Here is an 83,642-nt window from a genome sequence, read left to right as displayed (position 1 = left end):
ACCTGCCTGTCACGCAGGGGGTCGCGGGTTCGAGTCCCGTCCGTTCCGCCACTTATTTAACATTAAGCCTGCTCAGATAGCAGGCTTAGTGGTAAGAAAGCTTTAGGGGCGTAGTTCAATTGGTAGAGCACCGGTCTCCAAAACCGGGTGTTGGGAGTTCGAGTCTCTCCGCCCCTGCCATTTATAAGAATCCTTTGCTCAGGCAAAGGATTTTTTTTTATCTCTACTATCCATCTGCAATATCCCTATTCAAAATACCTTGCTCCTCTCCGTCCATGGAGAGTACCGCTTATTCCAGGATAGGGCTTTTCAGGATCTCGTGGATCTGCGCCTGCTTATCGCTATTTTGTAACCAGATCGCATAGAGTGGGCGGGACAGCGTAGCGCTGTCCATGACCGTATGTAACCCATGCTTCTCTTTCGCCCAGCGAACAGGTAGCCAACAGCAGCCGCTCAGACGCGATAATTGCTGATAGATCAGTTCAGCTGAAGAGGTAGTGAGCAGCGGAACATCATCGCTTCCTATCAGACCCACTTCGTTTTGCTGAAAATCGGGCCCCCATTCAAGGCGCAAGTAGTTCAATTCATTTCTGTTTTTTGCAGGCGATGTGCAATACAGGGCAAGAGTAAAATTACCCAACAGCTGGCTGCTTAATTCATCCATCTTCGGCGATTCGGTGGTGATCAGCAGATCCAACTGGCGTTCGTGAAGCTGTTTAACCAGCGACTGCCGCTGCGCGATACGCGCTTCAAACTGGAGATTGTAAGGTGCGCTGTAGAGGGTGCCGAGCCAGTCGTTAAGCATGCATTCCCACAGCGAGGCGCTGGCCCCGATGGAGAATTCATTATGTCGCGAAGAGTGTGCGACCTCCTTGCGCGCAGCCTGCCAGGTATTCATTAGCGTTTCGGCGTAGGGCAGGAGCTTTTCTCCGGCGGTCGTCAGGCGAATGTTATTACGATGTCGGGTGAACAGGTTCACACCAAGTTGATTTTCCAGCTGACGAATACGAAAGCTGACCGCTGACTGCGTCAGGTAAAGCGCCTCTGCTGCTCGCCCAAAGTGACGAGTTCTGCTCACTTCCAGGAAAGTCTTGAGCAATTCCGTATCCACACCGTTCTCCACAAAATTATTTGTCGTGATGATTTAAATGTTTTGTTTGACGCTCTGTCAAGCGTAACTAATACTCCGCGCCATAAATAGCTCGGCCAAAGAATCAGGAGCGTGTAGGATGGCGGAAAGCTTTACGACGACTAATCGTTTTTTCGACAATAAAAATTATCCACGCGGGTTCTCCCGTCACGGTGATTTCACCATCAAAGAGGCGCAACTGCTGGAACGTCATGGTTATGCCTTTAACGAACTGGAACTGGGTAAACGCGAACCTGTTACCGATGATGAAAAACAGTTTGTCTCGGTGTGCCGTGGTGAGCGTGAGCCGGTAACGGAAGCAGAACGCGTATGGATTAAGTATATGGCGCGCATCAAGCGGCCGAAGCGTTTCCATACTCTTTCCGGCGGCAAACCGCAGATGGAAGGCGCTGACGATTACACCGAAAGCGATGACTAAGAAAAAAGGGCGTAAGCCCTTTTTTTACGCCATCATTTTCTGCAGATGGTTTAGCATCCGGTCTATCGCCCGATAGCTGAGCGCCTCCTGCAAATGACGGCGTTCAATCTCTTCAGCCTCTGCCAGATCGGCAATGGTTCTCGACACCTTTAACAGACGCTGCCAGGCTCGTATAGAGAGCCCCAGCTGCGTTAGCGTCTGTTCCAGCCAGACAGCGTCCTCCCGCCGTAAGTGGCAGCAGCTCTTCATTTCACGATTCTCAAGATGCGCATTGAGCTTATTTTGTCTGAGCATTTGCCGTTCGCGCGCCGCCAGCACCCGTTGTCGGACCGTTGCGCTAGACTCTTCGCCCTGCGTGCCCTGGCTCAGTATCCCTGGCGGCGGCAGCGGGATCTCTAAGGAGAGATCGAAGCGGTCAAGGAAGGGGCCTGACAGACGTCCCAGATAACGTAATGTCTGCTCAGGCGATGTACGATTATGTTTGCCCTGATAATGCCCTGTCGGGCTTGGGTTCATCGCCGCGATAAGCTGAAAGCGCGCCGGATAGTCAATTTTGGCGCGCGAGCGTGATATGTGGATCTTGCCTGACTCAATGGGTTCGCGCAGCGCATCCAGTACACGCCGCTCAAACTCCGGCAGCTCATCAAGAAACAGCACGCCATTATGGGCCAGGGAAATCTCACCGGGGACCGGTATCGAGCCGCCGCCCACCATCGCTGCCAGCGAGGCGCTATGATGAGGTGCGCGAAACGGCCTCTGACGCCACCGGGTCTTCGCGGTATGCAGATTGACCAGACTCTGAATGGCCGTGCTCTCCAGTGCTTCCTGATTGCTTAAGGGCGGCAGGAGACCGGGTAGCCGGCTGGCAAGCATGGTTTTCCCGGTGCCGGGTGGGCCGATCAGGAGCAGGTTGTGACCCCCGGCGGCCACAATCTCCAGCGCTCGCTTGCCCTGCTGCTGGCCGATAACATCGCGCAGATCTTCGCCGCGCTCATCAACAGAGGGTGCCTCGGCGAGAGGCGGCGAAAGCGATGTCTGCCCCGCGAGAAAAGCGCACACCTCCTGCAGATGGTCGGCGACCAGGCAATCGCTGCCGCCGATCAGGCCGACCTCAGCCGCATTATCAGAGGAGACGACGATGCGCCGGCCGGCTTTGATGGCCTCCATTGCGCTGGGGATCGCCCCTGGAACGCCGCGTAACCCACCTGTGAGGGCGAGTTCGCCCACAAACTCATATTGATTCAGTCGCGTCGTGTTGAGCTGCTCTGAGGCAACGAGAAGCGCGAGAGCGATAGGTAGATCGTATCGCCCGCCCTCTTTAGGCAGATCCGCTGGTGCCAGGTTAATGGTTATTTTCTTCGCAGGGAAAGCGTAGCCGCTGTTGATCAGGGCGCTGCGAACCCGGTCACGGGCCTCTTTCACGGTGGTCTCCGGCAGTCCGACCATAGTCAGGCCGGGCAGACCGTTGCTGAGATGAACCTCGACAGTAATCAATGGCGCTTCGATACCGAGCGCCGCGCGGGTATAGACGATGGCGAGCGACATAAAACCTCCTGGACCAGGCAGGATTATGGCTGACCTGTGTTAAAACGGGATCGGCAATAGTGAGAAGTTAGGACCATAAATCCATACTTTTCGCGCCATATCGTTACATTTAGCCGAAACTGGAACTTCGCTCGCAAAACAGAGCGGCGTTGGGAAGGAGGGCGTAAAAGAGCGCGGCAGGCGAGAGAAAACTGAGTTTTTTTCATCTTCGAATTTTTTCATATAAAACAATTATTTTTGCTGAAACTGTTAGGCTGCTCAGCAACAGAGATATAAAAAAATCTTGTGTTTTATGTGATGTCTGTGGTACCTCTTTAGGTATTCCTTCGAACAAGAAGCCAGAAAGTACAGAAAATGACAGCCCTTCTACGAGTGATTAGCCTGGTCGTGATTAGCGTGGTGGTGATTATTATCCCACCGTGCGGGGCTGCACTTGGACGAGGAAAGGCTTAATAATCAAGCCTTAACGAACTAAGACCCCCGCACCGAAAGGTCCGGGGGTTTTTTTATAACTGAAATAACCTAAGCGAGGAGCAGATGATGACTTTTAGCATAAAATTCTGTTTCTCCCGATTTATGACGGGGAACTAACTATGAATGGCGCGCAGTGGGTGGTACATGCTTTGCGGACACAGGGGGTCGACACCGTTTTTGGCTATCCGGGTGGCGCAATTATGCCGGTTTACGATGCACTGTATGACGGCGGCGTGGAGCACCTGCTGTGCCGGCATGAGCAAGGGGCAGCCATGGCGGCCATTGGTTATGCGCGAGCAACCGGTAAAACCGGGGTATGTATCGCGACTTCCGGCCCGGGCGCAACCAACCTGATCACCGGCCTGGCGGACGCTTTGCTTGACTCCATCCCCATTGTCGCTATCACCGGCCAGGTGGCCGCACCCTTCATCGGCACGGATGCGTTCCAGGAGGTAGACGTTCTCGGTTTGTCACTGGCCTGTACTAAGCACAGTTTCCTCGTGCAGTCTCTGGACGAGCTGCCGCGGGTCATTGCTGAAGCTTTCCAGGTGGCAAACTCAGGCCGTCCAGGCCCGGTGCTGGTTGATATCCCTAAGGATATTCAGATGGCGCAGGGCGATCTCGATCCCCATTTCTCTATGGTCGCCGATGAGATGGCATTCCCGCAGGCGGAAGTGGCTCAGGCTCTGCAGATGCTGGCTCAATCGCAGCAACCGATGCTGTATGTTGGCGGCGGGGTCGGCATGGCGCAGGCGGTACCGGCGCTGCGCGAATTCCTCGCAGTGACCCGGATGCCGGCGACCTGCACCCTGAAAGGGCTGGGCGTGGTGGACGCCGATTACCCGTATTATCTCGGCATGCTGGGAATGCACGGCACCAAGGCGGCCAATCTGGCGGTACAGGAGTGCGATCTGCTGATCGCTGTCGGCGCGCGCTTTGACGATCGCGTGACTGGCAAGCTCAACACCTTCGCGCCGCATGCCAAAGTGATCCATATGGACATCGATCCGGCGGAGCTGAACAAGCTGCGCCAGGCGCACATTGGTCTGACCGGCGATCTGAACCGCTTGCTGCCAGCGCTGCAGCAGCCGTTAGCGATCGATGGCTGGCGCGAGCGGAGTGCCGCACTGCGTGCCGATCACGCCTGGCGTTACGATCATCCCGGTGAGGCTATCTACGCGCCGCTGCTGCTGAAACAGCTTTCCGACCGCAAGCCGGCGGACAGCGTGGTGACAACCGACGTAGGCCAGCATCAGATGTGGTCGGCTCAGCATATGACCTATACCCGCCCGGAAAACTTCATCACCTCCAGCGGCTTAGGCACCATGGGCTTTGGCCTGCCGGCCGCCGTTGGCGCCCAGGTGGCGCGCCCTAACGATACGGTGATCTGTATCTCTGGTGACGGCTCCTTCATGATGAATGTGCAGGAGCTGGGCACCGTAAAACGCAAGCAGTTACCGCTGAAGATCGTATTACTCGACAACCAGCGGTTAGGGATGGTTCGACAATGGCAGCAGCTGTTTTTCCAGGAACGTTATAGCGAAACCACTCTGACTGATAACCCTGATTTCCTCACGCTGGCCAGCGCCTTCGGTATTCCTGGCCAACACATCACCCGTAAAGACCAGGTTGAAGCGGCACTCGACACCATGCTTTCGAGCCAGGGGCCATACCTGCTTCATGTCTCAATCGACGAACTTGAGAATGTCTGGCCGTTGGTGCCGCCCGGCGCCAGTAACTCTGAAATGCTGGAGAAATTATCATGATGCAACATCAGGTCGCTTTACAGGCACGTTTCAACCCGGAAACCTTAGAGCGCGTGCTGCGCGTTGTCCGTCACCGTGGTTTTCAAATCTGCGCAATGAACATGGAAACCGCAGCGGACGCACAGAACATAAATATCGAATTGACCGTTGCCAGCCCGCGGCCCGTCGAATTACTGTTTAGTCAATTAAGTAAACTGGTCGACGTTGCCTGCGTCGAGATCCAGCAACCCACATCACAACAAATCCGCGCCTGAGCGCAAAGGAAGAAAAATGACGACGAAAAAAGCTGATTACATCTGGTTCAATGGCGAGATGGTTCCGTGGGGCGAAGCGAAAGTTCATGTGATGTCCCATGCGCTGCACTATGGCACCTCGGTATTCGAAGGCATCCGTTGCTACGACTCGCACAAAGGCCCGGTGGTGTTCCGTCATCGCGAACATATGCAGCGTCTGCATGACTCAGCCAAAATTTATCGTTTCCCGGTCTCCCAGAGCGTCGACGAACTGATGGAAGCCTGCCGCGAAGTCATTCGCACTAATAATCTGACCAGCGCTTATATCCGCCCGCTGGTGTTTGTTGGCGATGTCGGCATGGGGGTAAACCCGCCTCCGGGTTACAACACTGACGTGATCATCGCGGCGTTCCCGTGGGGAGCCTACCTCGGCGCAGAAGCGCTGGAGCAGGGGATCGATGCCATGGTCTCTTCCTGGAACCGCGCGGCGCCGAACACCATCCCGACGGCGGCGAAAGCCGGCGGCAACTATCTCTCCTCGCTGCTGGTTGGCAGCGAAGCGCGTCGCCATGGCTACCAGGAAGGTATCGCCCTCGATGTTAACGGCTATATCTCTGAAGGCGCTGGCGAAAACCTGTTTGAAGTGAAGGACGGCGTGCTGTTCACTCCGCCGTTTACCTCTTCCGCGCTGCCGGGCATTACCCGCGACGCCATCATCAAGCTGGCGAAAGATCTCGGTATTGAAGTCCGCGAGCAGGTATTGTCCCGTGAATCCCTGTACCTGGCGGATGAAGTCTTCATGTCCGGCACCGCGGCGGAAATCACCCCGGTACGCAGCGTGGATGGCATCCAGGTCGGCGCAGGCCGTCGCGGTCCGGTCACCAAACGCATTCAGGAAGCCTTCTTTGGCCTCTTCACCGGTGAAACAGAAGATAAATGGGGCTGGTTGGATCCGGTAAGTAAGTAATTAAAAATGGGACGGCACGCACCGTCCCATTTAATAAACACAGATGGGAGTAAAAAGAGCATGCCTAAGTACCGTTCCGCCACCACCACACATGGCCGCAATATGGCGGGCGCCCGCGCGTTGTGGCGCGCAACCGGGATGACCGATGACGATTTCGGCAAACCGATTATCGCCGTCGTTAACTCCTTTACCCAGTTTGTTCCTGGGCACGTGCACCTGCGCGACCTCGGCAAACTGGTTGCCGAGCAGATTGAAGCCGCCGGTGGCGTGGCCAAAGAATTCAACACCATCGCAGTGGATGATGGGATCGCCATGGGCCACGGGGGTATGCTCTATTCACTGCCATCCCGCGAGCTGATCGCCGACTCGGTGGAGTACATGGTTAACGCCCATTGTGCGGATGCGATGGTCTGTATCTCCAACTGCGACAAAATCACCCCGGGGATGCTGATGGCTTCCCTGCGCCTGAACATTCCGGTGATCTTTGTGTCCGGCGGCCCAATGGAAGCCGGGAAAACCAAGCTGTCAGATAAAATCATCAAGCTCGACCTGGTGGATGCGATGATCCAGGGGGCGGATCCGAAAGTGTCCGACGAGCAGAGTAATCAGGTGGAACGGTCCGCCTGTCCGACCTGCGGCTCCTGTTCCGGGATGTTCACCGCCAACTCCATGAACTGCCTGACCGAAGCGCTGGGTCTGTCGCAGCCGGGTAACGGCTCTCTGCTGGCGACCCACGCCGATCGTAAGGAGCTGTTCCTTAACGCCGGGAAACGTATCGTTGAGCTGACCAAACGCTATTACGAGCAGGATGACGCTTCCGCGCTGCCGCGCAATATCGCCAGCAAGGCGGCCTTTGAGAACGCCATGACGCTGGATATCGCCATGGGCGGTTCCACCAACACCGTTCTGCACCTGCTGGCGGCGGCGCAGGAAGCTGAAATCGACTTCACCATGAGCGATATCGATAAGCTTTCCCGCAAAGTGCCGCAGCTGTGTAAGGTGGCGCCGAGCACGCAGAAATACCATATGGAAGATGTGCATCGCGCCGGCGGCGTGCTGGGCATTCTGGGCGAGCTGGACCGCGCCGGGCTGTTGAATCGCGAGGTCAAAAACGTTCTCGGCCTGACGCTGCCGCAGACCCTGGAACAGTACGATGTGATGGTGACCCAGGACGACGCGGTGAAAAAAATGTTCCGCGCCGGCCCGGCGGGCATCCGTACCACTCAGGCGTTCTCGCAAGACTGCCGCTGGGATACGCTGGATGACGATCGCGCCGAAGGCTGTATCCGTTCTCTGGAACACGCTTACAGCAAGGACGGCGGCCTGGCGGTGCTGTACGGCAATTTCGCGGAAAACGGCTGTATCGTGAAAACCGCCGGCGTGGACGACAGCATCCTGAAATTTACCGGTCCGGCGAAAGTGTATGAGAGCCAGGACGATGCGGTTGAGGCCATCCTCGGCGGTAAAGTCGTTGAAGGCGACGTCGTGGTGATCCGCTACGAAGGGCCGAAAGGCGGGCCGGGGATGCAGGAGATGCTTTACCCCACCAGCTTCCTGAAGTCGATGGGGCTGGGCAAAGCCTGCGCGCTGATCACTGATGGCCGTTTCTCCGGCGGCACCTCAGGGCTTTCTATCGGTCACGTCTCACCGGAAGCGGCGAGCGGCGGCAACATTGCGCTCATTGAAGATGGCGACATGATCGCGATTGATATTCCGAACCGCAGCATCCAGCTGCAGCTGAGCGATGCGGAAATTGCGGCGCGTCGTGAAGCCCAGGAAGCGCGTGGCGACCAGGCGTGGACGCCGAAGAATCGCCAGCGTCAAGTCTCCTTTGCCCTTCGCGCCTACGCCAGCCTGGCGACCAGCGCCGACAAAGGCGCGGTTCGCGATAAATCGAAACTGGGTGGCTAATCATGGCGGATTCACAACCCCTGTCCGGCGCCCCTGAGGGCGCCGAATACCTGAGAGCAGTGCTGCGCGCGCCGGTGTATGAAGCGGTGCAGAAAACGCCGCTGCAAAAAATGGACAAACTCTCTTCTCGCCTGGATAACGTTATTCTGGTGAAGCGCGAAGATCGCCAACCGGTACACAGCTTTAAGCTGCGCGGCGCCTACGCGATGATGTCCAGCCTGACCGCGGAACAGAAATCCCACGGGGTGATCACCGCCTCGGCGGGCAATCATGCCCAGGGCGTGGCGTTCTCCGCATCGCGGCTGGGCGTTAAGGCGCTGATCGTGATGCCGGTAGCGACCGCCGACATCAAAGTGGATGCCGTTCGCGGCTTTGGCGGCGAAGTGCTGCTGCATGGCGCCAACTTTGACGAAGCGAAGGCGAGGGCGATTGAGCTGGCGCAGCAGCAGGGCTTTACCTGGGTGCCGCCGTTCGATCACCCGATGGTCATCGCCGGTCAGGGAACCCTGGCGCTGGAGCTGCTGCAGCAGGATGCCCACATCGACCGCGTGTTCGTCCCGGTGGGCGGCGGCGGCCTGGCGGCAGGCGTGGCGGTGCTGATCAAGCAGCTGATGCCGCAGATTAAAGTGATCGCGGTGGAAGCGGAAGATTCGGCCTGCCTGAAGGCGGCGCTGGACGCCGGTCATCCGGTGGACCTGCCGCGCGTCGGCTTGTTTGCCGAAGGCGTGGCGGTCAAACGCATCGGCGATGAAACCTTCCGTCTGTGCCAGGAGTATCTGGACGACATCATCACCGTCGACAGCGACGCTATTTGCGCGGCGATGAAGGATCTGTTCGAAGATGTGCGGGCGGTGGCAGAGCCTTCCGGCGCGCTGGCGCTGGCGGGGATGAAGAAATATGTCGCTCAGCACAATATTCGCGGCGAGCGACTGGCTCACATCCTGTCCGGGGCCAACGTCAACTTCCACGGTCTGCGCTACGTGTCTGAGCGCTGCGAGCTCGGGGAACAGCGCGAAGCGCTGCTGGCGGTGACGATCCCGGAAGAGAAGGGCAGCTTTCTGAAGTTTTGCCAGCTACTGGGGGGCCGCTCGGTGACGGAGTTCAACTACCGCTTTGCCGATGCCAAAGACGCCTGTATTTTTGTCGGGGTACGCCTGAGTCGTGGCCTGGAAGAGCGCAAAGAGATCCTCCAGTTACTGAACGACGGCGGCTACAGCGTGGTGGATCTCTCTGATGATGAGATGGCTAAGCTGCATGTGCGCTATATGGTCGGCGGCCGGCCGTCAAAAGCGCTGCAGGAGCGGCTGTTCAGCTTCGAGTTTCCGGAATCGCCGGGGGCGCTGCTGAAATTCCTGCATACCCTTGGCACCCACTGGAATATTTCACTGTTCCACTACCGCAGCCACGGCACTGACTATGGTCGGGTACTGGCGGCCTTCGAGTTGGGCGAGCACGAGCCGGACTTTGAAACCCGTCTTAATGAACTGGGCTATGAGTGCCACGACGAAACGCATAACCCGGCATTCCGCTTTTTCCTCGCGGGTTAGTGGTTGGGAAGAATTTTCCAGAAAGCATCAATAAGCGGCTCATGCAGCCGCTTTTTTTGTGCGCAAACGCCCAGCTCAAACGGCGTTTGCTCATCGCTGCGCTCCAGGATCATCACCCTGTTGCGTACCGGCTCCGGACTGTTCTCCAGCACCACTTCCGGCAGCAGCGCCACGCCGCATCCCAGGGCGACCATCGACACCATCGCTTCGTGCCCGCCGACGGTGGCGTAGATCGACGGATTGCTGATTTTATGCCGCCGAAACCACAGCTCGATGCGCCGACGTACCGGCCCCTGGTCGGCCATGATAAAGGGCACTGTCGACCAGTCGGGGCGCTCGACGGTCACCTGGTTGCGCACCGGGCAGGGAAGGGCCGGGGCAATTAACACCACGGCGAGGTTCTCCAGCATCGAAAACGCCACCGACCCTGGCAGAGTCTCCGGCTTACCGGCAATCGCCAGGTCGGCTTCGCCGGTGACCACCTTCTCCATGGCGTCGGCGGCGTCGCCGGTCGACAGCTTGATCTCCACCGAGGGGTGCGCGGCGCGAAAGCGGTCGAGGATCGGCGGCAGATGGCTATAGGCGGCGGTGACGGAGCAGAAGATGTGCAACTCGCCGGAGAGCGAAGGGCCCTGCTGATCGATGACGTGACGAAGCTGCTGATACTGCAGTAAAGTCTGTTGGGCAAAGGTACGTAACTCTTCCCCGGCTTCGGTAAGGGTCACCGTGCGATTATCTCGCACGAACAGCGGCTGGCCGAGGTCCTCTTCCAGACGCTGGATCTGGCGCGAAAGCGTCGACGGGCTGACATGCATGGCCCGCGCGCTGCGGCCAAAATGGCGGCTTTCCGCCAGATGCAGAAAGGTTTTCAGATCGCGTAAATCCACGGCGCGTACTCCCCGGTTTTGTATTTCATAAAATGCAACGTGACGTTGTGAATATATCAATTTCCGCAATAAAATTCCTGTCATATAGTAAGTTCATTCTCGCAAAAGCGAACCGAACAATAAGCACGACACAACATCACGGAGTTACAGACATGGCTAACTACTTTAATACACTGAACCTGCGCCAGCAGCTGGCACAGCTGGGCAAATGCCGCTTTATGGCGCGCGACGAATTCGCCGATGGCGCAAGCTACCTTCAGGGTAAAAAAGTGGTCATCGTCGGCTGCGGCGCGCAGGGTCTGAACCAGGGTCTGAACATGCGTGACTCCGGCCTGGATATCTCCTATGCGCTGCGCAAAGAAGCGATCGCCGAGAAGCGCGCCTCCTGGCGTAAAGCGACCGAAAACGGTTTTAAAGTCGGCACTTATGAAGAGCTGATCCCACAGGCGGACCTGGTGGTTAACCTGACCCCGGACAAACAGCACTCTGACGTTGTGCGCTCCGTACAGCCGCTGATGAAAGACGGCGCGGCGCTGGGCTACTCCCACGGCTTCAACATCGTGGAAGTGGGCGAGCAGATCCGTAAAGACATCACCGTGGTGATGGTGGCGCCGAAGTGCCCGGGTACCGAAGTGCGTGAAGAGTACAAACGCGGTTTCGGCGTACCGACGCTTATCGCGGTACACCCGGAAAATGACCCGAAAGGCGAAGGCATGGCCATTGCGAAAGCATGGGCAGCGGCGACCGGCGGCCACCGTGCGGGCGTGCTGGAATCTTCCTTCGTTGCCGAAGTGAAATCTGACCTGATGGGCGAGCAGACCATCCTCTGCGGCATGCTGCAGGCGGGTTCTCTGCTGTGCTTCGACAAGCTGGTGGCGGAAGGTACCGACCCGGCGTATGCAGAAAAACTGATTCAGTTCGGCTGGGAAACCATCACCGAAGCGCTGAAGCAGGGCGGCATTACCCTGATGATGGATCGCCTCTCTAACCCGGCGAAACTGCGCGCTTATGCGCTCTCCGAGCAGCTGAAAGAGATTATGGCGCCGCTGTTCCAGAAACACATGGACGACATCATTTCCGGCGAATTCTCCTCCGGTATGATGGCGGACTGGGCGAACGACGATAAGAAACTGCTGACCTGGCGTGAAGAGACTGGTAAAACCGCGTTCGAAACCGCGCCGCAGTATGAAGGTAAAATCGGCGAGCAGGAGTACTTCGATAAAGGCGTTCTGATGATCGCGATGGTGAAAGCGGGCGTTGAGCTGGCCTTCGAAACCATGGTGGCCTCCGGCATCATCGAAGAGTCCGCGTACTATGAATCTCTGCACGAGTTGCCGCTGATCGCCAATACTATTGCCCGTAAGCGTCTGTACGAGATGAACGTGGTTATCTCTGATACCGCTGAATATGGTAACTACCTGTTCTCTTATGCTTGCGTACCGCTGCTGAAAGAGTTCATGACCACCCTGCAGACTGGCGACCTGGGTACGGCGATTGCCGAAGGCGCGGTAGACAACGCTCAGCTGCGTGATGTTAACGAAGCCATTCGCAGCCACGCTATTGAGCAGGTTGGTAAGAAACTGCGCGGTTATATGACCGATATGAAACGTATCGCGGTAGCCGGCTAATTCCTCGTCGTCTTTCGACTTGCCGATGCGTTGGCTACGGTACGTACACCCCAGTCACATAGTAATCTATGTTCACGGGGATGTACTTCCTTGCCGCCTTCCGGCAAGCCGAAATCCATAGAGGAATGGATTTGTTTAATAGGCCTGATAAGCGAAGCGCCATCAGGCAAAAACCCGGAGATTAAGATCCCCGGGTTTTTTATTATTTCCGGTACAGCACTTTGATGATGTGGTAGCCGAACTGGGTATGCAGCGGGCCGGTTGGCTCCAGCACCGGGCAGGAGAAAACCACTTTATCGAACGCCGGCACCATCTGGCCCTGGCGGAACTCACCTAAATCACCGCCGCGTTTGCCTGATGGGCAAATGGAGTGCTTCTTCGCCAGCTTACCGAAGTCGGCGCCGTTTTTAATCTGCTCCAGAAGATCCAGAGCCAGTTTCTCTTCTTTAACAAGAATATGCAGTGCTGCTGCTGTTTTTGCCATGATCGTGCCTTGAATAGGTTGAGATAAATCGGGGCGCAATATACCACGCGTCAGCGGCGATAAAGCACCTTAATGATATGGTAGCCAAATTTGGTTTTTACCGGACCGTAGGGCTTGAGAAGTGGGCAGCTAAAGACCGCCTGATCGAATGGGCCGACCATCGCGCCTTGCTGAAACTCCCCCAGATCGCCGCCGTTACGCCCGGACGGGCATTTCGAATAGCGCTTTGCCAGATGATCGAAGCTGATGCCGCGTTCCAGTTTGGCAAGGATCTCCTGGGCCAGTTTCTCTTCTTTGACCAGGATATGCAGGGCTGCTGCGGTCTTTTTCATGGTTCTGCTCTACGGGTTAATCGCGATTTCTTCACTTTACCATCAGTCGGTAAATCTCGGCTCCGCTTTCTGCTACAATCGCCACCCCGTTCGAAGATTGAGCAAGACTCCCATGCGTTTAAACCCTGGCCAACAACAAGCCGTCGAATTTGTAACCGGACCTTGCCTGGTGCTGGCGGGCGCCGGCTCCGGTAAGACCCGCGTGATCACCAATAAAATCGCCCACCTGATCCGCGGCTGCGGCTATCAGGCGCGCCATATCGCGGCCGTGACCTTTACCAACAAAGCCGCGCGCGAGATGAAAGAGCGCGTTGGGCAAACGCTGGGGCGCAAAGAGGCGCGCGGGCTGATGATTTCCACCTTCCACACTCTGGGGCTGGATATCATCAAGCGGGAATACGCCGCGCTGGGCATGAAGTCTAACTTCTCCTTATTCGACGATACTGACCAGGTGGCGCTGCTCAAAGAGCTGACCGAAGGGTTGATCGAAGATGACAAAGTGGTGCTCCAGCAGTTGATCTCGACGATCTCCAACTGGAAAAACGATCTGAAAACCCCGGCGCAGGCCGCCGCGGGTGCGAAAGGCGAACGGGATCGCATCTTCGCCCACTGCTATGGACTGTACGATGCGCATATGAAGGCCTGCAATGTCCTCGATTTTGACGATCTGATCCTGCTGCCGACGCTGCTGCTGCAGCGCAATGAGGAGGTGCGCGAACGCTGGCAGAATAAGATCCGCTACCTGCTGGTGGATGAGTATCAGGATACCAACACCAGCCAGTATGAGCTGGTGAAGCTGCTGGTGGGCCAGCGGGCGCGTTTTACAGTGGTAGGCGACGATGACCAGTCGATCTACTCGTGGCGCGGCGCGCGGCCACAGAACCTGGTGCTGCTCAGCCAGGACTTCCCGGCGCTGCAGGTTATCAAGCTTGAGCAGAACTATCGCTCCTCCGGGCGTATTCTGAAAGCCGCTAACATTCTGATCGCCAACAACCCGCACGTTTTTGAAAAGCGTCTGTTCTCCGAACTGGGATACGGCGCTGAGCTGAAAGTGCTCTCCGCCAACAATGAAGATCATGAAGCGGAGCGCGTGGCCGGGGAACTGATCGCCCACCACTTTATCAATAAAACCAATTACAAAGACTACGCGATCCTTTATCGCGGCAATCACCAGTCGCGGGTCTTTGAAAAGATGCTGATGCAGAACCGCATCCCGTACAAAATCTCCGGCGGCACGTCGTTCTTCTCGCGCCCGGAAATTAAAGATCTGCTGGCCTATCTGCGCGTGCTGACCAACCCGGACGACGACAGCGCCTTCCTGCGTATCGTCAACACGCCGAAGCGCGAGATCGGCCCGGCGACGCTGCAAAAGCTCGGTGAGTGGGCGATGGGCCGCAACAAAGGATTGTTCACCGCCAGCTTTGATATGGGTCTTAGCCAGACGCTGACCGGGCGCGGCTATGAATCACTCACCCGCTTCACCCACTGGCTGCGCGAGATCCAGCAACTGGCCGAACGCGAGCCGGTCAACGCCGTGCGCGACTTGATCCGCGGGATTGATTACGAATCCTGGTTGTATGAAACCTCGCCCAGCCCGAAAGCCGCGGAAATGCGCATGAAAAACGTCAACCAGCTGTTCACCTGGATGACCGAGATGCTGGAAGGCAGCGAAATCGATGAGCCGATGACCCTGACGCAGGTGGTCACCCGCTTTACGCTGCGCGACATGATGGAGCGCGGCGAATCGGATGAAGAGCTGGATCAGGTGCAGCTGATGACCCTCCATGCCTCAAAAGGGCTGGAGTTCCCGTATGTTTACCTGGTGGGCATGGAGGAGGGATTGCTCCCGCACCAGAGCAGCATTGATGAAGATAATGTCGATGAAGAGCGCCGGTTAGCCTACGTGGGCATCACCCGCGCGCAGAAAGAGCTGACCTTTACGCTCTGTAAGGAGCGCCGGCAGTATGGTGAGGTGGTGCGCCCGGAACCGAGCCGTTTTCTGCTGGAGCTACCCCAGGACGATCTGATTTGGGAGCAGGCGCGCAAAGTGATTACCGCTGAAGAGCGAATGCATAAAGGACAGGCTAACGTGGCGAACATTCGCGCCATGCTGGCAAAAGCTAAAGAGAAAGGATAGCGATAAGCTGGCCGGGTAAGGCGAAGCCGCCGCCCGGCAATGTTCAGCGTATTACTTCACCTCAAGCACCCAGTGCACATAGCTCTGCCACTGGCATTCCTGTTCGATCAGCTCAGCCCCAAGCGGGTGATTATCCAGCCAGTTTTCCGGCAGCGTCAGGGACAGTTTTTCATCATCGGCCACAAGATTGATGGCGGGCAGCAAATCGTCACGCCGCCGGCTGGCAAAGAGGATCGCCAGTCGCAGCAGGCGACAAAGATGTTCGGCAACTCGCGGCGGGACGGCATTCTGCTGATGAAGCGATGAGAGGTCGATGGCGTTAGTCTGGTTAAGCAGCAGCGTCGCAATCAGCTTCTTCTGCGCCGGGGTAAAGCCGGGCAGGTCGAGATTATTGACCAGATAGGCCGCGTGCTGCGGCGCGCGCTTAAAATCCACGCTCAGGCCAATTTCATGCAATGCACAGGCGCTGAGGAGCAAGTCGCGGCTTAGCGGATCCAGCTCCCAGCTGCCGTCCAGCTGGCTGAGCAGGTGGCTGGCGAGACCAGCGACGCGCTGGGCCTGTTCGGTGTCGATCATAAAACGACGCTGAATATTACGCAGAGTGCGGCTGCGGATGTCCTGTTCAACGGAGAGATGCAGCATGCCGTACACCAGACCTTCACGTAACGCGCCGCCCGCGAGGGTCATACACTGAATATTCAGTTCGCTGAAGATAGCGATAAGGATCGCCAGCCCGCTTGGAAACACCAGCGCTCGCTCAAGGGTTAAGCCTTCGATCTCCAGCTCTTCCAGGCGTCCGCACTGAATGGCGCGCTGTTTAAGCTGCTGGAGTTTGGTCAGGGTGATCCGCTCATCCATCCCCTGCGCCATCATAATTTCCTGCAGAGCCTGAACGGTGCCGGAGGCGCCAACGCACACTTTCCATCCGTGATAGCGCAGCACATCGGCGACGGGCAGCAGCACCTCACGCGCGGCCGCCTCGGCAAGATCGAAATTTTCTTTCGTCAGGCTGCGATCGGCGAAATAGCGTTCAAGCCAGGTCACACAGCCCATCGACAGGCTAAATAGCGAGGTCGTTTGCGCGCCGGTTCCGGTCACCAGTTCGGTGCTGGCGCCGCCGATATCGACCACCAGACGCTGATCGGCGCCGCCGGTGGTGTGGGCGACCCCCTGATAAATCAGACGCGCTTCTTCTTCGCCACTAATGACCTGTACCGGACTGCCGAGGATCTCCTGCGCTTTCGCCAGAAATTCGCCGGCATTGACGGCAAGACGCAGCGTGGCGGTGGCCACGACGCGGATTTGCGCCGGCGGAATATCCTGCAGGCGTTCGGCAAACAGGCGTAAGCACTGCCAGCCGCGCTCCATCGCTTCTGCGGAGAGCGTGTTGTCGCTATTCAGGCCGGCGGCAAGACGGACTTTGCGCTTAATGCGGCTCAGCGTCTGGATACTGCCAGCCACCTCGCGCACCACCAACATATGAAAACTGTTGGAGCCCAAATCAATGGCGGCATACAGCGAGGTGGAGCTCATGCTCTTCATCGTTCAGAAGGCTCCCTGGTCGACGGGGCGCTTGTGCCCAATCCGTGTAACTGAGCGGGTTGCCGGGGAAGCGCGCCCTGGCACATTCTGAATGATTGAGCGTATAGCATAGATTTCTTAACCTGAACGACGACGATTGCGCGGTGGACCGTTGCGGCGCGGGCCGTTGCCTGGGCGAGCACGGGTCAGGCGCAGCGGCTTCGGCAGATCGGTCATCAGCGCGTCCGGGTTGTACTTGCTGACCGGAATTGAGTGACCAATATAGGTTTCGATAGCCGGCAGGTTCAGCGCATACTCTTCGCAGGCGAGGCTGATGGAGTGACCGCTGGCGCCAGCGCGACCGGTACGGCCAATGCGGTGAACGTAATCTTCGCAATCGTCTGGTAGATCGTAGTTAAAGACGTGGGTCACGGCCGGAATGTGCAAGCCACGAGCGGCAACGTCAGTCGCGACCAGGATATCGAGGTCGCCGCGGGTAAATTCTTCGAGAATACGCAGACGTTTTTTCTGCGCCACGTCGCCGGTCAGCAGACCTACGCGATGGCCGTCGGCGGCGAGATGGCCCCAGATATCTTCACAACGATGCTTGGTATTGGCGAAGACGATGGCGCGATCGGGCCACTCTTCTTCCAGCAGCGTCTGCAGCAGGCGCATTTTTTCTTCGTTGGACGGGTAGAAGAGCTCTTCTTTAATACGGTGGCCCGTTTTCTGTTCCGGCTCGACTTCAACGTACTCGGCGTTGTTCATTTGTTCGAACGCCAGTTCGCGTACGCGATAGGAAAGGGTCGCGGAGAACAGCATGTTCAGACGCTGAGTGGCCGGCGGCATGCGGCGGAACAGCCAGCGGATATCTTTAATAAAGCCGAGATCGTACATGCGATCGGCTTCGTCCAGCACGACGACCTGTATGGCGCCGAGGTTAATGTGGTTTTGCTTCGCGTAATCGATCAGACGACCGGTGGTGCCGATCAGAATGTCGACGCCGCTTTCCAGCACTTTCAGCTGCTTATCGTAGCCGTCGCCGCCGTAAGCCAGACCCAGCTTCAGACCGGTGGCCTGCGCCAGCGGTTCAGCGTCCGCGTGGATCTGTACCGCCAGTTCACGCGTCGGCGCCATAATCAGCGCGCGCGGCTGGTTTACCTGGCGATCGGCGATAGCCGGGTGAGAGAGAAGATAATGAAACGTCGACGTCAGGAACGCCATCGTTTTACCGGTACCGGTTTGCGCCTGCCCGGCGACATCGCGGCCTTCCAGCGTCAGCGGAAGGGCGAGGGCCTGAATAGGTGTGCAATTATGAAACCCTTTCTTTTCAAGGGCTTCAATGACTGCCGGGTGCAGGGCGAAGTCGGAAAACTTCTGTTCTGTTAAATGTGTTTTGCTCATAGTGTGGTAGAATATCAGCTAACTATTGCATTAAGAAAGCGTATCCGGTGAAATAACGTCAACCTTTCGTTGGCGGTGTGCGAAATTATTCAAGGTACGTCTACGGTAACTGAACGAATCCAGGATAGCTTAGACCACTAAGCGAGTCGGGAGCGATAAATCTGCAGCATGCAGTTCGCGTTCGGGCAACCCTGGCGTCAAAAGGTGGGTCCATGATGGATCACGCCAGTTGGCAGACCAGAGAATTGAGGTATCCTGAAGAATAGCGTGCATAACGTAGCTGCAGCGCGTCGTTGATGGCTACGACACCAACACACCAGGCTTATTCCTGTGGAGTTAAATATGAGCGATAAAATTATTCACCTGACTGACGACAGTTTTGACACGGACGTACTCAAGGCTGACGGGCTGACCCTCGTCGATTTCTGGGCAGAGTGGTGTGGTCCGTGCAAAATGATCGCCCCGATTCTGGATGAGATCGCTGAAGAGTATCAGGGCAAACTGACCGTAGCTAAGCTGAACATCGACCAGAACCCGGGTACCGCGCCGAAGTACGGCATTCGCGGCATCCCAACCCTGCTGCTGTTCAAAAACGGCGAAGTGGCGGCCACCAAAGTTGGCGCCCTGTCCAAGGGTCAGCTGAAAGAGTTCCTCGACGCCAACCTGGCGTAAGCGAATTGCTGTTCCGGCGTCCAGATTCCTATTTTTTGCGGAACTCTGGACGCCCGGCTGGAGTCGTGCTAAGTTAATCCACAGACTTCGTTTTAAACATACCTTGTTTGAATCTTGTTTTACCCGAAGCATCCCGCAAAAAAATGCGCGTGAAGCTATTAATTCCGGGCTTTTCACTCATTCCGTCTAGTCGTTTCAGTTCTGCGTTCTTTCCTGTGACCAGGCAACGTACAGACACGAGATGAAGGCCGTTAACAGGCATGGAAGTTCCTGCCATACCATTCACAACATTAAGTTCGAGATTTACCCCGAGTTTAAGAACCCACACCACTATGAATCTTACCGAATTAAAGAATACGCCGGTTTCTGAGCTGATTACTCTCGGCGAAAATATGGGGCTGGAAAATCTGGCTCGTATGCGTAAGCAGGATATTATTTTTGCCATCCTCAAGCAGCATTCGAAGAGTGGCGAAGATATCTTTGGCGACGGCGTACTGGAGATACTGCAGGATGGATTTGGATTCCTCCGCTCCGCAGACAGCTCCTACCTCGCCGGCCCTGACGACATCTACGTATCCCCCAGCCAAATCCGCCGTTTCAACCTCCGCACTGGTGACACCATTTCCGGTAAGATTCGTCCTCCGAAAGAGGGTGAGCGTTACTTTGCGCTGCTGAAAGTTAACGAAGTTAACTACGACAAGCCGGAAAACGCCCGTAACAAGATCCTGTTCGAGAACTTAACGCCGCTGCACGCGAATTCTCGTCTGCGTATGGAGCGTGGTAACGGTTCTACCGAAGACTTAACCGCTCGCGTACTGGATCTGGCTTCCCCGATTGGCCGCGGCCAGCGTGGTCTGATCGTCGCGCCGCCGAAAGCCGGTAAAACCATGCTGCTGCAGAACATCGCGCAGAGCATCGCTTACAACCATCCGGACTGCGTGCTGATGGTGCTGCTGATCGACGAACGTCCGGAAGAAGTGACCGAGATGCAGCGTCTGGTCAAAGGTGAAGTCGTTGCTTCCACCTTCGACGAACCGGCATCCCGTCACGTTCAGGTTGCTGAGATGGTTATCGAGAAAGCGAAACGTCTGGTTGAACACAAGAAAGACGTTATCATCCTGCTCGACTCCATTACCCGTCTGGCGCGCGCCTACAACACCGTGGTCCCGGCTTCCGGTAAAGTGCTGACCGGTGGTGTGGACGCTAACGCCCTGCACCGTCCGAAGCGTTTCTTCGGCGCAGCGCGTAACGTTGAAGAGGGCGGTAGCCTGACCATCATCGCCACGGCGCTGATCGACACTGGCTCCAAAATGGATGAAGTTATCTACGAAGAGTTTAAAGGCACCGGTAACATGGAGCTGCACCTCTCTCGTAAGATTGCTGAAAAACGCGTCTTCCCGGCTATCGATTACAACCGTTCCGGTACGCGTAAAGAAGAGCTGCTCACCACTCAGGAAGAGCTGCAGAAAATGTGGATCCTGCGCAAAATTATCCATCCGATGGGTGAGATCGACGCGATGGAATTCCTCATTAATAAACTGGCAATGACTAAGACGAATGATGACTTCTTCGATATGATGAAGCGCTCGTAAGGTAAAAAAAGCCAGAAACGCCACGCCTTTGCGTGGCGTTTTCATTTTGGGATTTGTATGATCCAGAGACAGAGAAAGCGGGACGAAAGTTGTCGTATAATGGCGCCGGACAGCAGGCGGAGACAGCTTTAACAGACTAAAATCTATACAATAAATTTGTAATGTTCTGCTTTTCCCCTTCTGGAGTTGGGGCATCATCGCTATACTTCCCGGATTAACTATGCTGAGAGCACATGCGTTGTGAATTTACTCACTGCTATTACTGAATTAATCAGTATTTTCTTATTCACGACCCTCTTTATTTTTGTCGCGCGGAAAGTGGCAAAAAAGATTGGGTTAGTGGATAAACCAAACTATCGCAAACGGCATCAGGGGTTGATTCCGTTGGTCGGTGGTATCTCAGTTTATGCAGGCATCTGTTTTACCTTCGCTATCGCCGATTATTATATTCCTCACGCCTCGCTGTATCTGGCCTGTGCGGGGGTATTGGTGCTGGTTGGTGCGCTGGACGATCGCTTTGACATCAGCGTGAAAATTCGCGCGGTCATTCAGGCCGCGATCGCCGTGATTATGATGATGGCAGGGAATCTGCATCTGAGTAGTCTGGGCTTTATTTTTGGCTCGTGGGAGCTGGTGCTGGGGCCCTTCGGCTTCTTCCTTACTCTGTTTGCCGTCTGGGCCGCCATCAATGCGTTTAATATGGTCGATGGGATTGACGGTCTGCTCGGCGGCCTGTCATCGGTCTCCTTTGCGGCGACCGGGATCATCCTTTGGTTTGATGGCCAGTACAGCCTGGCGATGTGGTGTTTTGCGATGATCGCCGCCATTCTGCCCTATATTCTTCTTAATCTTGGCGCCCTCGGCCGCCGCTATAAAGTTTTTATGGGTGACGCCGGCAGCACCATGATTGGCTTCACCATCATCTGGATCCTGCTGGAAACCACCCAAGGTAAAACGCATCCCATCAGCCCGGTCACTGCGCTGTGGATTATCGCTATCCCGTTGATGGATATGGTGGCGATTATGTATCGCCGCCTGCGTAAAGGCATGAGTCCTTTCTCACCGGACCGGCAGCATATTCATCATTTGATCATGCGCGCCGGGTTTACTTCCCGCCAGGCGTTCGTCCTGATTACCCTGGCCGCTGCCCTGCTGGCGCTGGTTGGCGTCGCGGCGGAATATACCCGCATTGTGCCGGAATGGGTGATGTTAATTCTCTTTTTGGTGGCCTTCTTCCTTTATGGCTACTGTATTAAGCGCGCCTGGAAAGTGGCGCGTCTGGTTAAGCGCATCAGACGCAGAATTCGGCGACACAGCGGCAATAATCCGAAACTAACCAAGTAAAGCTGGGGATGTGATGACTCAACCATTACCGGGAGCACAAGCAGTGAACGTTGAGAATGAGCTGGATATTCGCGGGCTGTTTCGCGCTTTATGGGCAGGAAAAGGCTGGATAGTCGGCGGCGCTGTTCTCTTCGCCGCTATCGTGTTGGTGTACACCTTCTTTGCTCGCCAGGAGTGGAGCGCCACGGCGATCACCGATCGGCCTACTGTCAACATGTTGGGGGGGTACTATTCCCAGCAGCAGTTCTTACGCAATCTGGATATCAAAGCCGACCTGGCCTCGGTGGATCAGCCTTCCGCCATGGATGAAGCGTATAAAGAGTTCATCATGCAGCTGGCCTCCTGGGACACCCGGCGTGATTTCTGGCTGCAAACGGACTACTACAAGCAGCGCCAGTCGGGTAATGCTCGCGCCGATGCGGCGATGCTGGATGATTTGATTAACAATATCCAGTTTATGCCCGGCGATGCGGCCAAGAGCGTCAATGACAGCGTCAAACTGACTGCCGAGACTGGGCAGGATGCCAATAATTTGCTGCGCCAGTATGTGGCTTTCGCCAGCCAGCGGGCGGCCGGCCATCTTAACGACGAACTCAAAGGCGCCTGGGCGGCGCGGACGGTGCAAATGAAGGCGCAGGTGAAGCGCCAGGAGGAGGTGGCCGAGGCTATTTTCAACCGCCGGACCCACAGCGTGGAGCAAGCGCTGAAGGTCGCTCAGCAGCATAACATCTCACGCAGCGAAACGGATGTTCCTGCCGATCAGTTGCCGGATTCAGAGCTATTTTTATTGGGCAGGCCGATGCTGCAGGCCAGACTGGAAAACCTGCAGGCCGTCGGACCGGAATATGACCTCGATTACGACCAGAATCGCGCCATGCTGAGCACGTTGAACGTCGGTCCAACGTTGGACCCGCGTTTTCAGACTTACCGGTATTTGCGAACGCCGGAAGAACCTGTAAAACGCGATAGCCCGCGCCGTGTATTTCTGATGGTGATGTGGGGGATTGTGGGTGCGCTCATCGGCGCAGGCGTGGCGTTATCGCGTCGTCGTGTCCTGTGATTGCGGCCTGTGGTGAAGGGCAGATGACCTTCATCGCCTAATCGAAGAGAATCGATGTGAAAGTACTAACTGTATTTGGCACGAGGCCGGAAGCCATCAAGATGGCTCCTCTGGTCCATGCGCTGGCAAAGGATCCTCATTTTGAGGCGAAAGTATGCGTGACCGCGCAGCATCGGGAGATGCTCGATCAGGTGTTGAAACTATTCTCCATCACCCCGGACTACGATCTCAACATCATGAAGCCGGGGCAGGGGCTCACCGAGATCACCTGCCGTATTCTTGAGGGGCTGAAGCCGGTCCTGGAGTCGTTTAAACCCGACGTGGTGCTGGTGCATGGCGATACCACCACCACGATGGCGGCGAGCCTGGCGGCGTTTTACCAGCGCATACCGGTGGGCCATGTAGAGGCGGGGCTGCGGACCGGCGATTTAAGTTCGCCGTGGCCGGAAGAGGGCAACCGTACGTTGACCGGGCATCTGGCGACGTACCACTTCGCCCCTACGGAAACCTCGCGGCAGAATCTCCTGCGGGAGAACATTGCCGACAGTCGCATCACGGTGACCGGTAATACCGTCATCGATGCTCTGTTCTGGGTGCGCGATCGGGTTCTGGGCGATGAAGCGCTACGGGAGACCTTGCTGCAGCGCTACCCTTTCATTAGCCACGGTAAAAAAATGATTCTGGTTACCGGCCATCGGCGGGAAAGCTTCGGCCGCGGTTTTGAGCAGATCTGCCAGGCGCTGGCGGAGATAGCCCATACCCACCCTGAGGTGCAGATTGTCTATCCGGTTCACCTGAATCCTAATGTCAGCGAACCGGTGAACCGTATTCTCGGCCATATCGACAACGTGATGTTGATTGAACCGCAGGACTACCTGCCGTTCGTCTGGTTGATGGATCGGGCCTGGCTCATCCTGACCGATTCCGGTGGCATTCAGGAAGAGGCGCCTTCCCTGGGGAAACCGGTGCTGGTCATGCGCGATATGACCGAACGTCCGGAAGCGGTGGCCGCCGGCACCGTGTGTCTGGTGGGCACTGACAGCCAGCGCATCGTCGCGGAAGTGACGCGTCTGCTGGAGGATGATGCCGCATACCAGGCGATGAGCCGCGCGCATAATCCTTATGGCGATGGCGAAGCATGTCGTCGAATTTTGTCTGCACTTAAAAATAATCAGGTAACGCTATGAGTTTTTCTACCATTTCAGTGATTGGCCTTGGCTATATCGGGCTGCCAACCGCTGCCGCGTTCGCCTCCCGGCAGAAGCGGGTGGTCGGCGTTGATGTCAATCAACATGCCGTGGAGACCATTAACCGTGGAGAGATTCATATCGTGGAGCCGGATCTGGCGAGCGTGGTGAAGACCGCGGTCGAGCAGGGGTATTTAAGCGCCACCACCACCCCGGTGGCAGCGGATGCCTACCTGATTGCCGTGCCGACGCCGTTTAAAGATCGCCACGAGCCGGATATGGTGTTTGTCGAGTCGGCGGCAAAATCCATTGCGCCAACGTTAAAGAAAGGTTCGCTGGTGATCCTCGAGTCCACCTCGCCGGTCGGGTCGACCGAACAGATGGCTGAGTGGCTGGCGGAGATGCGCCCGGATCTTAGCTTCCCCCAGCAGGTGGGTGAAGCGGCGGACGTGAATATCGCCTACTGCCCGGAGCGGGTATTGCCCGGTCAGGTGATGGTCGAGCTGATTAAAAACGACCGCGTTATCGGGGGCATGTCGCCAGTCTGCTCCGCTCGCGCCAGCGAGCTGTATAAAATCTTCCTTGAAGGCGAATGTGTGGTGACCAACTCGCGCACCGCTGAGATGTGCAAGCTGACGGAAAACAGCTTCCGCGACGTCAACATCGCTTTTGCCAACGAGCTGTCGCTGATTTGCGCTGACCAGGGCATTAACGTCTGGGAGCTGATCCGCCTGGCGAACCGTCATCCTCGGGTGAATATCCTGCAGCCGGGTCCGGGCGTCGGCGGCCACTGTATCGCCGTCGACCCGTGGTTTATCGTGGCGCAGAACCCGCAGCAGGCGCGTCTAATCCGCACGGCCCGTGAGGTTAACGACCACAAGCCGGAATGGGTTATCGAACAGGTGAAAGCGCAGGTAGCGGACTGCCTGAATGCCACCAACAAACGGGCCAGCGAACTGACCATTGCCTGTTTTGGCCTCGCCTTTAAGCCGAATATTGACGACCTGCGCGAAAGCCCGGCAATGGAAATTGCCGCGCAGATTGCCCGCTGGCACAGCGGCACGACGCAGGTGGTTGAGCCCAACATTCACGCGCTGCCGAAGAAGCTCGACGGTCTGTGTACGCTGGCGACCCTCGATGCGGCGCTGGCCAGCGCCGATGTGCTGGTGATGCTGGTCGATCACCAGGAATTTAAAGCCGTTAGCGGCGATAGCGTCACCCAGGCGTATATCATCGACACCAAAGGAGTGTGGCGGTGAGAACCATTCTGGTCACCGGCGGCGCGGGCTTCATTGGTTCGGCGGTAGTGCGGGAGATTATCCAGCACACCGCCGATCGCGTGGTGGTGGTGGATAAACTGACCTACGCCGGCAATTTAATGTCGCTGGCGACGGTGGCGCAGGATGCGCGTTTCGCCTTTGAACAGGTGGATATTTGCGACCGCGGCGAGCTTGATCGTATTTTCGTTCAGTATCAACCGGATACAGTGATGCACCTGGCGGCGGAAAGCCATGTCGATCGTTCGATTGACGGCCCGGCGGCGTTTATTGAAACCAATATCGTGGGCACCTATACGCTGCTGGAGGCGGCCCGTAGCTGGTGGAATACGCTGGCTACGGTGCAAAAATCGGCGTTTCGCTTCCATCACATCTCCACCGATGAAGTGTATGGCGATCTGCACGGCAGCGATGATTTCTTTACCGAGACTACGCCCTATGCGCCAAGCAGTCCCTATTCGGCCTCGAAAGCCAGCAGCGACCACCTGGTGCGCGCCTGGCTGCGAACCTATGGCCTGCCGACGCTTATTACCAACTGTTCGAACAACTACGGCCCGTATCACTTCCCCGAGAAGCTGATCCCGCTGACGATCCTCAACGCGCTGGCGGGCAAGCCGCTGCCGGTGTATGGCAATGGACAGCAGATCCGCGACTGGCTGTACGTGGAAGATCACGCCAGGGCGCTATATCTGGTGGCGACCCGCGGCGAACCGGGCGAGACTTACAATATCGGCGGTCATAACGAACGTAAAAACATCGAGGTGGTGGAAACCATTTGCGAATTGCTCGAAGCGCTGGCGCCGAATAAGCCGCAGGGCGTGGCGCACTATCGCGACCTGATCGCCTTTGTTGCCGACCGCCCGGGCCACGATCTGCGCTATGCCATTGATGCCTCGAAGATTGCCCGTGAGCTGGGCTGGACGCCGGCTGAGACCTTCACTTCCGGCATGCGTAAGACCGTGGCGTGGTATCTGGCGAACGAGACATGGTGGCGCCAGGTTCAGGACGGTAGCTATCAGGGCGAGCGTCTTGGGCTGCAAGGCTAATCATCTCTGGGGGGAATGATGAAAGGTATTATTCTGGCGGGGGGGTCCGGAACGCGACTGCATCCTATCACCCGCGGCGTGTCGAAGCAGCTGTTGCCGATCTACGATAAGCCGATGATCTACTACCCGCTGTCGGTATTAATGCTGGCCGGGATCCGTGAGATCCTGATCATCACCACGCCGGACGATCTGCGCGATTTCCAGCGCCTGCTCGGCGATGGTTCAGAGTTTGGCATTGCGCTGCACTATGCCGTACAGCCGTCGCCGGATGGTTTAGCCCAGGCGTTTATCATCGGCGAAGCCTTTCTTAACGGTGAACCGGCGTGCCTGGTGTTAGGCGACAACATCTTCTTCGGCCAGAGCTTCAGCCCCAAGCTGCGCAACGTGGCTGCCCGCACGGAAGGGGCGACGATTTTTGGCTATCAGGTGATGGATCCTGAACGCTTTGGCGTGGTGGAGTTTGATGACAACTTCCGCGCGCTGTCGCTGGAAGAGAAGCCGAAGCAGCCGAAGTCGAACTGGGCGGTCACCGGTCTCTATTTCTACGATGGCAAGGTGGCGGAGTACGCCAAACGGGTCAAGCCATCCGAGCGCGGCGAACTGGAAATCACCTCCATCAACCAGATGTACCTTGAAGATGGCGCATTAACCGTCGAACTGCTTGGACGCGGCTTTGCGTGGCTGGATACCGGCACCCACGATAGCTTGATCGAGGCCAGCATGTTTGTGCAGACCGTCGAGAAGCGTCAGGGCTTTAAAATCGCCTGTCTGGAAGAGATCGGCTGGCGCAACGGCTGGCTGGACGACGACGGCGTCAAACGCGCGGCGAAGCGGCTGGAAAAAACCGGCTACGGCCAATATCTGCTGGATCTGCTCCGTGCCCGTCCGCGCCAGTATTGATCCCCTGGAGTGGGAGAACCGCTTCTTTGCCGTTAACAGCGCCGTCGTTCACTTTGACGAGCGTGCGCCGCTGCTGACGCCTGAGGCGCTGGCGGGGTGGTCGCGGGTGCAGGCGAAGGTAGCCGCCAGCGACACCGTCCGGCTCGACGCGCTGCAGCAGCTGGGTTTTCAGCTGGTGGAAGGCGAGGTCGATCTGGCGCTACCGGTGGGCAACCCTGCGGATGCGGGCGCCGACGTCGCCGTGGAGGCGGATATTGCGCCACTGCGCGAGCTGGCGGCGCAGGCCTTTGCCCTGAGCCGCTTTCGTGCGCCCTGGTACGCTGCCGATGCCAGCGGCCGCTTCTATGCCCAGTGGATTGAAAATGCGGTGCGCGGCACCTTCGACCATCAGTGCCTGATTTACCGCCATCCTGAGGGCGATATTCGCGCCTTTGTCTCCCTGCGCCAGCTCAATGCCACCGAGGCGCGTATCGGCCTGCTGGCCGGACGCGGCGCCGGGGCGCAGCTGATGCAGGCGGCGCGGTACTGGGCCGCTTCGCGCGGACTTTCTACACTGCGGGTGGCGACCCAGATGGGCAACACCGCCGCGCTTAAACGTTATATTCTCAGCGGTGCTAATGTGGAAAGCACCGCCTACTGGCTATACAGGTGACCTCATGATCCCATTTAACGCGCCGCCGGTGGTTGGAACCGAGCTTGATTACATGCAGTCTGCGATGAACAGCGGCAAGCTGTGCGGCGACGGCGGCTTTACGCGCCGCTGCCAGCAGTGGATGGAGCAGCGTTTTGGCACGGCAAAGGCCCTGCTAACCCCTTCCTGCACGGCTTCGCTGGAGATGGCCGCGCTGCTGCTGGATATCCAGCCGGGCGACGAAGTGATTATGCCCAGCTATACCTTTGTCTCCACCGCCAATGCTTTTGTGCTGCGCGGGGCGAAAATCGTCTTCGTCGATATCCGTCGCGATACCATGAATATCGATGAAACGTTAATCGAAGCCGCTATCACCGATAAAACCCGGGCGATCGTCCCGGTGCATTACGCCGGCGTAGCTTGCGAGATGGATATCATCATGGCCATCGCCGACAAGTACAACCTGTTCGTGGTGGAAGATGCCGCGCAGGGGGTGATGTCCACCTACAAGGGGCGTGCGCTGGGCACCATCGGCCATATCGGCTGCTTCAGCTTCCATGAAACCAAAAACTATACCGCTGGCGGTGAGGGCGGGGCGACGCTCATCAACGATCGCACGCTGGTGGAGCGCGCGGAGATCATTCGCGAAAAAGGCACCAACCGCAGCCAGTTCTTTCGTGGCCTGGTGGATAAATATACCTGGCGGGACATTGGCTCCAGCTATCTGATGTCCGACCTGCAGGCCGCCTACCTGTGGGCGCAGCTGGAAGCGGCGGAGCGCATCAACCAACAGCGCCTGGCGCTGTGGCAGAACTACTATGACGCCCTGCTGCCGCTGGCCCGCGCGGGACGTATCGAACTGCCGACGATCCCGGCCGACTGCGGGCAAAACGCGCACATGTTCTACATTAAGCTGCGCGATATCGAGGATCGCAGCAGGCTGATCGCCTGGCTGAAAGAGGCGGAGATCCTCGCGGTATTCCATTACATTCCTCTGCACAGCTGTCCGGCAGGCGAACACTTCGGCGAATTCCACGGTGAAGACCGCTATACCACCCAGGAGAGCGAGCGCCTGGTACGCCTGCCGCTGTTTTACAATCTGTCTGTGGTGAACCAGCGGACGGTGATTAACTCGCTGCTGAGCTACTTCTCCTGATATGTCGTTAGCAAAAGCTTCATTGTGGACGGCGGCATCGACGCTGGTCAAAATCGGCGCCGGGCTGTTGGTCGTCAAGCTGCTGGCCGTCTCGTTTGGGCCCGCGGGCGTTGGCCAGGCCGGTAACTTCCGGCAACTGGTCACCGTACTCGGCGTGCTGGCCGGGGCCGGGATATTTAATGGCGTCACGAAGCTGGTGGCGCAGCATCACGACGATCCCCCGCGCCTGAAGCAGGTGGTGGGCACCTCGTCGGCGATGGTGCTTGGCTTTTCCACACTGCTGGCGCTGGTGTTTTTACTGGCCGCGGCGCCGATAAGCCAGGGGTTGTTCGGCCATACTCATTATCAGAATCTGGTACGGCTGGTGGCGCTGGTACAGATGGGGATCGCCTGGGCGAACTTCCTGCTGGCGCTGATGAAAGGCTTTCGCGATGCGGCGGGTAACGCCTTCTCGCTGATTGCCGGGAGCCTGATCGGCGTGGCGGCTTACTATGCTTGCTACGTGTTGGGCGGCTATCAGGGCGCGCTGCTGGGGCTGGCGTTAGTTCCGGCGCTGGTGGTGGTTCCGGCGGGTATTATGCTCTGGCGGCGGGGTAATATCCCGCTGAGCGCCCTGCGTCCGCGCTGGGATAACGGTCTGGCGGGACAGCTATCGAAATTTACCCTGATGGCGCTGATAACCTCAGTGACCCTGCCGGTGGCTTATGTGATGATGCGTAATCTGCTGGCGGCGCATTATGGCTGGGAGGCGGTCGGTATCTGGCAGGGGGTGAGCAGCATCTCTGATGCCTATCTGCAGTTTATTACCGCCTCGTTCAGCGTCTATCTCCTGCCGACGCTGTCGCGGCTGAGCGCCAAAACGGATATCACCCGCGAGATAGTCAAGTCGCTGAAATTCGTCCTGCCGGCAGTGGCGGCGGCGAGCCTGACGGTCTGGCTGCTGCGCGATTTTGCCATCTGGCTGCTGTTTTCCGATCGCTTTACCGCGATGCGTGACCTGTTCGCCTGGCAGCTGGTGGGCGACGTTTTAAAAGTAGGCGCCTACGTCTATGGCTATCTGGTGATCGCCAAAGCGTCGCTGCGTTTTTATATTCTGACGGAAATCAGCCAGTTCACACTGCTGACCGCATTCTCACACTGGCTTATACCGGCGCACGGCGCGGTTGGCGCGGCGCAGGCGTATATGGCCACTTATATTGTTTATTTCGCCCTTTGTAGTGGCGTGTTTTTACTCTGGCGTAAACGGGCATGACAGCACTGATACATGTACTGGGATCAGATATCCCGCATCATAACCAGACCGTACTGCGGTTCTTTAACGACGAACTGGCCGCCGATCCGCAGGCCAGGAGATTTATGATCGTCGGTGATGAGGCCAGCGTGCGTGATGGGTATCCGGCGCTGGACATCACCTGTTATCCGGGGAAGAAGTCGCTGGCGCAGGCGGTGATTGCGCAAGCCAAAGCCAACCGCCAGCAGCGCTTTTTCTTCCACGGCCAGTTCAATACCGGCCTGTGGCTGGCGCTGTTGGGCGGTGGTATCCGCCCGTCGCAGTTTAACTGGCATATCTGGGGGGCGGATCTGTACGAAAACGCCACCAGCCTGAAGTTCCGCCTGTTCTATCCGCTGCGCCGCCTGGCGCAGGGGCGGGTAGGGCGCGTTTTCGCCACCCGCGGCGATCTGAGCTGGTTCGCAAACCGTCATCCGCGCGTCCCGGGCGAACTGCTCTATTTCCCGACCCGTATGGATCCGGCGCTGAATACCCTGGCCGAAAACGCGCCGCGCGGCGACACGCTGACCATTCTGGTGGGTAACTCCGGGGATCGCAGCAATGAACATATTGCCGCGCTGAAGGCTATTCATCAGCAGTTTGGCGATACGGTAAACGTCATCGTGCCGATGGGCTATCCGGCGAATAACGAGGCCTATATCAATGAGGTTCGTGAGGCGGGGGCGGCGCTGTTTAGCGGTGAGCATCTGCAGATCCTCAGCGAGAAACTGGAGTTTCATGATTATCTGGCGCTGCTGCGCCGCTGCGATCTGGGCTATTTCCTGTTCGCGCGTCAGCAGGGGATCGGCACCCTGTGCCTGCTGATTCAGGCGGGCATTCCCTGCGTGCTCAACCGCGAAAACCCGTTCTGGCAGGATATGACCGAGCAGCATGTGCCGGTGCTGTTCACCAGCGATGCGCTGGACGTCAGCGTGGTGCGCGAAGCGCAGCGCCAACTGGCGAGCGTGGATAAGTCGGGTATCGCTTTCTTCCGGCCGAACTATCTGACGGGCTGGCAGCGGGCGCTACGGTTAGCGGCGGAGGGGCAGGCATGACGTTAATGCAATTTAGCGGGCTGCTGGTAGTCTGGCTGCTGTCGACGCTGTTTATCGCTACCGCCACCTGGTTTGAGTTCCGCCGGGTACGCTTCAACTTCAACGTCTTTTTCTCGTTGCTGTTTCTGCTGACTTTCTTCTTCGGTTTCCCGCTGACCAGTATTCTGGTGTTCCGCTTTGACGTCAGCGTGGCGCCGCCGGAGATTTTGCTGCAGACGCTGCTGATCGCGGTGTGCTTCTACGCGATTTACTACGTGACCTATAAAACGCGGCTGCGTCCGGCATCGCGTGAGGTTGCGCGTCGGCCGCTGTTTACCATGAACCGGGTAGAAACCCATCTGGCGTGGGGCATTTTGATGGGGCTGGCGCTGCTGTGCGTTGGCATCTTCTTCGCCCACAACGGTTTCCTGCTGTTTAAGCTCAACTCCTACAGCCAGATTTTCTCTGCTGAAGTCTCCGGCGTGGCGTTGAAGCGCTTCTTCTACTTCTTTATTCCGGCGATGCTGGTGGTCTATTTCTTGCGCCAGGATTATAAGGCGTGGATCTTCTTCCTCGTCAGCACGGTGGCCTTTGGTTTGCTGACCTACGCCATCGTCGGCGGGACGCGCGCCAATATCATCATCGCCTTCGCCATCTTCCTGTTTATCGGCATTATTCGCGGTTGGATCAGCCTGTGGATGCTGGCGGCGGCGGGCGTGCTGGGCATCGTCGGCATGTTCTGGCTGGCGCTGAAGCGCTACGGGATGAACGTCAGCGGCGACGAAGCGTTTTATACCTTCCTCTATCTCACACGCGATACCTTCTCGCCGTGGGAGAACCTGGCGCTGCTGCTGCAAAACTACGACAAGATCGATTTTCAGGGTCTGGCGCCGATGATCCGCGATTTCTACGTCTTTATCCCCAGCTGGATGTGGCACGGTCGCCCGACGATGGTGCTCAATACCGCCAACTACTTTACCTGGGAAGTATTAAACAACCATTCGGGGCTGGCGATTTCGCCGACGCTGATTGGCTCGCTGGTGGTGATGGGCGGCGTCTGGTTTGTGCCGCTGGGCGCCGTGGCGGTCGGGTTGATTATTAAATGGTTCGACTGGCTGTATGAGCTGGGCAACCGGGAGAGCAATCGCTATAAAGCGGCTATCCTGCACAGTTTCTGTTTCGGCGCTATCTTCAACATGATAGTGCTGGCGCGCGAGGGCCTGGATTCGTTCGGCTCCCGCGTGGTGTTTTTCCTCGTGATCTTTGGTATCTGCTTGCTGGCGGCGAAACTGCTGTACTGGTTCCTGGATAGCGTGGGACTGATTCATAAGCGCGTAAAACCGCTTTCGCAACCGCAAGTCTGAGAAGGATGGACATGACTGGGACCATTTCCGCGCCGTTGTACCTGTTAAGAGGGCTGCAGCTCATAGGCTGGCGCGATATGCAGCACGCTCTGGATTATTTGTATGCCGACGGCGTTCTCCGCGAGGGGACGCTGGTGGCGATTAATGCCGAGAAAATGCTGGCCGTAGAGGATAACCCGGAGGTGCGGGCGCTGATTGAGGCGGCGGAGTTTAAATATGCGGATGGCATCAGCGTGGTGCGTTCGCTGCGTAAAAAATATCCGCAAGCCCAGGTGTCCCGCGTGGCAGGGGCCGATCTCTGGGAAGCGTTAATGCAGCGCGCCGGCGCTGAAGGCACACCGGTGTTTTTGGTCGGCGGTAAACCTGAAGTCCTGGCGCAGACGGCGTCCAGCCTGCGCCAGCGCTGGCAGGTGAATATCGTCGGCACCCAGGACGGCTATTTTGCTCCTGAACAGCGCCAGGCATTATTCGAACGCATTCGCGACAGCGGGGCGAAAATCGTCACCGTCGCCATGGGGTCCCCGCGTCAGGAGATCTTTATGCGCGACTGTCGGCGTCTGTACCCGCACGCGCTGTATATGGGCGTCGGCGGCACTTACGATGTTTTCACCGGGCACGTGCATCGGGCGCCGAAGTTCTGGCAGGATCTGGGGCTGGAATGGTTCTATCGTCTGCTTTTACAGCCGAGCCGCATCAAGAGACAGTTCCGCCTACTGCGCTATTTACGTTGGCATTATTCCGGTAAGCTCTGATATTCCACTGCAACCAGGCGAGTTTGCATACATATTCTGTGTAATCTCTTCACTCGCCTGATACTTTATTTGCCATTTCCGCAAAATTAATTAACCATTCGCAGACTTTATACGCGCGGGGGAGACCTGCGCGTCGGCAAGGCTATGAGTTCAGTTAATAACAATAACCGGGAGTACCCGGAATACGGCAAACACAAGAGGATATATGACTGAGAAAAAAGCGGAGCTCCAGCGTGGACTGGAGGCCCGGCATATTGAACTGATCGCCCTTGGTGGGACGATTGGCGTGGGGTTGTTTATGGGGGCGGCCAGTACGCTGAAGTGGGCTGGACCTTCCGTGCTGCTGGCGTACATTATCGCTGGCCTGTTCGTCTTTTTCATTATGCGCTCAATGGGCGAAATGCTGTTCCTTGAGCCCGTCACCGGCTCTTTCGCGGTGTATGCGCATCGCTATATGAGCCCCTTCTTCGGCTACCTGACCGCGTGGTCGTACTGGTTTATGTGGATGGCGGTGGGCATCTCGGAGATTACCGCCATCGGCGTCTATGTGCAGTTCTGGTTCCCGGAGATGGCGCAGTGGATACCGGCATTAATTGCCGTGGGGCTGGTGGCGCTGGCAAACCTCGCGGCGGTCCGGCTGTACGGTGAAATCGAGTTCTGGTTCGCCATGATTAAAGTGACCACCATTATTGTGATGATCGTCGTGGGCCTGGGCGTCATTTTCTTCGGCTTTGGCAACGGCGGCCACTCCATCGGTTTTGGCAACCTGACCGAACATGGCGGTTTCTTTGCCGGCGGCTGGAAGGGCTTCCTGACGGCGCTGTGTATCGTGGTCGCGTCATATCAGGGCGTGGAGCTCATCGGCATTACCGCAGGTGAAGCGAAAAATCCGCAGGTCACGTTACGCAGCGCGGTGGGCAAAGTGCTGTGGCGGATCCTGATTTTCTACGTCGGCGCGATTTTCGTTATCGTCACCATTTTCCCATGGGATCAAATCGGCTCCAACGGCAGCCCGTTCGTACTGACGTTTGCCAAAATCGGTATTACCGCCGCGGCGGGGATTATCAACTTCGTGGTGCTGACGGCGGCGCTTTCCGGCTGCAACAGCGGGATGTACAGCTGCGGACGTATGCTGTACGCCCTGGCGAAGAACCGTCAGCTGCCGGCGGCGATCGGTAAGGTATCGCGCAACGGCGTTCCTGCCGTCGGCGTGGCGCTGTCGATTCTGATCCTGCTGGTAGGCTCCTGCCTGAATTACATCATTCCTAATCCCCAGCGGGTATTTGTCTATGTCTATAGCGCCAGCGTCCTGCCGGGGATGGTGCCGTGGTTTGTGATCCTGATTAGTCAGCTGCGTTTCCGTCGCGTACATCAGGCAGCGATAGCCAGCCATCCGTTCCGTTCGCTGCTGTTTCCGTGGGCCAACTATTTCACCATGGCTTTCCTGATCTGCGTGCTTGTCGGGATGGGGCTGAATGATGAAACCCGGATGTCGCTCTTTGTCGGTATTATTTTCCTTGCTGCCGTTACCCTGATTTATAAGGTGTTTGGCCTCGGAAGACAGGGACAAATCAATAATCCGGCTGAATAAGCGTCAAAACGAACAAAGCATGAGCAAACGATAATTTTCTTTAAAAAGGCACTAGACAGCGGGGGAGGAAGTCCGTATTATCCGACCCCGCAACGGCGCTAAGCGCCCGTAGCTCAGCTGGATAGAGCGCTGCCCTCCGGAGGCAGAGGTCTCAGGTTCGAATCCTGTCGGGCGCACCATTAACCCGGTGCTGGAGCTGCGGTGGTTTTAATACCGCGTAAAAGGTTTGCAGTGGTGGCTATAGCTCAGTTGGTAGAGCCCTGGATTGTGATTCCAGTTGTCGTGGGTTCGAATCCCATTAGCCACCCCATTATTTGATAGAGTTGTGAATTTGCGAAGGTGGCGGAATTGGTAGACGCGCTAGCTTCAGGTGTTAGTGTTCTTACGGACGTGGGGGTTCAAGTCCCCCCCCTCGCACCACGACTTTAACGAATTGAACTAAAAATTCAAAAAGCAGTATTTCGGCGAGTAGCGCAGCTTGGTAGCGCAACTGGTTTGGGACCAGTGGGTCGGAGGTTCGAATCCTCTCTCGCCGACCAATTTTGAACCCCGCTTCGGCGGGGTTTTTTGTTTTCTGTTATTTCCTGCCATGACTTATTCCCCTGATCTTGCTGATAAAAAATCTTCTCTTTGCTTAAGAATACGCGTCAGGAAAACTCTCAATTCATCACTGTGGTAGATGCAATTTCCCCGGATCCTGTGCGATAATAACCGGGTAGATGCTCATTCCATCTCTTATGTTCGCCTTCGTGCCTCATAAACTCCGGAATGATGCAGAGCCGTTCTTACGGTGCTTATCGTCCACTGACAGATGTCGCATTTATGCCTCATCAAACACCATGGACATTACGTTGAGTGAAGCACCCAATTTGTTGTCAAACAGACCTGTTTTAACGCCTGCCCTGATTTCAGCGCAGGCGTTTTTTTCTTTCAGAGGATCGTCAACGCGAAGGCGGGGGAGAAGCGCTATCGCCCCGCAGGAGGCGATAGCCAGACCAGGTTATTGCTGAGGGTTATTCTGCAGCGTCAGCAGCAGGCCATCGCGGCGCATGGTGGCCGCTTCCTCCGGCTGATGCAGGCGATCCAGGGCATCGGCCAGCCAGGCGTAATCAAAGGCATCCGGACGCTGCTTAAGCGCGGCGCGGAAGGCGATGCTGGCCTCCTGCCATTCACCGTGCCGCATCAGCGACTGGCCCAGGGTGCTCCACAGCAGCGGACGGTCGCCAACGGCTTTGATCTGTTGGCGCAGTACTTTCTCCAGCTGTTCCGGGTTATTGGTCTTCAGGCGCGGGATCGGCATCACCAGACGGTCGTCATACTGTTTCTTCAGACCATCAATGATAATTTGCTGCGCGGTATCGTGATCGTCGCTCTCGATGAGGCGCTCTGCCATCGCCACCTGCAGCGGCACCAGCGCCCGCGTTTTACGGCTCTGGTTGCGCCACCATTCACGCAGCCCCTCGCTGCCGCCATCGGCCAGCGCTTTGTCCATCAGGCCAACCCACGCCAGCTGTTCCAGCGCGGCGCGGTGCTCTTCATCGCCGACGTTAGCTTTCGCCATCGACGGAATGATATCCAGCAGCGACTGCCAGGCGCCGGTGCGGGTATAAGCCTGTTCGGCGAGGCGTAGCACTTCCGGATGACGCGGGGTGATCTCCAGCAGCTTATCGATGCCATGGCGCGCGGCGTGATTTTCATTGCGCGCCAGCTGCAGGCGAACGCGGGTGATTTCCACCGGGATCAGATCATCGCCCGCCAGTTCTGTGGCGCGCTCCAGATGCTGGTTAGCCCGCGCTTCATCGCCGCGCTGCTGGGCCGCTTCCGCCGCCAGCAGATAGTTCACCACCGGCTGTTCGGCGTGATCGGCGTTTTTCGCCATCAGCTTCTCAACCTGCTGGTAATCACCTTCCGCCAGCTTAAGCAGCGCCTGCTCGGTTTGCTTACGCGCGCGACGGCGTTTACGGCCGACAAACCAGCCGCGCGTATGCGCCCCGGTGCGGAAAATGCGGCGCAGCAGCCATTCAATGGCGAACAGCACCACCATGGCGAGGATCAGGATAATCACCAGCCCGGTCACGCTGGTCTCGATATTGTAGTTATCAGTCTGGATCAGGACGTAGCCCTGATGGCCGGCGATCATCGGGCCAAGCACGATCCCGGCGATCAACAGTGCGAAGAGTAAAAGAATTTTCAGCATGCGTTACTCTCCTTGCGGCGCAGCGGGGGCGGCCGGTGCAGCAGGTGCAGACGGTGCAGGTGCGGGCGCGCCGCCCGCGGAAACGGCAGGCTGCGCCATCAGATTACGCACCCGGGTCTGCATCAGTTTTTCCAGCAACGCCTGGCTCTGCAGCGTCTCCGGCACCGTCATGGTAATGCTTTGCTGACTGAGTTTATCCACCTCTTCAAGGAAGGCTTTAGTGGTGGCGTCATCGGTATCGTAATAGGCGCGTACCCAGGTCGAGACGTTATCCAGCGACTGTTTCCAGGTCTCTTCCTGATGACGCGGCACCGCCTGCGCGGCGACCAGCAGGCGAGAGCGAATATTTTCCCGCAGATAGATATCCTGATTCGGCGCCAGCAGCGGGACCGCCGTTTCATCGCGGCGGCGCACGGTGATAAAGCTGTCCATAAAATTCTGCCAGCTTTTCTGCAGATTGATGCGCCATTCGCTGATGGAGCTGGAGAGCTCATCGCTATCAGAATCCATCGGCGAATCGTCATCGTTATTATCCGCCAGCCGCAGGTTATCGATTTGGTTCGCCAGCTGATTAACCTTGAGGATCATGCCGTCGTAGTCCACCTGGTTCACCGCGGAGAGAGTGGCGATGTCGTCGGTAATCGCCCGGCGGGCGCCGATCAGGCTCGGGTCATTCATGTCGGCGAGACTGGCGTCGGCGCTTTTCAGCAGCGCGGCGGCGGTGGTGACATCCTGATCGCTCCACAGCTTACGTCCCGCCAGCTTGACGAGGAAGTCGGCCTGGGCCAGCAGCCAGGTTTTGGCGTCGCTACCGGAAATGACTGCCACTTTTTGCTGGACTTCGTCCAGCTGTTTGGCCAGCGTCTCCTGCTGGCGTTTGGCTTCGTTTAGCTGGTCGGCCTGCTGTTTGATAATGCCTTCCAGTTCGCTTTTTTGGCTCTCCTGCGCTTTTTGCAGCGCCGCGACCTGGCTTGATAATTCAGAGGTGGTTTCGTTTTGACGCGAGGCCTGCTGTTTGTTCAGGCCATACAGACCGATACCGGCGGCTATCGCAATGGCGATAGCGATCGCGCTGAGCGCCAGGCTGGTTTTGTTGCCAGCCTTCTTCTTATCAGTGTTCTCTGGCTGTGGTGTGGTCTCCACGGCCTCCCTGGTCTCTTCAACCACGGCGGATTGATTTTGTTGTTCCGTCATTATGGCTTCCAATGTTGAGAGTTATTGTAATGCGCGTAGCAGCGCATCGTTGTCGGCGCTATCGGCAACCTGAATCTCCTGCCAGCCCAGCTCCCGGGCCTGAAGGGCCAGACGTTCGCTGACAACGACAACGCGGCAGTGCAGGAGCCACCGTTCGCGATACCATTGCGGTATTAACGACCATAGCTGCTGCAGCATCTCGCCGCTGGTGACCACCAGCGTGGTGACCCCGCGAGATTGCCAGCGCATCGCTTCTTCTGCGCCATCGTAATGCTTTGCACTACGTTGATAACATTCACAAAATGTGACCCTGGCGCCGCGCTCGGTCAGCGTCGCGCCTAAGAGTTCCCGCCCGCCATTGCCGCGTAAGATCAGCGCATTTTTCCCGGCAATGTTTTGTAATTCAGGTAATTGTAGCAAGACTTCGCTAATTTCCCGATCTAACGGGTAATGGATATGCTGCCCGCTGACCGTATGCAGGGCCAGCGCCGTCGTGCGGCCAATGGCAAAATAGCGTGGGGAAGTGGGCCAGGGCAGCCCCTGTTGCTGCAGGCGGGCATGGGCGAACTCCACCGCATGCTGGGACAGCGCAAACAGCAGATCGTCAGGCCCGAGGCGGGCAAGCGCGTCGCCCAGCGCGGGAAGCTCCCGGCCAGGCGTAAATTCTATCAGCGGAAAGCCCCAGGCCACGCGTCCCATGGCCCGCAGACGGCTGACCAGCGCTTCTCCTTGCGGTAATGGACGAGTGACCAGGATGCTCATCGTGGGGCTTCTCCATCATAAACTGCCGCGAGAATGTCGCGCGCGCCGTTATCCAGGAGCTCTTCCGCCAGCGAGATGCCGAGCGCTTCGGCCTGCTCTGCTGGCCCGCGCCGTTCGCCGCGTACCATCTGCGAACCATCCGGGGCGCCAACCAGCGCCCGCAGCCACAGTTCGCCGTTGACGAGTTCCGCATAGCTGCCAATCGGCACCTGGCAGCCGCCTTCGAGACGAGTGTTCATCGCCCGCTCGGCGCGCACGCGCACTGCCGTTTCCGTATGGTTGAGAGGCGCTAGCAGCCCCTGGGTCCATGCATCGTCGAGACGGCATTCGATGCCGACCGCTCCCTGGCCGACCGCCGGCAGGGATTGCTCCGGCGACAGCGGCTGGCGAATTCTCGCCTCGAGCTGCAGGCGCTTCAGGCCAGCGGCGGCGAGGATGATGGCGTCATACTCGCCGTTATCCAGCTTACTCAGTCGGGTACCGACGTTACCGCGCAGAGAGCGGATCACCAGGTCCGGACGAGTGGCGGCCAGCTGGCACTGACGGCGTAAACTTGATGTGCCAACGACGCTGCCGGCCGGGAGTTCATCAATCGAGGCATAGTGATTGGAGACAAACGCGTCGCGCGGATCGTCGCGCTCGCAGATAGTCACCAGCCCCAGACCCTCCGGGAATTCCACCGGCACATCTTTCATCGAATGAACGGCGATATCGGCGCGCCCTTCGAGCATGGCAAGCTCTAACTCTTTCACAAATAAGCCCTTGCCACCCACCTTTGCCAGCGGAGTATCAAGGATGACATCCCCGCGAGTGACCATCGGCACCAGCTCGACCTTCAGTCCGGGATGCGCGTGTTCCAGGCGCGCTTTAACATATTGCGCCTGCCATAGCGCAAGCGGGCTTTGCCGTGTGGCAATTTTCAAAACTTTGTCTAACATGCTTGTTACCGTCATTGTCGACCACTAACCATCCTAACATTGTTGTCTTACGGATGTTAGTTTTCACGGTTTATGTGGGAGATAGCTCCGGCCCACTCTTTTTTAACCTTTCATGCGCGTGGCGGTTGCCGGAGGCGTAGTGAGGAATTTACAGGTAATAAACGGTGCTACACTTGTATGTAGCGCATCTTTCTTTACGGTCAATGAGCAAGGTGTTAAATTGATCACGTTTTAAACCATTTGTCCGTCCGCTGCTCATCACAACCACACCGACGACGAATGGTGACGGTTTTTGTTGAAATACTGAAATCCTCCGTACTATTGTACCTCGGGTTTTTGAACATCAGGCGATATGTCTTGTACCTCTATATTGAGACACTGAAACAGAGACTGGATGCCATCAACCAATTGCGCGTGGATCGCGCGCTTGCTGCCATGGGACCCGCTTTCCAGCAGGTTTACAGTCTACTGCCAACGTTATTACATTATCATCACCCGCTGATGCCGGGTTACCTTGACGGTAACGTTCCCCGTGGCATTTGCCTCTACACGCCTGATGAAACCCAACGCCACTATCTTGAAGAACTGGAACTGCATCGCGGCATGCAGACCCAGGAGCCGCCAAAAGGCGAGCTGCCGATCACCGGCGTCTACTCGATGGGCAGTACCTCCTCCGTCGGCCAGAGCTGTTCTTCCGATCTTGATATCTGGGTATGTCACCAGGCCTGGCTGGATAGCGAAGAGCGCCAGCTGCTGCAGCGAAAATGCAGCCTGCTTGAGAGCTGGGCGGCCTCGCTCGGCGTGGAAGTCAGCTTCTTCCTGATCGACGAAAACCGCTTCCGCCATAACGAAAGCGGCAGTCTCGGCGGCGAAGACTGCGGTTCGACCCAGCATATTTTACTGCTCGATGAGTTCTACCGCACCGCGGTGCGTCTCGCCGGCAAGCGTATTCTGTGGAATATGGTGCCGTGCGATGAAGAAGAGCATTACGACGATTACGTCATGGGGCTGTATGCCCAGGGCGTGCTGACGCCAAACGAGTGGCTCGATCTCGGCGGCCTTAGTTCACTGTCGGCGGAAGAGTACTTCGGCGCCAGCCTGTGGCAGCTGTATAAGAGTATCGACTCGCCCTATAAAGCGGTGCTGAAAACGCTGCTGCTGGAAGCCTACTCCTGGGAATACCCCAACAACCGCCTGCTGGCGAAAGATATCAAACAGCGCCTGCACGACGGCGAGATCGTCTCCTTCGGACTCGACCCCTACTGCATGATGCTGGAGCGCGTGACCACCTACCTGCAGGCCATTGAAGATGAAACTCGTCTCGACCTGGTGCGCCGCTGCTTCTACCTGAAAGTGTGCGAAAAACTCAGCCGCGAGCGCGCCTGCGTCGGCTGGCGTCGCGAAGTCGTCAGCCAGCTGGTCAACGCGTGGGGCTGGGATGAAAAGCGTCTGATGATGCTCGACAACCGGGCGAACTGGAAAATTGATGAAGTGCGCAAGGCGCACAACGAACTGCTCGATGCGATGATGCAGAGCTATCGTAATCTGATCCGCTTCGCACGGCGCAATAACCTCAGCGTCTCCGCCAGCCCGCAGGATATCGGCGTGCTGACGCGTAAGCTGTATGCAGCCTTTGAAGCGCTGCCGGGCAAAGTGACGCTGGTGAACCCGCAAATTTCGCCGGATCTCTCGGAACCGAATCTGACCTTTATCCACGTGCCGCCGGGTCGCGCCAACCGTACCGGTTGGTATCTGTATAACCGCGCGCCGGATATGGAATCGATCATCAGCCATCAGCCGCTGGAATATAACCGTTATCTTAATAAGCTGGTGGCCTGGGCCTGGTTTAACGGCCTGCTGACCTCACGCACCCGCCTGTTTATTAAGGGCAACGGCATCGTCGATCTGGCGAAGCTGCAGGAGATGGTGGCCGATGTGTCGCACCACTTCCCGCTGCGCCTGCCGGCGCCCACGCCAAAAGCGCTATACAGCCCGTGCGAAATTCGCCACCTGGCGATTATCGTTAACCTCGAATATGACCCGACGGCGGCCTTCCGCAATCAGGTGGTGCACTTCGATTTCCGTAAGCTCGATGTTTTCAGCTTCGGCGAAGAGCAAAAATGCCTGATCGGCAGCGTTGATCTGCTGTATCGCAACTCGTGGAATGAAGTGCGTACGCTGCATTTCAACGGCGAGCAGGCGATGATTGAAGCGCTGAAAACGATCCTTGGTAAAATGCATCAGGATGCCGCGCCGCCGGATAGCGTGGAGGTTTTCTGCTATAGCCAGCATCTGCGCGGCCTGATCCGCACCCGCGTACAGCAGATGATCTCCGAGTGCATCGAACTGCGTCTCTCCAGTACCCGTCAGGATACCGGGCGCTTTAAAGCGCTGCGCGTCTCCGGCCAGACCTGGGGACTGTTCTTCGAGCGTCTTAACGTTTCGGTGCAGAAGCTGGAAAACGCCATTGAGTTCTACGGCGCTATCTCGCACAACAAGCTCCATGGCCTGTCGGTGCAGGTGGAAACCAATCACGTTAAGCTGCCGGCGGTAGTGGACGGATTCGCCAGCGAAGGGATTATCCAGTTCTTCTTTGAAGACGCGGATAACAACGACAGCGGCTTTAACATCTATATTCTCGATGAGAGCAACCGCGCTGAGGTCTATCACCACTGCGAGGGCAGCAAAGAGGAGCTGGTGCGCGACGTCAGCCGCTTCTATTCGTCATCGCACGATCGTTTTACCTACGGCTCCAGTTTTATCAACTTCAACCTGCCGCAGTTCTATCAGATTGTCGAGGTGGACGGGCGCACCCAGGTGATCCCTTTCCGCACCCAGGCGATTGCCGCCGCGATACCCACCAGCCAGGATGTTACCGCCTCGCCGGTGCTGCAGCAGCGCTACTCGTAGATTTGGCCCGGAAAAGGCGCAATGCGCCGTCATCCGGGAAACACGTCATTAACGGAATCTCACCGTCTCACCGGCCTGCTGGCTCGCCGCCTGCTCCAGCAGATCCCAGAAGGTTTCACCGCTGCGATCGCAGATCCACTCGTCGCCTTTGAGATCGAAATGGTAGCCGCCCTGTTTGGTGGCCAGCCACACCTGGTGCAGCGGCTCCTGACGGTTAATAATGATTTTGCTGCCGTTTTCAAAGCTGATGGTCAGCACGCCGCCGTTGATTTCGCAGTCGATGTCGCTATCGCCGTCCCAGTCGTCCAGACGTTCTTCGATGGTCATCCACAGGCTATCGGCCAGGCGATGGAATTCACTGTCGTTCATAATTTGATTCTGCTTTTTTGATTTTTGAAGATGGGTCGCAGTATAGCGCGAAACAAAAGCGCGCGCAGTCGGATGCTAAAGGCTTGCTTTTACGTCTTCTCCTGCGATGATAGAAAGCAGAAAGAATGAATCACGGGCAACTATCAATGAAAAACGTTTTTCCTACGCTTGCCGTTTTGTTTGCGATCTTCAGCCTGACCGGCTGCGGTCTGAAAGGGCCTCTCTATTTCCCACCGGCGGACAAAACCGCGCCGCCGCCGACCAAACCGGTTAACCCTGGCATTCAGAGCGCAACGCCGGATCGTAACGATCGTGGCGATACCGGTGGTCCGAGCCAGGTCAATTACTAACGATAACGTTCTGTTCCGCGCAACTGGAGTAGATGATGCAGTTCTCTAAAATGCATGGCCTTGGCAACGATTTTATGGTCGTTGACGCGGTAACGCAGAATGTTTTTTTCTCGCCGGAGCTGATTCGCCGCCTGGCGGATCGCCACCTTGGCGTCGGGTTCGATCAGCTGTTGGTGGTGGAGCCGCCCTACGATCCGGATCTGGATTTCCATTACCGGATCTTTAATGCCGACGGTAGCGAAGTGTCGCAGTGCGGCAACGGCGCGCGCTGTTTCGCGCGTTTCGTCCGGCTGAAAGGCCTGACCAATAAACGTGATATCCGCGTGAGTACGGCCAACGGCCGTATGGTATTAAGCGTAACGGAAGACGATCTGGTGCGGGTGAATATGGGCGAGCCCAACTTCGAGCCCTCCCAGGTGCCGTTCCGCGCCAACAAAGCGGAAAAGACCTATATCATGCGTGCCGCCGAGCAGACAGTATTGTGCGGCGTGGTGTCCATGGGGAACCCGCACTGCGTTATCCAGGTGGATGATGTGGATACGGCGGCGGTGGAAACCCTCGGCCCGGTGATGGAAAGCCATGAGCGTTTTCCGGAGCGCGCGAATATCGGTTTTATGCAGGTGGTCGGCCGGTCCCATATTCGTCTGCGCGTCTACGAACGCGGCGCGGGGGAAACCCAGGCCTGTGGCAGCGGCGCTTGCGCCGCGGTGGCGGTGGGGATCCAGCAGGGGTTGCTCGCTGAAACGGCACGTGTGGAATTACCCGGCGGTCGTCTTGATATCGCCTGGAAAGGCCCGGGCCAGCCGCTGTTTATGACCGGCCCGGCGGCCCATGTCTATGATGGATTTATTCATTTATGAAACCAATCGGGGAAGAACAGCAGGAGGTCGCCAGCGCATTGAACGATCGTGCAGTGGTGGACTATCTGTTGCAAAATCCTGAATTTTTTATTCGTAATGCCGCCCAGGTCGAACATCTCCGCGTCCCGCATCCGGTGCGCGGTACGATTTCGCTGGTGGAGTGGCACATGATGCGGGCGCGTAACCATATCCATGTGCTGGAAGAGAATATGTCGCTGCTGATGGAGCAGGCGGTAGCCAATGAAAGCCTGTTCCAGCGCCTGCTGCAGCTGCAAACGCGGCTGGCGGCGGCGGAGAGCCTCGACGATATGCTTAACCGCCTTCACCGCTGGGCGCGCGAGCTGGGGCTGGCGGGCGCCACGGTGCGCCTGTTCCCTGACAGCTGGCGCCTGGGCGCGCCTTCGAAGTTTACCCACCTGGCGTTAAGCCGGCAGGCGTTTGAGCCGATCCGTATTCAGCGTCTGGGCCAGGCGCGCCACTACCTTGGGCCGTTGAACGGTCCGGAGCTGCTGGTGGTATTGCCGGAGGCGAAAGCCATTGGGTCAGTGGCGATGTCGCTGCTGGGCGGCGATAATGCCCCTGGCGTGATGCTCTTTAGCAGCCGCGATGCGCAGCATTATCAGCCAGGACAGGGGACGCAGCTGCTGCAGGAGATCGCCCAGATGCTGCCCGGCCTGCTGGAGCGCTGGATTGAACGCGCATGACCGATTCTCCTCTCTTCTCCGCCGTCGCCCGCTTTCTGCGCCACCTTGGCGTTGAACGCCAGCTCAGCCCGATCACGTTACTGAATTACCAGCGACAGCTGGACGCGCTGATTGCCCTGGCGGATGAGGCGGGTCTGAAAAGCTGGTCGCAGTGCGATGCCGCTCAGGTGCGAAGTTTTGCGGTGCGCAGTCGCCGCGCGGGATTAGGCCCGGCAAGCCTGGCGCTTCGCCTGTCGGCGCTGCGCAGTTTCTTCGACTGGCTGGTCGGCCAGGGCGAGCTCAGCGCCAATCCGGCGAAAGGGATTGCCGCGCCGAAAATTCCCCGTCACCTGCCAAAAAATATCGATGTCGATGACGTCAATCGGCTGCTGGATATTGATCTCAACGATCCGCTGGCGGTGCGCGACCGGGCGATGCTGGAGGTGATGTACGGCGCGGGGCTGCGTTTGTCCGAGCTGGTCAACCTTGATATCAAACATCTCGATCTCGAAAGCGGCGAGGTCTGGGTGATGGGCAAAGGCAGCAAAGAGCGCCGCTTGCCGATCGGTCGCAACGCCGTGATGTGGATTGAGCACTGGCTGGATTTACGCGGCCTGTTCGGTACTGACGACGACGCGCTGTTTTTGTCGAAACTGGGCAAGCGCATTTCGGCGCGCAACGTACAGAAGCGGTTCGCCGAGTGGGGCATTAAGCAGGGGCTGAACAGCCATGTGCATCCGCACAAGCTTCGCCACTCCTTTGCCACCCATATGCTGGAGTCCAGCGGCGATCTGCGCGGTGTGCAGGAGCTGTTGGGTCATGCTAACCTCTCCACCACCCAAATCTATACCCATCTCGACTTTCAACACCTTGCCTCGGTGTACGATGCCGCGCATCCGCGCGCAAAACGGGGGAAATAATGCGTTTTTACCGACCTCTGGGCCAGATTTCCGCGCTGACGTTTGACCTGGACGATACCCTTTATGATAACCGCCCGGTCATTGACCGGACGATGCACGAGTCGCTGGCTTTTGTACGCAGCTACCATCCGTCGCTCAGCCAGTTCGACGCCCATGAGCTTAATCAGCTGCGCCAGACGCTGTTGGCATCCGAGCCTGAGATCTATCACGACGTGACCGTCTGGCGCCACCGTGCGCTGGAGTTAGGCATGCGTAACGCCGGACTCTCCGCCGACGAGGCGAAAGCGGGGGCCGATGCGGCGATGGAACACTTCGCCCAGTGGCGCAGCCGCGTCGATGTCCCGCAGGAGACCCACGATACGCTGGCGAAGCTGGCGGAGAAGTGGCCGCTGGTGGCGATTACCAACGGCAACGCCCGACCAGAGTTGTTCGGCCTGAGCGACTATTTCCGCTTTGTGCTGCGCGCCGGGCCGGATGGCCGCTCCAAGCCGTTTGCCGACATGTACCATCTGGCGGCGGAGCGCCTGAACTTACCGCTCGGGCATATTCTGCACGTCGGCGATGACCTGACCACTGACGTCGCCGGATCGCTGCGCTGTGGCATGCAGGCCTGCTGGATCAAACCGCAAGGCGCGGACCTGATGCACACCGCGGACAGCCGCCTGCTGCCGCATATTGAAATTTCACGGTTGGCATCTCTGACCTCGCTGATATAATCACCAGTTACTCTGTATATATTAACAGGGGTTCGTGGAACCCCTTCTCTTCCGGCGGTGCCAATGGACGTTTCTTACCTGCTCGACAGCCTTAATGACAAACAGCGTGAAGCCGTAGCGGCCTCGCGCACCAACATGCTGGTTCTGGCAGGGGCGGGCAGTGGTAAGACGCGCGTTCTGGTGCACCGTATCGCCTGGCTGCTGAGCGTGGAGAACTGCTCGCCGTATTCTATTATGGCGGTGACCTTTACCAACAAAGCGGCGGCAGAGATGCGCCACCGTATCGGCCAGCTGATGGGCACCACCCAGGGCGGCATGTGGGTGGGCACCTTCCACGGCCTGGCCCACCGCCTGCTGCGCGCGCACCATCTGGACGCCAACCTGCCGCAGGATTTCCAAATCCTCGATAGCGAAGACCAGCTGCGCCTGCTGAAGCGTCTGATTAAGGCGATGAACCTCGATGAGAAGCAGTGGCCGCCGCGTCAGGCGATGTGGTACATCAACAGCCAGAAAGATGAAGGGCTGCGCCCGCATCATATTCAGAGCTACGGCAACCCGGTCGAGCAGACCTGGCAGAAGGTTTATCAGGCCTATCAGGAAGCCTGCGATCGTGCCGGGCTGGTGGACTTCGCCGAACTGCTGCTGCGCGCCCACGAGCTGTGGCTGAATAAGCCGCATATCCTCCAGCACTACCGTGAGCGGTTCACCAATATCCTCGTCGACGAATTCCAGGATACCAACAACATTCAGTACGCGTGGATCCGCCTGTTGGCGGGCGATACCGGCAAGGTGATGATCGTCGGCGATGACGATCAGTCGATTTACGGCTGGCGCGGCGCGCAGGTCGAGAACATTCAGCGTTTCCTTAACGATTTTCCCGGTGCGGAAACCATCCGCCTTGAGCAGAACTATCGCTCGACCAGCAACATCCTCAGCGCCGCCAACGCCCTGATTGAAAACAACAACGGTCGCCTGGGCAAGAAGCTATGGACCGACGGCGCCGACGGCGAGCCGATCTCGCTGTACTGCGCTTTCAACGATCTTGACGAAGCACGCTTCGTAGTGAACCGGATAAAAACCTGGCAGGAGAACGGCGGGGCGCTGGAGCAGTGCGCCATCCTCTATCGCAGCAACGCCCAGTCGCGCGTGCTGGAAGAGGCGCTTCTGCAGGCCAGTATGCCGTACCGCATCTATGGCGGCATGCGCTTCTTCGAACGCCAGGAAATCAAAGACGCGCTCTCGTACCTGCGTCTGATCGCCAACCGTAACGACGATGCGGCGTTTGAGCGCGTAGTCAATACGCCGACCCGCGGCATCGGCGACCGCACGCTGGACGTGGTGCGCCAGACGTCACGCGATCGTCAGCTGACGCTGTGGCAGGCCAGCCGTGAGCTGCTGAAAGATAAAGCGCTGGCCGGTCGCGCCGCCAGCGCCCTGCAGCGCTTTATGGAGCTGATTGACGCGCTGGCGCAGGAGACCACCGATATGCCGCTGCACGTCCAGACCGATCGGGTGATTAAAGACTCCGGGCTGCGCGCGATGTACGAGCAGGAGAAAGGCGAGAAGGGTCAGACCCGTATTGAAAACTTAGAGGAGCTGGTGACGGCGACGCGCCAGTTTAGCTACAACGAAGAAGATGAAGATCTGATGCCGCTGCAGGCGTTCCTCTCCCACGCCGCGCTGGAAGCGGGCGAGGGACAGGCGGATACCTGGCAGGACGCGGTTCAGCTGATGACCCTGCACTCGGCGAAAGGGCTGGAGTTCCCGCAGGTGTTCATCGTCGGCGTCGAGGAGGGGATGTTCCCGAGCCAGATGGCCCTTGATGAAGGCGGCCGCCTGGAAGAAGAGCGTCGTCTGGCCTACGTTGGCGTGACGCGCGCCATGCAGAAGCTGACGCTGACCTACGCGGAAACCCGCCGTCTGTACGGCAAAGAGGTTTACCATCGGCCGTCGCGCTTTATTGGAGAACTGCCGCAGGAGTGCGTAGAAGAAGTGCGTCTGCGGGCTACGGTGAGCCGCCCGGTAAACCATCAGCGACTGGGCGCGCCGATTGCCGAGAGCGATACCGGCTACAAATTAGGCCAGCGCGTACGGCATCCGAAGTTTGGCGAAGGCACCATCGTCAACCTCGAAGGCAGCGGCGAGCACAGCCGGCTGCAGGTGGCTTTTCAGGGTCAGGGGATCAAATGGCTGGTCGCGGCTTACGCCCGGCTCGAGGAAGTGTAACTTTAAGAAAAATATCATTATTTTGTAATATTCTGCTACCTTTATACGTTAAGGCGCCTGATTTGCGCTTTCGCGTTCCGTTGCGTGTTGACGCCGATTTTGCGCTGGCGTAACATGCGCGCACGATTACGCTAAGAGGACATTCGCCTTGGACACACCCAGTAGATGCTGGCTCAACTTCCTGTCATTCAGGAACAACTCCTAAGGCTATCCTCTTATGCTGATAGCCTTAGCGGTTGTCAGCGACCTGCCCCATTCCCGTCGCGCTGAGTCAGGCTTAATGGTCTGAAACCCAATTTGTTTCTGTGTGCCCACCGAACTGTCCGATAATTTTTTTGCATTGGGAGTCCCGGTCATGCTGAGCGCATTTCAACTGGAAAACAATCGTTTAACGCGCCTGGAAGCCGATGAGATCAAGCACCTCGCCAGCTCGGTGTGGGTCGATCTGGTCGAGCCTGACGACGATGAGCGAAGCCGCGTGCAGACGGAACTGGGTCAGAACCTGGCGACGCGCCCGGAGCTGGAAGATATCGAAGCCTCCGCGCGTTTCTTTGAAGATGAAGACGGGTTACATATCCACTCCTTCTTCTTTTTCGAAGATGCCGACGATCACGCGGGTAACTCTACCGTGGCGTTTACCATCCGCGAAGGGCGCCTGTTTACGCTGCGTGAGCGTGAACTGCCCGCTTTTCGCCTCTACCGCATGCGCGTGCGTAACCAGACCCTGGTGGACGGCAACGCCTACGAGCTGCTGTTAGATCTGTTCGAGACCAAAATCGAACAGCTGGCGGATGAGATAGAAAACATCTACAGCGACCTGGAAAAGCTGAGCCGCGTGATTATGGAAGGCCACCAGGGCGATGAGTACGACGAAGCGCTGTCGACGTTGGCGGAGCTGGAAGATATCGGCTGGAAGGTCCGCCTGTGTTTGATGGATACCCAGCGCGCACTGAACTTTCTCGTGCGCAAAGCGCGCCTGCCGGCGGGCCAGCTGGAGCAGGCGCGGGAGATCCTGCGCGATATCGAATCCCTGCTGCCGCACAACGAATCGCTGTTCCAGAAGGTGAACTTCCTGATGCAGGCGGCGATGGGCTTTATCAACATCGAGCAGAACCGCATCATCAAGATCTTCTCGGTGGTGTCGGTGGTGTTCCTGCCGCCAACTCTGGTGGCCTCCAGCTACGGGATGAACTTTGAATTTATGCCTGAGCTGCACTGGAGCTTCGGCTACCCGGGGGCGATCGTCTTTATGATGCTGGCTGGCCTGGCGCCGTATCTCTACTTCAAGCGTAAAAACTGGCTGTAGTTGTTGTGCCGGATGCGCTGCGCTTATCCGGCCTGAGTGCTGTACTTTTGTAAGCCGGATAGGGCGGAGCCGCCATCCGGCAATGTCCTAGCTCCGACGCCCCCGCCTTTGCGTATACACCGCATCCATCACGAATATCGCCAGCGCCACCCAGATAAAGCCAAAGGTGACCATTTTATCCTTGCCCGGCACTTCGCCGTAGAACGTCACCGCCAGCAGGAACATTAGCGTCGGGCCGATGTACTGGAAAAAGCCCAGCGTGGAGAGCCGCAGACGCGTTGCCGCCCCGGTGAAGCACAGCAGAGGGATGGTGGTCACCACGCCCGCCGCCATCAGCAGCAGATTGAGCGACCAGGGGTTCTGCCCCATATGGCTGGTGGGGCTGTCGGTGATGCCGAACAGCCAAATCGCCGCCACCGGCAACAGCCACAGCGTTTCCACCAGCATGCCGGTCTGCGCATCAACAGCGATTTTCTTCCGCACCAGACCATAAAAGGCAAAGCTGAAGGCCAAACCAAGGCCGATTATCGGTAGCGAACCAAAGGTCCAGAGCTGCACCAGCACGCCGCAAAAGGCGAGGATCATCGCCAGCCACTGCAGGCGACGGAAACGTTCGCCAAGGAAAATCATCCCTAACAGAATATTCACCAGCGGGTTGATAAAGTAGCCGAGGCTGGCTTCCAGCATATGGTGGTTATTCACCGCCCAGATGAACAGCAGCCAGTTGCCGCCGACCAGCACCGCAGAGAGCGCCAGCAGGAAGATCTTGCGCGGCGTCTTCAGCAGCTTTTTCACCTGCGGCCACTGACGGCTAACGCTGATGAGCGCCACCATGAAGAAGAAAGACCAGATCACGCGATGGGTCAGAATTTCATCGGCGGGAACATAGTAGATAAGTTTGAAGTACGCCGGCGCGATACCCCAGATAAAGTAGGCGGCGAGGGCCAGAATAATCCCCAACCGCGTCTGTTTCGCATCCATCGGTAAAATCCATTGCCAAAGAGAGTGATGTTACTCGATTTTGGGCAATCAACCCACCATATAGGTCGCTGTTGCGCTGGCAATATATACCTGAGCTTCGTTATGCAGTTCCACACGGGCTACCGCCACTTTATTGCCGGCGCGCAGCAGGGTGCTGGTCGCGGTAAAACGTTCGCCTCGACCCGGACGCAGGTAGTCCACGCGCAGGTCGATGGTTCCCATGCGGGAAAGCCGCTGGCGCAGCTCTTCTTCATTGATGGTGTCATGGCGGGTAAGGGTGCTGCCAACGCAGACCAGACCTGCGGCGACGTCCAGCGCGGAGGCGATTACACCGCCATGCAGAATGCTTTGCGCCCAGTTGCCGACCATCATCGGCTGATTATTAAAGCTGAGCTGGGCAAACGCTTTTTCATAGCGCTCCAGTTCGAGGCCGAGGGCGCGGTTAAACGGCATATGATAGACGAAAATCTCCCCCACCAGTTTCAGAGCTGCTTCGGCAGTAAGTTCAGACATAACACCGGTTCCATTCGTTAATAAAATGTTGATTTTATGCTTCTAAAATATTGATTTCCACTTTCGGAGTGGATTAGGGGGCAGGGGATTAATAAACAGGTAGAATGTCTTCAGGTTAAACAAAAATAAAAACTATTTATCAGGAGACCAGCATGCGTATCTCTTTGGCCTGCCTGGCGGCGCTGTGCGCGCTACCGGCTGGTGTTATGGCGCAGGATGCGTCGGTACACGACAAACCAGCAGTGCGCGGCAGTATTATCGCCAACCTGCTACAGGATCATGATAATCCTTTTCTGCTCTACCCTTATGAAAGCAACTATCTGCTCTACACGTGGACCAGCGATCTCAATAAAGAGGCGATTCGCAGCTATGACTGGGCCGAAAATGCCCGTAAAGATGAAGTGAAGTTTCAACTGAGCCTCGCCTTCCCTCTGTGGCGCGGCATCCTGGGGGATAATTCGCTGCTCGGCGCGTCCTATACCCAGAAGTCCTGGTGGCAGCTCTCCAACAGCAAAGAGTCGGCGCCGTTTCGCGAAACCAACTATGAACCTCAGCTGTTCCTTGGCTTTGCCACCGACTATCAGTTTGCCGGCTGGACGTTGCGCGATATCGAAATGGGATATAACCACGACTCGAATGGCCGCTCCGATCCCACCTCGCGCAGCTGGAACCGGCTCTATGCCCGCCTGATGGCGCAAAATGGCAACTGGTTGGTGGAAGTGAAACCCTGGTATGTGGTGGGCAGCACCGATGATAACCCGGACATCACCAAATATATGGGCTATTACCGCCTGAAGGTGGGTTACCAGCTGGGCGAGGCGATCCTCAGCGCGCAGGGGCAATATAACTGGAACACTGGCTACGGCGGGGCGGAGTTGGGGGTGAGCTATCCCATCACCAAACATGTTCGCGCTTACACCCAGATCTACAGCGGCTACGGCGAATCGCTTATCGACTACAACTTTAATCAAACGCGCGTCGGCGTCGGGCTAATGCTCAACGATCTGTTTTAATCGTTGCACTCTGGCTCGCAGGCGCTGAAAATAGCGCCTGTTTTCTTTTCAGGCAAATGGGGTCAACGTGGCACAGGCGGAAGTATTAAATCAGGAATCGCTGGCTAAGCAGGTTTTACAAGAGACCTTCGGCTACCAGCAGTTCCGCCCTGGCCAGGAGACGATTATCGAGACGGTGCTCGAGGGCCGTGACTGCCTGGTGGTCATGCCGACCGGTGGCGGCAAGTCACTGTGTTATCAGGTACCGGCGCTGGTTATGGGCGGCCTGACGGTAGTGGTCTCGCCGCTGATCTCGCTGATGAAAGATCAGGTCGATCAGCTGCTGGCCAACGGCGTGGCGGCGGCCTGTCTGAACTCGACCCAGAGCCGCGAACAGCAGCAGGACGTGATGGCCGGCTGCCGCAGCGGGCAGGTTCGTCTGCTGTATATCGCCCCGGAACGGTTGATGCTCGACAACTTCCTTGAGCATCTGGCGAACTGGAATCTGGCGATGCTGGCGGTGGACGAAGCGCACTGCATCTCCCAGTGGGGCCATGACTTCCGCCCGGAATATGCCGCGCTGGGCCAGCTTCGTCAGCGGATGCCGCAGATCCCGTTTATGGCGTTGACCGCCACCGCCGATGACACCACCCGCCGCGATATCGTCCGTCTGCTGGGACTTAACGATCCGCTCATACAGGTCAGCAGCTTCGACCGGCCGAACATCCGCTATATGCTGATGGAGAAATTCAAGCCGCTCGACCAGCTGATGCGCTACGTCCAGGATCAGCGCGGCAAATCGGGCATTATCTACTGCAACAGCCGTTCGAAAGTGGAAGATACCGCCGCGCGTCTGCAGAGCCGCGGCATCAGCGCGGCGGCTTACCATGCCGGCCTGGAAAACGACGTGCGCGCCGACGTGCAGGAGAAATTCCAGCGCGACGATCTGCAGATTGTGGTGGCGACAGTGGCCTTTGGGATGGGCATCAACAAGCCGAACGTCCGCTTTGTGGTGCATTTTGATATCCCGCGCAATATTGAATCCTACTATCAGGAGACCGGCCGCGCCGGGCGTGACGGCCTGCCGGCGGAAGCGATGCTGTTTTACGATCCGGCGGACATGGCGTGGCTGCGCCGCTGTCTGGAAGAGAAGCCCGCCGGGCCGCTGCAGGATATCGAACGGCATAAGCTGAACGCGATGGGGGCGTTTGCTGAAGCCCAGACCTGTCGTCGTCTGGTGCTGCTGAACTACTTTGGCGAAGGACGCCAGGAGCCGTGCGGCAACTGCGATATCTGTCTTGATCCGCCGAAGCAGTACGATGGCTTAATGGACGCCCGTAAGGCGCTCTCCACTATTTATCGGGTCAACCAGCGCTTCGGGATGGGTTACGTGGTGGAAGTCCTGCGTGGCGCCAACAATCAGCGCATCCGTGAGATGGGCCACGATAAGCTCCCGGTATACGGCATCGGCCGGGAACAGAGTCACGAGCACTGGGTGAGCGTGATCCGCCAACTGATTCACCTTGGGCTGGTGACGCAGAATATCGCCCAGCACTCCGCGCTGCAGCTGACCGAAGCCGCACGCCCGGTGCTGCGCGGCGACGTCCCGCTGCAGCTTGCCGTACCGCGTATCGTGGCGCTGAAGCCGAAGGCGATGCAGAAATCCTTCGGCGGTAATTACGATCGTAAGCTGTTTGCCAAGCTGCGCAAATTACGTAAAGCGATTGCCGATGAAGAAAACATTCCCCCGTACGTGGTCTTCAACGACGCGACGCTTATTGAGATGGCGGAGCAGTCGCCGCTAACTGCCGGCGAAATGCTCAGCGTCAACGGCGTGGGGACACGTAAACTCGAGCGTTTCGGCAAGCCGTTTATGGCGCTGATCCGGTCGCATGTCGATGGCGACGACGAGTAGTCAGCTGGCTATAAAAGTGCCAGAATAGTTATTCTCTTCATTATTTTATTTTCCTGCGAGTTAACTATGCTGATGCTTTTCCTTACCGTGGCGCTGGTGCATATCATTGCGCTGATGAGTCCGGGGCCGGATTTTTTCTTTGTCTCACAAACGGCCATCAGCCGCTCGCGCAGAGAGGCGATGATGGGAGTGCTGGGGATCACCTGCGGCGTAATGATCTGGGCGGGGGTAGCGCTGCTCGGCCTGAACCTGATCCTCGCCAGAATGGCGTGGCTGCATAACATCATTATGGTCGGCGGGGGCTTGTACCTGTGCTGGATGGGCTACCAGATGCTGCGCGGCGCGTTGAAAAAAGAGGCGGTGTCCCCGCCAGAGCCGCAGGTTGAGCTGGCTCGCAGCGGACGCAGCTTCTTGAAGGGATTGCTGACCAATCTGGCGAACCCGAAAGCGATTATCTATTTCGGCTCGGTGTTCTCGCTGTTCGTCGGTGACAGCGTTGGCGCCGGCGCGCGCTGGGGTATTTTTCTGCTGATTATCATGGAGACGCTGGCCTGGTTTATGGTGGTTGCCAGCCTGTTCGCCCTGCCGGGGATGCGCCGCGGCTATCAGCGGATGGCAAAGTGGATCGACGGTATCGCCGGCACGCTGTTTGCGGGCTTCGGCATCCACCTGATTATCTCGCGTTAACCTGGCGTGATGCTCCACCCGGCTATATCCGGGTGGAGAAAGTGTCAGTGGCGAAGCCGCTGCAGCTCGTCTTCAGACAGACCGGTCATTTCCATAATCGCTTCGTCATCAATACCGCGTTTGCGCATCGCTTCGGCAACCTGCAGCAGGGCCTGATGTTTGCCTTCCTTTATACCTTGCTGTACGCCTTTCCTGATGCCTTTTTCCATACCTTCTGCGAGCCATGTTTCCGCCAGCGTCATCAGTAATCCTCCATGCTGCGGCACGCGCTGTGCCAGCCCGTATAAGAGTGTCCGAGTATCCTCGGCATCCCCTGCCTGAGCCATATAGTTTACCAATACGGTGATTTGTTGTCCGCTCATCTGCTCCAGCATTAAGAGTTGGGTCAACTTATCCAGCAATTGCGCCATATCGCGCTGACGGATGTGTTTTTGCACCAGCGTCAGGGCCGCCATGCTGCGGTGCTGCATAATGTCGTCGTCGGGGATCACCGTGATATCGACCAGCGGAAACGCTCCGCTATAGAGCTGGCGGGCGGTCTCGGGATCGGCGAAATTATCCAGCCAGCTCATAGACCAGGGATAGGGGCTGCGTCGTCCCTGATAGAAGAGGACCGGGATAACCAGAGGCAGCGTTTTATGGCCGTTCTCCAGATGGCGCTGCATGGCGGCGACGGCATAGCGCATTAAGCGAAAGGCCATCAGTTTATCAGGGGCGCTCTGGTGCTCGATCAGAACATGGACATACCCCTTACCGCGGGTGGTTTCCAGCGAGTAGAGAATATCGCTGTAGTAGGGCCTGAGGTCGTCTTCAAGAAAGCTGCCGGATTCCAGACGTAGGGTATCCAGTTTGCAGATCGCTGTTAACGCCGGAGGCAGGTGGATCTCGATGAAATCGCGCGCCGTCTCTATCCGTGAGAGAAAAGTTTTAAATACCGCATCATGAGGGGTCGCCGTTTCTGCCATCGCCGTTCATCCGTGAATCACCTATCTGGCGGCATCCTGGCACGGTGGGCTCAGCGTCGACAGCGGGCAAAAAAATTAATTTCCCGCTTTGCGCGCCGGCTCGCGCAGAGAGATTGCTTCGCCCGCCAGGCGAACCTCTCTTTGCGAGCGAGATTTCATCATTCAGGCGTGACGGGCGGAGGCGAGGAGCGCCCCAACCAGCATAAACAGTGAACCAAAGACTTTATTCAGCGCCTTCATCTGCTTTGGCCCTTTAATCCAGGCTGAAATGCGCTGCGCCAGGGTCGCATAGCCAATCATCACAATGATATCGACGACGATGGTGGTGACGCCCAGAACGAGATACTGCATCACCTGGGGCTGGTGGGGCAGGATAAACTGCGGAAACAGGGCGGCCAGAAAAACAATGCTTTTGGGATTGGTGAGATTCACGAACACCGCACGCTGGAACAGTTTGCCGCGCGTCTGCGCCTTCGCCAGCGTATTCAGGTCGATGGCCCCTGCCGCGCGCCATTGCTGGATACCCAGCCAGATAAGATAGGCTGCGCCGGCCCATTTCAGCACCTCAAAGGCCAGCACCGAGCGGGAGAACAGGGTGCCGAGACCGACGCCGACCAGCACGATATGAATGGCCAGCCCGGTCTGCAAACCGGCAATTGACGCCGCCGCGCCGCGGTATCCGTGGTTAATGGAGGTGGTCATGGTATTAATCGCTCCGGAACCCGGGGACAGGCTGAGAATGATTGATGTCAGCAGGTAGGCGAACCACCACTCAATGGTCATGAGAAACTCCCTGATTGTCTGTTTTTATGCCACAATACGCTATTGTGTCAGCATTGTGTGATACACGGCAAAAAAACGATTTTCAGCGGTTAACAGGGGTGTAAACCCGATGTTTGGGCAGAAAAAGGACTGGGAAACACGAGAAAACGCGTTTGCGGCCTTTAGCATGGGGCCGCTGACGGATTTCTGGCGACAGCGCGAAGAGGCTGAATTTAAAGGCGTCGATGATGTACCGGTACGCTTTGTTCGCTTTTGCGCGCAAAATCACGATCGACTGGTGCTGATTTGCCCTGGGCGCATTGAAAGCTACGTGAAGTATGCTGAAGTGGCCTACGATCTCTTTCACAGCGGCTTTGACGTGATGATCATCGACCATCGCGGTCAGGGTCGCTCGGGTCGTCTGCTCTCTGATACTCACCGCGGGCACGTGGTGAACTTCAGCGATTATGTTGATGACCTGGCTGCGCTCTGGCAGCAGCAGGTGGTCCCCGGCCACTGGCGAAAACGGTTTATCCTCGCTCACTCTATGGGCGGGGCGATTGCCACGCTCTTTCTGCAACGCTACCAGGCGCATTGCGATGCGATTGCGCTCTGCGCGCCGATGTTCGGGATTATCATTCGGCTGCCGGACTGGATGGTGCGCCATATTCTCGACTGGGCTGAGGGCCATCAGCGCATTCGCGAAGAGTATGCCATCGGCACCGGACGCTGGCGGGCGCTGCCTTTTGCCGTTAACGTGCTGACGCACAGTCGACAACGCTATCGTCGTAACCTGCGCTTCTATGCCGACGAGCCGCGACTGCAGGTCGGCGGCCCGACCTGGCACTGGGTGCGCGAAGGCATGCTGGCCGGTGACGAAGTGCTGGCGAATGTGGAAAAAGATACCGCCCCGACGCTGCTGCTGCAGGCGGAGGAGGAGCGGGTGGTCGATAATCTGATGCACGACCGCTATTGTGAATTACGGGCCGCCGCCGGCCATCCCTGTGAGGGCGGAAAGCCGCTCGTCATTGAAGGGGCATACCATGAGATCCTTTTTGAAAAGGACGCTATGCGCTCAGTCGCGCTCAATGCCATCGTCGAGTTTTTCAATCGACATACTTAATCCGACGATAACGCTCGTCGCCCTGCTTAGAGGTTAACTTTTTTATGTACCAGGTTGTTGCGTCTGATTTAGACGGCACGCTGCTTTCCCCCGATCATTTCCTGACCCCCTATGCCAAAGAGACGCTGAAGCTGCTTACCGCCCGTGGGATCAATTTCGTCTTCGCCACCGGCCGACACTACATCGACGTCGGGCAGATCCGCGATAACCTCGGCATCCGGTCGTACATGATCACCTCTAACGGCGCCCGCGTTCACGATAGCGATGGTCAGCAAATCTTCGCCCATAACCTCGACCGTGATATTGCCGCCGACCTGTTTGAGATCGTGCGTAACGACCCGAAAATCGTCACTAACGTCTATCGGGAAGATGAGTGGTATATGAACCGCCATCGCCCGGAAGAGATGCGCTTTTTCAAAGAGGCGGTGTTTAACTACAAGCTGTATGAGCCGGGCGAACTGGATCCGCAGGGGATCAGCAAGGTGTTCTTTACCTGTGAGGATCACGAACATTTGCTGCCGCTTGAGCAGGCGATGAACGCCCGCTGGGGCGATCGCGTGAACGTCAGCTTCTCCACCTTAACCTGCCTGGAGGTGATGGCGGGCGGGGTATCGAAGGGGCATGCGCTGGAGGCAGTGGCGAAAATGCTCGGCTACAGTCTGTCAGATTGCATCGCTTTCGGCGACGGCATGAACGACGCCGAGATGCTGTCGATGGCCGGCAAAGGCTGCATTATGGCCAACGCCCACCAGCGGCTGAAGGATCTGCATCCGGAACTGGAAGTGATCGGTAGCAACGCCGACGATGCGGTCCCGCACTACCTGCGTAAGCTGTACCTCGACTGACAAAGATTGACGACTGGCGAATAATCACCCAGTCGTCAACCTGACTCTTCGCTACAATGCCTGTTCTTTATCCAACGAGACGACCATTGTGGCGCTGTTAATTATCACCACTATCCTGTGGGCCTTTTCTTTTAGCCTGATTGGCGAGTACCTGGCCGGTAGCGTCGACAGCTATTTTTCGGTACTGATGCGCGTGGGCCTGGCGGCGCTGGTGTTCCTGCCTTTCCTGCGCACGCGAGGCCAGTCTCCGCGCACGATCGTGCTCTATATGCTGGTGGGCGCGATGCAGCTTGGCATCATGTACCTGCTGGCCTTCCGCGCCTATCTCTATCTGACGGTCTCGGAATTCCTGCTGTTTACCGTGTTTACCCCGTTGTATATCACGCTGATCTACGATCTGCTCAGCGGACGGAAACTGCGCTGGGGCTATCTGCTGAGCGCCGCGCTGGCGGTGCTGGGGGCGGCGATTATCCGTTACGACAAAGTCAGCGATCATTTCTGGACCGGGCTGTTACTGGTGCAGTTGTCAAACCTCTGCTTCGCCATCGGGATGGTGGGTTATAAGCGCCTGATGGAGGTGCGACCGATGCCGCAGCACAATGCCTTTGCCTGGTTCTATGTCGGGGCCTTTATCGTGGCGGTGGCGGCATGGTTTATGCTGGGCAACCCACAGAAGCTGCCGACCACCACGCTGCAGTGGAGCGTGCTGGTGTGGCTGGGCGTGGTGGCTTCCGGGCTGGGCTACTTTATGTGGAACTATGGCGCCACTCAGGTGGATGCCGGCACGCTGGGGATCATGAATAACGTCCATGTCCCCGCCGGGCTGCTGGTTAACCTTGCCATCTGGCAGGAGCAGCCGCACTGGCCGAGCTTTATTAGCGGAGCGTTGGTGATCCTGGCCTCGCTGTGGGTCCATCGACGCTGGGTCGCTCCGCACTCCGGACAAACGGCAGATGATCGCAGGCGTGGTTCCGCGCAGAGCGAATAAACGCTTCGGTGACCGGTTGACGCTGCTCGCCATCGCGAACGGCCGCGTACAGCCGGCTCCATAATCCCTCTCCCAGGGTTTTGGTCACCACCAGACCCTGGCGTTCAAAACTTTCCACCACCCAGTGCGGCAGCGCGGCGATGCCCATCCGGGCTGCCACCATCTGGATCAGCAACAGCGTGTTATCGACGCTTTTTAGCTGGGGGCTGATACCGGCCGGCTGCAGGAAATGGCGCCAGATGTCGAGGCGTCCGCGCTGTACGGGATAAATCAGCAGCGTTTCCGCGGCCAGATCCTCCGGCGTAATCAGCGTCTTCATGGCTAACGGGTGCTCAGGCGCCAGCACCAGGCGCACCTCATAATCAAACATTGGCGAGTAATGCAGACCGCTGCGCGGCAGGATATCGGAGGTCATCACCAGATCCAGTTCGCCCTGCTGCAGCGCAGGCTGCGGGTCGAAGGTGACGCCGGAATGGAAGTCGACTTCCACGTGTGGCCAGCGGGCGCGGAAATTCTCCAGCGCCGGCGTCAGCCACTGAATACAGCTGTGGCATTCGATAGCCAGCCGCAGCCGGGTCTGCTGCGGTTCGTTACAGTCCTGCAGGGCGCGGGCGATCTGCGGCAGCACCTGGTTGGCCAGCTGTAAGAGGATCTCCCCCTGAGGGGTAAAACGCAGCGGCTGGCTCTTACGCACAAAGAGACGAAAGCCAAGACGCTGTTCCAGATCGCTGAACTGGTGAGACAAGGCGGACTGGGTCTGGTGCAGGGCAGCCGCTGCGCCCGCCAGTGAACCGCTATTCCGCAACGCTTGCAGCGTTTTCAGATGTTTAATTTCGATCATGAAAGTCCTTCACTTCGCCATGAGCAATTTGCGCTTGAGGAATATACAGTAACTGCCAATTATGGATGTGTAAACATCTGGACGTCTAAAACTCGTCATATTTCGACTTGCAGATGCGTTGGCTGCCTCGCTTACCCCAGTCACTTACTTCAGTAAGCTCCTGGGGATGCGCATCGTTGCCGCCTTCCTGCAAGCCGAACTATTTAGAGTTTTTCTTCAGATTCAATGAAATAAGAGAGGAACAAAAATGACAATTATTAACCACACCCTCGGTTTTCCTCGCGTTGGCCTGCGTCGCGAGCTGAAAAAAGCGCAAGAGAGCTACTGGGCGGGCAATGTCACTCGCGAGGAGCTGCTGGCGGTAGGCCGGGAACTGCGCGCCCGTCACTGGGAGCAGCAGAAGCAGGCCGGTATTGACCTGCTGCCGGTGGGCGATTTCGCCTGGTACGACCATGTTCTGACCACCAGCCTGCTGCTTGGCAACGTGCCGGCTCGTCATCAGAACAAAGACGGCTCTGTCGATATCGATACCCTGTTCCGCATTGGCCGCGGCCGCGCGCCCACCGGCGAGCCAGCGGCCGCCGCGGAAATGACCAAGTGGTTCAACACCAACTATCACTACATGGTGCCGGAGTTCGTGCAGGGCCAGCAGTTCAAACTGACCTGGACCCAACTGCTGGATGAAGTGGACGAAGCGTTGGCGCTGGGCCACAAGATCAAGCCCGTGCTGCTGGGGCCGGTGACTTATCTGTGGCTGGGCAAAGTGAAAGGCGAACCGTTTGACCGTCTGAGCCTGCTGAATGCCATCCTGCCGGTTTATCAGCAGGTGCTGGCCGAACTGGCGAAGCGCGGCATTGCGTGGGTGCAGATTGATGAACCGGCGCTGGTGCTGGAGCTGCCGCCAGCGTGGCTGGAGGCCTTTAAACCGGCTTATGACGCCCTGCAGGGCCAGGTCAAACTGCTGCTGACCACCTATTTTGAAGGCGTTAGCGACAATCTCGAGACCATTGCTGCGCTACCGGTCCAGGGGCTGCACGTCGATCTGGTCCACGGTAAAGATGATGTCGCCGAACTGCATAAACGTCTGCCGGCCAACTGGCTGCTGTCCGCCGGCCTGATCAACGGGCGTAACGTCTGGCGCGCCGATCTCGCCGAAAAGTATGCGCAAATTAAAGACCTCGTCGGTAAGCGCGAGCTGTGGGTCGCTTCATCCTGCTCTCTGCTGCACAGCCCGATCGACCTGAGCGTGGAGACGCGCCTTGATGCGGAAGTGAAGAGCTGGTTTGCCTTCGCTCTGCAAAAATGCGGTGAGCTGGCGCTGCTGCGCGATGCGCTGAACAGCGGCGATACGGCGGCGATTACCGAGTGGAGCGCGCCAGTCCATGCTCGTCGCCATTCGTCTCGGGTACACAACCCGGCGGTGGAAAAACGGCTGGCGGCGATCACTCCTCAGGACAGCCAGCGCGCCAGCCCCTATGAGGTTCGCGCTCAGGCACAGCGTCAACGCTTTAACCTGCCGGCCTGGCCGACCACCACCATCGGGTCATTCCCGCAGACGACCGAGATCCGCGGCCTGCGCCTGGACTTCAAAAAGGGAAATCTTGACGCCAGTCATTATCGTACCGGCATTGCGGAACATATTAAGCAGGCGATCGTCGAGCAGGAGCGGTTAGGATTAGACGTACTGGTGCACGGGGAAGCCGAGCGGAACGATATGGTGGAATACTTCGGTGAACATCTGGACGGTTTCATCTTCACGCAAAACGGCTGGGTGCAGAGCTATGGCTCCCGCTGCGTGAAGCCACCGGTGGTGATCGGCGACGTCAGCCGTCCGCAGGCGATCACCGTCGAATGGGCGAAGTACGCGCAGTCGCTGACCGACAAGCCGGTGAAAGGGATGCTCACTGGACCGGTGACGATTCTGTGCTGGTCCTTCCCGCGGGAAGACGTCAGCCGTGAAACCATCGCGAAACAGATTGCGCTGGCCCTGCGTGATGAAGTGGCGGATCTGGAGGCGGCCGGTATCGGCATCATCCAGATTGATGAGCCGGCCTTGCGCGAAGGTTTACCGCTGAAGCGCAGCGACTGGGATGCCTATCTGCAGTGGGGTGTGGAAGCCTTCCGCCTTAACGCCGCGGTGGCCAAAGACGATACTCAGATCCATACCCACATGTGCTATTGCGAGTTCAATGACATCATGGACTCCATCGCCGCGCTGGACGCCGATGTGATCACCATTGAAACCTCGCGTTCCGACATGGAACTGCTGGAGTCGTTCGAAGTGTTCGAGTATCCCAATGAAATCGGGCCGGGGGTATATGATATTCACTCGCCGAACGTACCGAGCGTGGAGTGGATCGAAGCGCTGCTGGCAAAAGCCGCGCAGCGTATCCCGGCGGAGCGGCTGTGGGTTAACCCGGACTGCGGCCTGAAAACCCGCGGCTGGCCGGAGACTCGCGCCGCGCTGGCGAATATGGTGCAAGCGGCGCGGAACCTGCGCCAGTCCGCCTGATCGTCACCGGAAAAATCAAAAAGGAGGCATTTGCCTCCTTTTTTCATGCTTTGGGCGATTACCCTTTTTTACCGCCATACTGCGCAAACCAGGCCAGCATTCGCTGCCAGCCGTCTTTGGCTGACTCTTCGTGATAGCTGGCGCGATAGTCGGCGTTAAAGGCGTGATCGGCTTCGGGATAGACCACGATTTCCGCTGTGGCGTTGGCCGCCCGCAGCGCCTGACGCATGGTCTCGACGGTGTCCTGTGGAATACTGGCGTCTTTAGCGCCGTACAGACCAAGCACCGGGGCGTTGAGATCGACGGCGATATCCACCGGATGTTTTGGCGAATTCAGCGATTTTTCTCCCACCAGCTTGCCGTACCAGGCCACTGCCGCTTTAAGCTGCGGGTTATGTGCGGCATACAGCCAGGTAATGCGTCCGCCCCAGCAGAAGCCGGTGATTAGCAGACGATGGGCATCGCCGCCGTGGCGCGCCGCCCAGCTGGCGACGTGGTCGAGATCCGCCAGCACCTGCGCGTCCGGCACCTTGGTAACCAGCTCTTTAAACAGGGTCGGGATATCGTGATATTCATTCGGATCGCCCTGACGGAAGTACAATTCAGGCGCAATAGCCAGATAGCCTTCCTGCGCCAGGCGGCGACAAAGATCGCGAATATGCTCATGCACGCCGAAAATTTCCTGTACCACGATGACGATCGGCAGTGGGCCATCGACGTTTTTCGGACGGGCATGGTAAGCCGGCATGTTTTCACCCTGAGAGGGAATAGAGGTCTCTCCGGCGACAATATGCTCTTCCGGCGTATGAACGGCGGTGGCGGCGTGTGGTGAAGCTGCAGGTGCGAATCCAGGTTGCTTGGTGGTGGTCATGGTATTCTCCGTACCCTTATTTATTAGCGCATCAGTAACTATAGACCCTTTACCTTTAGTTCGGGCGGTAATAAAGCACAGTGCCTGAAAGCGGCTATCTTTTGTTCTGTGACGATGAATATAACTTGTTAATGTGATGCGTATCACTATTTACTGAAAAACAACTGCAATCATTATTGTTCTTGGTGACTATCATCACAAAATGTTGCCTGGGGCTTCTGTACAGTACCGTTTTGCTTCTGCTGATAATTCGACCCACAGAGGAGTTTTTTATGTCCAAGTCTGATGTTTTTCATCTCGGCCTCACCAAGAACGATTTACAAGGGGCTACGCTGGCTATCGTCCCTGGCGATCCGGAGCGTGTGGAAAAGATCGCCGCGCTGATGGATAAGCCGGTTAAGCTGGCATCCCACCGCGAATTTACCTCCTGGCGCGCGGAGCTGGACGGCAAACCGGTGATCGTCTGCTCCACTGGCATCGGCGGCCCGTCTACGTCTATCGCTGTGGAAGAGCTGGCGCAGCTTGGCGTACGTACCTTCCTGCGCATTGGCACCACCGGCGCCATTCAGCCGCACATCAACGTTGGCGATGTGCTGGTGACTACCGCTTCCGTTCGCCTGGACGGCGCCAGCCTGCACTTCGCGCCGATGGAATTCCCGGCCGTCGCAGATTTCGCCTGCACCACCGCGCTGGTGGAAGCGGCGAAATCCATTGGCGCCACCACCCATATCGGCGTGACCGCCTCTTCGGATACCTTCTACCCGGGCCAGGAGCGTTACGACACCTTCTCCGGTCGCGTGGTGAGCCGCTTCAAAGGCTCTATGGAAGAGTGGCAGGCGATGGGCGTGATGAACTATGAAATGGAATCCGCTACGCTGCTGACCATGTGCGCCAGCCAGGGCCTGCGCGCCGGGATGGTGGCTGGGGTTATCGTTAACCGTACCCAGCAAGAGATCCCTAACGCCGAAACCATGAAGCAAACCGAAAGCCACGCGGTGAAAATCGTCGTCGAAGCGGCGCGCCGTCTGCTGTAATTAAACCGCTTTCCCTTCAGGCCGGATCCTCCGGCCTTTTTTTTGCGTCGCCTCTCGCAGGAAATTCCTTTTAAACTGGACGTTTGTACAGCACAATTCTATTTTGTGTCATCAGGTTATCGCAGGGGGCGTCGTGGATCTCTCCATTATTATCAGCGCGGTTATCGCACTGGCTGCCGGGTTAATCGTCGGCTGGCTGGCGACCAAAGCGCGCGCCGATCAAATTCGGGCCGATCTTATCGAGGAGCGGCGAGAGCTGGATATTGAGCTGAGCGCTGCCCGTCAGCAACTGGTCCAGGAAGCCCACTGGCGTGAAGAGTGCGAGCTGCTGAACAACGAGCTGCGCAGCCTGCGGGATATCAATACCTCGCTGGAGGCCGATCTGCGTGAGGTTACCACCCGGCTCGAATCCACCCAGCTGCATGCGGAAGATAAGATCCGCCAGATGGTGAACAGCGAGCAGCGCCTGAGCGAGCAGTTTGAAAACCTCGCCAACCGCATTTTCGAACACAGCAACCGACGCGTCGATGAGCAAAATCGCCAGAGCCTGCATGGCCTGCTGACACCGCTGCGCGAACAACTGGACGGGTTCCGCCGGCAGGTGCAGGAGAGCTTCGGTCAGGAGGCGCGAGAAAGGCACACCCTGGCGCATGAGATCCGTAACCTGCAGCAGCTGAACGCGCAGATGGCGCAGGAGGCGCTGAACCTGACCAAAGCGCTGAAGGGCGATAACAAAACCCAGGGCAATTGGGGGGAAGTGGTTCTCACCCGCGTGCTGGAGGCCTCCGGCCTGCGGGAAGGCTATGAGTACCAAACCCAGGTCAGCATCGAGACCGACAACCGCTCGCGGATGCAGCCGGACGTCATCGTGCGCCTGCCGCAGGGTAAAGACGTGGTTATCGACGCCAAAATGACCCTTGTCGCCTATGAGCGTTATTTCAACGCCGAGGACGACTACACCCGCGAAGTCGCGCTGCAGGAGCACCTTGCTTCGGTGCGAAATCATATTCGCCTGCTGGGGCGCAAGGATTATCAGCAACTGCCAGGCCTGCGCTCCCTCGACTATGTGCTGATGTTTATTCCCGTCGAGCCGGCATTCCTGCTGGCCATCGACCGTCAGCCCGAGCTTATCAGCGAGGCGCTGCAAAATAATATTATGCTGGTTAGCCCGACGACGTTGCTGGTGGCCCTGCGCACCATCGCCAATCTGTGGCGTTATGAGCACCAAAGCCGCAACGCGCAGAAGATCGCCGAGCGGGCGGGGCGCCTTTACGACAAAATGCGCCTGTTTGTGGACGATATGTCCGCTATCGGCCAGAGTCTGGATAAAGCGCAAGAGAACTATCGCCAGGCGATGAAAAAGCTCGCTTCCGGGCGCGGTAATCTTCTGGCCCAGGCGGAGGCTTTTCGCGGGTTGGGCGTGGAGGTCAAGCGCGGGATTAATCCTGATTTAGTTGAACAAGCCATTGCTCAGGACGATCAATATCGTCTTGAAGCGGAGGATAACCTGCCGGAAAATGAGGCATTTTCACCCGACTCTGCCGAGCCGGTGCGTAGCCGGGAGGCGGCTCCGCCACGCTGAAACGTATGGGAAATGCGCTGAGTCTGATACACTCAGTGAACATTTTCTTGAAAAGCAAGCAGGCATAAAGATGGTTGAGGATTCACAAGAAACGACGCACTTTGGCTTTCAGACGGTCGCTAAAGAGCAGAAAGCAGACATGGTGGCGCATGTATTCCATTCTGTCGCCGCAAAGTATGATGTGATGAATGACTTGATGTCGTTTGGTATCCATCGTTTGTGGAAGCGTTTCACCATCGACTGCAGCGGCGTACGTCGCGGGCAGACCGTGCTGGATCTGGCGGGGGGGACCGGTGATTTGACGGCTAAGTTTTCCCGTCTGGTAGGGGAAACCGGCCGCGTTATGCTTGCTGATATCAATGATTCAATGCTCAAAATGGGCCGCGAAAAGCTGCGCAATATCGGCATCGTGGGTAACGTTGAGTATGTTCAGGCCAACGCGGAAGCCCTACCGTTTGCTGATAATACCTTTGACTGCATCACCATCTCTTTCGGTCTGCGTAACGTGACCGACAAAGAGAAAGCGCTGCGCTCGATGTACCGCGTGCTGAAGCCGGGTGGACGTCTGCTGGTGCTGGAGTTTTCTAAACCCATTATCGAACCGCTGAGCAAAGCCTACGACGCTTACTCCTTCCATATCCTGCCGAAAGTGGGCGAGCTGGTGGCAAAAGATGGCGACAGCTATCGCTACCTGGCGGAATCTATTCGTATGCATCCGGACCAGGAAACCCTGAAAGGGATGATGCAGGATGCAGGCTTCGAAAGCGTGGACTACTACAACCTGACGGCGGGTATCGTTGCTTTGCATCGCGGTTACAAGTTCTGACAGGAGGGACGCTATGCCTTTCACACCCCTGGTGACCGCTGGCATTGAAACGGCGCTAAATACTTTCCTCTGGCGCGACAAAGCGCTAAAACCCGCCCGCCAGCGCCTGCTGGGCAAGGTATTGCGGGTACAGCTGCAGGATTTCGCTACGCCCGTGGTGCTGGTGTTCAGTGAACGCCAGGTTGATGTTCTGAGCGCCTGGGACGGAGAGGCTGACTGCACCGTGATTACCCGGCTCAGCGTGCTGCCAAAACTACGCAACCGTCAACAACTGACGGCGCTTATCCGTAGCGGCGAGCTGGAAGTGCAGGGCGATCTGCAGGTGGTGCAGAACATGGTCACCCTGTGCGATCTGGCAGAGTTCGATCCCGCTGAGCTGCTGGCGCCTTATACCGGTGACATCGTGGCCGAAGGCGTCGGTAAAGTCCTCCGCGGCGGCGCTCAGTTTTTACTGAAGGGCGCGCAGCGCCAGCAGCGTTATGTCGCTGAAGCGATCACTGAAGAGTGGCGCCTGGCACCGGGGCCGCTGGAGCTGGCCTGGTTTGCTGAAGAGACGACGGCTATTGAACGCGCGCTGGCCGCACTGGAAAAACGGCTGGAAACGCTGGAGGGCAAATGACGCCAGGAGAATTACGGCGCCTGTATTTCATCATCCACACCTTTTTGAGCTACGGGCTCGATGAGCTTATCCCCAAAATGCGGATCACGCTGCCGCTGCGTATCTGGCGGCGGATGCTCTTCTGGATGCCAAACCGCCATCAGGATCAACCTCTTGGCGCCCGTCTGCGGCTGGCGCTCCAGGAGCTGGGGCCGGTGTGGATTAAATTCGGCCAGATGCTTTCCACGCGGCGGGATCTCTTTCCGCCGCATATTGCCGATCAACTGGCGCTGTTGCAGGACCGCGTGGCGCCCTTTGAAGGGAAGCTTGCGCAGCAGCAGATAGAAAAAGCGATGGGTGGCCTGCCGGTGGAGGCCTGGTTTGATGATTTCTCCGTTGAGCCGTTAGCCTCGGCGTCTATCGCCCAGGTGCATACCGCGCGTCTGAAAGAGAACGGCAAAGAGGTGGTGATCAAGGTTATCCGTCCGGATATCTTGCCGATCATTAAAGCGGACATGAAGCTCATCTACCGCCTGGCGCGCTGGGTGCCGCGACTGCTGCCTGACGGCCGACGTCTGCGCCCGCAGGAGGTGGTTCGTGAGTATGAAAAAACGCTGCTGGACGAGCTGAACCTGCTGCGGGAATCCGCCAACGCCATTCAGTTGCGGCGTAATTTCGAAGACAGCCCGATGCTGTATGTGCCGGAAGTGTACCCCGATTACTGCAGCGAAAGCATGATGGTGATGGAGCGCATCTACGGCATTCCGGTGTCCGACGTGGAGGCGCTCGAGGCTCAGGGAACCAATATGCAACTGCTGGCGGAGCGGGGTGTGCAGGTCTTCTTCACCCAGGTGTTCCGCGACAGCTTTTTCCATGCCGATATGCACCCTGGCAACATCTTCGTCAGCTACGAGCACCCGGAAGATCCGCAGTATATTGGCATCGACTGCGGCATTGTCGGCTCGCTGAACAAAGAAGATAAGCGCTATCTGGCGGAAAACTTTATCGCCTTTTTCAACCGCGATTATCGTAAGGTTGCCGAGCTGCACGTCGACTCCGGTTGGGTTCCGCCGGACACCAATGTTGAAGAGTTTGAGTTCGCGATCCGCACGGTCTGCGAGCCCATCTTTGAGAAGCCGCTGGCGGAGATCTCCTTCGGCCACGTGCTGCTAAATCTGTTCAACACCGCGCGGCGCTTCAATATGGAAGTCCAGCCGCAGCTTGTTTTGCTACAGAAGACATTACTTTACGTAGAAGGGGTAGGCCGGCAGCTCTATCCTCAGTTAGACTTGTGGAAAACGGCGAAGCCTTTCCTTGAGTCGTGGATCAAAGATCAGGTCGGTATTCCGGCGCTGGTGCGCGCGTTTAAAGACAAAGCGCCGTTCTGGATCGAAAGAATGCCTGAAATACCTGAGCTGGTGTATCAGAGCCTGCAGCAGAGCAAACAGCTGCAGACCAGCGTCGATACTATCGTGCGGGATATGCATGTGCGCCATGTGCGCCAGGGCCAATCCCGTTATCTGTTTGGTATAGGCGCGGTTTTATTGCTCAGTGGTACGCTGCTCTTTATCCATCGCCCTGAGTGGGGAATGATGCCCGGCTGGCTGATGGCCGGCGGTATCGTGACCTGGCTGATTGGCTGGCGAAAAACCCGCTGATCGGTTCGCCTCTTCATGACGCAGGCTTATTTGCGCAAAATCATGCCGGTGGCCTGACGGCGAGGCGGCTGGCAGGATGGCGTGTATAATGCGTCCACATAATTCATCATCTGTCATAGGGGAACGTGTATGGGTGGTATCAGTATTTGGCAGTTATTAATTGTTGTCGTCATCGTAGTTCTGCTTTTCGGGACGAAGAAGCTGAGCTCACTGGGGTCAGACTTAGGGGCATCCATCAAAGGCTTTAAAAAAGCCATGAGTGATGATGATAAACCTGAAAAGTCGGCGCCAGACGCAGATTTCACGGCGAAAACTATCGCCGATAAACAGGATGATGCAAAAAAAGACGAGACAAAACGCCACGACAAAGAGCAGGTGTAACTCGTGTTCGATATTGGTTTTAGTGAACTACTGCTGGTGTTTGTGATTGGCCTCATCGTTCTGGGGCCACAGCGGCTTCCCGTCGCGGTTAAAACGGTGGTTGGCTGGATCCGTACGCTACGGTCGCTGGCGACCACGGTACAGAATGAGCTGGCTCAGGAGCTAAAACTGCAGGAGTTCCAGGAGAGCCTCAAGAAGGTGGAAAAGGCCAGCCTGAATAACCTGACGCCGGAGCTGAAAGCCTCCATGGATGAGCTGCGCGAGGCCGCGGAGTCGATGAAGCGCTCCTATAGCGCCCACGACCCGGAAAAGGCCAGTGACGAAGCGAATACCATCCATAATCCGGTGGTGAAAGGCAGCGAAGCGCAGCGGCAGGACGTCACGCCGGCGACGGCAGAACATCACGCCAGCGCTCCGGTTCATGCGCCGGATCCCGTGGCCGACGAGCAACCCGCTTCACCGGCAGAGAAAACAACCGCTACGGCGGCTGCCCCCCATTCTTCCCCCGCATCGAGTGATAAACCGTAAACATGGGCGTAGACGATACACAACCGCTAATTTCGCATCTGATTGAGCTGCGCAAGCGTCTGCTCAACAGCATCATTGCTATCCTGGTGATCTTCCTGGCGCTGGTCTATTTCGCCAATGATATCTATCAGCTGGTCTCGGCCCCGCTTATCAGCAAGATGCCGGTAGGCGCGACGATGATCGCCACCGATGTCGCTTCACCTTTCTTTACGCCGATAAAGCTGACCTTCATGGTGTCGGTGATCCTGTCGGTGCCGATTATTCTGTATCAGGTATGGGCCTTCGTCGCGCCGGCGCTGTATAAGCATGAGCGCCGGCTGGTGGTGCCCTTACTGGTCTCCAGCACGCTGCTGTTCTATATCGGCATGGCTTTCGCGTATTTTGTCGTGTTTCCGCTGGCGTTCGGCTTCCTGACCCATGCTGCCCCGGAGGGGGTGCTGGTCTCGACCGATATCCGCAGTTATCTCGACTTCGTGATGGCGCTGTTTATGGCGTTCGGGGTCTCTTTTGAGGTGCCGGTCGCTATTGTGCTGCTCTGCTGGATGGGCGTCACCACGCCGGAAGAGCTGCGCAAAAAACGGCCGTATGTGCTGGTGGGCGCCTTCGTGGTGGGGATGCTGCTGACGCCGCCGGACGTGTTCTCGCAGACGCTGCTGGCTATTCCGATGTACTGCCTGTTTGAAGTCGGGGTGTTCTTCGCCCGCTTCTACACCGGGAAGCGCCTGACGCGTGATGACGATGCCGCGGCCGAAGCTGAAGCCGCTGAGCACAGAGAAGAGTAATACCGCCAACCGCCCGTCAGGGCGGTTGTCATATGGAGCGATCATGTTTGATATCGGCGTTAATCTGACCAGTTCACAGTTTGCCCGCGACCATGATGAGGTGGTGGCGCGCGCCCGGGCGGCAGGGGTTCACGGCATGCTGCTGACCGGCACAAATTTACCGGAGAGCCAGCAGGCGCAGAGAATGGCGAGTCATTACGCCGGCTGCTGGTCCACGGCGGGGGTTCATCCCCATGACGGCAGCAGCTGGACGCCAGCGGTCGCCGAGGCGATTTATGCCCTCGCCCGCGAGCCGCAGGTGGTGGCGATAGGGGAGTGCGGTCTGGATTTTAATCGTAATTTTTCCACGCCCCAGGAGCAGGAGGAGGCGTTTAGTGCCCAGCTGGCGCTGGCCGCCGAGCTGTCGATGCCGGTGTTTTTACACTGCCGCGACGCCCACGACCGGTTTCTGGCGCTGCTTAAACCCTGGCTCGGGAAGATCCCGGGCGCGGTGCTGCACTGCTTTACCGGCAGCCGCAGCGAGGTGCAGGAATGTCTGGATCTGGGGCTGTTTATCGGTATTACCGGTTGGGTATGCGATGAGCGGCGAGGGCTCGAGCTGCGAGCGCTATTGCCGGCGATCCCGGCGGAACGTCTGCTGCTGGAAACTGACGCGCCCTATCTGCTGCCGCGCGACCTCAAGCCGAAACCCGCCTCGCGTCGTAACGAGCCCGCGTATTTGCCGCATATCCTGGCCAGCGTCGCGGCCTGGCGCGGCGAGGAAGCGCAGTGGCTGGAGGCGCAAACGGACGCCAACGTCAGGGCGCTGTTTGGCGTCGACGTTAACGGCGCTTAGATTTTCTGGAAATCGGTGTTTTTAACGCTCTGCAGGACTTGCTTATTCAGCAGGTTTAACAGCAACATAGAGCGTGCTTCACCGTCCGGCTCGGTAAAGATAGCCTGTAAGCCTTCGAACGCGCCGTCGGTGATCAGTACGCTATCGCCCTCATGCGGCGTTTCCGGGTCGGTAATGCCTTCCGGTTTGTAGATAGAGAGCTGGTGGATGACCGCCGAGGGGACGATAGCGGGTAGGGCGCCAAAGCGCACGAAGTTGTTAACCCCGCGGGTGGCGCTGATGGTGGTGGTATGAATCACCTCTGGATCGAACTCAATAAACAGGTAGTTCGGGAACAGCGGTTCGCTGACCATGGTGCGTTTACCGCGAATGATTTTTTCCAGCGCAATCGTCGGCATCAGGCAGTTAACTGACTGACGTTCCAGATGTTCCTGGGCTCGTTGTAGCTGCCCACGTTTGCAATACAGTAAGTACCAGGCTTGCATAATGACTCATTCCACTTCTAATAACGGCAAGCATAACAAATGGCTGGTGTAATCGCGAAAGCCATTATAATTGAAATCCAAATTTCAGCGTTCTTTCACGCTAATTTAACAAAATTACAGCATCTCGCCGTTGAACACCGTATAATTAGCCGCCTGTAGAGAGGTCAATAACACTTTCATGAAATATCACGATCTTCGCGACTTTCTGACACTCCTGGAACAACAGGGCGAACTAAAACGTATCACTCTGCCGGTCGATCCTCACCTGGAAATCACCGAAATTGCCGACCGCACCCTGCGCGCTGGCGGTCCTGCGCTGCTGTTTGAGAATCCGAAAGGCTATACCATGCCGGTGCTGTGCAACCTGTTCGGCACGCCGCGGCGCGTGGCGCTGGGGATGGGTCAGGAGGACGTCAGTTCGCTGCGCGAGGTGGGTAAGCTGTTAGCCTTTCTGAAAGAGCCTGAGCCGCCCAAAGGTTTCCGCGATCTGTTTGATAAGCTGCCGCAGTTTAAGCAAGTGCTGAATATGCCCACCAAACGTCTGCGCGGCGCCCCCTGTCAGCAAAAAATCATCCAGGGCGATGACGTCGACCTGAGGAAAATCCCGATTATGACCTGCTGGCCGGAAGATGCCGCGCCGCTGATCACCTGGGGGCTGACGGTGACCCGTGGGCCGCACAAAGAGCGGCAAAACCTGGGGATTTATCGCCAGCAGCTGATTGGCAAAAACAAACTGATTATGCGCTGGCTGTCTCATCGCGGCGGCGCGCTGGATTTCCAGGAGTGGTGCGCGGCGCGTCCGGGGGAACGCTTCCCGGTTTCTGTGGCACTCGGCGCCGACCCGGCGACCATTCTTGGTGCAGTGACCCCGGTGCCGGATACGCTGTCGGAATATGCCTTTGCCGGGCTGCTGCGCGGCACCAAAACCGAAGTGGTGAAATGCGTCTCGAACGATCTTGAGGTGCCTGCCAGCGCAGAGATTGTGCTGGAAGGTTATATCGAGGCCGGGGAGATGGCGCCGGAAGGTCCGTATGGCGACCATACCGGCTACTACAATGAAGTAGACCAGTTCCCGGTGTTTACGGTCACCCATATTACCCAGCGTGAAGACGCGATTTATCATTCGACCTATACCGGCCGTCCGCCGGATGAGCCTGCGGTGCTGGGCGTGGCGCTGAATGAAGTCTTCGTCCCGATCCTGCAGAAACAGTTTCCGGAAATTGTCGATTTCTATCTGCCGCCGGAAGGGTGCTCCTACCGCCTGGCGGTGGTGACGATGAAAAAACAGTACGCAGGCCATGCCAAGCGCGTGATGATGGGCGTCTGGTCGTTCCTGCGCCAGTTTATGTACACCAAATTCGTGATTGTCTGCGATGACGATGTTAACGCCCGCGACTGGAACGATGTGATTTGGGCGATCACTACCCGTATGGACCCGGCTCGTGATACGGTACTGGTAGAGAATACGCCAATTGATTATCTGGATTTTGCCTCGCCGGTTTCCGGCCTGGGTTCAAAAATGGGGCTGGATGCCACCAATAAATGGCCTGGCGAAACCCAGCGTGAATGGGGTCGCCCAATCAAAAAAGATCCTGCCGTCACGGCGCGCATTGACGCCATCTGGGATGATCTGGCCATCTTTAAACAACAGTAAGCGGGGCTAACGCCGCTGTTTTGCTCTTTAGACCCGACAGAGGGGACGCATGACAACCTTAAGCTGTAAAGTGACCTCGGTGGAGGCGATTACCGATACCGTGTATCGTGTTCGATTAGTACCGGAAGCGGCATTCTCTTTCCGCGCTGGCCAGTATCTGATGGTGGTAATGGATGAGCGCGACAAACGCCCATTCTCCATGGCCTCCACGCCGGCGGAACAGGAGTTTATCGAACTGCATATCGGCGCCTCGGAGCTCAATCTGTACGCGATGGCGGTCATGGATCGCATCCTGAAAGAGCGTGAAATTGAGGTTGATATTCCGCATGGCGAAGCCTGGCTGCGTGAAGATGAAGACCGCCCGCTGATTTTGATTGCCGGCGGTACCGGCTTCTCTTATGTGCGTTCTATTCTGCTCACCGCGCTGTCACGCAATCCTCAGCGCGATATCGCGATTTACTGGGGCGGTCGCGAGACCAAACATCTGTACGATCTGGCCGAGCTGGAAGCCTTGAGCGTCAAGCATCCAAATCTGCGCATCGAGCCGGTGGTTGAGCAGCCGGAAGAGGGCTGGCGTGGGCGTTCCGGCACCGTGCTGACCGCGGTGCTGCAGGATTACGGTACCCTGGCCGATCACGATATCTATATTGCCGGGCGTTTCGAGATGGCTAAGATTGCTCGCGACCTGTTCTGCAACGAACGCGGCGCGCGCGAAGATCGCCTGTTTGGCGACGCGTTTGCCTTTATCTGATATCTGCAAATAAAAAACCCGCCCCTGACAGGCGGGAAGAACGGCAACTAAACTGTCTCTCTTCGCCAATGACGTCATCACTGCGTTGGCTGCGCTTGCTCACCCGAATCACTTACTTCAGTAAGCTCATCGGGATTCGCTCGCTTGCCGCCTTGTTCTGATGCCATTGGCTGTGAGATACCCTTTTGTAAATTTACACCCGCTCAAACACGGTGGCGATCCCTTGTCCCAGGCCGATGCACATGGTGGCGAGGCCGAACTGGGCATCTTTACGCTCCATCTGATTGATCAGCGTGGTGCTAATACGCGCCCCGGAACAACCCAGCGGATGACCGAGCGCGATCGCCCCGCCGTTGAGGTTGATCTTCTCATCGATCTGCTCCATCAGGCCCAGATCTTTAATGCACGGCAGGATCTGCGCGGCAAAGGCCTCATTCATTTCAAAGACGTCGATATCGCTGGTGGATAAGCCCGCTTTTTTCAGCGCCAGCTTCGAAGCGGGAACCGGGCCATAGCCCATAATAGACGGGTCGCAGCCGACCACCGCCATCGAACGGACGCGGGCGCGTGGCTTCAGACCCAGTTCGCGGGCGCGGCTTTCGCTCATCAGCAGCATCGCCGCCGCGCCATCGGAAAGGGCGGAAGAGGTGCCCGCCGTTACCGTACCGGTCACCGGGTCAAACGCCGGCCTTAGGGTAGACAGCGTCTCGACGGTGGTTTCCGGGCGGATCACTTCGTCATAGTTAAAGGACTTCAGTACGCCATCGGCATCGTGGCCGCCGGTGGGGATAATCTCGGCTTTGAATGCGCCGGACTGGGTCGCAGCCCAGGCGCGGGCGTGGGAGCGCGCGGCGAACTGATCCTGCATTTCCCGGCTAATGCCGTGCAAACGCGCCAGCATTTCAGCGGTCAGCCCCATCATCCCTGCCGCCTTTGCCACGTTACGGCTCAGGCCCGGGTGGAAATCGACGCCGTGGCTCATTGGCACATGGCCCATGTGCTCCACGCCGCCAATCAGGCAGACGCTGGCATCGCCGGTCATGATCATGCGTGCGGCATCGTGCAGCGCCTGCATGGAAGAACCGCACAGACGGTTAACCGTGTTTGCCGGTACCGAATGCGGGATCTCCGCCAGCAGCGCCGCGTTACGGGCGATGTTAAAACCCTGCTCGAGGGTTTGCTGTACGCAGCCCCAGTAGATATCGTCTATCGCGCTTGCCTCAAGCGACGGGTTGCGCGACAGCAGGCTGCGCATCAGGTGCGCGGAGAGGTCCTCCGCGCGCACGTGGCGAAATGCGCCGCCCTTTGAACGGCCCATCGGGGTGCGAATAGCATCGACAATGACAACCTGTTCCATTGTGACTCCTTAAGCCGTTTTCAGAGCGCCAACCGGACGGGCTGGCTCTACCTGGGGATAATACGCTTCGTTATGGCGCGCTTTGTCTCGCAGACCGGCAGGGACTTCATACAGCGGCCCAAGGTGCTGGTACTGCTGCGCCATATCGAGATACTTCGCGCTGCCGATGGTATCCAGCCAGCGGAAGGCGCCGCCGTGGAACGGAGGGAAGCCGAGGCCGTATACCAGCGCCATATCCGCTTCCGCCGGGCTGGCGATAATGCCTTCTTCCAGGCAGCGGACGACTTCGTTAACCATCGGGATCATCATGCGGGAGATAATCTCTTCATCGCTGAAATCGCGCTTCGGCTGGCTGACGTCGGCCAGCAGGCTGTCGACGGCAGCATCTTCTTCTTTCTTCGGCTTACCTTTGCTGTCTTCTTTATAGCGCCAGAAGCCGAGGCCGTTCTTCTGCCCGAAACGGTTGGCGTCAAACAGGGCGTCGATAGCGTCGCGATAATCTTTCTGCATCCGCTGCGGGAAGCCCGCCGCCATAACCGCCTGAGCATGGTGCGCGGTATCGATGCCGACCACGTCCAGCAGATAAGCTGGGCCCATCGGCCAGCCAAACTGTTTCTCCATCACTTTGTCGACTTTGCGGAAATCCGCCCCGTCGCGCAGCAGCTGGCTAAATCCGGCGAAGTAGGGGAACAGCACGCGGTTGACGAAGAAACCGGGACAATCATTGACCACAATTGGCGTCTTGCCCATTTTGCTGGCCCAGGCCACCACTTTGGCAATGGTCTTATCCGAGGTTTTTTCGCCGCGAATCACTTCAACCAGCGGCATGCGATGCACCGGGTTAAAGAAGTGCATGCCGCAGAAGTTCTCCGGGCGCTGCAGAACGCTGGCCAGCTCGCTGATGGGGATCGTTGAGGTGTTGGATGCCAGTACGGTATCCGGGCGCACTTTCTCTTCGGTTTCCGCCAGCACCGCTTTCTTCACTTTCGGGTTTTCCACCACCGCTTCAACGACCACGTCCACGCGATCAAAACCGCTATACTCCAGCGTCGGCTGAATGGTGCTTATGACTCCGGCCAGCTTCAGACCGTCAATTTTGCCGCGTTCCAGCTGTTTATTCAGCAGCTTCGCCGCTTCGGTCATCCCAAGGGTCAGCGATTTGTCGCTAATGTCTTTCATCACCACCGGCACGCCCTTCCAGGCCGACTGGTATGCGATACCGCCGCCCATAATGCCAGCGCCCAGTACGGCAGCATGCTTCGGTGTTTCGACATCTTTGGTCAGTTTTTTCGCTTTCGCTTTGACGTACTGGTCGTTCAGGAAGATACCGACCAGTGCGCGGGCCTCGTTGGTATGAGCCAGCGGGACAAAGCTTTTATTTTCCAGCACCAGAGCTTCTTCACGACCAAGACGCGCAGCGGCTTCGATGGTTTTCACCGCGGTGATCGGCGCCGGATAATGCTTCCCGGCGGTTTGCGCGACCATGCCTTTGGCGATGGTGAAACTCATCGTCGCTTCAATTTTGCTGAGTTTCAGCGGCTCCAGCTTCGGTTGACGTTTCGCTTTCCAGTCCAGGTCGCCCTGAATCGCCTGGCGCAGGATCGCCAGCGCGCCGTCGCGCAGTTTTTCCGCAGCGACCACGCCATCCACCAGGCCGATTTTCAGCGCTTGCTCGGCGCCGACATCTTTCCCGGCAGCAATGATCTCCAGCGCGCTGTCGGCGCCGAGCAGACGCGGCAAACGAACTGAGCCGCCGAAGCCTGGCATAATGCCGAGTTTGGTTTCCGGCAGACCAATGCGCAGATCCGGCGTCGCCAGGCGGTAATCGGTCGCCAGGACACATTCACAACCGCCGCCCAGCGCGTAACCATTGACGGCAGAGATAGTGGGGACGGGAAGATCTTCCAGACGGTTGAAGACGCTGTTAGCAAAATGCAGCCATTGGCTTAACTGCTCCTCAGGGACCAGGAACAGTGAGAGGAATTCAGTGATATCCGCGCCGACGATAAACGCCGCTTTTTCAGAGCGCAGCAGCAGGCCTTTGAGATCGTTTTGTTTTTCCAGTACATCCAGCGCGTGACCGAGGCTGGCTACGGTTGCGGTATCAAGCTTGTTGACCGAACCTGGGGCATCGAACACCAGTTCGGCGATGCCATCTTCCAGCCAGTCGAGGTACAGGGTGTCGCCTTTGTAGAGCATGTCAGTCTCCTGAATCCAGCAATATGATCTGGTCATACCAGATGAAACGGAGTGTGGAATTTATGTTAAAGAATTGCAAATTACTCTTTAAATAATTGCTGGTCGGATCACATCCGGCGGAAATCACCCGCACGCAGGTCGATGTGCTAAGATGCGGAGTATCACGATCCCATAAAAGCAAAGGACAAAAGATGGAATCCCTGGCCGCGCTCTATAAAAATCATATTGTTACCCTACAAGAACGTACCCGCGACGTCCTGGCCCGTTTTCAGATGGATGCTCTGCTGATTCACTCCGGCGAGCTGGTTAACGTCTTCCTTGATGACCATCCATACCCGTTCAAGGTCAATCCGCAGTTCAAAGCCTGGGTGCCGGTGACTCAGGTGCCTAACTGCTGGTTGCTGGTGGACGGTGTGAATAAACCGAAGCTGTGGTTCTATCTGCCGGTTGATTACTGGCATAACGTTGAGCCGCTGCCGACCTCGTTCTGGACCGAAGAGGTCGATGTGGTCGCGCTGCCGAAGGCCGATGGCATCGGCAGCCAACTGCCTGCCGCTCGCGGTAATATTGGCTATATCGGGCCGGTGCCGGAGCGCGCGCTGGGCCTGGGAATCGCCGCGGATAAGATCAACCCGAAAGGGGTTATCGATTATCTGCATTACTACCGGGCTTACAAAACCGATTACGAGCTGGCCTGTATGCGTGAAGCGCAGAAGTCGGCGGTGAATGGTCATCGTGCGGCCTATGAGGCTTTTCAGTCCGGGATGAGCGAATTCGATATCAACCAGGCCTATCTTACCGCCACTGGTCACCGCGATACCGATGTGCCTTACAGCAACATCGTGGCGCTGAACGAGCATGCTTCCGTCCTGCACTACACCAAACTGGACCATCGCGCTCCGGCGGAGATGCGCAGCTTCCTGCTCGACGCCGGCGCGGAATATAACGGCTATGCCGCGGATCTGACGCGGACCTGGGCGGCACACGGCGATAACGATTTCGCCCATCTGATTAAAGACGTTAACGACGAGCAGCTGGCGCTGATTAGCACCATGAAAGCCGGGACGCGCTACGTTGATTACCATATCCAGTTCCATCAGCGTATTGCGAAGCTGCTGCGTAAACACCAGTTAGTCACTGACATGAGCGAAGAGGCGATGGTGGAGAACGATCTGACCGGGCCATTTATGCCGCACGGGATTGGTCATCCGCTGGGTCTGCAGGTGCATGATGTTGCTGGCTTTATGCAAGACGACTCCGGTACGCATCTGGCGGCGCCAGCGAAATACCCGTATCTGCGCTGCACCCGTATTATCGAGCCGCGGATGGTGTTGACCATTGAACCCGGCATCTACTTTATCGAGTCGTTACTGGCGCCGTGGCGTGAAGGCCCGTTCAGCAAGCACTTCAACTGGCAAAAAATTGACGCCATGAAGCCATTCGGCGGGATCCGTATCGAAGATAACGTGGTGGTTCACGAAAACAGTATCGAAAACATGACGCGCGATCTGAAGCTGGCCTGATGGAGAGCTGGTTAATCCCGGCGGCGCCAGTTTCCGTCGTTGAGGAGATCAAAAAGAGCCGTTTTATCACGCTGTTGGCGCATACCGACGGCGTGGCGGCGGCGAAAGCCTTTGTCGAGTCGGTCAGAGCGGATCACCCCGATGCTCGCCACCACTGCGTGGCGTGGGTCGCCGGACCGCCTGATGATTCGCAACAGCTTGGGTTCTCAGACGATGGCGAACCGGCGGGAACGGCGGGTAAACCGATGCTGGCGCAGCTGATGGGTAGCGGCGTCGGTGAGATAACCGCTGTCGTCGTGCGTTATTACGGTGGTATCCTGCTGGGCACCGGCGGCCTGGTGAAAGCCTATGGCGGCGGTGTCCATCAGGCGCTGGCGCAGTTGACGACGCTGCGCAAGACGCCGTTAACGGCATATACTTTGCAATGTGAATATGGGCAACTGGCCGGCGTTGAAGCGTTGCTCGCCCAATTTTCCGGGAATGTCGTTGAAAGCGAATATCTGGCGTCGGTTCGGCTGCGCGTGGCGCTTCCCCAGGCCGAAGTGGCGGCTTTTTCAGCAAAACTGGCTGATTTTAGTCGCGGTTCATTGCAATTGCTGAAGATTAACGAATAATCCCCTCTGTTTTTTTGCCTATCAAAGGAAGCGCCAGAGATGCATTTTCGCGCCATAACCCGAATCGTTGGACTGCTGGTCATCTTATTCTCGGGGACAATGATCGTCCCGGGATTAGTGGCCCTGATATATCGCGATGGCGCGGGACGGGCCTTCACTCAAACTTTTTTTGTCGCTCTGGCGATCGGCTCCATGCTGTGGTGGCCGAACCGTAAGCAAAAGGGCGAACTGAAATCTCGTGAAGGGTTTCTGATCGTGGTGCTGTTCTGGACCGTGCTGGGTAGCGTAGGGGCCTTGCCCTTTATATTCGCCGAACAGCCGAACCTGACGGTGACGGATGCCTTCTTCGAATCATTTTCCGGCCTGACGACGACCGGGGCGACCACCCTGGTGGGGCTGGACTCGCTTCCGCACGCTATCCTTTTTTACCGGCAGATGCTGCAGTGGTTCGGCGGCATGGGGATCATTGTGCTGGCGGTGGCCATTCTGCCTATCCTCGGCGTCGGGGGAATGCAGCTCTACCGCGCGGAAATGCCCGGCCCGCTGAAAGATAACAAGATGCGCCCGCGCATCGCCGAGACGGCAAAGACATTGTGGCTTATCTATGTGTTACTAACGGTCGCCTGCGCATTGGCGCTCTGGTTTGCCGGTATGCCGGCCTTCGATGCGATAGGGCACAGCTTCGCCACCATCGCTATCGGCGGTTTCTCGACTCACGATGCCAGCGTCGGCTATTTCAACAGCCCGATGATCAACTCCATCATTGCCATCTTCCTGCTGATCTCCGGCTGTAACTACGGTCTGCATTTTTCGTTGTTGAGCGGACGCAGCCTGAAGGTGTACTGGCGCGACCCTGAGTTTCGAATGTTCATTGGCGTCCAGTTGACGCTGGTCATCGTCTGTACGCTGGTGCTATGGCTTCATAACGTGTACGGCTCGGTGCTGACGACGCTGAATCAGGCGTTTTTCCAGGTGGTGTCGATGGCGACCACCGCAGGATTCACCACCGATAGCATTGCGCGCTGGCCGCTGTTCCTGCCGGTGCTGCTGCTGTGCTCCGCATTTATCGGCGGCTGCGCTGGCTCCACGGGCGGTGGCTTAAAGGTGATCCGTATCCTGTTGCTGTTCAAGCAGGGCAACCGTGAGCTTAAGCGTCTGGTTCACCCGAATGCGGTGTATAGCATTAAATTAGGTAACCGCGCGCTGCCGGAACGTATTCTGGAAGCGGTGTGGGGATTCTTCTCCGCCTATGCGCTGGTCTTTATCATTAGTATGCTGGCTATTATCGCCACCGGGGTGGATGACTTCTCTGCTTTCGCCTCCGTGGTGGCGACATTGAACAACCTCGGGCCTGGGCTCGGCGTCGTCGCGGACAACTTTGCCACCATGAACCCGGTCGCGAAATGGATCCTGATTGCTAATATGCTGTTTGGTCGTCTGGAAGTGTTCACCTTACTGGTGCTCTTTACTCCCACTTTCTGGCGCGAATAACAGGAGTGCTCGTGAAAACTTTAATTCTCTTTTCCACCCGCGACGGGCAGACCCGTGAAATCGCTTCGTTTCTCGCCTCTGAGCTGAAAGAGCTGGGTATCGATGCGGATACCCTGAATCTGAACCGTACCGATAACGTGGAATGGCATCATTATGATCGCGTGGTGATTGGCGCATCGATTCGCTACGGACACTTTCATCCGGCGGTGGACCGCTTTGTGAAAAAGCACCTGGCAGCATTGCAGGCGCTGCCGGGGGCATTCTTTTCGGTGAACCTGGTTGCGCGCAAACCCGAAAAGCGCACGCCGCAGACCAATAGCTATACGCGCAAGTTTCTGCTCAACTCGCCTTGGCAGCCGCAGAGCTGCGCGGTGTTTGCCGGGGCGCTACGTTACCCGCGTTACCGCTGGTACGATCGGTTTATGATCCGCCTGATTATGAAAATGACCGGGGGCGAAACGGATACCCGTAAAGAAGTGGTCTATACCGACTGGCAACAGGTCTCCCGATTTGCCCGAGAAATCGCGCAAATGATCAGCAAACCGGGCGTTTAAACAGCGTCTTGATGGAAAAGCGAGCGAACGAAAAGTTTTTTTGCATTTCCCCTTGTCACCTCGGAATTACTCCCTATAATGCGC

75 protein-coding genes and 5 tRNA genes are annotated in these 83,642 nt (G+C 57.5%); 59 read left to right on the top strand and 21 right to left on the bottom strand.

Annotated features, from left to right (window positions below; translation table 11 throughout):
• The first annotated feature begins 104 nt into the window (after positions 1 to 104).
• Positions 105 to 180, top strand: a tRNA-Trp gene (locus tag ABLU73_RS21065).
• 109 nt (positions 181 to 289) lie between these two features.
• Here the strand turns inward: ABLU73_RS21065 and hdfR are convergent.
• Positions 290 to 1,111, bottom strand: coding sequence for an HTH-type transcriptional regulator HdfR (hdfR, locus tag ABLU73_RS21060; RefSeq protein ID WP_264924743.1), 822 nt, complete (start codon positions 1,109 to 1,111; stop codon positions 290 to 292).
• A 118-nt stretch (positions 1,112 to 1,229) separates the two neighbouring features.
• On the opposite strand from hdfR, the gene ABLU73_RS21055 reads away from it, so the two are divergent.
• On the top strand, positions 1,230 to 1,568 hold the full coding sequence (locus ABLU73_RS21055) for a DUF413 domain-containing protein (protein ID WP_004886877.1): 339 nt from the start codon (positions 1,230 to 1,232) through the stop codon (positions 1,566 to 1,568).
• Positions 1,569 to 1,592: 24 nt separating this feature from the next.
• Here the strand turns inward: ABLU73_RS21055 and ABLU73_RS21050 are convergent, their stop codons facing one another.
• On the bottom strand, positions 1,593 to 3,113 hold the full coding sequence (locus tag ABLU73_RS21050) for a YifB family Mg chelatase-like AAA ATPase (protein WP_101993721.1): 1,521 nt from the start codon (positions 3,111 to 3,113) through the stop codon (positions 1,593 to 1,595).
• A gap of 354 nt (positions 3,114 to 3,467) precedes the next feature.
• Here ABLU73_RS21050 and ilvL point away from each other — a divergent pair, with 354 nt between their 5' ends.
• The 6 genes from ilvL to ilvA all read left to right on the top strand — a co-directional run bounded on the left by ilvL (position 3,468) and on the right by ilvA (position 10,011).
• Positions 3,468 to 3,566 (top strand): ilv operon leader peptide, encoded by a 99-nt coding sequence (gene ilvL / locus ABLU73_RS21045; protein ID WP_001311244.1) that lies wholly within the window; start codon positions 3,468 to 3,470, stop codon positions 3,564 to 3,566.
• A 140-nt stretch (positions 3,567 to 3,706) separates the two neighbouring features.
• The gene (ilvG, locus tag ABLU73_RS21040; RefSeq protein WP_004886873.1) at positions 3,707 to 5,353 is read left to right on the top strand and encodes an acetolactate synthase 2 catalytic subunit; all 1,647 of its coding nucleotides are present in this window, start codon (positions 3,707 to 3,709) and stop codon (positions 5,351 to 5,353) included.
• Positions 5,350 to 5,607, top strand: a complete 258-nt coding sequence (ilvM, locus tag ABLU73_RS21035; protein WP_004886870.1) for an acetolactate synthase 2 small subunit — start codon at positions 5,350 to 5,352, stop codon at positions 5,605 to 5,607. The genes ilvG and ilvM overlap by 4 nt, the downstream gene beginning before the upstream one ends.
• A 16-nt stretch (positions 5,608 to 5,623) precedes the next feature.
• Positions 5,624 to 6,553 carry a branched-chain-amino-acid transaminase gene (ilvE, locus tag ABLU73_RS21030; RefSeq protein ID WP_002883171.1) on the top strand — a complete coding sequence of 310 codons (930 nt, stop codon included), beginning with the start codon at positions 5,624 to 5,626 and terminating at the stop codon, positions 6,551 to 6,553.
• A 60-nt stretch (positions 6,554 to 6,613) separates the two neighbouring features.
• Complete coding sequence (ilvD, locus tag ABLU73_RS21025) at positions 6,614 to 8,464, top strand: dihydroxy-acid dehydratase (protein WP_114506520.1); 1,851 nt, start codon at positions 6,614 to 6,616, stop codon at positions 8,462 to 8,464.
• Between the two features lie 2 nt (positions 8,465 to 8,466).
• Positions 8,467 to 10,011: a threonine ammonia-lyase, biosynthetic gene (ilvA, locus tag ABLU73_RS21020; protein ID WP_017899412.1), complete on the top strand. Its 1,545-nt coding sequence runs from the start codon at positions 8,467 to 8,469 to the stop codon at positions 10,009 to 10,011.
• Here the strand turns inward: ilvA and ilvY are convergent.
• Entirely contained in the window at positions 10,008 to 10,898 is an 891-nt protein-coding gene (gene ilvY / locus ABLU73_RS21015; protein ID WP_002883176.1) for an HTH-type transcriptional activator IlvY, read from the bottom strand. The genes ilvA and ilvY overlap by 4 nt on opposite strands.
• 152 nt (positions 10,899 to 11,050) lie before the next feature.
• Between ilvY and ilvC the strand changes: the two genes are divergently transcribed.
• On the top strand, positions 11,051 to 12,526 hold the full coding sequence (gene ilvC / locus ABLU73_RS21010; RefSeq protein ID WP_002883178.1) for a ketol-acid reductoisomerase: 1,476 nt from the start codon (positions 11,051 to 11,053) through the stop codon (positions 12,524 to 12,526).
• 202 nt (positions 12,527 to 12,728) lie between these two features.
• Here ilvC and ppiC (ABLU73_RS21005) read toward each other — a convergent pair whose 3' ends face one another.
• On the bottom strand, positions 12,729 to 13,010 hold the full coding sequence (gene ppiC, locus ABLU73_RS21005) for a peptidylprolyl isomerase PpiC (RefSeq protein ID WP_004886861.1): 282 nt from the start codon (positions 13,008 to 13,010) through the stop codon (positions 12,729 to 12,731).
• 50 nt (positions 13,011 to 13,060) lie between these two features.
• Positions 13,061 to 13,342, bottom strand: a complete 282-nt coding sequence (gene ppiC / locus ABLU73_RS21000; protein ID WP_004886860.1) for a peptidylprolyl isomerase PpiC — start codon at positions 13,340 to 13,342, stop codon at positions 13,061 to 13,063.
• Between the two features lie 112 nt (positions 13,343 to 13,454).
• On the opposite strand from ppiC (ABLU73_RS21000), the gene rep reads away from it, so the two are divergent.
• Entirely contained in the window at positions 13,455 to 15,479 is a 2,025-nt protein-coding gene (gene rep / locus ABLU73_RS20995) for a DNA helicase Rep (RefSeq protein ID WP_004886858.1), read from the top strand.
• Positions 15,480 to 15,530: 51 nt separating this feature from the next.
• Here the strand turns inward: rep and gppA are convergent, their stop codons facing one another.
• A complete protein-coding gene (gene gppA, locus ABLU73_RS20990) occupies positions 15,531 to 17,021 on the bottom strand; it encodes a guanosine-5'-triphosphate,3'-diphosphate diphosphatase (protein ID WP_023319439.1) in 1,491 nt (496 codons plus the stop codon).
• Positions 17,022 to 17,138: 117 nt separating this feature from the next.
• A complete protein-coding gene (rhlB, locus tag ABLU73_RS20985) occupies positions 17,139 to 18,404 on the bottom strand; it encodes an ATP-dependent RNA helicase RhlB (RefSeq protein WP_002883222.1) in 1,266 nt (421 codons plus the stop codon).
• A 342-nt stretch (positions 18,405 to 18,746) separates the two neighbouring features.
• Here rhlB and trxA point away from each other — a divergent pair, with 342 nt between their 5' ends.
• From trxA to ABLU73_RS20890, 19 genes are all read left to right on the top strand, one after another.
• Positions 18,747 to 19,076 carry a thioredoxin TrxA gene (gene trxA / locus ABLU73_RS20980; RefSeq protein ID WP_002883224.1) on the top strand — a complete coding sequence of 110 codons (330 nt, stop codon included), beginning with the start codon at positions 18,747 to 18,749 and terminating at the stop codon, positions 19,074 to 19,076.
• 332 nt (positions 19,077 to 19,408) lie between these two features.
• Positions 19,409 to 20,668 carry a transcription termination factor Rho gene (gene rho / locus ABLU73_RS20975; RefSeq protein ID WP_002883293.1) on the top strand — a complete coding sequence of 420 codons (1,260 nt, stop codon included), beginning with the start codon at positions 19,409 to 19,411 and terminating at the stop codon, positions 20,666 to 20,668.
• Positions 20,669 to 20,908: 240 nt separating this feature from the next.
• Positions 20,909 to 22,012 (top strand): UDP-N-acetylglucosamine--undecaprenyl-phosphate N-acetylglucosaminephosphotransferase, encoded by a 1,104-nt coding sequence (wecA, locus tag ABLU73_RS20970; RefSeq protein WP_004886849.1) that lies wholly within the window; start codon positions 20,909 to 20,911, stop codon positions 22,010 to 22,012.
• Between the two features lie 13 nt (positions 22,013 to 22,025).
• Positions 22,026 to 23,072 carry an ECA polysaccharide chain length modulation protein gene (gene wzzE / locus ABLU73_RS20965; RefSeq protein WP_004886846.1) on the top strand — a complete coding sequence of 349 codons (1,047 nt, stop codon included), beginning with the start codon at positions 22,026 to 22,028 and terminating at the stop codon, positions 23,070 to 23,072.
• Between the two features lie 56 nt (positions 23,073 to 23,128).
• Positions 23,129 to 24,259: a UDP-N-acetylglucosamine 2-epimerase (non-hydrolyzing) gene (gene wecB / locus ABLU73_RS20960; RefSeq protein WP_072061006.1), complete on the top strand. Its 1,131-nt coding sequence runs from the start codon at positions 23,129 to 23,131 to the stop codon at positions 24,257 to 24,259.
• On the top strand, positions 24,256 to 25,518 hold the full coding sequence (gene wecC, locus ABLU73_RS20955) for a UDP-N-acetyl-D-mannosamine dehydrogenase (protein WP_017899408.1): 1,263 nt from the start codon (positions 24,256 to 24,258) through the stop codon (positions 25,516 to 25,518). Before wecB ends, wecC begins: the two co-directional genes overlap by 4 nt.
• Complete coding sequence (gene rffG, locus ABLU73_RS20950) at positions 25,515 to 26,582, top strand: dTDP-glucose 4,6-dehydratase (RefSeq protein ID WP_017899407.1); 1,068 nt, start codon at positions 25,515 to 25,517, stop codon at positions 26,580 to 26,582. The genes wecC and rffG overlap by 4 nt, the downstream gene beginning before the upstream one ends.
• A gap of 18 nt (positions 26,583 to 26,600) precedes the next feature.
• A complete protein-coding gene (rfbA, locus tag ABLU73_RS20945) occupies positions 26,601 to 27,482 on the top strand; it encodes a glucose-1-phosphate thymidylyltransferase RfbA (RefSeq protein WP_065878519.1) in 882 nt (293 codons plus the stop codon).
• Positions 27,460 to 28,134 carry a dTDP-4-amino-4,6-dideoxy-D-galactose acyltransferase gene (gene rffC / locus ABLU73_RS20940; protein WP_004886833.1) on the top strand — a complete coding sequence of 225 codons (675 nt, stop codon included), beginning with the start codon at positions 27,460 to 27,462 and terminating at the stop codon, positions 28,132 to 28,134. Before rfbA ends, rffC begins: the two co-directional genes overlap by 23 nt.
• Positions 28,135 to 28,138: 4 nt before the next feature.
• The gene (gene rffA / locus ABLU73_RS20935; RefSeq protein ID WP_004886831.1) at positions 28,139 to 29,269 is read left to right on the top strand and encodes a dTDP-4-amino-4,6-dideoxygalactose transaminase; all 1,131 of its coding nucleotides are present in this window, start codon (positions 28,139 to 28,141) and stop codon (positions 29,267 to 29,269) included.
• Between the two features lies 1 nt (position 29,270).
• Positions 29,271 to 30,521: a lipid III flippase WzxE gene (wzxE, locus tag ABLU73_RS20930; RefSeq protein WP_004886828.1), complete on the top strand. Its 1,251-nt coding sequence runs from the start codon at positions 29,271 to 29,273 to the stop codon at positions 30,519 to 30,521.
• Positions 30,518 to 31,594 carry a TDP-N-acetylfucosamine:lipid II N-acetylfucosaminyltransferase gene (locus tag ABLU73_RS20925; RefSeq protein ID WP_023319444.1) on the top strand — a complete coding sequence of 359 codons (1,077 nt, stop codon included), beginning with the start codon at positions 30,518 to 30,520 and terminating at the stop codon, positions 31,592 to 31,594. Before wzxE ends, ABLU73_RS20925 begins: the two co-directional genes overlap by 4 nt.
• Positions 31,591 to 32,937 carry an ECA oligosaccharide polymerase gene (gene wzyE, locus ABLU73_RS20920; RefSeq protein ID WP_017899404.1) on the top strand — a complete coding sequence of 449 codons (1,347 nt, stop codon included), beginning with the start codon at positions 31,591 to 31,593 and terminating at the stop codon, positions 32,935 to 32,937. Before ABLU73_RS20925 ends, wzyE begins: the two co-directional genes overlap by 4 nt.
• A gap of 11 nt (positions 32,938 to 32,948) precedes the next feature.
• Positions 32,949 to 33,689 carry a lipopolysaccharide N-acetylmannosaminouronosyltransferase gene (gene wecG / locus ABLU73_RS20915; RefSeq protein ID WP_004886818.1) on the top strand — a complete coding sequence of 247 codons (741 nt, stop codon included), beginning with the start codon at positions 32,949 to 32,951 and terminating at the stop codon, positions 33,687 to 33,689.
• 205 nt (positions 33,690 to 33,894) lie between these two features.
• Positions 33,895 to 35,280 (top strand): amino acid permease, encoded by a 1,386-nt coding sequence (locus tag ABLU73_RS20910; RefSeq protein ID WP_004886813.1) that lies wholly within the window; start codon positions 33,895 to 33,897, stop codon positions 35,278 to 35,280.
• A gap of 102 nt (positions 35,281 to 35,382) precedes the next feature.
• Positions 35,383 to 35,459 (top strand) — tRNA-Arg (locus ABLU73_RS20905).
• Between the two features lie 55 nt (positions 35,460 to 35,514).
• A tRNA-His gene (locus ABLU73_RS20900) sits at positions 35,515 to 35,590 on the top strand.
• Between the two features lie 23 nt (positions 35,591 to 35,613).
• Positions 35,614 to 35,700, top strand: a tRNA-Leu gene (locus tag ABLU73_RS20895).
• A 42-nt stretch (positions 35,701 to 35,742) separates the two neighbouring features.
• Positions 35,743 to 35,819 (top strand) — tRNA-Pro (locus ABLU73_RS20890).
• Positions 35,820 to 36,280: 461 nt separating this feature from the next.
• Here ABLU73_RS20890 and hemY read toward each other — a convergent pair.
• The 4 genes from hemY to hemC are packed head-to-tail and all read right to left on the bottom strand — an operon-like array spanning position 36,281 to position 40,371.
• Entirely contained in the window at positions 36,281 to 37,477 is a 1,197-nt protein-coding gene (gene hemY, locus ABLU73_RS20885) for a protoheme IX biogenesis protein HemY (RefSeq protein ID WP_004886811.1), read from the bottom strand.
• A 3-nt stretch (positions 37,478 to 37,480) separates the two neighbouring features.
• Positions 37,481 to 38,671 (bottom strand): uroporphyrinogen-III C-methyltransferase, encoded by a 1,191-nt coding sequence (gene hemX / locus ABLU73_RS20880; protein ID WP_004886808.1) that lies wholly within the window; start codon positions 38,669 to 38,671, stop codon positions 37,481 to 37,483.
• A gap of 21 nt (positions 38,672 to 38,692) precedes the next feature.
• Positions 38,693 to 39,433, bottom strand: coding sequence for a uroporphyrinogen-III synthase (gene hemD, locus ABLU73_RS20875; RefSeq protein ID WP_017899402.1), 741 nt, complete (start codon positions 39,431 to 39,433; stop codon positions 38,693 to 38,695).
• Positions 39,430 to 40,371, bottom strand: a complete 942-nt coding sequence (hemC, locus tag ABLU73_RS20870) for a hydroxymethylbilane synthase (RefSeq protein WP_004886804.1) — start codon at positions 40,369 to 40,371, stop codon at positions 39,430 to 39,432. Before hemC ends, hemD begins: the two co-directional genes overlap by 4 nt.
• A 357-nt stretch (positions 40,372 to 40,728) precedes the next feature.
• Here hemC and cyaA point away from each other — a divergent pair, with 357 nt between their 5' ends.
• Complete coding sequence (gene cyaA / locus ABLU73_RS20865) at positions 40,729 to 43,281, top strand: class I adenylate cyclase (RefSeq protein ID WP_002883383.1); 2,553 nt, start codon at positions 40,729 to 40,731, stop codon at positions 43,279 to 43,281.
• 48 nt (positions 43,282 to 43,329) lie between these two features.
• Here the strand turns inward: cyaA and cyaY are convergent, their stop codons facing one another.
• Positions 43,330 to 43,650 carry an iron donor protein CyaY gene (cyaY, locus tag ABLU73_RS20860; protein ID WP_004886799.1) on the bottom strand — a complete coding sequence of 107 codons (321 nt, stop codon included), beginning with the start codon at positions 43,648 to 43,650 and terminating at the stop codon, positions 43,330 to 43,332.
• Positions 43,651 to 43,796: 146 nt separating this feature from the next.
• Between cyaY and ABLU73_RS20855 the strand changes: the two genes are divergently transcribed.
• The 7 genes from ABLU73_RS20855 to corA all read left to right on the top strand — a co-directional run bounded on the left by ABLU73_RS20855 (position 43,797) and on the right by corA (position 50,711).
• A complete protein-coding gene (locus tag ABLU73_RS20855) occupies positions 43,797 to 44,000 on the top strand; it encodes a lipoprotein (RefSeq protein WP_002883392.1) in 204 nt (67 codons plus the stop codon).
• 35 nt (positions 44,001 to 44,035) lie between these two features.
• Complete coding sequence (gene dapF / locus ABLU73_RS20850) at positions 44,036 to 44,860, top strand: diaminopimelate epimerase (protein ID WP_348850425.1); 825 nt, start codon at positions 44,036 to 44,038, stop codon at positions 44,858 to 44,860.
• Positions 44,857 to 45,564 carry a DUF484 domain-containing protein gene (locus ABLU73_RS20845; protein WP_004886790.1) on the top strand — a complete coding sequence of 236 codons (708 nt, stop codon included), beginning with the start codon at positions 44,857 to 44,859 and terminating at the stop codon, positions 45,562 to 45,564. Before dapF ends, ABLU73_RS20845 begins: the two co-directional genes overlap by 4 nt.
• Entirely contained in the window at positions 45,561 to 46,463 is a 903-nt protein-coding gene (gene xerC, locus ABLU73_RS20840; protein WP_004886788.1) for a tyrosine recombinase XerC, read from the top strand. Before ABLU73_RS20845 ends, xerC begins: the two co-directional genes overlap by 4 nt.
• The gene (yigB, locus tag ABLU73_RS20835) at positions 46,463 to 47,179 is read left to right on the top strand and encodes a 5-amino-6-(5-phospho-D-ribitylamino)uracil phosphatase YigB (RefSeq protein ID WP_004886786.1); all 717 of its coding nucleotides are present in this window, start codon (positions 46,463 to 46,465) and stop codon (positions 47,177 to 47,179) included. Before xerC ends, yigB begins: the two co-directional genes overlap by 1 nt.
• Positions 47,180 to 47,242: 63 nt before the next feature.
• Positions 47,243 to 49,405 (top strand): DNA helicase II, encoded by a 2,163-nt coding sequence (gene uvrD, locus ABLU73_RS20830; RefSeq protein ID WP_004886784.1) that lies wholly within the window; start codon positions 47,243 to 47,245, stop codon positions 49,403 to 49,405.
• A gap of 355 nt (positions 49,406 to 49,760) precedes the next feature.
• Complete coding sequence (gene corA, locus ABLU73_RS20825; RefSeq protein ID WP_002883400.1) at positions 49,761 to 50,711, top strand: magnesium/cobalt transporter CorA; 951 nt, start codon at positions 49,761 to 49,763, stop codon at positions 50,709 to 50,711.
• Between the two features lie 87 nt (positions 50,712 to 50,798).
• On the opposite strand, the gene rarD is transcribed toward corA, so the two are convergent.
• Both rarD and yigI read right to left on the bottom strand, forming a co-directional pair.
• Positions 50,799 to 51,692 carry an EamA family transporter RarD gene (gene rarD / locus ABLU73_RS20820; protein ID WP_017899396.1) on the bottom strand — a complete coding sequence of 298 codons (894 nt, stop codon included), beginning with the start codon at positions 51,690 to 51,692 and terminating at the stop codon, positions 50,799 to 50,801.
• Positions 51,693 to 51,740: 48 nt separating this feature from the next.
• A complete protein-coding gene (gene yigI / locus ABLU73_RS20815; RefSeq protein WP_002883404.1) occupies positions 51,741 to 52,205 on the bottom strand; it encodes an acyl-CoA thioesterase YigI in 465 nt (154 codons plus the stop codon).
• Between the two features lie 152 nt (positions 52,206 to 52,357).
• Here yigI and pldA point away from each other — a divergent pair, with 152 nt between their 5' ends.
• From pldA to rhtC, 3 genes are all read left to right on the top strand, one after another.
• Positions 52,358 to 53,218 (top strand): phospholipase A, encoded by an 861-nt coding sequence (gene pldA, locus ABLU73_RS20810; protein WP_004886777.1) that lies wholly within the window; start codon positions 52,358 to 52,360, stop codon positions 53,216 to 53,218.
• A gap of 67 nt (positions 53,219 to 53,285) precedes the next feature.
• Entirely contained in the window at positions 53,286 to 55,112 is a 1,827-nt protein-coding gene (gene recQ, locus ABLU73_RS20805; RefSeq protein WP_004886773.1) for an ATP-dependent DNA helicase RecQ, read from the top strand.
• 66 nt (positions 55,113 to 55,178) lie between these two features.
• Positions 55,179 to 55,799, top strand: a complete 621-nt coding sequence (gene rhtC, locus ABLU73_RS20800; RefSeq protein ID WP_004886772.1) for a threonine export protein RhtC — start codon at positions 55,179 to 55,181, stop codon at positions 55,797 to 55,799.
• Positions 55,800 to 55,843: 44 nt separating this feature from the next.
• Here the strand turns inward: rhtC and ABLU73_RS20795 are convergent, their stop codons facing one another.
• Both ABLU73_RS20795 and rhtB read right to left on the bottom strand, forming a co-directional pair.
• Positions 55,844 to 56,764, bottom strand: a complete 921-nt coding sequence (locus tag ABLU73_RS20795; RefSeq protein ID WP_049093037.1) for an Rpn family recombination-promoting nuclease/putative transposase — start codon at positions 56,762 to 56,764, stop codon at positions 55,844 to 55,846.
• Between the two features lie 162 nt (positions 56,765 to 56,926).
• On the bottom strand, positions 56,927 to 57,547 hold the full coding sequence (gene rhtB / locus ABLU73_RS20790; RefSeq protein ID WP_002883411.1) for a homoserine/homoserine lactone efflux protein: 621 nt from the start codon (positions 57,545 to 57,547) through the stop codon (positions 56,927 to 56,929).
• A gap of 109 nt (positions 57,548 to 57,656) precedes the next feature.
• Between rhtB and pldB the strand changes: the two genes are divergently transcribed.
• From pldB to ABLU73_RS20775, 3 genes are all read left to right on the top strand, one after another.
• The gene (gene pldB, locus ABLU73_RS20785) at positions 57,657 to 58,649 is read left to right on the top strand and encodes a lysophospholipase L2 (protein ID WP_004886768.1); all 993 of its coding nucleotides are present in this window, start codon (positions 57,657 to 57,659) and stop codon (positions 58,647 to 58,649) included.
• Positions 58,650 to 58,693: 44 nt separating this feature from the next.
• A complete protein-coding gene (yigL, locus tag ABLU73_RS20780; RefSeq protein WP_017899394.1) occupies positions 58,694 to 59,494 on the top strand; it encodes a sugar/pyridoxal phosphate phosphatase YigL in 801 nt (266 codons plus the stop codon).
• Positions 59,495 to 59,582: 88 nt separating this feature from the next.
• Entirely contained in the window at positions 59,583 to 60,482 is a 900-nt protein-coding gene (locus ABLU73_RS20775; RefSeq protein ID WP_012969187.1) for a carboxylate/amino acid/amine transporter, read from the top strand.
• Here ABLU73_RS20775 and metR read toward each other — a convergent pair.
• Positions 60,370 to 61,323 carry an HTH-type transcriptional regulator MetR gene (gene metR / locus ABLU73_RS20770; protein WP_017899391.1) on the bottom strand — a complete coding sequence of 318 codons (954 nt, stop codon included), beginning with the start codon at positions 61,321 to 61,323 and terminating at the stop codon, positions 60,370 to 60,372. The two genes, ABLU73_RS20775 and metR, sit on opposite strands and share 113 nt — an antisense overlap.
• 247 nt (positions 61,324 to 61,570) lie before the next feature.
• Between metR and metE the strand changes: the two genes are divergently transcribed.
• Complete coding sequence (gene metE, locus ABLU73_RS20765; RefSeq protein WP_264924742.1) at positions 61,571 to 63,835, top strand: 5-methyltetrahydropteroyltriglutamate--homocysteine S-methyltransferase; 2,265 nt, start codon at positions 61,571 to 61,573, stop codon at positions 63,833 to 63,835.
• Between the two features lie 58 nt (positions 63,836 to 63,893).
• On the opposite strand, the gene ABLU73_RS20760 is transcribed toward metE, so the two are convergent.
• Positions 63,894 to 64,706, bottom strand: a complete 813-nt coding sequence (locus tag ABLU73_RS20760) for a dienelactone hydrolase family protein (protein WP_004886756.1) — start codon at positions 64,704 to 64,706, stop codon at positions 63,894 to 63,896.
• Positions 64,707 to 64,978: 272 nt separating this feature from the next.
• Between ABLU73_RS20760 and udp the strand changes: the two genes are divergently transcribed.
• The 9 genes from udp (at position 64,979) to tatD (ending at position 72,930) form a co-directional block, all read left to right on the top strand.
• On the top strand, positions 64,979 to 65,740 hold the full coding sequence (udp, locus tag ABLU73_RS20755) for a uridine phosphorylase (RefSeq protein WP_002883419.1): 762 nt from the start codon (positions 64,979 to 64,981) through the stop codon (positions 65,738 to 65,740).
• A gap of 133 nt (positions 65,741 to 65,873) precedes the next feature.
• Positions 65,874 to 67,322: a DNA recombination protein RmuC gene (gene rmuC, locus ABLU73_RS20750; RefSeq protein WP_064183894.1), complete on the top strand. Its 1,449-nt coding sequence runs from the start codon at positions 65,874 to 65,876 to the stop codon at positions 67,320 to 67,322.
• Positions 67,323 to 67,392: 70 nt separating this feature from the next.
• The gene (ubiE, locus tag ABLU73_RS20745; RefSeq protein WP_004886751.1) at positions 67,393 to 68,148 is read left to right on the top strand and encodes a bifunctional demethylmenaquinone methyltransferase/2-methoxy-6-polyprenyl-1,4-benzoquinol methylase UbiE; all 756 of its coding nucleotides are present in this window, start codon (positions 67,393 to 67,395) and stop codon (positions 68,146 to 68,148) included.
• A 13-nt stretch (positions 68,149 to 68,161) separates the two neighbouring features.
• Positions 68,162 to 68,767 (top strand): SCP2 domain-containing protein, encoded by a 606-nt coding sequence (locus ABLU73_RS20740; RefSeq protein ID WP_004886750.1) that lies wholly within the window; start codon positions 68,162 to 68,164, stop codon positions 68,765 to 68,767.
• The gene (gene ubiB, locus ABLU73_RS20735) at positions 68,764 to 70,404 is read left to right on the top strand and encodes a ubiquinone biosynthesis regulatory protein kinase UbiB (protein ID WP_004886748.1); all 1,641 of its coding nucleotides are present in this window, start codon (positions 68,764 to 68,766) and stop codon (positions 70,402 to 70,404) included. Before ABLU73_RS20740 ends, ubiB begins: the two co-directional genes overlap by 4 nt.
• A gap of 129 nt (positions 70,405 to 70,533) precedes the next feature.
• Complete coding sequence (gene tatA / locus ABLU73_RS20730) at positions 70,534 to 70,785, top strand: Sec-independent protein translocase subunit TatA (protein ID WP_002883425.1); 252 nt, start codon at positions 70,534 to 70,536, stop codon at positions 70,783 to 70,785.
• Positions 70,786 to 70,788: 3 nt separating this feature from the next.
• The gene (gene tatB / locus ABLU73_RS20725) at positions 70,789 to 71,313 is read left to right on the top strand and encodes a Sec-independent protein translocase protein TatB (RefSeq protein ID WP_048293980.1); all 525 of its coding nucleotides are present in this window, start codon (positions 70,789 to 70,791) and stop codon (positions 71,311 to 71,313) included.
• Positions 71,314 to 71,315: 2 nt separating this feature from the next.
• Complete coding sequence (gene tatC / locus ABLU73_RS20720) at positions 71,316 to 72,095, top strand: Sec-independent protein translocase subunit TatC (protein WP_004886745.1); 780 nt, start codon at positions 71,316 to 71,318, stop codon at positions 72,093 to 72,095.
• A gap of 43 nt (positions 72,096 to 72,138) precedes the next feature.
• A complete protein-coding gene (gene tatD, locus ABLU73_RS20715) occupies positions 72,139 to 72,930 on the top strand; it encodes a 3'-5' ssDNA/RNA exonuclease TatD (RefSeq protein ID WP_017899385.1) in 792 nt (263 codons plus the stop codon).
• Here the strand turns inward: tatD and rfaH are convergent.
• Positions 72,927 to 73,415, bottom strand: a complete 489-nt coding sequence (rfaH, locus tag ABLU73_RS20710) for a transcription/translation regulatory transformer protein RfaH (protein ID WP_004886742.1) — start codon at positions 73,413 to 73,415, stop codon at positions 72,927 to 72,929. The two genes, tatD and rfaH, sit on opposite strands and share 4 nt — an antisense overlap.
• 178 nt (positions 73,416 to 73,593) lie before the next feature.
• Here rfaH and ubiD point away from each other — a divergent pair, with 178 nt between their 5' ends.
• Together ubiD and fre are read left to right on the top strand one after the other, a co-directional pair.
• On the top strand, positions 73,594 to 75,069 hold the full coding sequence (gene ubiD, locus ABLU73_RS20705; RefSeq protein ID WP_004886738.1) for a 4-hydroxy-3-polyprenylbenzoate decarboxylase: 1,476 nt from the start codon (positions 73,594 to 73,596) through the stop codon (positions 75,067 to 75,069).
• 49 nt (positions 75,070 to 75,118) lie between these two features.
• The gene (gene fre / locus ABLU73_RS20700; RefSeq protein WP_004886735.1) at positions 75,119 to 75,820 is read left to right on the top strand and encodes an NAD(P)H-flavin reductase; all 702 of its coding nucleotides are present in this window, start codon (positions 75,119 to 75,121) and stop codon (positions 75,818 to 75,820) included.
• Between the two features lie 193 nt (positions 75,821 to 76,013).
• Here the strand turns inward: fre and fadA are convergent, their stop codons facing one another.
• Both fadA and fadB read right to left on the bottom strand, forming a co-directional pair.
• On the bottom strand, positions 76,014 to 77,177 hold the full coding sequence (gene fadA / locus ABLU73_RS20695) for an acetyl-CoA C-acyltransferase FadA (protein ID WP_004886733.1): 1,164 nt from the start codon (positions 77,175 to 77,177) through the stop codon (positions 76,014 to 76,016).
• Between the two features lie 9 nt (positions 77,178 to 77,186).
• On the bottom strand, positions 77,187 to 79,376 hold the full coding sequence (gene fadB / locus ABLU73_RS20690) for a fatty acid oxidation complex subunit alpha FadB (RefSeq protein WP_096833960.1): 2,190 nt from the start codon (positions 79,374 to 79,376) through the stop codon (positions 77,187 to 77,189).
• A 191-nt stretch (positions 79,377 to 79,567) separates the two neighbouring features.
• On the opposite strand from fadB, the gene pepQ reads away from it, so the two are divergent.
• Genes pepQ through hemG form a run of 4 tightly spaced genes read left to right on the top strand, consistent with a single transcriptional unit; the run spans position 79,568 to position 83,558 of the window.
• Entirely contained in the window at positions 79,568 to 80,899 is a 1,332-nt protein-coding gene (gene pepQ / locus ABLU73_RS20685; protein ID WP_004886728.1) for a Xaa-Pro dipeptidase, read from the top strand.
• Entirely contained in the window at positions 80,899 to 81,513 is a 615-nt protein-coding gene (locus ABLU73_RS20680) for an IMPACT family protein (protein ID WP_004886726.1), read from the top strand. Before pepQ ends, ABLU73_RS20680 begins: the two co-directional genes overlap by 1 nt.
• Before the next feature lie 39 nt (positions 81,514 to 81,552).
• Entirely contained in the window at positions 81,553 to 83,004 is a 1,452-nt protein-coding gene (gene trkH / locus ABLU73_RS20675; RefSeq protein WP_004886724.1) for a Trk system potassium transporter TrkH, read from the top strand.
• Positions 83,005 to 83,015: 11 nt separating this feature from the next.
• A complete protein-coding gene (gene hemG, locus ABLU73_RS20670) occupies positions 83,016 to 83,558 on the top strand; it encodes a menaquinone-dependent protoporphyrinogen IX dehydrogenase (RefSeq protein WP_004886722.1) in 543 nt (180 codons plus the stop codon).
• The last annotated feature ends 84 nt before the right edge of the window (positions 83,559 to 83,642 follow it).

This window comes from Klebsiella sp. GG_Kp175, assembly GCF_040062325.1.
Taxonomy (GTDB): Bacteria; Pseudomonadota; Gammaproteobacteria; order Enterobacterales; family Enterobacteriaceae; genus Klebsiella; species Klebsiella quasipneumoniae.
The sequence above is the reverse complement of the archived record's forward strand: the minus strand, read 5'-3'. Positions and strand labels throughout refer to the sequence as shown.

Excerpts from the sequence above, each read along its gene's own strand:
- ABLU73_RS21055 (WP_004886877.1), top strand. The coding sequence starts at position 1,230 with ATGGCGGAAAGCTTTACGACGACTAATCGTTTTTTCGACAATAAAAAT.
- ABLU73_RS21050 (WP_101993721.1), bottom strand. The coding sequence starts at position 3,113 with ATGTCGCTCGCCATCGTCTATACCCGCGCGGCGCTCGGTATCGAAGCG.
- ilvL (WP_001311244.1), top strand. The coding sequence starts at position 3,468 with ATGACAGCCCTTCTACGAGTGATTAGCCTGGTCGTGATTAGCGTGGTG.
- ilvG (WP_004886873.1), top strand. The coding sequence starts at position 3,707 with ATGAATGGCGCGCAGTGGGTGGTACATGCTTTGCGGACACAGGGGGTC.
- ilvM (WP_004886870.1), top strand. The coding sequence starts at position 5,350 with ATGATGCAACATCAGGTCGCTTTACAGGCACGTTTCAACCCGGAAACC.
- ilvE (WP_002883171.1), top strand. The coding sequence starts at position 5,624 with ATGACGACGAAAAAAGCTGATTACATCTGGTTCAATGGCGAGATGGTT.
- ilvD (WP_114506520.1), top strand. The coding sequence starts at position 6,614 with ATGCCTAAGTACCGTTCCGCCACCACCACACATGGCCGCAATATGGCG.
- ilvA (WP_017899412.1), top strand. The coding sequence starts at position 8,467 with ATGGCGGATTCACAACCCCTGTCCGGCGCCCCTGAGGGCGCCGAATAC.
- ilvC (WP_002883178.1), top strand. The coding sequence starts at position 11,051 with ATGGCTAACTACTTTAATACACTGAACCTGCGCCAGCAGCTGGCACAG.
- ppiC (WP_004886861.1), bottom strand. The coding sequence starts at position 13,010 with ATGGCAAAAACAGCAGCAGCACTGCATATTCTTGTTAAAGAAGAGAAA.
- ppiC (WP_004886860.1), bottom strand. The coding sequence starts at position 13,342 with ATGAAAAAGACCGCAGCAGCCCTGCATATCCTGGTCAAAGAAGAGAAA.
- rep (WP_004886858.1), top strand. The coding sequence starts at position 13,455 with ATGCGTTTAAACCCTGGCCAACAACAAGCCGTCGAATTTGTAACCGGA.
- gppA (WP_023319439.1), bottom strand. The coding sequence starts at position 17,021 with ATGAAGAGCATGAGCTCCACCTCGCTGTATGCCGCCATTGATTTGGGC.
- rhlB (WP_002883222.1), bottom strand. The coding sequence starts at position 18,404 with ATGAGCAAAACACATTTAACAGAACAGAAGTTTTCCGACTTCGCCCTG.
- trxA (WP_002883224.1), top strand. The coding sequence starts at position 18,747 with ATGAGCGATAAAATTATTCACCTGACTGACGACAGTTTTGACACGGAC.
- rho (WP_002883293.1), top strand. The coding sequence starts at position 19,409 with ATGAATCTTACCGAATTAAAGAATACGCCGGTTTCTGAGCTGATTACT.
- wzzE (WP_004886846.1), top strand. The coding sequence starts at position 22,026 with ATGACTCAACCATTACCGGGAGCACAAGCAGTGAACGTTGAGAATGAG.
- wecC (WP_017899408.1), top strand. The coding sequence starts at position 24,256 with ATGAGTTTTTCTACCATTTCAGTGATTGGCCTTGGCTATATCGGGCTG.
- rfbA (WP_065878519.1), top strand. The coding sequence starts at position 26,601 with ATGAAAGGTATTATTCTGGCGGGGGGGTCCGGAACGCGACTGCATCCT.
- rffA (WP_004886831.1), top strand. The coding sequence starts at position 28,139 with ATGATCCCATTTAACGCGCCGCCGGTGGTTGGAACCGAGCTTGATTAC.
- wzxE (WP_004886828.1), top strand. The coding sequence starts at position 29,271 with ATGTCGTTAGCAAAAGCTTCATTGTGGACGGCGGCATCGACGCTGGTC.
- ABLU73_RS20925 (WP_023319444.1), top strand. The coding sequence starts at position 30,518 with ATGACAGCACTGATACATGTACTGGGATCAGATATCCCGCATCATAAC.
- wzyE (WP_017899404.1), top strand. The coding sequence starts at position 31,591 with ATGACGTTAATGCAATTTAGCGGGCTGCTGGTAGTCTGGCTGCTGTCG.
- wecG (WP_004886818.1), top strand. The coding sequence starts at position 32,949 with ATGACTGGGACCATTTCCGCGCCGTTGTACCTGTTAAGAGGGCTGCAG.
- ABLU73_RS20910 (WP_004886813.1), top strand. The coding sequence starts at position 33,895 with ATGACTGAGAAAAAAGCGGAGCTCCAGCGTGGACTGGAGGCCCGGCAT.
- hemY (WP_004886811.1), bottom strand. The coding sequence starts at position 37,477 with ATGCTGAAAATTCTTTTACTCTTCGCACTGTTGATCGCCGGGATCGTG.
- hemX (WP_004886808.1), bottom strand. The coding sequence starts at position 38,671 with ATGACGGAACAACAAAATCAATCCGCCGTGGTTGAAGAGACCAGGGAG.
- hemD (WP_017899402.1), bottom strand. The coding sequence starts at position 39,433 with ATGAGCATCCTGGTCACTCGTCCATTACCGCAAGGAGAAGCGCTGGTC.
- hemC (WP_004886804.1), bottom strand. The coding sequence starts at position 40,371 with ATGTTAGACAAAGTTTTGAAAATTGCCACACGGCAAAGCCCGCTTGCG.
- cyaY (WP_004886799.1), bottom strand. The coding sequence starts at position 43,650 with ATGAACGACAGTGAATTCCATCGCCTGGCCGATAGCCTGTGGATGACC.
- ABLU73_RS20855 (WP_002883392.1), top strand. The coding sequence starts at position 43,797 with ATGAAAAACGTTTTTCCTACGCTTGCCGTTTTGTTTGCGATCTTCAGC.
- dapF (WP_348850425.1), top strand. The coding sequence starts at position 44,036 with ATGCAGTTCTCTAAAATGCATGGCCTTGGCAACGATTTTATGGTCGTT.
- ABLU73_RS20845 (WP_004886790.1), top strand. The coding sequence starts at position 44,857 with ATGAAACCAATCGGGGAAGAACAGCAGGAGGTCGCCAGCGCATTGAAC.
- xerC (WP_004886788.1), top strand. The coding sequence starts at position 45,561 with ATGACCGATTCTCCTCTCTTCTCCGCCGTCGCCCGCTTTCTGCGCCAC.
- yigB (WP_004886786.1), top strand. The coding sequence starts at position 46,463 with ATGCGTTTTTACCGACCTCTGGGCCAGATTTCCGCGCTGACGTTTGAC.
- uvrD (WP_004886784.1), top strand. The coding sequence starts at position 47,243 with ATGGACGTTTCTTACCTGCTCGACAGCCTTAATGACAAACAGCGTGAA.
- corA (WP_002883400.1), top strand. The coding sequence starts at position 49,761 with ATGCTGAGCGCATTTCAACTGGAAAACAATCGTTTAACGCGCCTGGAA.
- rarD (WP_017899396.1), bottom strand. The coding sequence starts at position 51,692 with ATGGATGCGAAACAGACGCGGTTGGGGATTATTCTGGCCCTCGCCGCC.
- yigI (WP_002883404.1), bottom strand. The coding sequence starts at position 52,205 with ATGTCTGAACTTACTGCCGAAGCAGCTCTGAAACTGGTGGGGGAGATT.
- pldA (WP_004886777.1), top strand. The coding sequence starts at position 52,358 with ATGCGTATCTCTTTGGCCTGCCTGGCGGCGCTGTGCGCGCTACCGGCT.
- rhtC (WP_004886772.1), top strand. The coding sequence starts at position 55,179 with ATGCTGATGCTTTTCCTTACCGTGGCGCTGGTGCATATCATTGCGCTG.
- ABLU73_RS20795 (WP_049093037.1), bottom strand. The coding sequence starts at position 56,764 with ATGGCAGAAACGGCGACCCCTCATGATGCGGTATTTAAAACTTTTCTC.
- rhtB (WP_002883411.1), bottom strand. The coding sequence starts at position 57,547 with ATGACCATTGAGTGGTGGTTCGCCTACCTGCTGACATCAATCATTCTC.
- pldB (WP_004886768.1), top strand. The coding sequence starts at position 57,657 with ATGTTTGGGCAGAAAAAGGACTGGGAAACACGAGAAAACGCGTTTGCG.
- yigL (WP_017899394.1), top strand. The coding sequence starts at position 58,694 with ATGTACCAGGTTGTTGCGTCTGATTTAGACGGCACGCTGCTTTCCCCC.
- metR (WP_017899391.1), bottom strand. The coding sequence starts at position 61,323 with ATGATCGAAATTAAACATCTGAAAACGCTGCAAGCGTTGCGGAATAGC.
- metE (WP_264924742.1), top strand. The coding sequence starts at position 61,571 with ATGACAATTATTAACCACACCCTCGGTTTTCCTCGCGTTGGCCTGCGT.
- ABLU73_RS20760 (WP_004886756.1), bottom strand. The coding sequence starts at position 64,706 with ATGACCACCACCAAGCAACCTGGATTCGCACCTGCAGCTTCACCACAC.
- udp (WP_002883419.1), top strand. The coding sequence starts at position 64,979 with ATGTCCAAGTCTGATGTTTTTCATCTCGGCCTCACCAAGAACGATTTA.
- ubiE (WP_004886751.1), top strand. The coding sequence starts at position 67,393 with ATGGTTGAGGATTCACAAGAAACGACGCACTTTGGCTTTCAGACGGTC.
- ABLU73_RS20740 (WP_004886750.1), top strand. The coding sequence starts at position 68,162 with ATGCCTTTCACACCCCTGGTGACCGCTGGCATTGAAACGGCGCTAAAT.
- ubiB (WP_004886748.1), top strand. The coding sequence starts at position 68,764 with ATGACGCCAGGAGAATTACGGCGCCTGTATTTCATCATCCACACCTTT.
- tatA (WP_002883425.1), top strand. The coding sequence starts at position 70,534 with ATGGGTGGTATCAGTATTTGGCAGTTATTAATTGTTGTCGTCATCGTA.
- tatC (WP_004886745.1), top strand. The coding sequence starts at position 71,316 with ATGGGCGTAGACGATACACAACCGCTAATTTCGCATCTGATTGAGCTG.
- tatD (WP_017899385.1), top strand. The coding sequence starts at position 72,139 with ATGTTTGATATCGGCGTTAATCTGACCAGTTCACAGTTTGCCCGCGAC.
- rfaH (WP_004886742.1), bottom strand. The coding sequence starts at position 73,415 with ATGCAAGCCTGGTACTTACTGTATTGCAAACGTGGGCAGCTACAACGA.
- ubiD (WP_004886738.1), top strand. The coding sequence starts at position 73,594 with ATGAAATATCACGATCTTCGCGACTTTCTGACACTCCTGGAACAACAG.
- fre (WP_004886735.1), top strand. The coding sequence starts at position 75,119 with ATGACAACCTTAAGCTGTAAAGTGACCTCGGTGGAGGCGATTACCGAT.
- fadA (WP_004886733.1), bottom strand. The coding sequence starts at position 77,177 with ATGGAACAGGTTGTCATTGTCGATGCTATTCGCACCCCGATGGGCCGT.
- fadB (WP_096833960.1), bottom strand. The coding sequence starts at position 79,376 with ATGCTCTACAAAGGCGACACCCTGTACCTCGACTGGCTGGAAGATGGC.
- pepQ (WP_004886728.1), top strand. The coding sequence starts at position 79,568 with ATGGAATCCCTGGCCGCGCTCTATAAAAATCATATTGTTACCCTACAA.
- ABLU73_RS20680 (WP_004886726.1), top strand. The coding sequence starts at position 80,899 with ATGGAGAGCTGGTTAATCCCGGCGGCGCCAGTTTCCGTCGTTGAGGAG.
- trkH (WP_004886724.1), top strand. The coding sequence starts at position 81,553 with ATGCATTTTCGCGCCATAACCCGAATCGTTGGACTGCTGGTCATCTTA.